This window comes from Nocardia sp. NPDC051052 (assembly GCF_044456045.1).
Lineage (GTDB): Bacteria > Actinomycetota > Actinomycetes > Mycobacteriales > Mycobacteriaceae > Nocardia.
In genome coordinates this window covers 225028-336909 of record NZ_JBITFL010000007.1, presented here as the reverse complement: position 1 = coordinate 336909, position 111882 = coordinate 225028, and the positions used below count along the sequence as shown (strand labels likewise).

Below are 111882 nucleotides of genomic sequence, written 5' to 3'. Positions count from 1 at the left end.
ACGCATCTACCCCGCCGCCAGCTATCGCGCCGCCAGCGGCGTGATCTCGCTGCCGCTGCCGCGCGTCGAAGACAGCGTCGGTGCTGAACGGGTCCGCGACGTGGTGCTCCTGCAATTCGTCGCCGACCTCCTGCTGGCCTTGGACGGAAAAGCCCAGGGCGCAGTGGATCTCACCACCGCGACCGAGGTCTCGGCCGCCCGATGAGCGAGCGAACAGGCGCCCCGGCAGGCGCGAGCGTCAGCGAGGCGCAGGCATGAGTGCCGATCGAGACGAGGCAATTCTGCGTGCCGCCCGCCACGCCGCGGCCAGCCGGTCGAACGGGATTCCGTCCGATACCGCGGTGGTGGCGGCGGGTTTGACCAACGCCGTCGAAGTCATGGACCGCCTCTGGAATTTCGGCGGCTGGGAAGTAACCCAAACCCACGACACGTTGCGCCCCTACCTGCTCGAGGAAACCTACGAACTCCTCGACGCCATCCAGCACAACGACGCGGAGACCATCAAAGAAGAACTGGGCGACCTCCTGCTCCAGGTCCTCTTCCACTCCCGAATCGCCCAAGCGGCAGGCGAATTCACCGTCGACGACGTAGCCGCCGCCCTGGTAGCCAAACTGGTCAACCGCAGCCCCTACCTCCGCGACACTCAATTCGCCGCCGACACCACCCTCGAAGAAAAGATCGCGGCACAGGAAAGTGCTTGGGAAGAACGCAAATCCGCCGAAAAGTCTCGCCGCTCCTGCCTGGACGGCATCGCCATGGCCCAACCCGCCCTGGCCCTCGCCGAAAAGATCCGCGACCGCAGCAGCAAAGCAGGCCTGCCCGAAGACCTGATCCCCACTGACCTTCGCGTCGTGCACCTCGGCCTCCCCGACAGCGCCGAGGAACGCCTCCGCAAAGCCACCCTCACCTTCGCCACCGCCATCCGCGCCACCGAGGATGCGGCGGAAGCCGATCGCGGGGAACGACTTCCGCTCGCCGGTGACGACTGGCGCAAGTACTGGGTTCACTGAGACGAGACGGGCGGCGTGTCCACGATCTCGGTGAGTGTGCCGGGTTCGGCTTTGTCGACATAGAGGACGCCGTTGAGGTGGTCCGTCTCGTGCTGCACGATGCGGGCAGCCCACCCGCTGAACTCAGCGAGCCGCGATGTTCCGCCGAGATCGGTGAAGCGCAGCGTGACGTCGGCGTGACGGCGGACCACCGCGTGGTATCCGGTGACGCTCAGGCAGCCCTCGGGGAAGTCGGCGGTTCGCAGTGAAGAGGGCGTGTACGTCGGATTGGCGACCACCAGGAATTCCTGCGGGTAGCGCTCGCGGGTCGCAGCGATCTCCTCGCTGACCGCAGCCGAGTCCTCGATCACCGCCAGCTGCACAGGCAGGCCGATCTGCGGAGCGGCCAATCCGACGCCGGGAGCCGCGTGCATCGTCCGCCGCATCAGCTCGATAAGCGCCGACAGATCCTTCTCGTCCAGCTGCCCCTCGTACCGTTGCGCGACAGTTCGCAGCCCCGGGTCATCAACCTGGACGATGGGCGCGACACCATCACCAACCCGATCCAACAACTCCCTGACCCGACGCCGCAGACCGCCCGCGTCGTCACCTTCAACCGGCGTTGCCATGACCCACCCTCCACCTCGAAGTCACCACGACCGTCGACAATGCCACACTCGTCACAAAGCCGCCGGATGGCCAGAAGCCAGAGCTCAGGGCAGGTTGGCTTTGGCCAGAATCGATTTCAGGAGTGGTAGCTGCGCCTCACAACTGGCATGCGATCTGTCGTCTAGATCCACTGTGCGCTTGTTTGTGGCCGGAGCAATCAGGACGTCCATGTTCGCGTCGCGGAACACCATCCGCACACTGCATCTGCCACCCTTCTCCTCTGAGACCGTGGCCTTCCGTCCATCAATGTCCATCTCGCGGACCACAGCCCATGCTGGAATCGGCGTTGAGTTGACGAGGTCGCGATCCGGAAGCCTATAGATGGAAATCGATAAAACCGGCAGGACTTTGCTCCACGAACAGCTGACTCCGTTTTGATCGCTGGCGCGTTCCGGTTTGTTGGGTTCAGGGTTACTCGGTCCGCTGTAGTCGATCTGGGAGATCTGCCCAGGCTCCACAAGTGAGCAGGGGTCGATGCTCCGCCAGTCCTTATCGGTCGCCTTATCGTTTCCACATCCGGCGACCAGGGTGCCCGCGGCAACTGCCACAACCAACGCAGTGTATTTGTGCACCAACAACTCCTTGGTCATTCGAGCCAGCTCTCCGGGGCTTGGTCTTCATCGTCAAAGTCGTCGTATAGGTGTCGACTGCTGTCGGAAGGGGGCTGCGGTCTGTCCCAGGAAGGTGCACCCGGTGGGGCGAGCCGACCGGTTGCGAAAGCGAACGGGATCTTCTCGTCGATCAGGTTGACAATCTCCGGTGGCTGTCGTCGGAGCCCTTCCACGATCTCATGCCAAGTGCATTCGCCACGTGAGATCGCGGCCGCAGCTGCGGCCAGTTCGGGTGAAGCGCTCGGACTACGTGCCATCTCGTTCAGACGCGCCTCGTTGACACCCGGGAACGGTTCGATCGGCTCGTCTGCTAGTCGCTTCAGTCTTGCCGCCTGGGTTGCGACATCCGCCAACGCATTCTGGAAACGCCGGATTGCCGCCTCTGCCCCGGGTGGTATATCGCCCTTATCTATCTTCATTAGTCCTCCCATGCTCCGGTACCGGTCAATGCGCTGTATTTATCCTTCGGTGCTCGTGTTATCGCCGTGATATCTCCTGCGCTTATAACGTCCTGGCCCAGGCCCGCAAGCTTGTTCGCTTTATCGCCCTTTTCTTTAACTTTGTCGATACGCTGGTTGATCTCCTTCTCTACAGCGGCCTCCGGATTCTCCAACACCTGGAGTACCGCTTGAGCGGAACGAATCATCTCCTGGATCTTGTCGATCATTGCTGTGACTTCTTGGTAAATATGATAGATGGCCATGCCGAGGTCGTAAGCCTTCTTAGCGCCCCTGACCGCTGCGGCCATCCAGCCGACTCCCGGAATGGCTGCCGTGATTGCAGAGTCTCGAATAAACTTGAGAGCCTGGTCGACAATTTCCTCTTTGAATTTCTTGTTCACGTAGTTCAGCAGATCTACAATGGCCGCCATTGCTTGCTCCACCATCGCACTGAGCACGGCTTCCGATATTCGGCCGATGGGACCCTCCCAAGCCATCGCTTTGGCGAGTCGACCGCCGAAATCTTGATATGAGTCCGCAGCCTTGCCTTGCCAGGTGTGGGCTAGATCGGAATTTCTCGCAGTGAGACTCGCGGCGACTGTTTCCGACGCTGTGCCGGCTTTCTTGAAGCACTCGCCTGCGCGTTCCAGCTCCGCCCAGTTTCCAGCCAGCGGCCCCACCACCTGTTGCAGTGGGCTCCATCCGTCGGTGTCGCTAAATTTTGTTATGTGCTGATTAACCCATGCGGTAACTTCGCGGACGGCCTGGTCGATTTCGGTGAGGATGCCCTTACTCTGATCGATCGCGGCGCGAATATCGGTTGTGCGCGGAGCTGGCAGCTCAGTGTCCGGGTGGTCTCCGGGTGAGAATGGCGTAGCATCTGTCATCGGGTCGACGTGTAACCCGTTGTATCCGCCGTAGTTTTCAATCTTTGAATGCGACTCGGCGAGTTGATCTGCGGTGGCGTGGTCTGTGGCGGTGTATCGCCATGCCGCACGCTTGAGCTCATATGAGATGTAGTCGAGCCCAGTGGTTCGACTGTTGAGCCGCGATTCCATCGCCGCCGAAAATTCCGAGACGGCCTTGTCGATGCCGACAACCGCGATCAATCCGGGCACATCGAACCCGCCATCGCCTTTATAGGAGAAGCTTTGGGGAGCCCGTGCCAGCATCGCCGCTTCCCGCTCGGACAGCCCCAGAATATTGGTTACATTTCCGACGCCGAACAAGTCCTTCGGTTCTACCTTGAACATGAATGAAGCCCGGTCCCCTCAGTTGTGATTCTATTTAGATAGTCGGTGTTCTATAATTGCTGTTCCTGATTCGATGTCAGTGATTCTTTACCCCCCGTAGTGGACATTCGGTGGTTTTACATTGGTGGATCCAGTAATTTGCCGACCCCCGAAACCTGTGTGATCACCCGCCGTATCCTTCGCTCGGGTGCAGGGATGCGATGATCTGATCGGTGACTGTCGGATCGAGGGCGCCGGGCAGGCCTTGGTGTAATTCGACCATCAGGATCATGACCTCGGCTGTGGCGTAACCGGGTGTGGCGACGATGTCGAAGAGACTGGTCGGCGGCCCGCACTTCCTTTCCTTCGGTATGTCGGTCACGATCGCGGTGTATCGCACGGCGGGGCGCCCAGCTACCGTGATTTGCGTCGGCCCCACGTACTGGACCTTCGGCTTGAACCGTTCACCGCTCGACGCGAAGATCCGCTCGGCAAGGTGCACATGGTCGCGAGCCGCGGTATCTAGGTCGACACCGCTGCGTCCGGTAGCACCGGCTACCGCGAGCCCTTCGAATTTATCCTCGGGGCAGTAGCCTGCGCCGAATGTGCCGATCGTGCTGTATCTACTGATCTCCCCACGATCGCTTTCCCAGCCGGTAACTGCGCTGTATTCGTTCTTCCAGTCGGGCGGAATCTCATAGGTGAGACCGTATTTCGTGGCAATAGGCTGGTCCGCGCCCGGCGGGACGTCGATCTTAGGTGGCGGCAATTCGATCAGGGAAAGGCCGGGTGGCGCCGTCGGCCTCGGTACCTTCGAGCTGGTGGTCGACCGGGTGGTGGCGGTCAGCGGCGATTGTGGTGCGTCTTGGTCCTGGCCGCAGCCAGCTGACAGCGTGAGTGCTGACAGGGCTGCGACCGTCACGGTGAGCGAAAGAACTTGCTGTACAACCGACTTCGAATGGCGATCACCAGGCATCGTCTTCGTCCTCCCTGAGCCGTTTCGCAGCTTTGTCAATCCAGGCCGTGAATTGGGCTGCCAAATCCTGGGGGGCGGTGGGGCGGACCTTGATCTGGTCGATCTTGCGGACTTCGGTGTAGCGGCCGTCGTCGGTGATGTCGTACCACTGCAAGGTTTCCCAGGGTTCTGGGCGGTCGAGGATTGAGCCGGTGTAGAGGGCGGCGCTGCCGCCGCCGTCGGAGGGGCGGCCGAGGAGGCGGCGATAGCGTTCGCGGGGGGAGGATCTGGTGTCGTCCGTGTAGTGGCCGTCGCGGGGTGGCTTGGCGTCGTCCTCGTGGAAGGTGGCGGGGGACTGGGTGCCGGGGTTGGCAGGTAAGAGCCAGTTGATGATTCGGGTGGGGAGGTGTTCGTGGCGGCACATGCGCAGGCGGATCGGGCCGTCGGTGTCGTCCATGACGGATTGGGAGAGGACGACGGCGTGCTGAGGGTTGCGGGCAGCGAGGATGCGGTACTGGCGGACCGCGGCGTTCTTTGTCCGTGTTGTGCCGCCGAGGATTTCGATGCGGATGTCCGAGGTCGTCAGGGTGTGGATGGCGAGACGGATCTGATCCATTTCGTCGAAGGAGTAGCTGTTGCAGACCTTTTCGCGATGCGCGTCGAAATCTTCGAGATAGCGGAAACGGCTGAGGTAGTGCAGTGGGCGTGGGAAGCGGTCGTTGGCGTCGCTATACCAGAGGGCGGCGAAATCGTCTGGTTCCCAAGTCCATTCAGCCATGTGTGATCCATTCAGTAATGCGGGTAGCGCAGTAGCTTTGTTCTCGTCCGGTGCAGTCGATCGACTATCGATCGGTGCCGGGTGGATCCTCTGCGGGCTTTACCTGGGCCGCGGCATACCTCGCGCCGAGCACGCCACCAGGAATAGTCGGGGGCGTTTCACCGAGGAGTTCGATGGTGTTCTCGTCGGTCTTCAGGTAGTCGGGCGACTGGTGTTCGGAATCGTCTTCGCCTTTTCCACGGCCGCCACCGGGGGACATCATGCCGGGGGAGCCTGCCGCGCCGCGAGCAGCGGTGGCGCCGGCGGGGACCGTTGGTCTGCCGGTCGTACCCGGGCTGCCAGCGGTGCCGGGAATGCTTCGGCCCGGGCTTGCTGGTTGCTTCGTAGGACTGCCGGGGCTCCCGGGACTGCCAGGACTTCGCGGGGTGAGACCCGTTGGAACGCCCGGGGTTGTCGGGTGGGTGGTGGTCGGCGTTGTCGGTGTGGTGGAGCTGGGAGATTTCGGCGCAGTCGTGTCGGCGGCAGTGGTGCTCGCCGCAGTTGTCTGCTGCTTTGTGGGGTCGGTCTGGCTCTGGTTTTGGTTGGACTGGTCGGAGGTGGACTTCTCCGCCGTGGGGGAGCCGGACTCGACCTTTTTCTGGTCGTCAGAAGTTTGGCTCGGCTGGTTGGGTTGACCCGTGTTGTTGTTCGGATCGGTGGTGTTGTCGCTGGTGCCGGAGGGCTGGTTTTTGTGGACGACGGGTGGGACGTCGGATTGCTGGACGAGATCGACTGGGCGCGGCAATACCGGCAGCGACTTGTCGGCCTGGGCTAACCCATCGACGTAGTAGGTGCGCATAATGGTTCGCGCTTGCTCTTCGGCGTCGTTGCGCTTGTTCTCAAAGCTGGAGCGGAAGGGTGGCCAACCCTTGGGGTTGTACCAACTCGGGTCGCCTTGATGCTCGGGTATCCCTGTTTTGACGTCAACGGCAGCCTGGGCGGTGTCGGTGATGATCTTGCTGATCGAGCCGAACGTGCTGGTGAGCTGGTCGGCTTTCGTCGTGTAGTTGACAATCGCCTTCTTCGAAGCCTCCGCGGCTTGCCCTTCCCACGACTCGGCGATGGACGACATCATTCGCTGGCGGAAGGTGTCCAACCCCTGGGTCCACTTTTGCTGCGCCTGTAGGTATTTGGTGGCGGCGTCGTTAGCAGTGGTGGTTTCGACCGGTTCGAAGGCATCGCGGATTTCCGTGTGCCGGAAGCCCTTTGGGTTCTCGGTCCGCGGTGGAATCTGCGGCGGCTCGGTGCCGGTCATTTGTTGTCTCCAGGGATCGGGCCGGTGACGCCGGGTTGGCCGTTGCGGTCGGGTAGTTGGTCTAGCCGAGCGATCTCCGCATTGAATCGGGCTGCGAATTCGGTATCTTGGGCGATATACCGATCGCGGATGGCGGCGTGTAGTTGGCGAATGTCCTCGACGGCGCGCCAATGCTCCTCGAGCACTGTCTTGAAATCGTCGCCACCTGGGTGATCACTGGACTTCGCACGGAAACGGTTGGCCATCGTGGGTGCCGACGTCAGCGTGGAGCCGGGATGATCGCCGAAACCCCAGGTACCGATTCGGCCGATGTCCCTCATACTCTGCTGGATTTTTCGGATCGTCTCTTGGAAGTCCGTGCACTCACGATCGAGCTTGGCGAAGTCCTCTGCGTTCATGCGTACCGCCAGCCGACCGTCTTTGGCTTCGGTGATAAGGCTTGCGAGCGGGCTCGGAGCCGGTTGATCGGCCATCGTGTTCCTCCCCTTGAATTGATTCAGCCGATCGTCACGCGTTCGCTGGAATACTTGGTGCGACCTTGTCCGCGAGCGTCCGGGCCAGTTGGCAAGCATCTATATTGCCGGTGGCGGGATTCGACTTTGGATTGTCCAGAGAGAAGTCGAGGCTTCCGCCCTTCATCTCCACGTTGACTACGCATGCTGCGTCGTCGCTGGCCTGGTGGGTAGATATGGCCCGGCGACTGCCAGCGGTGAACTCGCTCGTATCCCTGAAGTTCTTAGCTCGTACCATGTCGAGAGTGAGGTTGGATGCCGTGATGGCTACTGCATAACCGCCACCGCCGCGGACAACCCAACCGCAACCTCTCCACATAACCCCTCCTGGCGCGTCCGTGTCGGCACGGCCGGTGGCCTTGAGATTCTCAGAGGCCAGCACGTCTGCAGGTATTCCTGTGCACGGATCGAACCCATGCGGCACGTCCGCTGCCAAGGATGGCGCGGTGGCGCTGGTCGCATTGCCTGAGGTCGACGTGCTCGGCGGCCCGTCCTTGCCGTCCTGACATCCCGCCAGAGCCAGCGTCACACCCAAAGCAAGGGTCATCGCGCGCAGCCTATTTCCCCTGCTCAACATCGGCGTCCCCTTCGCAGCCAGCTGACGACATGAGTATGAGGGGTATGCCATCCCCCCATAACTATGGGGCAGACCCTACCGCTCGGCTCGAAGCGACTGCAAACAACCCGAGTGTTACGAACAGATGGTGTTCGACATTCGTACTGGCCAGGGGTCGGCGGCGATCGGGTCTAGTGGCAGCCTGGCAGTCGGCGGCGGCCTGAGCGGACATCGGTGGCGAGATCCTCGTATCCGACCGCTAGTTCTGCGAGGCGCTCCCACGCATCCCAGAGATCCCATTCGCAGGCGCTGAGGAGAGCGGCGTAGGCGGCGGCGGTGCACTGGGCGAGCCGGTCGATTACCTCGCCGACGGTTTCTGTGTGTACCGAGGCGGCGCCGTGGGAGGGCGGTAGTTGTTTGTCGATCCAGGTGTCGATGGAGTGGACCAGGTCGGTGCGTTGCCGGTCTGTTTCCTCGTGTGCGCAGCAATCCTCGGAAAGTCTGCGTTCGTGCAGGATTGTGAGGGTGCGGGCGGTGTGGAGGAGCGGGTGGTCGTTCGGCACTTCGCCTCGACATGCTTGTAGCAGTTGGTTTTTCGTGGGGAACGGGTTGCTCAACGGAGGGGCTCCCGAGGTGCGCAGGCCTGCACCGCTGCGATGATCGTCAGTCCGGACGGGCGGAAGGTGTCGCGGGGTGGGATCACCCATTGCCGGTGAGCGGGGCCGTCGGCGGGGGATGGCAGGGCGATTTCGCCGCCGAAGGGAACGATCGAGACATTGAGGTGCAGTAGGGCCGGAGCGAGGCGAATGTCGTTCGGTAGGTCGGGGCGCACCAGGTAGGTCCAGCGATGTGAGCGGACGTGCGCGACGATCGGCCCGAGGGTGAATCGCCTGTGCAGCAAGTCATCTCGTACTCGCTGGCCTAGTGCGGCGGGCATGGTGATGCCGCCGACGAGGCCCGCCTTGATGACAATACGGCCGATTTCCGGATGGATTCCGGCTGGGAGACCGCATGTTCGCCGGTAATAGGCGCATCGGGTGGTGGGTGTATCCGCGAACGCCGCAATGTTCATGGGAACCTCGCATTGCAATTGGTTGTTTTGGAATGCACCAGTCAGGAACTTTTGATTCCTTGCTCCATTCCCGACCGGCGCGCAACAAGAACACCATCGAATGGCCAAGCAGCGATCTCATAACAAGAATTCTCGGGAAAGTGCTCCGAATTCCCAGAGGAAGTGCCACCCTGGGACCGCTTGTTTCCCAAGGCAAGACGACAGTAGGGGCGTGACATGAGTGATGAAGGTGGCTCGACCCTGCCGCGACGGCAGCTGGGTCGGTATCTCCGCGAGGGGCGCAACGAGGTTGGCCTGACCCTCGAACAGGTAGGGACCATGATGCAATGGAGTAAAAGCAAGCTCTCTCGCATCGAGAAAGGTGCAAGTGGGGGAACTCTTCGTGAGCTCGATATCAGCGAACTGTGCCGTGTCTATGGATTCGATGATGACCGAACGATGGCCATGGTCAGACTTGCGGAGCAGGCGGACGCGAAGTGTTGGTGGCACACGTACGACGATGTGATCCGCAAAAGCTTCAACATGTATGTGGGCCTGGAGTCTTCAGCGACGTCTTTGATCATGTTCCGACCGGACTTGGTGCCTGGCCTGCTCCAGATCCCTGACTATGCAAGGGCTCTCGATCGGACCTATTTCCCCGCAGACTCCGCCGATGATCTTGATCGACGGGTGCAGCTCCGAATCAAGCGGCAGGCCATCATCACTCGGCGTTCACGTCCGATAGCCGTCGAAGTGGTGTTGCACGAATCGGCCATACGCACCGTGGTCGGTGGACCTAAGACGATGGCGGCGCAGCTCAAACATATCGCTGACCTGAGCACATACACCAATGTGACTGTGCGGGTGCTCCCGTTCGCAGCCGGGTTTCCTGTGGGTTTGTACGTTGGGCCGTACGTACTCTTGAACTTCGGACTGGGTAACAACGGCCAGGAGGTTGCGCCAGCTGTCGTATTCGTCGAGGGGTATACCGGCGACATGTATTCTGAACGGGCGCAGGACATGCGGATGTACCAGAAAGCGTTTGCAGCGATGCAGCGCGCTTCGTTGGACGAAGTAGCGAGCAGGATCCTGTTTCGGCAGGCGGCGAAGGAGTTTGGGGCATGAACGGTGATCTGTCCACTGCCAAATGGTTCAAGAGCGAGCGCAGCGCTGGTGGTTCGGAATGCGTCGAAGTCGCCTTCCTCGACGGCGACATGATCGGCGTCCGCGACTCCAAGGACCCCACCGGCCCGGCTCTGGTCTTCACGCCAGCCGAGTGGGAAACCTTCACCGCCCGTATCAACACCGGCGAGTTCAACCGGCCGTAACCGGCTCTGCCGCAGGAACTTCAACCCTCGCGACGCGCTGAGGAGGGGGCTCCGTGGAGCCGACAGCCGAGCAAGTCGAACCAGTGGCGCGCACCAGCGTGCGCCTACTGCTAGTCGATGACAAGGACCGCCTACTCCTGTTCGCCAGTCACGACGACTCCGACGGCCACCGCTACTGGTATCCGATCGGCGGCGGGATCGAGGAGGGCGAGACGCTGGCAGAGACGGCCGTCCGGGAGGCATGGGAAGAAACCGGGCTCATCGATTTCCAGTTGGGCCCAGAGGTGTGGCGGCGGCGGGCGACTGCCTCGTGGGGAGACGTCATGTACGACTGCCGGGAGCACTACTTTCTTGTCCGGGTAGACAGTTTCGACGTCGATACCTCGGGTTTCACCGAGAACGAGCGCGAGACGGTCACGGGGCACCACTGGTGGACCTTGGACGAGATGAGCGCGACCGGTGATCGGCTGGTGCCCAGGGATTTGCGATCGTTGCTGAGTGACTTGCTGGTGTCCGGCCCGCCCGATGAGCTGATCTTTCTGACGACCTAGCGCCGCGTCGGCCGGTCGATGCGTGACTCCCGATCGACAGTGACCTGTGCGCGTAGCGTTGGGCGGAACGAATAACGGCGGTCGGGCTGTGGGTTGCACCGGATTCGGCCCGGGATCGGGAGGTTTCGGATGTTGAGTGTGTTTTCTTCGCCGGGGCATTACGTGCAGGGCCGCGCGGCGACCGAACAGCTCGGGGCGGAGATGACGCGGCTCGGGATCGGCGGGCCGGTCACGATCGTGGCGGGGCGAAGCGCGCAGCGGTTGCTGACCGAGGCGTGGGATCGCTCGTTGACGGACGCGAAGATCGCTTACTCCGTTCATCTTTCGAACGGGGAGTGCACCAGGGCGGAGATCGCCAGGATCACCGAGGGCGTGCGGGAGAACGGCAGCACAGTGGTGTTGGGTGCGGGCGGTGGAAAGGTGCTCGACTCGGCGCGAGTTGTCGCCGATGATCTCGGCCTGCCGATGATCAGCTGTCCGACCACCGCGTCGAGTGATGCCCCGTGCAGCGCGTTGTCCGTGATCTACACCGACGCTGGCGAAGTCGAAACTTCCCAACTGCTGCGCCGCAACCCCGCACTTGTTCTCGTCGACACCTCCGTCATCGCCCAGGCGCCCGCGCGGCTGCTCGCCTCCGGCATGGGTGACGCGCTCGCCACCTGGTTCGAGGCGCGCACCTGCTCCGCCGCGCAGGTGCGCAATCTGCGTGGAGGCGCGTCCACGCGCAGCGCGACCGCTCTGGCCGAGCTCTGCTATCGCACGCTGCTGGCCGACGGCCCGCAGGCGCTGGCCGCCGTGCGCGAGCACGCCATCACCCCGGCGTTCGAGCGGATCGTCGAAGCCAACACCTTGCTGTCGGGTCTCGGCTTCGAATCCTCGGGTCTGGCCGCCGCACACGCGGTGCACAACGGGTTGACCGCCGCACCGCAAACCCACGAGTTCCTGCACGGTGAGAAGGTCGCCTTCGGCGTCGTCACGCAGTTGGTGCTGGAGGGTGCGCCCGCCGCCGAGATCGACGCGGTCCTCGGGTTCTGCACCGAGGTCGGTCTGCCGACCACGCTCGCCGCGCTCGGCTTGGCCGACGCCGACGAAGCGACATTGGCCGCGATCGCGACCCGCGCCACCGCGCCGAACGAGTCGATGCACAACGAACCCTTCGCCGTCGACGCCGCGATGACCGTCGACGCCATCCGCGCCGCCGACGCCATCGGCCGAGCGCACTAGGCCGCGAGCGGCATAAGTCCAACGCCGAAAGGCGCGCACCGTGGTGTGCCACGCGCACCGATCCCTATGAACCGCGTCACTAACGAACCACGACCGGGTTAACGTCCGAGCACTTCCGCGGGATTTCGACATAGAAACCTCACCTTCCCGCAAGCATGTCGTCACCGTCCGTCGGGAAACCTGTCAGTAGTCCTTCGCTATTCTGGCGGTGGAACCCGAAGCCAATGGCGGGCAAACCGCCGGGGAGGACGTTCGGTCCGGTGCACATCAGCAGAGTCGCGGAGCACCCGCGACCGGATCATGTGTTGTTCCACTTCAGCGACACCCATGTGATTGCCGGCGACGGCGATCTATACGGTGACGTCGACGCGGACCAGCGATTACGCCAGTTACTCGCGCAGGCCGCGGCCAGTCGGATCCAGCCGACCGCGATCGTGTTCACCGGTGATCTCACCGACAAGGGTGAGCCCGCGGCGTACGACAAGCTCAAGGCGCTCATCGAGCCGTTCGCGAGAAGTTTGCCAGCGCCCATCGTGTGGGTCGCGGGGAACCACGATGACCGCAGTCTCCTGCGCCGCAAGCTGCTCGGCGAGCGCGCCTCGACCGCGCCGCTGGACCGGGTCCACCTGATCGACGGCCTGCGCATCATCGCCCTGGACACCTCTGTCCCCGGCCACCATTACGGCGAGATCTCCGACGAACAGCTGGACTGGCTGCGTTCGGTGCTTTCCGAACCGGCCCCGTTCGGCACCATCCTGGCCATGCATCACCCGCCCGTGCCCTGCGTGCTGGACCTCGCGGTGACCGTCGAGCTGCGCGACCAGCGCAGGCTGGCCGACGTGCTCGATGGCAGCGACGTCCGCGCCATCCTGGCCGGTCACCTGCACTTCTCGACCAACGCGACGTTCGCGGGCATCCCCGTCTCGGTGGCGTCGGCGACCTGCTACAGCCAGGACCTCGGCGTCGAGCAGGGCGGCCAGCGCGGTCGCGACGGCGCGCAGTCCTTCAACTATGTGCACATCTACCCGGACACCGTGGTGCACTCGGTGGTCCCGATCGACCGCGGCGCGACGGTCGGCAACCCGTCGACCGCGGCGGAGGCGGCCAGGACGCTCGCGGCGGAGGGGATCGTGATCCCGCCCGCCGCGCGCATCCCGCATGTCATGCGGCGCCGGGCGACGACTCCGGAATCGGACGACGAGTCGGTGCGCTGAGCCGCTCCCACGGCGCCGGATCCGGGAAGTAGCGCGACAGGAACGCCGAAACCGCGAGCACCCGATCGGTTTCGGAGATCTCGGGGAAACTTCCGTCGTTCAGGCAGAAGAAGTCGACGTTGCGTTTCCGCGCGATCCCGTCCAGCAGCGAGAGCCCCTTGCGGCTCGTCGTGTCGACGTAGCGCACCTTCGCCGTCTCCTGCGGCACCGCACGTCCGGTCAGCATCGCGTAGTAGTGATACAGCGAGTTGGTGACGGAAATGTCGGTGGCCGAACGGAATCGGCTGGTCCTGGTCCGCGCGAAGTCAGCGGCGAACTCGTCTTCCATCTCCAGCAATACGCTGCGGCGCAAGGGAACCGGCGTGTGCTCGAGATGCCGGGAGATGATGTGCCCGAACCGCTCGGCGAGCAGTTCCCGGTTCACCCGTGCGGCGTTCTCGAAGCCGCTGCGCCGCTCGTTGTTGCGGCCCGGCCCGATCCTGGTGTCCGCCTCGATGAATCGGCTGATGCCCGCCGAGGTGAAGAACATCGACGGACGCACCGGACGCGCGAAGAACATGTCGTCGTTGGAGTACAGGAAGTGCTCGCTGAGCCCCTCGATGTGCTGCAACTGGCTTTCCACCGCATGGGAATTGAAGGTCGGCAGCCCGCTGGCGTCCGAAAAGTGGTCCAGCGCACGGACAATCGTCACCCGAGGGTGGTCGGCGAGCCAGGCGGGCATGGTGGAGTCGGTGGCGATGAAGATCCGCCGGATCCACGGCGCGTTCTTGTCCACCGACCGCAGTGCGTATTTCAGCTCGTCGATCTGCCGGATGCGCGCGTCCGCGTCGTCACCCTCGCCGACCACCACCTGCGCGAGCATGCCCGCGCGGCGGGCCCGGAACTCCGGGTCCGAACCGTCCACCCAGGAGAACACCAGGTCGATGTCGAAGCTCACGTCGCTCGGCTGCGGCGCGAACATGTCCACCAGGGTCGGCCAGGCCCGATCGAACAGCAGCACCTGCGTCTGCTCGACATCGGCGAGGTCGAACATGGTGCGGGTCAACGCGTTCGGGCGCGGGCACTCGACCGTGTCGCCGTGGTACTGCCACAGCTCCAGGTCGACCCGATGCGCCGGATCGCTGTCGCGCCCGATCCGGAAGACGTTGTGCTGCACCTCTTCACACGCGAACCCGGCGGCGATCGCGCCGGCCGTCACCCGGCGCACCATCAGGTGATGTGCCGCGTCGGTGGCCAGCACGAGCCGCTGCCCGCGGTCGCGCACCAGCAGGAACGGCACCTCCGCCGCCGCGAGCTCGGAGCGCAGGTAGCCCAAATCCTCGATCATCGAGGCCGATACGACGAGATTGCCCGCCATCGGCCGGGTCTGCAGCTCTACCGCTGCGGGATTCACAGCCCCCATGTCCATCATCAGCTTGTTCTCCACATTCGTTCGTGCTCCGTTGGGGCCAACTACCTAGGCACCGCGCTGGGAGCCGAGCGGCCGCACCGCCGACGGACGCACCGTCGGCTGTGTAGCGCCGCGCCCGGCGCGGTCGCATTCAGAAGTGGGGCACGATGCCGTAGCGCAGGAACGAATTGATCACGCGGTATGTAGACGACAGGTAAACCATTCGTTTTCACCTCACTCACGGCAGAACGCATAGCGTCAGATGGGTGTGCCGCAACCGTGCGCGCGGGCGAGTCTACGACCGAGCGTGCGCACGGGTGACAGCACGCTGGGCCGGACAATCATCGGCCGGCAAAGAGAAGATGTCCCAGACAACAATGGGGACTGTACGAATGATGCATCGACGGTGACATTTCGTCAATCGGGACACTCCGTCTCACCCGCTGCCGTTCCGCTGCCTATGGGACCGTCCCTGCGCCCCGATGGCCGCGCTTGGCCTGGTAATGGCCGGTCAGGGGGCTGTTCTGGGCCGTCAGGCATCGAATCGGCTGGTCAGTTGTCGTGACAGGCATCATGCCCGGCCCGGCCCTGGATGGCGAGGGGGTGGCGACGAAGAGACAATTTAATTAGGCTAGGCTCACCAACCTTGCGGAGAAGGGAGTGCACCGCTGTGCGCGTCGTCATTCTGTTCGGATCCGAGATGGGCACGGCCGAAACCGTCGCAGACAGCGTCGCCGACGCGCTCTGCGCGCACGACGTTTCGGTGTACGACCTGGGCGACTTCGCCGTGGACGACCTCGACGTGCACGACTTCCACGTCATCGTGTGCTCGACCTACGGCGACGGCGACCTGCCCACCGGCGCGGAACGGTTCTTCGACGAGCTCACCGCGGCCGCGCCCGATCTGACCGGACTGAGCTTCGCGGTCTTCGGCCTCGGCGACAGCATCTACGGCGACACCTTCAACCGCGGCGGCGAGACTGCGGCCGAGAAGCTCATCGAGTGTGGCGCCGGTCAGATCGGCGAGCACGCACGCCACGACGCGTCGACCGAAATCCGGGCGAAAGACATGGCCCGTGACTGGGTGGCAACGCTGCCCATCCCCGCGCTCGCCTCGGCCTGATAGTCCGCTGAGAGCAGTCCGGACGGGTGCAGCGCCAGCGGACAAGCGGCCCAGCACTTTAGACTGCTATCAAGCGCGGCACAGCCCGTCGCGCTCGACGATCCATGAGGTGACGAAGATGGTAGCCGGAGCGAGCCACGTGCAACGTCAAGACCACTCGACAGATCAGGACGATCATCCCGAGTTGGACGTGCTACCGGAATGGCCCCTGGAGACGATCGCGGTGCTGGTGACCACCGATCCGGGGCCGCACGCCATCCCGGTGTCCTGGCCGGTGCGGGCCGGCGATCGGCAGATCCTGATCAGCCTCAAGTTCGATCGGGGTTCGCTCGCCCGATTACGCGAACGCCCGGAGGTGGCGTTACTGATCCTCGGCGGCGGCAATGTCGCGCTGTGCGCGCGGGGCACCGCGCGGGTCATCGCCGAGCAGATGCCCGACGCCGCCGACTACGTGGCGGTCCGGATCGATGTCGAGGCGATCGACGACCATCGGCAGTCGGCCTTCGCGGTGGCCAACGGCATCCAGCGCAACGTGCTCGACTCGGCTGAACTGCACGCCCTGGAAGGCCGCGTGAGCACCCTGCGTACCTGGGCAAACGACCAAAACTGAACCCGCACAACAATTCCGGGATTCACGACAATAATCGGAAATGAAGGCGGCGCGACCGGGCCGCAGGGAAGGGACTCATGAGCGTCACATTGGCCAAAGGCGGAAATGTTTCGCTGTCTAAGCAGGCAGCCAACCTGAGCAAGGTCGCGGTGGGCCTCGGCTGGGACACGCGCACCACCACGGGCGCCGACTACGACCTGGACGCCAGCGCGCTGGCCACCGGGCCGGACCTGAAGGTGCTGTCGGATCAGCATTTCGTCTTCTACAACAACCTGCGCTCGCCGGAGGGCTCGATCGAGCACACCGGCGACAATCTCACCGGCGAGGGTGAAGGCGACGACGAGGTGATCAACGTCGACCTCAGCGCCACCCCGCCGACCATCACCAACATCTTCTTCCCGGTCTCCATCCACGACGCCGACGCGCGCAGCCAGTCGTTCGGGCAGATCCGCAACGCGTTCATCCGGGTCACCGACGCGGCGACCGGCGTGGAACTGGCCCGCTACGACCTCACCGAGGATGCCTCGACCGAAACCGCGATGGTGTTCGGCGAGCTGTACCGGCACAACAACGAGTGGAAGTTCCGCGCCATCGGCCAGGGGTACGCCTCCGGGCTCGCGGGTATCGCCCGCGATTACGGCGTGCATATCTGATCTCGACGATCACGGCGCCGCGAACTCCCCGCGGCGCCGTGGATCAGCTTGGGCTGCTGAGGCTTTCCGGCGCTGCTGTGATCACCGGCGGGCAGTCGCGTTCCCTGCCGTCGAGCAGCGCGAAGTACCGGCGGAGCATGAGGCCCGCCGTGGTGGCCAAGCCCGCGGTGAGACCCCACCAGACGCCCGCCGCGCCGAGGCCGGCCGGGTAGGCCAGCAGCAGAGCCACCGGCAGGCCGACACACCAATAACCGATGACCGACAGCCGGAAGCCCGCGTTGGTCTCCTTCAGGCCACGCAGCAGTCCGGTGCCGATGTTTTGCGCGGCATCGAAGAACTGCAGCACGATGCCGATCAGCAGCAGGGTGTGCGCGATCTGAATGGTGTCGGTGTCGCTCGAGTTGAGGAACGGGCGCAGCACGAGATCGGGCGCGATCACGTACACCGCACCGGTGATCGCGGCCACGATGGCGACGTGGCGCAATGCCAGCCAAGCCAGCGCCTTCGCGTGCTGATACTCGTCGCGCGTGACGGCGTGGCTGACCAGGATCGAGGCGCCGTGCGACAGGCCGATGGCGACCTGGAACACGATGTAGATGATCTGGTAGACGATGTTGTGCGCGGCCAGCGCCGCCGGGCCGATGCTGCCCATGACGAGGGCGAGCACCGAAAACATGCCCGCCTCGGAGCCATAGGTGAGCGCGATCGGCCCGCCGAGCCGCAGCTCGGCGAGAACGGTGGAGCGCCGCACCGGCCACGGCCGCACCGGCAGCGTCGCGCCCAGTCGGGCATCGCGCCGCACCATCGCCCAGAAGACGGCGAAGGTGATCAGGAAGACCAGCGAGGTCGCCACGCCGATACCGGTGAGACCGAGCTCGGGCAGTCCGGCGCGGCCATGGATGAAGGCAACGGCCAGCACCAGATTCAGCACCACCGAGCCGAGCGTGACCAGCAGCAGCGCCTGCGGGCGTTGCATGCCGACGGTGTATTGCCGCAACACCTGGAACCACAGGCAAGGCAACAGACCTGGCGCGAGCGCGACCATCAACGGCCGCGCGTCGGCCAACACGCCCGCGTCCTGGCCGAGCCATTGCAGCGCCCAGCCGAGTCCGATGAGCAGTGCGCCACCGACGATTCCGGCGAGCGTGGCGATCAGAAAGCTCGACCGCAGCACATCTTTGATCTCGTCATCGGGGGATTCGCCACGCTTACCGGCCGAACTCACCGCGGTGGCGATCTGATTGCCGCTCGCGGTGATCAGCCCGACGCACATGGTGCGGATCTGGTTGAACAGCGCGATCGCCAGCCCGCCCGCGGCCACCTGCTGCACGCCGAGCGTGCCCATCAGCACAATGTTGGTGGTGGACACCGCGATCTGCGCCAACTGCGTCATCGCGATCGGCGTGGCAAGCGCGGTCAGCCGCCGACTGTCCGCACGGTAGCCCGACAAATTCAGCGGGCGCTTCATCGCGCCTGAGCGAGTTCGGCGGGGCGGGTGGCGGGGGCGAAGTGCCGCAGCATCGTTCGTACCTCGGTTTCGGCGGCTGGGTCGAGCAGGTCGCGTTCGGTCATCCAAGCATCGTCGAATACCGTGTCCAGGTACTTCTCGCCGCCGTCGCAGACCAGAGTGACGATCGTTGAGCCGGGCGGGAATTCGTCGAGGCGGCTGAGGGCGGCATGCACCGAGCCGCCCGCCGAGCCGCCGATCATCAGGCCGAGCTCGGCGGCCACCGCGCGGGCGGTGGCGAAGGCGTCGATATCGGCTACCTTGACGCCCTCGTCCAGCAGCGAGTAGTCCACCGCGGTGCCGATGGTGGCGCCGGGCGGCGTGCCGGTGCCGGACTGCCAGTACGGGCCGCCCTCGCCGCCGAACGCGATCGAGCCGACCGGCTCGACGCCGATTACCCGTGCCGGGCAACCGAGTTCGCGCAGCCGGGTCGCGGTACCGAACAGCGAACCGCCGGTGCCGACCGAGGAGAGCAGGATGTCGACCCGCTCCACGTCCTCCAGCAATTCGTCGGCGACCGCGTAGTAGCCGACCGCGTTGGCGTCGTTGTTGTGCTGCTCGGTGAAGTACGCGTCCGGCCGCGCCGCCGCCATCGCCTCGGCCAGGTCTTCCCGCGCCGAGGTCGCCAGATTGTCGTCGCCGTCGTCGGCGACGAACACCAATTCCGCACCCATTGCCCGCATAGCCCGCAACTTGTCCTTACACGCGTGATGATCGACCACTGCGGTAAAGCGATACCCACGTTCGGCAGCTACTACCGCGAGACCGAGTCCGGTGTTCCCGGATGTCGACTCGATGATATGCCCGCCACTTCTCAGCAAACCACGACGCTCCGCATCGAGGACCATCTCGCGGGCCATCCTGATCTTGGCCGCGCCGGTCGGGTTGAACTGCTCGAGCTTGAGCAGTAACCGGGTGCCGGTCGAGGTCGCCGCCAGTTCGAACAGTGGCGTGCGGCCGATCAGATCCGTCACGCGCGTGACGAGCGGCATGGAGTTTCTCCTCAGTCAGGTGGTGGGTGTCAGCCGTCGAGCGTCCAGCGGAACCGATCGCCTGGGGGATGGCAGTCGGCGGAGCCGGCGGGGTGGGTGGGGTGGGTGGGGTGGGTAAGCACCGGGGGATGGCAGCTGGCGGAGCCGGCGGGGTGGGTAAGTACTGCCGCATCTTGCAGCACCACTTTCGGCGGAATCGGCAGGTCATGGAAGGCGGATTCGTTGGAATCCATTTGGTAACCGGCGGTATTGGGGTAGATCAGCAGGTCGCCGACCTCGGCGGCGCGCGGCAGCGGGATGCGGCGCCAGCTGAGCATGTCGGAGTCGAGGCAGGTGGCGGCGCCGACGCTGGTCGGTGTCGGGGTGCCCGGCCGCGCGGGCCACAGCAGTGGGTCCGGCAGGTATTCGCTGTCGAACCACTGCTCGGACAGGCTCAGACTCGTGCCGTCGACGGTGAGCAGGCAGTACGGCGCGCCGTCGGCCTGCCGTATTTTGCTGCCCTGTACTCGGAAGACGGTGAATCCGGCGTGCGCGAGCAGCGCGCGGCCCGGCTCGATCGCCAGCCGGATGGCGTTGTCGCGCAACCGCTGTGCGAGCCCGTCGTGTTCGAGGACCGCGGCGAGCATGGCGGGGCCGGGCGCCGGGAAGTGATAGGGGTAGTACGAGTCGAACGATTTGCCCGAGTGAAACCACTGCCGGTCGACGTGTTCGGTGAACTCCGTCCACGCGGTGGCGGGCACGTAATCGACGCCGAATCCGCCGCCGATCGACAGTGTCGTCGCGGGATGGCCGAGGGTCCGCGCGTGCAGGCAGCGGGTGATCAGCTCGCAGGCCAGCTCGGCTCGGGCCACCGCGTCGTAGCCGGACAGGTGAAAGCTGAAGCCCTCCAGGCGGATCGATTCGCGGCCGTCGAGTGCGGTCAACGCGTGGTCGATCTCGGCATCGGTCAGGCCGAACCGGCTGGCCGACGCGGCGGGCAGTACCCGCAGCATGACCCTGGCCGGTGCGGCCGAGGTGCCCAGTGCGGCAAGACGTTCGAGCTCGCCGAGGTCGTCGACGGCGATCAGCGCGCCGTGCCGGGTGGCGAGCCAGAGCAGGTCGTCGGACTTCGCGGGCCCGGTCACCATCAGCTCGTCACCGCGAACACCCTGGGCGAGTGCGGCAGTGAGCTCGCCGGTGCTGGAAACATCTACGCCCGCACCATGTTCCGCGCAGGCACGCGCGACGGCGGGCGACTTGTTCGCCTTCTTGCCGTAGTAGATGACGCCATCGATCCCCGCTTGCTCGAACACCGTGCGGAAACCCTGGATATTGCGGCCGACCATCGGCGGGTACATGACGTGGAACGGTCCGCCCAGCGCAAAACCGATGTCGCCCAGCAGATTCGGGTCGTCGAACGCGCGGCGCTCCCACTCGTCCAGGTACGCCGGGACCGGGGCGGCGCTGATCGAACCTCGCGTCACCCCCACCCCGCCGCCGTCTAGTCCCACAGGGGCACCTCCGTGCCACGGCCCTCCGCGATGGCGCGCTCGGCGAGTGCGTGCGCGACGGCGATGTCGGTCAGCACGAGCCCGCTGTTGTAGACGAAGATTCGCTCGTCGTCCGAGCGGCGCGCGACCGCGCGCCGGCTCAGGATCTGCGGCAGTTCCGCGTCCACCGCGCGCAGCGTCCCGTCCGGCCCGGCCATGTCGGTACCGGTCAACCCCATTTGCTCAGCGCTGGTGGCGACAACGCGGTCCGCGTCGACCAGCGTGGACGGGGCCAGGCCGTAGCCGACCAGTACCACCGTGGAACCCGGTGCGAGATCACTGGATTCGAGCGCCACCTCGGTGCCGGGACCGGCGGTGGCGAGCACCACGTCGGCGGTGGCCGCGGCGGCCTTCGGGTCTTCGACCGTTTCGAGCAGCGCGTGCGGGTAGTACTCGGCGAGGTGCTGGTGCACCGCGTCCAGCCCTTCGGGATGGGTGCCGTACAGCATCAGCTTGCGCAGCTGCGGGTTCGCGGCGAGCAAGTGCGGCAACGCGTTTCGGCCCTGGGTGCCGGTGCCGATCAGCAACACGCTCTCCGCGCCACGGCGAATGGTCTCGCGCACCAGCAGCGCGGACACGGCCGGGGTGCGCAGCGCGCCGACCCGGGAACAGTCCATCATCGCGATCGGTGCACCCGTGCTGTCGTCGTACAGCGTGATGGTCGTGTAGTAGCGCTTGGTGCTGCGATCGTGACCGGGGTCGAACTTGTACGACGTCTTCATCGCGACCACCCGGCGGCGACCGTCGCGGCCCAGCATCGCGTAGGACACCGACCAGCCGTCCGGGTTGGCCACGCTGAGTTTGCGCGGGTTGTCCGAATCGCCCGCGGCGAACGCCAGATACGCGTCTTCGACCGCGCGCACGACATCGCCGGGCGTGATCGGCACGCCCGCCAGGTCGCTTCGGCTCAGCACCCGTAACGGGGTGCTGCGGTCACGGATGTTCAAAGGATCCTCGATCATGTGCTGCTTCCCGCTCTGTCGCCACCGGATGATCCTCCCGGTGTCCGTCCGTACGGGCTTGGTCGCAGCCGCCGGACACGAACGCGGAATTCACTGCTGCTCGGAACGGGGCGACGATCCGTTGCCCATACCCATTCTCGTCGGCCTCTTCGGCCCGCCGTGGTCGATCGGGCAGGCGCACGTTCACCCGCTTCAACCAGCGGTCGGTGCCGTCATAACGCGCGGTGAACGGTACTCGACCATGCACCGCGACATCGTTGTCTACCAGCAAGACCTCGCCGGGCGCCAGTGCGGCGGTCACACAGACGCGTTCCAGCTCGGTGCTGAGCCTGGCGTAGGCGGCGCGGAATTCGGCGTCGGCGTCGTCGAGCGGGGTGTAGGCCGGGTCGTAGCGCAGCGTCGTCTCGTCCGGTCCGGCCGAGCTCCACAGCGTCGGCAGCGGCGCGGCGGAATACCGTTCGTGCCCAGCGCCGTACGAGACGTCGGGCAGGATCGGCAGGGTCGGCGCGCTGAGCAGGCGCCGCTGGCCCGCGGTGAGCTCGACCCGCCGGACCGAGGACACGGTGGTGCCGACCATGTCCGGATTGCGCAGGCAGCCGAGCATCAGCAGATTGGCGCGCTCGGGGTGGAAGGCGTCCTCGGAGTGCGGGCTGAGCAGGGTCTTGCTGCTCGCGCCGGACTGTTCGTGTTCGTGGCCGGGTGAGGGCAGGATGTTGTTGACCAGCCGTCCGCCCTGCTGGCCCTGCCAGCCGAACGGCTCACCGGCGGACCGCGCCAGCAGCAGCATGACCAGGTCGAGCTCGAAGGAGTGGGCGCGCAGGGCGGCCGTGCCGCTCCATTCGGCGGCCTCGCGCCAGCTCGGCGGGGTCGGGCCGAATTCGTCATCGGTGAGCGGGAGCCTGCTCACGATGGTCGCGCCTGCCGCGGTGGCGGGCGGTCGCATGGTGCGGCGGACGTCGGCGGGTAATTCGGCGAACCTGGCGTCGATCTGGGCGATCAGGGCCGGATCGGTGAGCGTGGCGGCCATCGAGGCTTCGTCGTACAGCGTCGTATGCAGTGTGGTGGATATCTCTCGCGCGAGCTCACGCACCGCACGCCCAGCGGCGGCGGGGAGTGCACGGCGTTCGATATCCAGCGGGTGAAGCGTCTTACGTTCGGAGAGAACGCCTTTCACCTGGATATTCCCTTCTTCGCATCGGTCGAAAAAGCAGCAGTTGACGTCGATCTGCGAAGCTATCGTGTCTCGGCTCGTTAAGCAAGGCTTACCTAAGCGAGTCGGACAAAAATAGCAGAAACGAATAAATGTGGTGAAGTGCCGCTTAACCTGCGGCGGCGTGGCGTTCAACCATTTAGGCTAGCCTGTCCTGATCGTATTGGCAGTTCGCGTCAGCGGATGTCTACCGCGCGATGGTTGTTTGTCCAGGAAGAAGGCAGCGCAATGGGTTTGAATCGACGGCAGCTCCTGCAGTCGGGTCTCGGCATCGGGGCTGTGCTCTTCGTCGCAGCCTGCTCGAAGGACACCGAGTCGGCGGGGCCCGCGCAACGCGGCGGCACCCTGCGGGTCGGTGCGCTCGGCACGGCGGCGCGCAGCGAACGCGATCCGCACGCCAATCTGAGCAACGACAGCGACTTCCTGATCACCTCGCTGGTGTACGACGCACTCACCGTGCCCGGCGGTGACCCGAATGTCGCGCCCCGCTTGGCAACTCGGTGGGAGCCGGACGCGCAACGCCGCCGCTGGACCTTCACCCTCGCCGACGGCGCGACCTTTCATGACGGCAGCCCGGTCACCTCCGACGACGTCGTGTGGTCGCTGCGCAGACTGCGCACCGTCGGTGGTGCGTCGAAAATGCCTGTCGCCGTGGAGGACATTACCGCCGACGGACCGAGTCGGGTGGTGCTCACCGTGCCGGAGCCGAACACCCAGCTGCCGCTGCTGGTGCGGCTGATGACGTTCACCGTCAAGAAGGACACCACCGACTTCGGCAAAGCCATTGGCACCGGGCCGTTTCGGCTCGAGTCGTACCAGGATGGCAATGCCAGGCTGGTCCGCAACGAGCGCTGGCACGGCCCGGCGCCGCTGCTCGACGCCATCGAGGTCACCATGTTCGAGAGCGTCACCGCGCTGGGCAATGCCGTGCTCGGCGGGCAGATCGACCTCGCCTCCAATGTCGGCGCGATCGCGGGCCGGACGGCGGAGGGCCGCGGCGACCTGCGGGTGGTGCGGCGCGCCGACGACACCATGCTCGGCGTCGCGATGCGCGCCTCGGACGGGCCGTTCGCCGACGCCAAGGTGCGCACCGCGCTGCGGCTCGGTGTCGATCGAAACGCACTGGTGAATCAGGTGCATTCGGGATACGGCAAGGTCGCCAACGACATTCTCGGCACCGCCGACCCGATGTACGACAAGTCCATCGCACAGCGCGCCCGCGACCTCGACCGCGCGAAAGCGCTGCTGCGCGAAGCCAATTTCGATACCGGCCGCAGCTACCCGCTGGTGACCAAGGCGGAGGCGCCCGGCGAGGTCGAATCGGCGAAGGTCATCGCGACCCAGCTGGCCGACATCGGCGTTCGCCTCGACGTGGTCACCCAGGAGTCGAACGCCTTCTACGACCAGACCTGGCTGAAGGCACCGCTGTACACCGTCTCGTGGGGCACCAACGATTCGACGCTGTTCTACGCGAAGAATCTGATGTCCAGCGGTTCCAACCGCAACGAAACCGACTTCAAGGACGCGGCATTCGATGCCGCCACCACGAAAGCCCTCTCGGCACAAAGCGACTCGGACTACGCGCAAGCCTGCCGCGAGGTGCAGCAGATCGAGCACGATCGCGGCGGCTACCTGGTGTGGGGCATGGCCGACGGCATCGATATCGCGTCCGCCCGCGTGCACGACCTGCCCACGCTCGGCGGTTTCGCCAGGGTGCAGCTGGAACGAGCCTGGCTGGGCGGGTGATTCCGTTCGCGCGCCTGCTCGTCCGGCGCATCGCCCTGCTGATCGCCTTGCTGGCAACGGTCTTCGTGGTCGTCGACCTGCTGCCCGGCAACACGGCGCGGGCGGTGCTCGGACGGGACGCGACGCCGGACCGGATCGCGGCGAAGGAACGCGAACTCGGGCTGGACCGTCCACTGCCGGAACGCTTCTGGAACTGGATCTCCGGGGTGCTGACCGGCGATTTCGGCCACACCGCGCGCGGACGCTCGATCAACGACCTGCTCGCCGACAAGTTCCCGCCGACCCTGCTGCTCGGCGGCCTCGCGTTGACGCTGACCGTGGTCGCGTCGTCGGTGCTGGGTATCTGGTGGGCGGCGCGGCAGCACACCGCGGTGCGGCTACTACAGCCCGCGACGACCATGGCCGCGGCGATCCCGGAATTCGTGGTGGCGACGCTGTTGATCCTGGTGTTCGCGCTGGCGGCCGGTTGGCTGCCCGCTGTCACCATCACCGGCCGGTCCGGATTTCCGGCGAGTCCTGACATGTTGGTGCTGCCCGTGCTGGCGTTGGCGATCCCGCAAATCGGCTGGAATACCCGGGTCGTGCGCGCCGCGATGGTTGACGCGGCCCAGGCTCCGCACGTGGAAAGTGCCGTGCTGGACGGTATTTCCACGCGTGCCGTGCTGCTCCGCCATGTTGTGCCGTTCGCGCTGCCCACGATCGTGGCGAGCTTCGCGACCACCGTGGGGATGGTGCTCGGCGGATCGTTGGTGGTCGAGACCATCTTCAACTATCCGGGTCTCGGCGCGGTGCTGGCCGGTTCGGTGGCGGATCGCGATGTGTCGTTGATCGCGTCGGTGGTCGCGCTGTCCGGCGCGGTCATCATGGGCATGCTCGCGGTTGCCGATGGCATTCGCGCATGGTCGTTGCGAGGTCGCGGATGAAACAGCTACCTGCTGACGCAACGGAGATATGGGCCAACCATCGTCGGGTGCAACGTCTTCGGCTGCTGACAGTGTTGCCTGCCGTGCTCGTGACATTGCTGGCCGTGCTCGGGCCGGTACTGGCACCGCACGCGGCCGAAACTCCCGTCGGTATCCCGTTCGGCCGTGCCGGTGCCGACGCCTGGCTCGGCACCGACCGGCTTGGTCGCGACGTGCTGAGCCAATTGCTGTACGGCGGTTGGGGTCTGCTCTTACTGGCCGCCGTGATCGCCGTGACGGTGACCGCACTGTCCTGCGTCGTCGGCGCGATCGCCGCGCTGCGACCGCGGGTCGGCATGGTCATCGAGCTTGCCACCGACTTCGCCATGCTGCTGCCTGCCGTCCTCGGCATTCTGCTCGTCCTGACCTCGTGGCCGGACGCGGGCGCCATCGGCTTGCTGGTCGTTGCTCTCCTTTTCGGCACCCCGTACTGCGCAAGGGTTTTCGCTGCCGCTGCCGCCGGTGTCGCTGCCTCCGGCTATGTCGAGGCCGCCCAGGCCAGCGGGGAAACCCTGCCGCACTTGGTCTTCCGTGAAGTGGTTCCGAACCTGCGTGAGGTGATCACCGCCCAGCTCGGCCTCCGTTTCGTTGCCGCCGTCTACCTGGTCAGCACCGCCTCGTTCCTGCAACTGCCGACCACCCTGGGCGCGAGCAACTGGGCGGTCATGGTGCGCGAGAACGCCTCCGGCATGCTGCTCAACCCCTGGGCCGTTCTCGCGCCGAGTCTGGCCATCGCGGTCGTCGCGGTGAGTGTGAACCTGGCCGTCACCGCGTTGGGGAAAGGGGAGCGGGTATGAACGAACGTTCCGCGCGGCCGTCGTCCGCGATTGTGGCGGTGTTGTGCGCCGACGACGCGGTGGCAGGACAAACTCGGCCGGCAACCGGGCTTCGCGTGTGTCGGACGACGGGGGAGTTGCGGTGAGCGATCCTGCTCTCGAGGTCGATGCACGAATCGACCTCGACACCTTGGACACGGCGGGGGTCCCACGGCGCGTCGGTGATGAGCCGTCGAACGGTGTGGACGATCGAGCGGCGAGGCTCGGTGCTGGTGGCGCCGGACAGCCCGCAAGCGTGCCGGTGGTGGTCGACGAATTGTCGGTGCGCGGCTCGACGGGGCTGGAGTTGTTCGGGCCCACCAGCTTCCAGATCGCGGCAGGAGAGATCACCGCGCTCACCGGACCTTCCGGGTCGGGCAAGACAACGCTGATGCGAGCGCTACTCGGGCAGCTGCCGACCGGCGCTGCCCGGTGCAGCGGCTCGGTCTCGGTCGCGGGCCACGACGTGTTCACGCTCGATCCCGCTGCCCGGCAGCGATTCCGGCGCACCCATGTCGCGTACGTGGGGCAAGACCCGGCGTCGGCTCTCAACCCGCTGATGCGCGTGCACGGACTGCTGCACGAGGTCGCCGGACACGCCTCTCGTGACACCATCGTCGAGACCCTCGAACTGGTCGGCCTCTCCGCCGAACACCTGCGCCGCAGATCCGGCGAGCTCTCGGGTGGCCAGCAACGCCGAGTCGCCTTGGCCCGAGCCCTGATCCGCCGGACCGGCGTGCTGATCCTCGACGAACCTCTCGCCGGTCTGCACGGCGCCTTGCGCACCGATATCGCTCGCCTGCTGACAGAGATCGCCGCCGAACGCGCCACCGCGATCCTGCTGTCCGGCCACGACACCGCAACTGTGCATGCCGTCGCCGACAACGTGATCGAGCTCGGCACCGGGCTTGCGATGACGCCTCCCAGAGTGGATGCCCACAAGCATCTGTATATCGGCAACGAGCATGTCGAGCCCACGATCGACCGTTCAGCGGAACATGAATCGCCAGCGGATATTGCGCCCAGCGCCCAGGACGCGACGCGGGTTGGTGACGGCTCGCTACCGGGGCCCGCCGATCCGCTCGCAGACACCTCGTCGACTCCGGCTCCCACCCCACTCCTGCTGCGCGCCAAAGGCATCGGTGCCTCGATCGATCACCGCGAGGTCCTGGCCGGAATAGACCTCGAACTGGCCTCGTCCGCAGCACTCGCCGTCGTCGGCGTTTCCGGTGCGGGCAAGACGACCCTGGCTCGAGTGATCGCGGGGCTGCACCGCACCGCAGTCGGCTCCCTCGAGCTGCACGGCGCGCCGATTCCCGTTACCGGCCGCCGGCGAACCGCGGACGGCGGCAATGGCATTCAGCTGGTAACCCAGAATCCGCGATCCGCACTCAACCCGCGGCGGACCGTCGCGCAGACCCTCGGCCGACCACTCCGCCGCATCGGGGGCGTCCCGAGACGCCGACTGGCCCAACGGGTCAGCGACCTACTCGCCTCCGTCGAACTCGGCCCCGAGTTGGCGTCGCGCTACCCCCACGAACTCTCCGGCGGACAACGGCAACGAGTCGCCCTGGCCCGCGCACTCGCCGCCGAACCCGCGGTGCTCATCTGTGATGAGATCACTTCCGCACTGGATCACGCGACCGCCGCATCGATCATGGCTCTGCTGGATCGCATCAAGGCCGACCGCGCCATGGCCCTGCTGGTGATCAGCCACGATATGGCCCTGGTCGCGGCGCATTGCCCGCGCATGGTCGTTCTCGACCACGGCCGAATCGTCGAATCCGGTGAGACGCGCGCCATACTCGCGGCTCCGGCGCACCCCGCGACCCGCGAGCTGCTCGGCTGAGTTTTCCGAGGTAGTCCGCCGAACCTGGATGATAGGTGGAGTGCTCCTAAAGAAGACCGGCGCTGTGGCCGCCGTCATGGTGACCCTCGCGCTCGCCGGTTGTGGGATCGATCGCGATCTTCCGCCGATTCCCGAGGGCATCCCGCCCGGCCCGGGTACCGCCCTGCCGCTCTTCGACCTGGACGGTCCGGGTCGCACAGCGGTGCAGTTGCGCGGCTGGGCCGAAGAACAGGCGGACCGCATGGCCATTCCGCCGGTCGCGTTGGAGGCTTACGGCTACGCGGCTGCGGTACTCGCCAGGTCCAAGCCGGACTGCGGCATCGCCTGGACGACCATCGCGGGCATCGCCAGCGTGGAGAGCAAGCACGGCTCGCACGGCGGCTCGCGGATCGACGAGGACGGCACGGTGCGTCCGCCGATCATCGGCATCCCGCTCAACGGTGCGCCGGGCGTCGCCCTGGTCAGGGACACCGACGGTGGTGCGATGGACGGCGATCCGGAGTTCGATCGTGCGATCGGCCCGCTGCAGTTCATCCCGGAAACCTGGAAGCGCTGGGGCGTCGACGCGAACGGTGACGGCGTGGCCGACCCGCAGAACATCGACGACGCGGCCCTCACGGCGGCCCGGTACCTGTGCGCCAGCGGCGGCGACCTGACCTCCGAACAAGGTTGGCAGAAGGCGCTGCTCACCTACAACCAATCCACCAGTTACCTGCTGACCGTGCGCGACCGCGCCGCGGCATACAGCGTCGGCCGCCGGGTATGACCTCGGCCACCGGAGTGCCGGTTACCCGCCCAGCTCAGCGGACGCTAGGCTCGCAGCGCACGGCAATTTCCGTAATACCCACCGTGCCCGCAGCCTAAGGAGTGTCGTTTTCGTGGCCATCATCGAACAGGTCGGAGCTCGCGAGATCCTGGATTCTCGCGGAAACCCCACTGTCGAGGTCGAGATCGCCCTCGACGACGGCACCCTGACCCGGGCCGCTGTGCCCTCCGGCGCGAGTACCGGCGAGCATGAAGCCGTCGAGCTGCGTGACGGCGGCGAGCGCTACGGCGGCAAGGGCGTACAGAAGGCCGTCGAGGGAGTGCTCGACGAGATCGCGCCGGCCGTCATCGGCCTGGACGCGGTCGAGCAGCGCACCGTCGACCAGGTACTGCTCGACCTGGACGGCACCCCGGACAAGTCCCGCCTCGGCGCGAACGCCCTGCTCGGTGTCTCGCTCGCGGTGGCTCGCGCCGCCGCCGAGTCCTCCGGCCTCGAGCTGTTCCGCTACCTCGGTGGCCCGAACGCGCACGTGCTTCCGGTGCCGATGATGAACATCCTCAACGGTGGCGCGCACGCCGACACCAGCGTGGACGTCCAGGAATTCATGGTCGCCCCGATCGGCGCGCCCACCTTCAAGGAAGCGCTGCGCTGGGGTGCCGAGGTGTACCACGCGCTGAAGGCGGAGCTGAAGGCCAAGGGCCTGTCCACCGGCCTCGGCGACGAGGGCGGCTTCGCCCCCGACGTGGCGGGCACCAGGGAGGCGCTCGACCTGATCAGCGCCGCGATCGGCAAGACCGGCCTGAAGCTCGGCAGCGATGTCGCGCTGGCGATGGACGTCGCGGCCACCGAGTTCTACACGACCGGTAGCGGCTACAAGTTCGAGGGCAGCGTCCGCAGCGCCGCCGAGATGACCCAGTTCTACGCCGAACTGCTCGCCTCCTACCCGCTGGTCTCGCTCGAGGACCCGCTGTCGGAGGACGACTGGGACGGCTGGGTCGCGCTCACCGACGAGATCGGCGAGAAGATCCAGATCGTCGGCGACGACCTGTTCGTCACCAACCCCGAGCGCCTGGAAGAGGGCATCGCCAAGGGCGCGGCGAACGCGCTGCTGGTGAAGGTCAACCAGATCGGCACGCTCACCGAGACTTTGGACGCCGTGGAGCTCGCGCACCGCAACGGCTACAAGACGATGATGAGCCACCGTTCCGGCGAGACCGAGGACACCACCATCGCCGACCTCGCGGTCGCGGTGGGCAGCGGCCAGATCAAGACCGGTGCGCCCGCGCGCAGCGAGCGGGTTGCCAAGTACAACCAGCTGCTGCGCATCGAGGACGCGCTCGGTGACTCCGCGCGGTACGCGGGTGATGTCGCGTTCCCGCGCTTCGCATTCGAGGGTTAGTAAACAAGGGACGCTATGACGGAGCGACGTGCGCGTGGAACCAGTCCAGCCGGGCGTGGGGACCGCCGCACGTCGCGTTCCGCCAGCTCGCGTCCCAAGGCAGGCTCCGACACGGAGACGGCCGCCAGGCCCGCGGCGGTAAAACGCACTGCGCGCAGGCGATCCGACGACAAGAAGGCCGCGCCGCAGCAGGTCGGCCTGCGCAGCACCGGCCACGGCGCGGACAAGCACGACCGCACGATCCTCGGCCTGTCCACCGGCAAGGCGGTGATCCTCGCCATCGTGGTGTGCGCGCTGGCGCTCACCCTGGCCGTGCCGATGCGCACCTACTTCACCCAGCGGGCCGAGGCCGCGCAGCTGGCCCAGCAGCGCACGGAGCTGGAGTCCGATCTGCAGCGGCTGCGCGATCGCCGTGCGCAGCAACAGGATCCGGCCTACATCCGATCCGAGGCGCGCGAGCGGCTGCGGCTGGTGCTGCCCGGCGAGACCCCCTACATCGTGCAGGTGCCCGGCATCGAGGCTGCCGCCCCGCCGACCGCGGTGACCAGGTCCCGGGAGCCCGACCCCTGGTACACCGAGCTGTGGCGCAGCATTTCCGAACCACAACCCGCCCCCGCGGCCGACAAGGCAGCACCACCAGCACCGCCCGTCGCGCCGCCACCAGGACCGGAAGGACCCAGGTGACGAACGACCAGGATCTCGCGATCATCGCCAAGCAGCTCGGCCGCGAACCGCGCGGCGTGCTCGCCGTCGCCTATCGCACCCCGGACGGGATCCCGGCCGTCGTGAAAACCGCGCCGCGCCTGCCTGACGGCACCCCGTTCCCCACCCTGTACTACCTGACCGACCCGCGGCTCACCGCCGAGGCGAGCAGGCAGGAATCCGCGGGCGTGATGCGCGAGATGACCGAACGGCTCGGCAGCGACCAGGAATTGGCCGCCGCCTACCTCGCCGCACACCAGAGCTACCTGGCCGAGCGCGACGAGATCGAGTCCCTCGGTACCGATTTCACCGGCGGCGGGATGCCGGAGCGGGTGAAGTGCCTGCACGTGCTGATCGCGCACGCGCTGGCCAAGGGCCCCGGCGTGAATCCGTTCGGCGACGAGGCGGTGGCGCTGGCCGCCGACAATGGGTTGCGCGGCACCGCGATTCCGGCCGACTGGCCGAAGTACGAGCGGGTCGTCGTCCAGGAAAGCGGAGCACAGGCATGAGTAATCGGGTAGCCGCCGTCGATTGCGGGACCAACTCCCTCCGGCTATTGATCGCCGACGTGCTCGCGGACGGCACGCTGGCCGATGTGCACCGCGAGATGCGGATCGTGCGGCTCGGCAAGGGGGTCGACGCGACCGGCTCGCTGGCACCCGACGCGATCGAACGCACCAGGGTCGCGCTGGCCGATTACGTGGCGCTGATGCGCGAGACCGGGGTCACCCGGGTGCGCATGACGGCCACCTCCGCCACCCGCGACGCGTCCAACCGCGAGGATTTCTTCGCCATGGCCCGCGCCGAACTCGGCACCGTGGTACCCGGCGCGGAGGCCGAGGTGATCACCGGTGACGAGGAGGCGCGGCTGTCCTTCACCGGTGCGGTCGGCGAACTGTCCAGCGAGGCAGGGCCTTTCGTGGTGGTCGACCTCGGCGGTGGTTCGACCGAGTTGGTCTTCGGTGACAGCGAGGGCGTGCAGGCCGCGTTCTCCGCCGACATCGGCTGTGTCCGGATCACCGAACGCTGCCTGCCCGGCGACCCGCCGACCGCCGAACAGGTTGGCGCGGCACGGGAATTCGCCACCGAACGGCTGGCCGAAGCCTTCGCCCGGGTGCCCGTCGACGGTGCGCACACCTGGGTCGGCGTCGCGGGCACCATGACCACGCTGGCCGCCGTCGCCCTCGATCTGCCCGAATACGATTCGGGGAAGATCCATCTCACCCGCCTCCCGCTGAAACAGCTTCGGGCCGTGTGCGATCGGCTGATCGGCATGACGCACGACGAGCGCGCCGCCCTTGGCCCGATGCACCCCGGCCGGGTCGACGTGATCGGCGGCGGTGCCATCATCGCCGAGGTCCTCGCCGACGAATTGTCCCGTCGCGCGGGCATTTCCGAGCTCGTCGTCTCCGAGCACGACATCCTCGACGGTATCGCGCTCTCCATCGCCTGACGCGCTACTCGGACTTGCCTTCGCGCGCCCGGCCGGTGACCAGATCGGCCAGCCGGGACAGTGATTCCTTGTTGCGCGGCGCGAGCACCTGTTTCTGAACCAGGTCGGGCACCAGTGCGGCCGGCCCGCTGATCGCGCGTTCGAACATGCTGATCCGGGTGCGGTCGGGGGTGATCTCGGTCAGCTCCAACCGGATCCACGCCGAGCCGACCGGCCACAGCCGCGCCTCCAGCTCGATCATCCGCGGCGCGTCCACCTCGCGGACCTTGGTGGTGTCGGACAGGTTCAGCGGCCACGGTCCGACGCTGTGATGGATGCGGGTGCCGACCGCGGGCCAGCCGGCGTCGACATCGCGGATGTGCGACGCGCCGACCACCCAGAGCGGGTACAGCCAGCCGTCGGCCAGCACCGCGAACGTGTCCTCGACCGAGGCGGGCACCGTGATTTCTACCGGATCCATCCGTGCGTCACTTTCGTCGTCGTGCCGGACTGTCGTGGCCGGGGCAGCGCTGTGGCGTGCCCTTCCCCGGGTGCCCATCGAGGGCCTGAAGAAACGCTCCGATAGGCAGTCTGGCACGATCCGCTACCGTGCGCGACGCTGCGATGATCTTCGAGATTTGGGCGTTGATGCCGAAGAATCGTCGCAAACATGGGAAGGTCTGAGGATGTCGGAAGTAAAAACGGCTGATTCACCGATTGCCGGACGGACCATCTTCGGTCACCCCATCGGATTGACCAACCTTTTCGGAGTAGAGCTGTGGGAACGGTTCTCGTACTACGGAATGGTCAGCATCCTCGGGTACTACCTGTACTACTCGGCGACCGACGGCGGGCTCGGGCTGGACCAGAGCACCGCGTTCGGCATCGTCGGCGCCTACGGTGGCCTGGTCTATCTGTCCACAGTGCTCGGCGGCTGGATCGCCGACCGGCTGCTCGGCATGGAACGGACGGTGTTCTACGGCGGCGTGGTGGTGGTGGCCGGGCATATCGCGCTGGCCGTGCTGCCCGGCCTCGTCGGTGTCGGGGCCGGCCTGGTGCTGGTCGCGCTCGGCAGCGGCGCGCTCAAGGCGAACGCGTCGTCACTGCTCGGCACGCTGTACGAGAAGGGCGACGCGCGCGCCGACGGCGGCTTCACCCTCTTCTACCTCGGCATCAACCTCGGCGCGTTCAGCGGCCCGCTGCTCACCGGCCTGCTGCACGACCACCTCGGCTTCCACTACGCGTTCGGCGCCGCCGCGATCGGCATGGCACTCGGACTCATCCAGTACGCCGTGTTCCGGCGCAACCTCGGCACGCACGGCCGCGAGGTGCCGAACCCGTTGCCGCGCACCGCGATCGGCCCGGTAGTCGGCCTGCTCTGTGTTGCCGCGGTGGTGGTTGCCGCCGCCTTCCTGACCGGCTTGGTGACGCTGGACAATCTGCCCGACGTGACCACCGGCGTCATTGCCGTCGCGGCGGCCGTCTACTTCGTCGTCATGCTGACCAGCGCCAAGGTGACACCGATCGAACGAAGCCGGGTGCGCGCGTTCATCCCGCTGTTCATCGCCAACGCGGTGTTCTGGTCGCTGTTCCAGCAGATCTTCACGGTGCTCACGGGCTACTCCGACAACCGGATCGACTGGCGCCTGTTCGGCTGGACCGCGCCGTCGAACTGGATCAGTTCGGTCGAGCCGGTCTGGATCATCACGCTGTCACCGCTGTTCGCCATCATGTGGACCAAGCTCGGCTCGCGCGCGCCGAGCACGCCACGCAAGTTCGCGCTCGGCGTGATCGGCATGGGACTGGCGTTCATGCTGTTCGTGCCGCTGTCGTTCATCAGCGGGCAGCAGGTGCCGATCCTGCTCATCGTCGCCGTCATGGCCGGGTTCGCGATCTCGGAACTGCTGCTCTCGCCCATCGGTCTTGCGGTCACCACCCAGCTCGCACCGGAAGCTTTCCGGGCACAGATGATGGCGCTGTACTTTTTCTCGGTTGGCATCGGCACGTCGATGTCGGGTACTTTGGCCCGGTTCTATGACCAAGACCACGAAATCGCCTACTTCGGTATCACCGGCGCCGTCGCGGTCTGCGCCGGACTGGTCGTGGCCGCCATCGCACCACGGATCAGCAAGTACATGGAGGGCGTGCATTAGCGCGTCCTCGGCCATAGACAGCTCGACAGCACGATCAGAGGTAGAGGAGAAGGTGTGGCGATCCGCAAGCCGGACGACGCGACAGGACTGGACCCGGCTCGGTGGGGCGGGTTGTTCCGCACCAAATCCGTCGAGCAATCGATCAAGGACACCGACGAGCCGGACTCGAAACTCCGCAAGGACCTGACCGCCTGGGACCTCACGGTCTTCGGCGTCGCGGTGGTGATCGGCGCAGGCATCTTCACGCTCACCGCACGCACGGCGGGCAACGTGGCCGGACCGTCGGTCTCGCTCGCGTTCGTCTTCGCCGCGATCGCCTGCGGGCTGACCGCGCTCTGCTACGCCGAGTTCGCGTCCACGGTTCCGGTGGCGGGCAGCGCGTACACGTTCTCCTACGCCACTTTCGGTGAGCTCGTCGCGTGGATCATCGGCTGGGACCTGATCCTGGAATTCGCGCTGGCCACCTCGGTGGTGGCCAAGGGCTGGTCGCAGTACCTCGGCGAGGTGATAGGCACGACGCCGATCGTGCACATCGGCTCGGTGTCCTTCGACTGGGGCGCGGTGTTGCTGATCGCGGTCCTCGCCGTGCTGCTGGCCACCGGAACCAAGGTGTCCTCGCGGGTGTCGGCGGTGGCGGTCGCCATCAAGCTGGCCGTGATCGCGCTGGTGCTGATCGTCGGCATCACCTACTTCAAGTCGGAGAACCTGACGCCCTACATTCCGCCGTCGCAGCCGAGCGAAGCGGGCGACGGGCTGCGGCAGTCGCTGTTCTCCTTCCTGACCGGCGCCGGGCACACCAGCTTCGGCTGGTACGGGCTGCTCGCCGCGGCCAGCCTGGTGTTCTTCGCGTTCATCGGCTTCGACGTGGTCGCGACCACCGCCGAGGAGACCAAGAACCCGCAGAAGGCGGTGCCGCGCGGCATCCTCGGCTCGCTGCTGATCGTCACCATCCTGTATGTGGCGGTGACGCTGGTGCTCACCGGCATGGTGCCCTACACCGAGCTGTCCGGTGACAATGCCACGCTCGCAACGGCTTTCGCGATTCACGGCGATACCTGGGTGAAGAACATCATCTCGGTCGGCGCGCTCGCCGGACTCACCACGGTGGTGATGGTGATGTTCCTCGGGCAGACCCGCGTGCTGTTCGCCATGTCGCGCGACGGGCTGATGCCGCGGAAGCTGGCGCACACCAGCAAGTTCGGCACGCCGGTGCGGATCACCGCGATCGTCGGCGTGGTCTGCGCGGTGCTCGCCGGTTTCGTCGACTTCGGCACGCTCGAGGAAATGGTCAACATCGGCACGCTGTTCGCGTTCGTGCTGGTCTCGGTCGGCGTGCTCATTCTGCGCCGCACCCGTCCCGACCTGCCGCGCGGATTCCGGGTTCCGCTGGTGCCCGTTGTCCCGATCCTCGGTGTGCTCGCCTGCTTCTGGCTGATGCTGAATCTGTCGGTGGAGACCTGGATTCGGTTCATCGTCTGGATGGCGCTCGGCTTCATCATCTACTTCGCCTACAGCCGTCGCCACTCGGTGTTGCGCAACACTCTCGTGGAGTAGCCCACCACGAAGTGCCATGCCTGCCGAACCGGCTCGCTTCCGTTCAGGCCGTCTCGTCGAGCGCCTCGACAGGTCTCGAGTCGACGGTCAGCGCGTGTATCACTATGACGACCAACAACACGCCGGCCCCGGATATCACGGTCACCCACCGGGGGCCGAGGGCGTCGATGAGCGGGATGGCGACAAGGTAGGCAAGGGAACTCGCCGCGAACGGAATCGACATGGTGACGCCGCTGACCGTGCCGAGCATGTGCTCAGGGGTGGCGGACTGGACGACGAGGTCGGTCGCGACATTGCCGATCCCGTTGCCGGTGCCCGCCACCGCCTGAGACACGAAGGCGGTGCCCAACCATGGAGCCACGCCGAGGGTCACCGCGCCCACCCCGAACAATCCTTCCCCGATACGCCATATCCGCAGTGGGTTTCGAATCCGGGCACGGCCGAGGAAGATTGCCGGGCCGAGTAGCATGCCTACGCCGTAGACCCCGATGAGGGCGCCGTAGGACCAAGTGGGTCCGTGCAGATCATCTCGCGCGAGGAATACCAAGGACGCTGTGGTCATCGAGGCGAACGAGACCACCGAGAACAGTCCGAGCGCCACCGAGCCGAGTGCCCGGTTACTGAGTAGTTCGCGGAAGCCGACCAGCAAGGTGCGTCCGTATCCGACCCGATGCTCTTCGGCCCGCGGCGTTTTCGGGAGGTCGAGGCGGACTATGAGCGCAATAGAAGCGAGGAAAGTCAACGCGTCGACCAGCACGACCGCGCGTGCGTCGACAACGGCGAGCAGCGCGCCGCCGAGCAGTGGACCCGCCGCGAAGCCGGCGTTGAAGCAAATCGCCATCGCCGCGAAGGCTTTCGGCAATTCCGCACTCGCGACCATCGCGGGAATGGAGCGCCGACCGGCAGGCAGGAACAGCGTGTTCAGCAGAGTCGCCAGGGCGATGATCGGAATGTTCACCGCGAGGTGGAACGGGATCAGCGCCACCGTAAGGAACAGCACCGCTTGACCGAGGTCGGTCAGCACCATGATCTTCTTCGCGGAGTACATATCGGCCAATGCCCCGGCGAACGGACCGATGAGGCGGGGCAGCGACAGTGCGAGCAGGACCATGCTGGTGGCCAGCGGCCCCTCCGGCGCGGCCATGACGACCAACGCCACCTGGGCGATCTGGTCGCCCGCGAAGGACATGACCCGAGCGAGCCAGAACCGCCGGAAGTCCTGGCGGGCCGGTAGAAAGCTCATCAGCGTCTCCGTCGGGTCAAGCCATACTCGCGAGGATTTTCTCGAGCATGGCGATGGTCGTTCGCGGATTCAAGATGGCGAGTCTCGCGACCGTTTCCGCCCCCCAGGTCGTCGGCGCGACAAAGCCTTCCTGGCGCTCCAGCAGGCCTTCCGACCAGGCCTGATAGTCCTGCTTTCGCCAACCCCTGCGGCGGACCAACACGACGGACAGCTCCGGCGGCAGCACCAGCTCCAGGTACGGCGTCGAGTCCACAAGTGACGCAAGTTCTTCGGCGGTTCGCAGACTGGTCTGCACGGCAGCCTGAAAGGCGTCGGTCCCATACACCGCGAGTGCGAACCACAACGGAAGCCCGCGAGGTCGCCGCGTGCTGTGGTAGGCGAAGTCACTCGGATTCCACTCCAGGTGCTCGGCTTCGTGGATCACGTCGAAGTAGGCGGCCCGCTGGGTGTGCACGGCGCGGGCCGACTCCGGCCGACGGTATATCAGCGCGCTGCAGTCATAGGGACTGAACAGCCACTTGTGCGGATCTACGACCAACGAGTCCGCCTGCTCGATCCCGGCGAACAGCGCTCGGGAATCGGGATCGAAGAGCGCTGCTCCGCCGCCGTATGCCGCGTCGACATGGAACCAGATACCCGACCGGGACGTGATGTTCGCGATCCCGGTCAGGTCATCGACCAGCCCGGCGTTGGGGGTTCCGGCAGTCGCGACGACGGCCGCCGGTGGAACCACGCACTCCCGCAGCGCGGCCTGCAGTCCGGCGGCCGTCAGCCGATGGCTCGGCGTGCTGACGATGATCGGTCGGGCGCCGATTATCTGAATGGCATGCAGCACAGAGGGATGCGCCTGGTCACTGACGGCGATACCCACTTGCTGGGAATCATCCAGCCCGAATCGCCGCCGAGCGGTGTCCCGGGCTACCACCAGTGCGGACAGATTGGCCACCGAACCACCGCTGAGGAAGCATCCCCCTGCGGTCTCCGGCAGTCCCGCGCGCGCGGCCAGCAGGCTCAGCACCTGGTTTTCCGCGGCCACCGCGCCCGACGCGCCGAGCCAGGTGACGCCACGCAGCGCCACACTGGAGACCACCATGTCGAAGAGCGTGGCGGCCTGACTCGGCGCTCCTTGGAAGAACGCGAGAAACGTCGGATTGTCCATCGCGACGAAGGTCGGCTCCAGTACCTCTTGGTAGATTCGCAGCACGTCCCGTGGGTCACGTCCGGTTGAGCCGATCACGCCGTCCAGCGCTGTCGCCAACTCCGACTGGAGGCCTGGACTTCCCAGCGGCCGAGGCCCGTTCGCCATTCGCTGCCGCACCAGCTCGAGCATCAACTGGACGAAATCCGCAGCGTAGGTGTGCAGTTCCAGCGGAAAATCCGGCCGCGCAGGGGCGTCGGCCGACCACTTCTCAGAGGACATGGACACTTCCCTGGGCCGCTCCGAGAGACGGGGTCACGTTCAGACCGAGGGACGGATTACACCGCCGGATTGCCCCGGCGAACCTCCGGCCGATGGCGAAGACTCCAGTCTGCGTTGAGTATTCGGAAAACGCCACACTATCCGGGCCGGGACTGGCCAGGTGCGCCATCGGTGGTGGCACCACCCGCTGCACCACCCAGCGTCCCTCTCCCGCAACGGCGTCCTCGATGGCCCGCTCCCAGGCGCGCTGCTCGGTGACCGGGCCGAAGACCAAACCTTCGCCGCAGCAGCCGTCGGCCGGCTTCAACACGGACGTGGTTCGCTGCCGGACGATCGTATCGGCAACCTCGTCGAGCATTCTGGTCCACGGCAGCGCGGCGTTGATTCGTTCAGCCGCCGAGGGCGCGAGGCGATCAGACCCCGCCGCCTCGGAGAGGATCGCCAGCATGCCCTTGTCCAGGAAGACATCTCCACCTTGCTTGCCGATCAGCGAGACCGAATCACGGCACACATGCTCCATCAGCTGCCGCCAGAGATCGTCTTTGACACCCGCGGTGCCGTCGCTCTCATCGAAGAAGCGGTAGATGGCATCGACTCGCCTCCCGTCATATCTGATGTGCTCGCCTTCGAGGTCGAGGTCCTCGACTGCTGCGGCCACGGCGGTGATGCCGAACCGGCCCAGAGCGCTGACGAGGCCGCGGTACGAGTGCGGCGGCATGTTGTCGTCCTCGTGTCCCCAGTAAGCGATGACCATCAGACACGACCGGTCCAGACGGTCGACCTCGGCCAGATGCTCGGCCAGTGCCTGCACGGTATCGACATGGGACGCGCCCGCGCGGCGCAGATACGCCGCGGCCGCGGGCCATGCCCCATACATCCGCGCGAGCACAGCGCCCATCGCCAAACCGCCCAGTGGTGTCCCAGCGTTGAGCTCCACGAACCAGGGGCTGCCCGAGCTGTCGAAGACCACGTCGGGTCGCGCGATGCGCGCCCAGTCCCGACCCGAGGCGATGCCGTGCAGATCCCGCCGTGGCAGCCGGAGGGCTTCGGAGATCCGGCCTGGATCGTGTTGGAACTTCTCCCGAAGCACGGTGTCGATCCCATCGAAGATCGCGGTCAGGCCTGTTTGCAAGGCAGCGAGGGTGCCGCGGGAGAGAAACTGCGGAGTCAGGACGAACGGCCAGGTGTCGAGTGGCACACCCAACTCGGCCATCTCCGCCAGTGCGGCTCCGGGGCGGGACGGGTCGATGTTGAAGTAGTGCTGTGCGTCTGCCCGATGGTCCTTCAGCCAGTGATTGAAGTCAGCCTCGTGGTCGGTGGTCGCCGGGGGCGGCGCCGGGTCAGCCGGCACGAGAAAGCTCATTGGCGTCGCCGGCTCCGAATTGGTCGAGCATGACCCGGCGCAGGTGTCTGCGAGGATCGGAGAAACCGTTGCGGGAGTGGTACATTCGCCAGTTGTCCCACACCAGCAGCGCGTCTCGGGCGATCTTGACGGCGTGGCAGGCCTGTTCGAAGAAGCGGAGCCCGCGGTCCCGGTATTCGGTCAAGAGCGGGTCATCAACGTACTCGCCGCCAAGCCCTCGACAGCGCATCTCCCGGCCGGAGTAGCGCAGTAGGGTTCCCCACGGCGTGCGCTCAGCGATCGGGTGGTACGCGGCCGTGTGCACCCCCTCGGCCGTCAGGCTCGCCGGTGACCGCCATTCGAACTCACGCGCCTCCAGTGCCGCCTGCTCCTCCGGCGTGAAGGTCCGCAGCAGCTCGTACCCATCGGTGAGGGTCGTCTCCCCACCCGGTCCCTGTGCTGGAACGACCGCCCAGAGCGCGATGTATCGCGGCGGCAAGCCGGTGAACTCGAAGAGCTCGGTGTGCGGAACCAGTGGCTTCATGTTCAGCGCGGAGACTTCGAACTCCTGCATCACCGGATCCGGCTTGATGTCCCGGACGAGTTCACCTTGATACTGCGGCACCGGGATGCCGATGAGTGACAGCAGCGACAGGTGGTCGAAGTCGTTCGGAACACCGTCGACGTAGGCGTATCCGTACGCGCCGATCATGTCGGTCATTTCCGCGGCCAGGGCAGCCGGTCCGACTCTGAAGGTCAGGGTGTTTGCCACGCCGGAACTACTCATCGGTCGGTGCCGCCTCGATGTTGTCATGTCGCATCACAGCAATTCGGTCGGCAGTGTGAGGCGGGCAAGGCGGTACGGCAGGGTGACCGCTTTGCCGCCGAGTTCGAACAGCACCCCGGCCGCGCGTAGCGCCGACGTGGCCGTCCCGGGTGGCACGACTCCAGGACGGTGCAACCGTTCGAAGAGCGCGAGTTGGTCCGGATCGTCCAGGACGGTCTCGATGTCGCTGCCTGAACGTCCGTCGTAGATGACCACGAACCCGGGTCCGCGCCGGTAATAGAACTGGCAGTGCCGGTGCTGTGCGCGCCATGCCGTCGGCTGAAGTCCGGACTCGAGGTACAACGGCGGCGCCAGGTGGTACAGCTGGGCCAGCATGGCCGGCGCCGCGTCGCAGGTCCACCGTACGGACTCACCCCGTGCGGTCATGTCGCGCAAAGCTCTTACGAAGGTGAGGAACTCGTCGGTGTGGTTCACATCGACGTGGACCAGGGTGCCGGGTGTTGTTTGTGCTGGGAGCATGTGGCCTACCGATCGGTCACGGACTTGATGCTCGGGCGTTGAGTAGGCAGCGACACGACTCGGCCCCCCTCGTGGAACACCAGGCCCTGGCGCTCCCACTCGTCGACGAGGCCACCGGCTATCTGCTGGGTAAGCCCGGTCGCGCGGGCGGCGCCCGCGAGGGTGTGCGGCGTGCGCAGGTGCCGGAACAGCTCCGTCGCCGGCCCCGCTTCGATCTTCAGATCGCGCGCAGGCCAACCTGTTCGGCGGTCCTCGATGATCACTGTGCGGTCCGGCAGTTCCCGTGCCACCAGGCTGCTCGCTCGGTACACCTGTTGCCACGAAGCGATCGCGGTCCGGACTGTGCGCTCGTAGTCGGTGCCGATGCCGCACTGCGTCGCGTCGAACTGGTACGCGATGTCCTCGAGTTGCTCGCGATCCAGGTCGTATACGTGGTCGTACAGGGCGGCTGGACGACGTTCCTGGAATCCCAGCTCAGGGCGCTGGAAGTACGGGCTGTATCGCTCGAGCAGGATCCGCACGCTGCCTCCCGGCGGCTGGAGGTGGGCCAGTGCCGGAAGCTGGCGTAGGACAACGGCGTAGTCGTCCTCGGTTTCCCCCGGAAAGCCGTAGAGATAGTTCCAATCGACCGTCACGTCATGGTCTTCGCAGTCGCGCAGCAGCTTGACGTTCTGGGTGGCGTGCACACCCTTTTCCATAATGGACAGCACTCGGGAGCTGAGGTTCTCGATGCCGGGCTGAATATGTACCAGCCCGGCACGGCGTAGTAGCCGGATGTCGTCCTCGCGCAGGTTTGCCTTCACCTCGTAGTAGAAGTGCAGGTCCCAATTCAGCTCGGCAAGGCGCGGCAGGAGCGTGCGCAGGTATTCCATGTCGAGGATGTTGTCGACGGCCACGATGTCCAGCACCCGGTGTCTGTCGACCAGATCGTGCAGGTGGGTCAGGACCTGCTCGGCAGGCCGGGAACGGAATTTCATGGTGAGCCCGTTGAGTCCGCAGAACGTACAGGTGTGCTTCTCGCCCCACCAGCAACCTCGGGCCGCCTCGTACACGAGTCGGGGCCGGACCGTGTCGCGTAACGGGCTGGCGTTCAGCGCGGCGAACCATTCGGTGTAGTCGGGCGCCGGCACCGTATGCATAGCGGGCGACGGTGCGGGTGGGTTGGTGACGGTGGTGCCGTTCGAAGCGCGCCAGGACAGCCCGCGCACTTCACTCATGGGCAGCTCACCGTCGAGGTGGTCGAGGAAATCCACGAAGGATTGTTCCGCTTCGCCGCTCATCACGTAGTCGATGAACGGATAGTTACGGTGAATGGCCGGCCCCATCGGCATGTCGCAATTTCCGCCGCCGATGATGACGGTCGTTTGCGGCCGGAGTCGCTTGAGCTCCTTGGCCAATGCCAGCGACGGTATGTTCTGCTGGAAGGTACTGCTGAAGCCAACCAGGTCCGGCGCTTCCTCGGCGATCCGCTGGGCGTGTAGTTCGATGAACGCCCTGGTGTGCTCGGCCATCTCCAACGACGCGCCCGGGTGCACCCCGCGCCGTTTCAAATACGCCTCGTAGCGGTCGCGCCGCCAGTCGGGCGTGCGGTAGAGGGCGGGTGTGAAGATCCAGTCACCCATGCCGTGCCAGACCCCGACGTTGGCCACGTAATCGTATTCGGGTACGCCGATGCGACCGTCTGTGGCGCTGCGCAAATACTCGGCCCACGCCAGATTGAGATAGACATCGCCGACCTCGTGCGTGCCGCGACACCGCTGGGCGGCGACGACCCGCAGCGTAGCCACCGGCAGCGACGGAGTCTCCAGCAGATTCCAGGGCATCGAGACCAGTAGTACCTTCACAGCTGTCTCCTCTCGTGGTCCGTTATCTCCACCCGTTGCTGGCCGCTGGGTCGTATCCCAGGCGCAGCGCGCAGGCTTCGACCTCGCTGCTGGCGATAATCGGCGCGAGCACGGCATGGCGCCTGCGCCACCGGCCCGGCTCCGGTCGCTGGCTCGCCATCATTACCCCCGACCGCGCCGGTTGCCGGGCCCGCAGGTGGCACTGCCGAAGGATCGCGTCGATGGTCGTCTGCCGCGTGGCCTCGCCCATGATGTCCTCGGCCCGCACGCGCAGCGCAGGCAGTGCGGTAGCTTCGATCGCGTCCAGGATGTGCGTGTGCGCGGCACTCCACTGTTTCGCGCATACCCAGGGCAGCGGCCGGTCGACCAGATCCCGCCAGCCGGGCGGCAGGTCGAAGTTCCACCACTTCGTGGACCAGCCTGCTGCTCGTGAATAGCCGGGTATGCGCAGCTCGGCACGCTCAATCAGGTTGTAGGAGAAGAAACCTCGGTCGAGCCAGCCGTCGATCAGGCCGTTCACCGCGGCCGCCGGATTGCGGACCAGGTGGATGACGGTCAGTTCGGACCCGGGGAGCAAGTGCGGCAACGCGGCGAGCCGGTAGGCATCCATGGATGCCTTGAGCAGCAGCGGGCGCTCCAGATCGTCCGGGCCGGGTAGCGCGGCGAGGCTCGGCACCAGGAAGGGCGGCGCTTCCACGGTCTGGGCGAGTCCTGGGGGTGGGCCCGCGGGCGGCGTCAGTCTGCGAAACGCGGCGGCGACGATCATCGGGTCCGTGTCGAAATACCAGGGGTCGATCGGCCAACCGGTCATCCGTAGCGCGTGCACGGTCGTCATCAGCAGCTGGGATCGGCTCACGGCCCCCTGCCGCAGCCGCCGTGCGATCGCGTCGTACACGATCTCCCATGTGGTCTCGACGGACATCGGGCAGTGCGGCCACTGCTGGGCGAGCACCCGTACGAATCGGTCCGCAAGTGTTGCGGGATCCCAGTCCCCAGAGTGGATCAGGTTCGGCTCGGGTCCGGTCGTAACATTCGCTGCGAGGTCGGCGTGGAAGCCGGCGAGGTCGGCGCCGTCGGTGATCGAACCGTCGTGGACGTCAGCACTATCCGGTAATCCGAGCCCGTGCAGCTTGTACAGCACGCTGTGCTCGCCGCCCAGGCTGAGGAAGGCTCCGGTGGAGCGCAGCAGTTCGTACAGCAGGCTGCTGCCGCCTCGCGAGGAGGCAACGATGACGACCGCGCGCCGGAAGGTTGGCAGGCCGTGCCGCCCCTCCCGGCCGAGTGGGAAGCGGGTACGTACCGCGCGACAGTAGGTGACGTGGTCGCTGCCGGTACCCGTGCTGGGTTGGGTGGCGGCCGGTTGGACGGTCTCAGTAGACATAGCCACGACCCGGTGCCGCGCTCGTAAGCCGCTGCGGCGGATCGGTCATAGCGCCGGACTCCCAACACATCACGTTGTCACCCCAACCGAACCGGCAAGCTGGCGATGCCCCGGATACTGGCGGTCTCCCGGCGGACCGGGCGGGTGGCTAACGTCGCGTGCGGATGCTCCGTCAGGAACGTCTCGAGCACAACGGCACCCAGCTCTATGGAGAGGTTGGCGCCCAGACATGTGTGCGGGCCGCGACCGAAGCCGAGGTGCGGGTTCGGTGTCCGTGTCAAGTTCAAACGGTCCGGGTCAGCGAAGATTGCCGGGTCCCGGTTGGCTGCCCCGACCAGTGCGAGTACGGTCGCGCCGCGCGGCACCTCGATACCGGCTAATTCCAGGTCTCGGGTGGCGAGCCGCTTTGTCACCTGCACCGGGCTGTCGTACCGGATGACCTCATCGACCGCGGCGGCGCGCGCGCTCTTGGCGGCCAGTAGCCGTTCCCGGTGTTTTTCGAATGTGTCGCGTTCGACCAGCAGATGGAGGAGGAGATTCTCGACGAGTCCGCTGATGGAAGAGTATCCGGCGTGCAGAACCACCCGCACCGTATTCGCGAGGACGTCGTGCGGATAGGCCGCGACACTCCCGAGCAGGGTGCTGAAGAACGCGGAATCCTGGTACTTGTCCAGCCATGAGTCGGTGAGTTCGGACAGTTCGCGTCTGGCGGCGAGGCTGGGTTCCAGTGCCTCGGGCCGGAACCCGTAGTCCATTCCGCAGATGAGGCGGTCGCTGACCTCGGCGAACCACGCCGGATCCGGTTGCCGGACGCCGAGCACGGCGCATATCACCCGCAGGGACAACGGCCTGGAGAACTCCTTGATGAGATCGACCGGCCGGTCGGCGCGAGTCGAACCGGAAAGTGTCTGAACAACGATGTCGGTCAGGCTGCCGACGGTGGCAGCCATTGCGGACAGCCCGGCATGGACCGATGCCGCGATCGCCTTCCGCAGCCCCGTGCTTTCCGGCGGATCTATCAGCTGAATACTCTTCCTGATGGCCGGAAACTCCTTGCCGAGCCGACTCGGATCGGTGGCGAAATCGGCTGCGTTTCGAAGTACCTCGACACATTCGGCATGGCGGGTCAGCAGGTACGCGTCGAGATTCTCGTCGAGGATTACCGGCGCACTGTCACGCATCTGGGAATACAATACGTATGGGTCGTCCAGCCATTTCGGTGACAACGGCTCGAATTTCAAATGTCCCCCGTTCGTATGCCTCTGCGTTGGCTGGTGCCACCCGACAACACGGTGCAGTCGGGTGGCGCTAGCAAAACTAATTCAGTGACCGTATTCCACGCCATTCACCTCCTTTGAGATCCAATCTCGCGCGCCATTATGGCGCGACCGTCAGGTATTCGAAAGAATTGGTGGCGCTGGGATATTTTCAGCATAATATGCTGTTACTCGAGGTCAGCTACGACCCGCAGCTCGCGCGCTTCGGCGGCACGATTTTTGCGGTACTGCAGTCTTCCTCATACATCGATATGATGCCGTTTAAGTGCGTGATTAATTCGGCCACCCCGCCGCGATCGGCACCGTAGTCATGTACTGCAACGCGCCCCCTTGCTTATCGAACTATCGAATCATCCGGTCGATCTGGTCACCGCTGCACAGTGCTGGTCACGCGCCCGACCATTGGGCTGATGAGCACGCTGAATTGGATCTGATTGATCGGGTAGATGTTAGCTCCACTATGTAACCTCTGGCACTACTTGTCAAGCAATTTGAACGCGTTGGATTTATTTTCCGACACGTATTCAGTTCGCTAACTATTTACATCGATCCGCGGGCGCCGAGGCGCAGTACCGTGCGCGAAGACGGGTAGCAAAGAGTCGGCACACTATTGGGTGACATTTGGTGACTTGTCATTTCAGTGGCAATGCTGCATGAGGGCCACGGCATCGCTGGATGAGCAATTCATAACGAATAACCGACGGGGCCGGAGATCGACCCGAGGCGCCCACGCTGCGCACCGGCAAACCTCCCGCGTTCTTCCGTGCGCCGGCATCCAGCGAGAATCCGAACTTTGCAGGTACTTTGCGGCAGGGCGCGCGGGGTAGCGTGGCGAACGTGTCGCAGCGGGAACTCGTCGTCCTCGGGACTGCCAGCCAGGTGCCGACCAAGCAGCGCAATCACAATGGGTATCTGCTGCGGTGGGAGGACGAGGGGGTGCTGTTCGATCCGGGGGAGGGGACGCAGCGCCAGATGACCTACGCCGGGGTTTCGGCGACCGACATCACGCGGATCGCGATCACCCACTTCCACGGGGACCACAGCCTCGGGCTGGCCGGTGTGGTCCAGCGAATCAATCTCGACCAGGTGCCGCATCCGGTCGATGTGTGCTTCCCCGCCTCGGGTGCCGAATATTACGACCGGCTCGTCAATGCCACCTCGTACTACCGCCGGGCCGAATTGCGCCCTCGCCCTATTGATCGGGCGGGCCCGGTGGACTTCCCCGGCGCGCCGTTCGCCGTCTCGGCGGTGCGGCTCTCGCACCCCGTCGACACCTTCGGGTACCGGCTCACCGAACCACCCGGCCGCCGCATACTGCCAGACCGCCTGCGTGCCTACGGACTGAGCGGTCCGGTCATCACCCGGCTACAACAGCAGGGTCACATCGAAATATCCGGCCGCACCGTCACTCTCGACGAGGTCAGCGCGCCTCGCCCCGGCCAGAGCTTCGCCTTCGTGATGGACACCCGCCTCTGCGACGGCGTCCGCGAACTCGCCGCCGACGCCGACATGCTCGTCATCGAGGCCACTTTCCTCGACGCCGACGCGCACCTCGCGGCCGAGTACGGCCACCTCACCGCGGGCCAAGCGGCCCGCGTCGCCGCCGACGCGCGCGCACGCACGCTAGTTCTCACGCACTTTTCCCAGCGCTACCGCGACCTGTCCGACCACCTCGCCGAAGCCAGGCAACACTTCACCGGCACCATCCACGTAGCCACCGACCTCGCCCGAATCCCGCTGCCGCCCAGGCGATAACATCCACCCCCCGAACATCCTCTGCACCACCACCCTTTTGGTCAACTGCCCGACATTTTCCAGGAGGATGCCGACACGTTGCACAGCTTGAACAGTCGGAATTCCGGTACACCCGTACGACTCGGTACGCTGTCCCGGACGCCCCCATAGCCCAATTGGCAGAGGCAGTGGACTTAAAATCCATCGAGTGTCGGTTCGAGTCCGACTGGGGGCACTGTCTAGCAGCACACTGCGCGTGACCGGGGGTTCCGCACTGTCTCCCGTAGGTTCGATCGGGACCGGCGACAGAGCGGCCGTGACCTGGGCGATTCCGTCGGTGTAGTCGGCTGGAAGGGTCTGGCAGTCGTTGGGTGAACGGATCGGTCCTGATCCAGGCCACGACTCTGCGGACTGCAGTCGATGTGTCGGACGACGGCCGCCGACAGCTGCTGTGAACACGCAGCGGCGATGTCGAGGTCGAGTAGGAGGAATTCCTCGCCGACTCGGCCCGATCTCGATGAAATCGCCAGCGCAAGCGATCTCTTCGAAGGTGTCGATCGGCTCTCGAACGCGAAATTTGCGGGTACTTCACGTTCAGGTTCTGCCAATTTCCGCACGGTTCTCGCATGCACTGCCAATAAAGTTGCAATGGTCTGGCGGACCGTGCTTTTCAGATGATACGTTCTGTCGGGGCGTCGATCCGGGGAGATAGACGATATGGGGGGTGGGGAGATGGACGATAGCTGTTCAGGACATGTCTCGCTGAACCATTTTGCTCATAATCTCCGCGGCAACGCCTTGTCTGAAATAGCAAGCATCAGCCGTTCCTTACGAAGGAGTTCGTGAAGCGCATGACAACTAAGAAATTTCTCGCTGCCATGTTTATCCCCTGTGCGTCGGTAGTTGCTGTCGGGCTTTCAGCTCCGGCGTCCGCGTCCCCACTGCAGCCGATCGACGATTGCTACACGATCAGCACTAAGCAGGGATGCGTCGGCGAGCAGGAATGGAATGATTTTCAGCACGGCATGGCATGTGCTGCACGCTTCGGTATCAACCCGATCACGGGCATCGGAAACCTCGCCAACGCGGATTACCGGAGAGAGTGCCTGGGGCTGTAAAACGCCGATCATGTGGGCGGGGGTGCCAGTCGCGTGACGCTTCATGTGAATCTCGCGAAGGCGGGCACGCTCAACTATAAATGAGCAGACGGATACGGCTCCCGTCAGGATTGTCTCAAAAATCTTGACGGGAGCCCCCCAGATAGTTGGCAAAATTGAGTTGACGCCGGTGATGTATGCCAACATGCGCAAGAATGGCAGCCCTGTTTCGGCCTTGTCATCGTTACCGCTTATGCGCATTCCGCACGGACTCTGCAAATGCCGCACGCAGATGATTCCGACCATCGAGCAGCTCCGGGCGGCGATTTCGCGGTCTGGTAGTTGTGCGGAGTCAGCAGGCCGTCGCCGCCCTGATAACCCGTGTCCGCCAAGGCTATCCACCCCTCGCGTTCGAGTTCGTAGCAGATCCGCCAGATCGAGGCGGTCGTCAGCTCGTGCACGCTGCCGGGCCCGCTTCGGTGCGGGCTGAACGCCTCCTCGCGCCTTGCGCATAGCTCCCCTCGGAACCCGCTCGTCCGTCCGGATGACTAGCGACGCCACCGGCTCGAGACGATCGGGGGTGTGCGAGGGCCGGGACTGCGACACAAAAAATCTGTAGTCGCGACTGTAGACAACCGATGCGCGATGTTGTAGTGTCGCTGTTGTTCAGAGAGTAGGAAGTCCGGTGGCCGAGGCAGAGATGAACTGCCCGGAAGATGTCAGGTTCGGCCGTCCCCTCCGGCTGGGGTGTAGTTGAAGTAGTAGATGGTTGTACCGCCGGAGGGGACGAAGAACTCCGCAAGAATGCGCTGGAGGCGTCACGATGAGCGTCCACGCGGGACCGCGCCGCTAGTTGGCGCGGGGTGCGCACCCTACGAGCCGGGAGGTGGTCTACGAGCAAATACATACGCACTTCGCGTTCCTGTGAACATGTCCGGACGCGGTGTGCGACACCGGCCTTACCGGCCGATAGTCGGAATTGAGACAACAGATAGATCGATCACAGGCCCCGGCGCTCACCGCGCCGGGGCCTGTAGGCATGAAATCCCCGAGAGGTGTAGTGGAAGATTCCCGCGCGAACCCCGACAGCACACCCGCCGACCGGCTAGACGACGACGACTACCCCGCGTACAGCATGGGCCGGGCCGCGGAAATCGTCGGAGTCACCCAGGCCTTCCTGCGCGCCCTCGACGCCGCCGAACTTTTGACCCCGCAACGCTCCGAAGGCGGGCACCGCCGCTACTCCCGCTACCAACTGCGCATCGCCGCGCGAGTCAGGCAACTGGTCGACGACGGCAACCCGCTCGAAGCCGCCTGCCGGATCGTCATTCTCGAAGACCAGCTCGCCGACGCCCAGCGCATCAACGAAGAATTGCACCAGGCACTTCGAGACGATCGGCATACAGACTAAAGCCCGGGCTCTGACGCCCATCAATTACTTGCGGTCGGCCTCGCAGGGAAACACAACTGGGGAAATCCCCAGTTGGATCCGCCGGACGACGGCCGTCGTACCGCTGCGAGCTCCCTGCTGAGATCTGTTGAGGGTCAGGTGGTTTCGGCACAGTGGTGGGTGACAGGATACTCGGCCGACTTGGCCTCTGGTACAAAAACCGACGCAATGGTGGTCTGTTTGTGGTGTCTGTGCGGCGACCGCCCGGTCTATATGCACACTTTGCTAAGTAGGCGTGCGTCAGGGTTGACGTTGGAGGGTACGGGCCGTACGTTTCGCCCATTGTTGATTCGGGGTGATCAAAGGGGAAAGTGTGGCGACACTGCTCACGGAGGAGCTTTCACCGGATGTCGTGCCCACCGTCAAGGGCGGCCCGCTCGGCCGCTCGCCCCGTCAACTCGCCTGGCTTCGGTTCAAGCGGGACAAGACCGGCTTGGTGGCGGCTATCGTCGTGTTGTTCTTCTTCGTCGTCGGCCTCGGCGCGCCGCTGATCTCCCTGGTCTATGGCAAGGATCCGTACACGCCGTACGCCACGACCAGTAACGGGTTGCTCACCGACACCGGCTTTCCGATCAAGCCCAATGGCGGTATCGATAGCCAGTTCTGGTTCGGCATCGAGCCGCACACCGGCCGCGACGTGCTCATCGTGCTGGTGTACGGAATCCGTACCTCCCTGTTGATTTCGCTGGCCGTAGTACTGCTGACGACGATCATCGGCACCGTGCTCGGGGTAACCGCCGGGTACATAGGCGGCTGGACCGACTACCTCATCAGCCGGGTCACCGACATCCTGCTGTCCATCCCGTCCACCCTGTTCATCCTCGCCTTCATGCCGGTCGCCTGGGCCAGTTACCAGGCAACGGGGCAGGAGGTTCCACTCTGGGTACGGACGGCCAGCCTGATCGGGTTGCTGACCTTGTTCGGCTGGACCCGCAACGCCCGGATGCTGCGCGGCCAGGTGTTCTCCCTGCGGGAGCGCGAGTTCATCGAGGCAGCCAAGGTGACCGGAGCCGGTCCCCGGCGGATCATCGTCCGGGAACTGCTACCGAATCTGTGGACCCCGATCCTGGTGCTTGCGACGCTGGACCTGCCCGCGTACGTCACGGCGGAGGCGGCGCTGTCCTTCCTCGGCGTCGGCATCAAGGATCCGACGCCCGACTGGGGCGTGATGGTCCAAAACGGATCCGGCCTGATCTCCTCCGACATCACCTATCTGGTCTTCCCCGGTATCGGGATGGTCCTTTTCGTGCTCGCGTTCAACTTGCTCGGGGACTCGGTGCGCGACGCCCTTGACCCGAAGGGAAGCCGATAACCGTTGGGTCGCCGGGCTTTTCGGCGGCAAGAGGAGGCAGGAACTGGAATGAAGAGAAAGTATCTCGCGCAGGCCGCCGCGCTAGCCGCGGCCGCGCTGCTGGCGGCGGCGGGCTGCTCGGCGGGCGGCACCAACGTCGGTAGTGGTGACCAGCCGAAGTCCACGACGAACAAGCTCACCCTGGACCCGGAAGGCAAGCAGTCCAACGGCCCGGCCGCGGACGTGGCCGGCGGCCGCAGCGGTGGCACGCTCAACCTGACCTGGCGTCACGACTTCCCGGACTACGACCCGGCAAAGGTATACACCGCCCCGGACGACGAGGCGTTCCGGCTGATGCACCGGCGCCTGACCGTGCTGAAGCAGAACGACGACGGCACGATGGTGCTGGTGGGTGACCTGGCCACCAATACCGGTGAGGCCTCCGACGGCGGCAAGACCTGGAAGTACACGCTGAAGGACGGCATGAAATATGCCGACGGCACGCCGATCAAGTCGCAGGACATCAAGTACGCCGTCGAGCGCACCTTCGACACGAAGTTCGCGACCGGGCCGCAGTGGGTCCAGCTCTGGCTGGCGGGTAAAGACGACTTCAACTCGGTCTACCCCGGTCCGTTCTCCGGTGGTCAGGAACTCGGACCCGACAAGATCGAAACCCCGGACGCCAAGACCATCGTCTTCCACTTGGCCGCGGCACAGTCGGACTTCCCGTTCGCCGCCTCGATGAGCCAGACCGTTCCGGTGCGCAAAGACCTGGACACCAAACCGGACGATCTGGACGTCAACGGCCTCGGCGACATGGCAACCGGGCCGTACAAGATCGGTGCCCACGAGGTGGACAAGACGCTCACCCTGGTGAAGAACCCGAATTGGGATGCCAAGACCGACCCGGTACGGCACCAGTACCTTGATCAGATCCACTTCCAGTTCGGTGTGCTGGCGAAGCAGGAGACCGACCAGCTGAAGGCGGACATCGATCCGAACGGCGCCGCCTACTACGGCGGCGTCGACCCCGATCAGGTTCAGGCCATCATGCAGGATCCGAACCTGAAAAAGCGCACGATGGACAACGAGACCGGCGCGGTGGTGACCTTCAATACCAACACCGCCCGGGTCACAGACTTGAACGTCCGCAAGGCCATCGCCATGGCGTTTCCGAAGCAGGATGTCATCACCGCGCAGGGTGGCCCGTTCTACGGCAATGTCGCCACCACGCTCAGTCCGCGCACCTCGGTCGGCTATTCGCCGCAGCCGAACCCGTACGGCGTCGGCGACAACGGCGACCCGCAGCAGGCGAGGAAGATCCTCACCGACGCGGGCAAGCTCGGCTACGAGGTCAACGTGGCCTGGGAAACGACCCCGGCCGCCGATCGGGCGGGTCCCCCGATCAAGCGTGCGCTGGAGGCCGCCGGCTTCAAGGTCAACCTCAATCAGGTACCGGACAAGTCCTACTTCAACATCATCAGGCACCTGGACAACCGCTACGACCTGATCTGGTACCAGTGGAGCCCGGACTGGCCGACCAACCGGACCGTGTACAGCGCGCTGTACTACGGCGGGGCGGTCGCGGAGGGGGGCAACAACATGGCCCAGCTCAAGGAGAAGAAGGTCGACGACGAGACCAACCGCGTGCAGGCGATCCAGGACATCACCGAGCAGGGCAAGCAGTACATGCCGCTGGACCAGATGATCCAAAAGGATTATGCGGCAGCCATTCCGGTGGTCTACGCGCGCAAGCAGGTGATGTTCGGTTCGAATATCGGCGGGGCGCGGATGGACGTGCTCAGTTCCAGCCTCGACCTGGACAACGTCTACCTCAAGAAGTAGCGAACGACTGATGAAGTCCTGAGCCGGGTGGCGGTCTGCCCGTCGCCCGGCTCGGCCGCCACCCCCTCCAGAGAGACACGTCCGCATGCTGGCCTTCCTCACCCGCCGGATCCTCGGCGGCCTGGTGATCCTGCTGATCATCTGCGCGATCACCTTCACGATGTTCTACGTGGCCCCCGGCAACAATGTCGCCAGGCTGGCCTGCGGAAAGACCTGCTCGCCCGAGCTCGTCGCCGCCGTCGCACACCAATTGGGTGTCGACAAGCCGGTCTGGCAGCAGTTCCTCGACTACCTGGCCGGGGTCTTCACCGGCCGCACCATCGCCGATACCTACTGCTCGGCTCCGTGCCTCGGCTACTCGTTTCACAACCACCGGCCGGTGCTCGATACCGTTCTGGACCGGATCCCGGTGACGTTCTCGCTGACCGTCGGCGCGGTGGTGATGTTCCTGGTTGTCGGTGTCGGCCTCGGCCTGCTGGCCGCGCTGCGCAAGGGAAAGGCGGCCGACAAGGCGGCCATGGGTTTCGCGGTGCTCGGCGGTGCGCAGCAGATCTTCGTGCTCGGCCCGTTTCTGCTGTTCCTCTTCGTGTATTCGACGCACCTAATGAAGGTGCCCGCTTACACCTCGTTCTTCGACAACCCGGGGAAGTGGGCGACCGGGCTGTTCCTGCCTTGGGTCTGCCTGGCCATCATCACCGCCGCCGCCTACGCGCGGTTCACCCGCTCCTCCATGGTGGAAGTCTTGAACGAGGACTACATCCGTACCGTGCGTGCCAAGGGCATGGGCAACACGAATATCTATTTCAAGCACGCCTTCCGCGGCACCATGAGCCCGATCGCCACCCTTCTCGGACTGGACATCGCGGTGCTGCTCGGCGGGGCCCTCGTCACCGAGACCGTGTTCAATCTGCCGGGGATCGGGCAGTTGGCGGTCAACTCCGTGCAGGACTCCGACCTGCCGGTGATGATGGCGGTGGTGTTGCTTGCCGCAACCGCCGTGGTGGTGGCCAACATTGTGGTGGACGTCGTCTACGCGTTCATCGACCCGAGGGTGAGGCTGGGATGACCGTGCCGGCCGAATCGAATCTGGAGCGTGACATGTCCAGCCAAAGCACCATCCTCTCGGTGCGAGATCTGTTGGTGCACTTCCGCACCGAGGACGGCACGGTCAAGGCGGTGGACGGGCTGTCGTACGACCTCACCCGGGGCAAAACACTCGGCATTGTCGGCGAGTCCGGCTCGGGTAAAAGCGTCTCGGCCATGGCAGTCCTCGGTCTGCACAATCGGGCGCAGGCGCGAATCGGTGGCCAAATCCTGTTCGAGGGAACGGATCTGGCCGGCGCGGACGAGCGAACCGCGCGCCAGTTCCGCGGCAAGCGGATCTCGATGATCTTCCAAGATCCGTTGACCGCGCTGTCGCCGTACTACACGGTCGGCGACCAGATCGTCGAGACATTCCGCAAGCACACCGGCGCGACCAAGAAGCGGGCGCGGGCGCGGGCCATCGAGATGTTGACCAAAGTTGGCATACCGCAACCGGAGCGGCGGGTGGACGAGTACCCGCATCAGTTCTCCGGTGGCATGCGGCAGCGGGTGATGATCGCGATCGCGCTCTGCTGCGACCCCGATCTGCTGATCGCGGACGAGCCGACGACGGCACTGGACGTGACGGTGCAGGCGCAGATCCTGGATCTGCTGCGGGAGTTGCAGGTCGAGTTCAATACCGCGATCATCCTGATCACCCACGACATGGGCGTGGTCGCGCAGATGGCCGACGACGTGCTGGTGATGTACGCGGGCCGGTGCGTGGAGCGGGGCACAGTGCGCGAGGTACTCAAACGGCCACGGCATCCGTACAGCTGGGGTCTGCTGTCCTCGATCCCGCACCTCGGCGGGGATGTGGACATACCGCTGACGCCGGTGCGCGGCGCACCGCCGAGCCTGATCGACGTGCCGTCCGGATGCCCGTTTCATCCGCGGTGCGATTACGTGGACCGAGTGGCAGACGCGCGCTGCAAGAGCGAGCGGCCGGAGCTCGGCTCGGCCGCGGGGCGCGGGGCGGCCTGTCATCTGGCCACCGAGGAGGCCGACCGGATCTTCGTCGACGTGGTCCGGCCGACGCTCGGCATCGGGCAGGCGTCATGACCGAACAGACTCTGACCGAACCGTTTTCGCGCCGCGCCGACGACGGACCGCTGCTGACGGCGACCGGACTGCAGATGCACTTCCCCGTCCGCTCCGGGTTCCTGTTCAAGCGGCACACCGAGGTGGTTCGCGCGGTGGACGGCATCGATCTGAGCGTGTCCGCCGGCGAGGCGTTCGGGCTGGTCGGCGAGTCCGGCTGCGGCAAGTCGACCACCGGGCGGATGCTGGCCCGGCTGTTGGAGCCGACGGCGGGCACGATCACCTACCGCGGTCAGGACATCACTCACCGCACGCGCCGCCAGCTCGCGCCCATCCGGTCCGAGATCCAGATGATCTTCCAGGACCCGTACTCCTCGCTGAACCCGAGGCAGACGGTGGGCACGATCATCGCCGGGCCGATGGAGATCAACGGCATCAACCCGCCCGGTGGGCGACGCGGCCGAGTGCGGGAACTGCTGGAGACGGTCGGCCTGAATCCCGAGCACTACAACCGCTTTCCGCACGAGTTCTCCGGCGGCCAGCGCCAGCGCATCGGCATCGCGCGCGCGTTGGCGCTCGAGCCCAAGCTCATCATCGCCGACGAACCCGTCTCCGCGTTGGACGTCTCCATCCAGGCGCAGGTGGTGAACCTGCTGCAGGGGCTGCAACGCGACCTCGGCATCGCCTTCGTGTTCATCGCCCACGACCTGGCCGTGGTCCGGCACTTCAGTGAGCGCATCGCGGTCATGTACCTGGGCAAGATCGTGGAACTCGCCGACCGCGCCGACCTCTACGAACGCCCGCACCACCCCTACACCCAGGCACTGCTGTCCTCGGTCCCCGAGGCCGACCCGGACAGCGCGAAACAACGAGAGCGAATCCGGCTCACCGGCGACGTCCCCTCACCCATCAACCCGCCGTCCGGCTGCCGCTTCCGCACCCGCTGCTGGAAAGCGGAGAACATCTGCGCCGAGCAGGAACCGCCCCTGATCCAATTAGGCAAATCCACCGAAGGCCACCTGGCCGCCTGCCATTTCCCGGAGCCCCGACACGTGGTCGCCTGATCGCGGTCGGGGTGAGTCGACGTCAGTGAACGCGGTGGGGTATCGGAAGTGAGCCGCTGCCGACCGCCTGGTGACTAGCAGGCCACCTCGGTGAGGCGCCGGTGGCGGGTCGGTGCGGCGGCGTTGACCGCGGCGGCGATGGCGACGACCGGGGGGATCCAGCGGGCCTGGGTGGGGGAAATGTCCCAGGAGGCTGCGCCATTCGACAGCCTGGTCGGGGGGAGCGGGATGCTCGCGCCGTCGGTGTGCACGGTGGCGCCCGCGCCGCGCAGGGCTTCGATGGCCAGGGTGGCCTTGGCGGCGCCAACTACCAGGTGGATCTCGCGGCGCTCGGCGCCGGGGATGTCGATTACCGGGCCGGACAGGTTGTTCGCGCGCAGGAAGCGGCGGACCTCGGCGGCGAGGGGGCCGGTGAGTTCGATGGCCGCCACCCGTTCGTCGGTGATCAGGCACACGCCGTTGGCGGTTTCGGCGACTGTCCATCCGCGTCGGCGGTAGTCCTGCACTGCGTCAGAGGCCGTCAGAGTGCTGGAACTCGGGAACGTCGCGGGCACTGTCTTCTCCATTTCACCAGGTAGATCGAGATCTCACAGCGGTATGCGCAGGAGCCCCGCCAACTGCACCTGTGCATCAAATCGTCTGCGGCTAGGAGTTTTCCTAATGAATGCTTGTGATCGCCAACCGCACCAGCGATTCTGCGCGGGTCCGCCCGGATGGGCATCGCCCCGCGGTCGCGTCCCATGTCATCCTTTGGGCGGACCTACCCCGCGCCGACCCTGAGGCCGTGCTGACGACCGGATTCCGGGTTCGCCCCCGGGTCACAGCTAATTGCCAAGTGTCCCTCGAGGTCTCACCAGCCTGGCGTGGTTCAAATAGGTATGGGATCGAGATGGGGGCGGGGGGCGGCGTCCGCCGGTTGCGTAGCGGCAGTGGCGATATCGGCGTTGGTGGCGGCACCGCTGGCTACGGCGGGCCCGCACGACCAGGGCTCCGCTGTGACGACAGCACCTCCGGGCGCTCCTCCGGCGGCCGTGACCACAGCGGTTCGCGGGACACCGGTGCCGCACACACCGCAGCCTGTCGTCGCGACGTCCACGGTGCTGGCGCAGCAGATGCAGGCGGTGATTCAGGCCGTCTCGCCCGGGACGGAAGTCGGGATCGACGTGGTCGATATCAGTTCCGGGACAACGCTTGTCGGGCTGAATCTCGATCAGCCGTTCTACACCGCGTCGGTGGTAAAGCTGCTGATCGCCCTCGACGCGCTGAATCAACAAGGCTGGCAACCTGATTCGGGTACCGCGGCACAGCTTCGAACGATGCTGTCCGCCAGCGACGACACCATCGCCGACGCCCTGTGGGACGAGAACGGCGGCGACTCGATCGTCGCCAGAATGATCGACGCGATCGGCCTGACCGCGACGTTGCCCCCCGACGACCCGGAGCAGTGGGGCGAGACCGTGACGACCGCGCGGGACGTGGCCACCATTTACCGCTTCCTGACCACCGCGGTGCCCGAGCCGTCCCGCGACATCGTCATCGGCGCCCTGCACGATGCCAGCGAGATCTCCGCGGACGGCACCGACCAGTACTTCGGCATCCCGGACGGGCTGACCGGACTCGGCTGGGCGGTGAAACAGGGCTGGATGTCGATGGACACCTCGACCACGCTGGACACCACCGGCCTGGTCGGACCGAGCGCGACCCAACTCCCGTACGCGGTGGTCGTGCTGACCTCGCAGCCGGCCGGAACCGACTGGACCACAGGAGGTTCCGCGCTTACCGCCGGAATCGACGTCCTGCGCGGCGTCGTCGGCCAACAGCGGCAAGCGCGGAACCTCGGCACCGAGGACGACAAAACCGCTGTCACAGTGCCGCCCGCGTAGTCCCGCGGCGGACCTTGCCGGAACGCGAAACACGGCAGCCGCAGGCTGGCTGCGTGCGGCTGCCGTACTGAAGGCCGACTAACCCCTCGGTGCTCGGCTTCAAGTCGTGTCGGGTGGCCGTGTTCAGCCGGAGAACTCGGTCCAGCCTGACAGCCGCGATCGGGGCCGGGTATCCGCTGTACGACCGTCATCCGAATGACCGACGATTTGCCCAGGCGGCTCGCCACTTGTCCGCGTAACGCCCTTCCGGCGCTGCCGGTCTTGCACAATCTGTGCATGCCCAAGCCCTGCCTGCTGCTCCAACTGCGACCCGAGCGCCCCGCCGCGGACGACGAATATCAAGCTGTCCTGCGCGCGGGCGAGCTCGATCCCAGCGCCGTGGTGCGGGTGCAGATGGAGCGGCAGGGCCTGCCCGACCTGGTCCTCGACGATTTCTCGGCGGTGATCGTCGGGGGCGGGCCGAGCAATGTCGGCAATCCTGAATCCGAGAAATACGACTACCAGCTGCGATTCGAGCCCGGACTGAAGAAGTTGCTCGCCGAGATCGTCGCCCGCGACTTCCCGTATCTGGGTGCCTGCTACGGGCTGAGCATCCTGGCCGATGTGCTCGGCGGCACGGTGAGCGGCGAACGCTACGACGAGCCGCCGGGCGCGCAGACCATCGAATTGACCGCTCGCGCAGGCGAAGACCCGCTGCTTCGTGGCGCCCCACAGTCGTTCCGCGCCTTCGTCGGACATAAGGAAGCGTGCCAAGAGGTGCCGCCGAACGCGGTGCTGCTCGCCACCTCGGCCGACTGTCCGGTGCAGATGATCCGGGTCGGCCAGCACGTTTACGCGACCCAGTTCCATCCGGAACTCGACGGCGACGGACTCGCGTTGCGCATCGAGACCTACCGGCACGCAGGCTATTTCGACCCGGATGAGGCGGACTACCTCATCGCGTTGGGGCACCGGGAAGCAATCACCACTCCCAAGGAGATATTGCGCCGATTCGTCACCAGGTACCGCAGCGAAACGGGGTTGGACTGCTGCTAGCCCGACGCAGGTTCGGGCAGGGGCCCAAGGCGGTCGATGACAGGCTGGCGCGACAGTAGATGCCCGTCCGGACGTACCAGCCCGGCGTGGGTCTCGACGTGGCGCCCGGTGCGCAACAGTTCGAACAGCGTGGAACCGTCGGGAAAGGACAGGTTGGGTACGCGCTTGCCGGTGGCGTAGGTGACGTCGAGGCCCGACAATCGTTCGGCGAGTCGGCGGGACATGTCCGGCGCGGTCGCGATCAAGTCGCTCAGCAACGCCCGCAGGGCTTGGCCTTGCGGTGAATACGCCGTTATCAGCGCGGTCTGGGCTCTGGTGTGTTCGAGCAATGTTGTGCCGACGGGGTGGCGTTCGGCGTGATACGTGTCGAGCAGTGCCTGCTCCGCGCGCCCCGTGGCGACGGCCGCGAGCTTCCAGCCCAAGTTGTGGGCGTCTTGGATTCCGACGTTCATGCCGACGCCGCCGGCCGGGTAGTGCATGTGTGCGGCGTCGCCCGCGAGCAGTACGGTGTCCGCGCGATAGGTGTCGGCCTGCCGGGTCGCGTTGCCGAAACGCGACAGCCACACCGGGTCGCGCATGCCGAAGTCGGTGCCCGCGATCCGCCGGACGGTCGCTCGTAGTTCGTCGAGAGTGAGATCGCCGGGCCATTCCGGACGGTCGGTTGCCGGATCTCCGCCGACGAGACGGTGCGCCCCGCCGGGTAGCGGCGCGATCATCAGCGCGCCGTCGGTACCGGCGACGCCGGCGAAACCGGGCGGCGGGGGATCGTCGAGGACGACATCGCCGAGCCATCCCCAGGTGGTGGTTTCGGTCCCGGGGAATCCGATGCCCGCGGCGGTCCGGACGGTGCTGCGGGTACCGTCGCAGCCCACCACGTAACGAGCCGTGACGACCTCCCCGCCGGCCAACTCGACACCATCATCGGTCAGTCCGGTGACCCGGCAGTCCCGGCGGATGGTCGCGCCCATCCGCCGGGCCCGTTCCTCGAGTAGTTCCTCGGTACGGGCCTGTACCAGGGCCAGGGTGAACGGGAACGGTGTGTCCAGCACCGAGAAGTCCATCCGGTGGGGGAGCCCGGCGAAATGCCCGTTCGGTATGCGGATGCCCTCGGTCAGGAACGGTTCGGCGATGCCGCGGCAGTCGAAGATCTCGATCGTGCGCGGATGAATCGTGAGCGCCTTCGAATTCGGCTCCCGGGTTTGCCGCGCCTCCAGCACGGTGACGGTAGCCCCCCCGAGGCGCAACTCACCGGCGAGCCATAGGCCGGTGGGCCCGGCTCCCACCACGACGACATCAACCATGATCTTCTCCCTTGGTCACTGACCAACAATGTGAGTCAAGTACACTAGGTCAGTGACCAAGAGTCAAGCGGATGTGGTGCGGACCGCCCTGGAAATCCTCAACGAGCACGGTGCCGCCGCGGTATCGCTGCGCGCCATCGCCGGGAGACTCGGCGTGCGGATGAATACGGTCCTGTGGCACACCAAGAGCAAGGCGCGGCTCGAGGAGTTGATGGCCGACGCGATCGTCGCAGGCGTCTCGCTCGACCGCCTGCCGCGGGACTGGCGCGAGCGGGCGACCGAGATCGTCCGCCGCTACCGCAGTGCCCTGCTGGCCCACCGTGACGGCGCCGCCGTCGTCACCGGCACTTCCGCCGCGGAACCGGCCACCTTGGATGTCGCCGAGGCACTCGCCGCCGCCCTACTCGACGGCGGGCTGCCGCCCCGGGAGGCAGCCTGGACCTGTTGGGGCATCATCTATTTCACTCTCGGGCTGTGCCAGGAGCAGCAGGCGCTACCGGAGCGATCCATCCGCGACCTGAACGTCGGGCAACGCCCCGCGTTGCAGCGCGTTTTCGCGGCGCTGACCGACGAATCCTTCGACGAGCGTTTCGATTTCGGTATCACCAAATTCCTCGCGCATCCCTCGCCGACCACCTCGAACGCAATTCCGTGAGCGAGAAACGTACGGTGTCTCGCCGGCACCGGCGGCCGAGCCCCGGGTCTATGGTGGAGTCATGGGCGTCATGGGCGAACTATTTCCAGGACAGAAGCTGGCCGACGAGGGCAGCGGGGACAGTGATGGTCAGCCGCACCGTCCTCGGCTCGCGCTCGATCTGGATGCCGGGGTGATTCGGATCGCCGCTCCTGCCGCGTCCGCAGCCGCGGACGAAACGACCGAAAGCGACTGATTCGATCGACTTCCGGAAGCTAGTTCCGGAATCGGCAGGCTCCCGCGTACGGCATTTCCGACATCGGCGACTCCACGACACCGGTGCCGTAGCTCGAGGCGTGGATGACCTTGCCGTCACCGGCATAGAGCGCGGAGTGGCCGCCGCCGTAGAACGACACCAGATCGCCGGGGCGCAGATCATCCTTGGAGACCGGGGTTCCGGCGGCCAGTTGGTCGTAACTGGTCCGCGGGACCGAGACACCGGCCTGCTGGTAGGACCACTGGACCAGGCCCGAGCAGTCGAAAACATCAGGGCCCGCCGAGGTTCCGTAGCCGGAGCCGATCTTCGCGCGGGCCGCTTCGACGGCGACCTCGCCGGTCGTCTTCATCGGGGCGACCTGCGGGTGCAACGTATTCGGCGGCTTGATGCCGGGAATGCCTGCCAGGCCGGAGTATTCGACGCCCGGAATGTCGGGCAGGGCGAAGGTGATTCCGGGAGCGGCGAACTCGGTGCGGGAGGGAGCAGCGGATGGCGCGCTCTCCTGCGGTGGCACCGAAACCTGAATGCCGGGAATGCCTGGGGGAACCGAGATTTCGTTCGGAACTTCGAAGCTACCGACGCCGGGAACGGTCACTGTTTGGGCCGATGCTTCCGCGGCGGAGAAGAGGAGTGCGCCGGAGACGGCTGCGCCTGCGGCAAGTGTCCACCAGAACACTCGCCGCAGCGAGCGGGTACTTCGGACGTCGTCGTCGGTCTTCGACATGATCAAGTCCTCCGATGGTCATTTCGAAGGCCTTGGCTCGGCCATGCGACGCCGCATCTGCAGGCGTACCGGACTTCACCAAGTCTCCGAATACATTCGAGAACATCACGGTGATCTGTCAGTCCAAGCGGATCCGATTTCCCATCCTTCGACACAATCGGGTTCGAACAAACTTCCGACACACTGAAAGGTAATAACGAAACGGTAACTAAATATCGATTAGATATTGAAAACAGCTGCTGACCTCGGTTAATGCACCACTCATTCCGGTGAAAATTGCAGCACCAACGGACCGTGTCGCGGACTATTTACTGTTCGTCGGCGAGCTATCTGCTTTTCGATCGGCCGTTTTCAGTGCTCGATCGAGCCGGTCGCGCCCGGTAGCTCGCCGTGTCTGCGCAAAGCATCGAGCACCACATTCACGGCCGCCCGCGGCGGTGCGCCGCGCCGGATAACGGCGGTAATCGTGCGGGTGATAGGACTGGTGAGTTCCCTGGTCGCGACGCGATAGCGCGGATCGATCGCGAGGCCGGGCAGCAGCGTAATGGACAGCCCGGCCTCGACATGTTGCAGCGCCATCATGTAGTTGCTGAAGCGGCACACTATCCGCGGCTCGAAGCCCGATTCGCGGCAGAGCCTGGTCGCCAGCTTCGCCATATAGGACTCCGGCGTATCGAAGGCCCACGGCTCGTCGGCGTACGCGGCCAGGTCGGCGGGACCGCGGGCGGCCCGGTCGGGTGGCAGCACCAGCACGATCGGATCGGTGGCCAGCGGCACGATGTCGATGTCCGGGCCGAGCGGCTGCTCGACGAAATCGGTTGTGGTGATGATGATGTCGACGTCGCCGACGCGCAGCGCGCGCATGCTCTCGTGCGGCTCCAACTCGTGCAGTGTGATATCGAGGTGCGGGTGGCCGGCCGCGAGCCGGGTCACCGCGGGCACGCACAGCGAGTGGATGGCGCTTTGAAAGGCGCCGAGCCGGACCAGCCCGACCGGTTCGTCACCGAGGCTGCGCAGCTCCGCCTCGACGGTGCCCATGTGATCGAGGATCGCCCTGGCCCGCCGGGCCAGGATCAACCCGGCCGGGGTGAGCCGGACCCGGCGGCCGGTGCGTTCCAGCAGCTGCGTGCGTGTCTCCGCCTCCAGCACCGCGAGCTGCTGGGACACGCTGGACGCGCTCAGATCGGCCGCCTGCGCGACCGCCCGGACGGTGCCGAGGGAATCGAGTTGGCTGAGCAAGCGCAGCCGCCAAGGGTTCAACATCCCCCGATTGTTGTACGGCTGAGCCGAACAGCACAGCCGGAATTGTGAGATGGACGTGTTGCTCGTACCGCCCTTACCGTCGAAACATGGCTTCTCCCACTGTCACGCCGCGGTCCACCGACGACTTCTGGGCCGACACCGACCGGCACCTCGTGCGCTACGCGGGCGCGGGCACCTTTACCCCCGAGATCATCGCTCGCGCCGCGGGCAGCTTCCTATACACAGAAAGTGGCAGGGAGATCCTGGATTTCACGTCGGGGCAGATGAGCGCGATCCTCGGGCACTCACACCCGGATATCGTCGCGACGGTCCGCCGTCAGGTCGGCGAACTCGACCACCTGTTCAGCGGCATGCTCAGCCGCCCGGTCGTCGACCTGGCCCGCAGGCTGGCGGGCACCCTGCCCGGCCCGCTGGACAAGGCGCTGCTGCTGACCACCGGCGCCGAATCGAACGAGGCGGCCATTCGGATGGCCAAGCTGGTCACCGGCAAGCATGAGATCGTCTCGTTCGCCCGCTCCTGGCACGGCATGACCCAGGCCGCGGCGAGCGCCACCTACAGCGCGGGCCGCAAGGGGTACGGCCCGGCCGCGCCGGGCAACTTCGCCATCCCGGCGCCGCACGCCTATCGCCCCGATTTCACCACGGCCGCAGGCGAACTCGACTGGCGTCGCCAGCTCGATTTCTCCTTCGACCTGATCGACGCCCAGTCGGTCGGCAGCCTGGCCGCCTGCCTCGTCGAGCCGATCCTCAGCTCCGGCGGGGTCGTCGAGCCGCCGCTCGGCTACTTCGCCGCGCTACACGAGAAGTGCCGCGAACGCGGCATGCTGCTGATCCTCGACGAAGCGCAAACCGGGCTGTGCCGCACCGGATCCTGGTACGCGTTCGAGCGTGACGGCATCGTGCCCGACATCCTCACCCTGTCCAAGACGCTCGGCGCCGGACTGCCCCTCGCCGCCGTGCTCACCAGCGCCGAGATCGAACAGGAGGCGCATGATCGGGGGTTCCTGTTCTTCACCACCCACGTCGCCGACCCGCTGGTCGCCGCGGTCGGCAACACGGTGCTCGACGTGCTGATCCGCGACCAGCTCGACGTGCGGGCCGGCGAGCTCGGTGCCTTCCTGCGCGGTGGATTGGAGCGAATTGCCAAGCGGCACAGCGTCGTCGGGGACATCCGCGGTCGCGGCCTGCTCGCCGGACTCGAACTCGTCGTCGACCGGGAGACCAAGCAGGGCTCGGACGAACTCGGCGGGCTGGTCACCCGCCGCTGCCTGGAACTGGGCCTGCACATGAATATCGTGCAGCTGCCCGGTATGGGTGGGGTGTTCCGGATCGCCCCGCCGTTGACCGCCACCGAGGATGAATTGTCGCTCGGCCTGGCCATTCTCGACGAGGCGATCGGCGACGCGGCCGCGCGGATGTGACGGTGGCGGGGTTGCGTCAGGTCAGGTTGCCGTCGATGCAGAGGCTCACCGAACGCGAGGACGGACCGGGGCGAGTGTCGTTGGCATCGAAGACCCACTGGGAGATCGGCGCGGCGGCCTTCCACAGCAGCTGACCGTCGCGGGCCGCCACCACCTGGTAGATGTCCTCGTTGCCCGCGATGAGCTGGCTGCCGACGCAGTAGTCGTTGTACCCGGTGCCCGGCTGCCGCGCGCCCGCGCTGAACAGGCCGGTGGGGTTGGTGTAGGCGCCGGGGTTAGGGACGGTGGCCCGGGTGCTCCCGGCGGGGCCGCGCGACCAGGATGCCGCGCCGCGGTCGGTGTCGCAGCGGAAGGTTTGGCCGCCCGCGGCGACGGTCGCGCCTTGCGGGTAGCCGGTGCCTGCCCATAGGCAGTGCACGCCTGGATTCGCCGCGCTGGTCCTGGCCTCGGCCGCGGCGGTTCCGGCGCCGAAGGTGAGGCCGCCGGCCAGGGTGGCCATGGCGAGCAGTGCTAGCGAAGCGCGTCGCAGGGCGGGGGTTTTCGGCGTCGTTGCCGTGTTCATCGACTTCTCTCTTTCGTCCTCGACCTGGCGGTGCGATGCGCCACCGATCGGTAATGCGAAGTACTGCAGGGGTTGTCGGGCGAGTTCGGCTAGCACCAGCCGGCGGTGGGGCGGCAGACGACCCAGCCGTCGCCGTCGGAGCGTGGCACGGCGGTCCAGGTGGTGGCTCCGCCGCTGCGGTTCTCGGTCGCCTCGGCCGGGTGCTGCTGATTTCGGTACTCGCGCAAGGCGTTCCAGTGCTCGTTCTGCTGCAACGGGTTGGCGTCGGTGTGGTTGTAGCCGAACGGGTCGATGTGGTGTGCGCCGGTCGTGTTGCCGGGGTTGGCCGAGCCGGGTGCGTGGTTCGAGCGGGCGTCCGGATCGGCGACCGCGACGGCGGTGCTGAGCACCGTTGCGGTGCCGAGTAATCCGACGATCAGTACGAGTGCGGTGGCGCGGCGGTGTCGGCGGAGGATGCCGGTCGGTCGTAGGGGCGATCGCTTCATGGCGTCGTTGCCTCTCTGCTCATCTACTGAGATGAACAGTAGATGACGATCCTGAGAGGTTGCTTATGGCCAGCACCTATCTCACCTGCCATACCCTGCAGTGTGATCGAGTACGCATCCATGCAGTAGATCGGATAATTCTGTTGATAGCGGGTGAGCACGATCACAGAAAATTGCACTGTCTGAAATTTTGCAGTTTGTGTTAAATTCTTGCCATGTCATCACCCACCCGCGCGGAGCCGCCGCTCGGTCTGCGCGAACAGAAGAAGCGCAAGACCAGACTCGAACTGTGCATGGCGGCGCGTCGGCTGGTGGTCGCGCACGGGCTCGACGCGACGACCGTGGATGACATCGCGAGGGTTGTCGGGGTCTCGCCGCGCACGTTCTTCAACTACTACGACACGAAGCTCGACGCGATCGTCGGCCCGATCGGGGAGATCGGTACGCCCGCGGCGCGGGACGAGTTCGTTTCCGGTGGGCCCACCGGGGTGCTCATGCCCGACCTCACCTGGCTGTTCTCCTCCGGACTGGAGCCCGAAGACGAAGTGCGCGAAGCGATCTCGCTGGTGATGGAGATCATCAAGGAAGAGCCGCGGGTGTTCGCGGCCTTCATGGCCGCCGGCGTGCAGCAGGAGGCCGTCGTCGGCGAACTGTTGTCCGCGCGGGCCGGTGAACCGGTTGCCCGCGAATTCGCCGCGCTCGCAGCGGGAGTCATGACCAACATCACCACCCGGGCCGCGATGTCCGCGACCGCCGACACCAGCAGATCACTCACCGCGGCTGTGCAAGAGCACTGTGCGATGGCCGCCCGGATGTTCGACCAGCCTGCCGAGCGAAACTAGGAGACCCGCCCGATGACTACGACGGTTGCCTCGCCGCCCACCCCAATTATCTTGACCCAGAAGCGAATCTGGCTCATCTTCTCCGCGCTGATCGCGGGCATGTTCCTGGCTAGCCTGGACCAGATGATCGTCGGCACCGCGATGCCGACCATCGTCGGCGAACTCGGCGGCGTCTCGCACATGGCCTGGACCGCGACCTCCTACCTGCTGGCCACCACCATCGTGATGCCGATCTACGGCAAATTCGGCGACATGTTCGGCAGGCGTTGGCTTTTCCTGTTCGCGGTGACCGCCTTCACCGCGGCGTCCGTCGGCGCCGCCGCGTCGACCAGCTTCTGGGAGTTCATCGTCTTCCGCGGCCTGCAGGGCGTCGGCGGCGGTGGCCTGATGATCCTGGCGCAGGCCATCATCGCCGATGTGGTGCCCGCCAAGGATCGCGGCAAGTACATGGCGCCGATGGGTGCCGTCTTCGGTATCACCTCGGTCGCCGGTCCGCTGCTCGGCGGCTTCTTCGCCGACACCCTCGGCTGGCGCTGGTGCTTCTGGATCAACGTGCCGATCGGTATCGCGGCGCTGTTCATCGCCTTCCGTTACCTGAGCGTCCCAAGCCATCGACCCAAGACCAAGCCGGACTATCTCGGCGTGCTGCTGATGTCCTCCGCGACAACGCTGTTGATTCTGATCACCGACTGGGGTGGCAAGCAGTACGCGTGGGGTTCGACCGCGATCGTCGCGATGATCGCCGCACTGGTAATCGTGGTTGCCGCCTTCGTGATGGTGGAGGCACGCGCCGAGGAACCGATGCTGCCGCTGTGGTTGTTCCGCAACCGCACCTTCGTGCTGACCTCGGCGATCGGCCTGCTGGTCGGCCTGGTCATGTTCGCCGCGATCGGGTTCATCCCCACCTACCTGCAGATGGCCACCGGCGCGTCCGCCTCGGTCTCCGGTCTGCTGCTGATCCCGATGATGGTCGGCATGATGATCACCCTGATCGGGTCGATGACCGCGATCACCAAGACCGGTCGCTATCGGGTGTATCCGCCGGTCGGCGCGCTGGTCATGCTCGGCGCCATGCTGTGGTTGACCCGGCTCGACGCGAACACCTCGATGTGGGTGGTTTCGGCGATGCTGTTCGTGGTCGGCGCGGGCTTGGGCCTGATCATGCAGATCATCGTGCTGGTCGTGCAGAATGCCGTGGCGCCCAATCAGATCGGGACCGCGACCAGTGCCAACAACTACTTCCGTGAGATGGGTGGCGCGATCGGTGTCGCGATCTTCGGCTCGATCTTCACCAACCGATTGACCGAGGGTCTCACCGACGCGTTCATGTCACATGGTCCGGAGGTGATGGCGGCGAAGCTGGACCCGAGCGCCCTGGTGCCGTCGGTGGTCAAGCACCTGCCCGAGGGGCTGCACGACGCGATCGTCGGCGCTTACGTGAACGCGCTGGTACCCGGCTTCTGGTACCTGATCCCCGGTGCGATCGTCGTTTTCGTGCTCGCGCTGTTCATCCCGCAGCTGAAGCTCTCCGACGAGGCGGGCATGGTCGCTCGTGGTGAAGCGGTGATGGAGGAGACGGAGCTGGACAAGGACAGGAAGCTGGATAAGGACGGGAAGCCCGATTCTGAGCTCGTCGCTGAACACAGCTGACGACTCACACGCGGGCGGTAAGGCAACAGCCTTACCGCCCGGCCGTCTGTCAGGGGCAGGCGGTGCCGACGTAGGCCGGGTCGAGTGCCTTCTTGATGAGGTAAGCGACGGTTGGGGATTGCGGGAGGACGCCGTGCTCGAAAGTGTCTGTGGAGCAGAAGTCTTGGACCCACACGTTATCGACGGTCGCGCCGGGGCCCGCCCGTAGGAAGGTGGCGTCCGGTGGGGTGGAGGCGTCGTCGAGGGTGCTGGCAATCACGGTGTAGGCGATGCCGGAGTCGGTATCGCCCGCAGCGTTGATGTCGCGGAGGAAGTCGCTGCCCACGAGCTGCTGGGCGGCCGCGATTCCGGCGATCTCTGTCAGTCCGGCGGAGAAAGCCGAGGACGCGCTGCCGGAGGGGATCCGACCCGCCACACCGCGCATGGTGGAACCGTGGTTGGTGCCCGCGAGGGAAACCAGCTGGTGGACCTTGTCGGCACCGCCTGCGAAGCGCAGGTATTGGCGAGACATCAGCGCGCCTTGGGAATGACCGACGAGATCGACCTTCGCCGAATGTGTTGCGGCGCGGACGCGGTCGACGAAGGCAGCGAGTTCCGTGGCGGAGGCGTGGATGTCTCCCACGCCGTACATTCCGGGAAGCGCGCCGAGCACGCTCGAGGTGTCGCGGCCGTAGTTCAGCGAGAAGACGCAGTAGCCTTCGTCTTTCAGCTGCGGGGCGAGTACGTCCCAGTCGTTCTGGTTGCCCCAGGTGCCGTGCACGAGAACTACGGGTCGCGGGTGCGCGGCGGTGGGCAGGCAGGTCCAGTCGTCGGATCCCTCGGGTGGGACGCTGCCGTCGGGGTCTTTGCCGACGCTCGGCGTGGCCGCGATATCGGTTGCGGCCGTGTTCGATTGGCCGCTACCGGGTTCGGCTTGTGCACCCGGCACGCAGAGTCCGGTCAGGATGCCCGCCACCGCACCGGCCGCAGTCAGCCGCCACCTCATATTCATCGAAATCCCTTCATCATTCGGGCAAGGCGGCGAACTCGGTTACCGCGGGACGGTCAGTGGGTCGAGGCAGCTGGTAGCGGCATCGACCAGCGAACACGGCTGTGGTGCGTGCGTCGGACGGTAGTCGGCCGGAACGCCACCGGAGTGCGTGATGGCGGTGTAGGCGGGGACGGCGTCGGTGGGCCGACGGGTGAGGCTGGGGTCGGTCAGCACGTCGACGGTGTACAGGCCGAAGCGCGGTGTGTAGCTGCCCCATTCGTAGTTATCGGTGAGGCTCCAGTAGTTGTAGCCGATCACGTTCATGCCGTCGGCCTTCGCGCGCTGGATCCAGTAGATGGTGTCGCGCAGGTCGTCGCCTCGGGTGTAGCCGTCGGCGCGCGGCTCGCCGTTCTCGGTGGGCATGCCGTTCTCGACAATGTAGAGCGGCTTGCCCGGGAACTCGCGCGAATAGTGTTGCAGCGCATAGTAGATGCCCTCGGGCTGCAGCGGGTTCCGCCAGAGCTGAGTAAAGTTCTGCAACATAGAGGTCGCGGTGTCGGGTGACAGGCCGTAGTAGTAATCGATGCCGATGTAGTCCAGCCTCGCGGCGATCTTGTCGATGAACGGCTTGTTGATCGCGTCCTCGCCGCCGGGGATATAGGCGACATTGCTGGTCACCATGGCGCCGGGCTGCACCTGGTGGATGTGGTCGTAGATGGCGTTGTGCGCCTGGGCCAGCCGGTCCTGCATGCCGGGCACGTCGGTCGCGGGCAGGCCGCCGTGGCGCAACTCGTTGAGGCCGTAGAAGGTCGGCTCGTTGAAGGTCACCCAGAGCGGGTCGGCGGCGGCGTAGCGATCGACCACGGTGCGCGCGTTGGCCAGCCAGTCCTCGACCATCCCCGGGTTGTGCCAACCGTCGCGGTCGACCTCCCAGCCGGGGAACACCCAGTGGTCCAGCGTGATCATCGGCCGCATCCCGGCGGCGCGGATCTTCGCGATCACGTTGTCGTAGAAGCGGAATCCCTCGTCGGACCACCCGCCGGGCTGCGGCTGCACCCGTGCCCATTCGATGCTGATCCGATACACCTTGACGCCGAGCCCGGCCGCCAGCTCGATATCGGAGGCGTAGCGGCTGTAGAAGTCGACCGAATCACGGTAGGGGTCATCGGTTTTGCCCGCGGCGACGTAGCGGCTCCAATTGCTGTCCGGCGCATGCCCTTCGGATTGATATCCGGAAGCGGCGACACCCCACAGGAAATCCGGGCCGAGCGGCGCGACCCGCGCGGGCGGTTCCGGCCGGGCGGCGGCCGTGGCGGGCAGGCCCGTCAGGACAGTGGCGGCGGCCAGCACGGCCAAGACGACGCCGCGAAGACGGATACGCATCGGGTGGTGTCTCCCGTTCGTTGTGGTGGACCTGAGCGGATGGTCCGGAATGAAAACCGTACAACGCTCGGTTTACCTGGCCACCTCGGTCGCCGAGCTGGCCGAAGCGGTCGGCCTGAGCCAGGGCGGCCTGCTGCACTACTTCGGCTCGAAAGAGGAACTGTTCGTCGCCGTGCTGCGCAAGCGCGACGAATCCGACCTCGCGACCATGCGCGGCACGGCGCCCGCCGCGTTCGTGGCGGTGGTCCGCGGCAACGCGAAGGTGCCCGGTCTGATCGAACTGTTCACCCACATCCAGGCGGCCGCGGCGGACCCGCACCACCCCGCGCACGACTACATGCTGGAGCGGTACCGACTAGGCACCGAGGCGTTCGCGCACGCCCTGCGGGAGATGCAGCAGGCGGGCGCGTTGTCCGATCGCATCGATGCCGACGCCGCGGCCACCATGTTCTTCGCGCTCGCCGACGGGCTGCAGGCCCGCTGGCTGATCGACCCGAGCATCGATATGGCGGCGCAGCTCGAAAACGCCTGGCGGCGCTACACCGGCGACAGCTAGTGCGCAGGCGGTCCCTCGTCCATCAGCCGCCGCAGCAGTACGGGCATATCCACGAAGGCGAATCGGATGGCCGAGTCGCTGCAACCGTAGGGGAGAACGAGGGTGTCACGGTGCACCAGCGCGCCGCAGGAGTACACGACATTGGGCACATAGCCGTCGCGCTCGGCCGCGGTCGGTGCGAGCAACGGCTGGCGCAGTGCGCCGATCACCCGAGTCGGGTCGGCCAGGTCGAGCAGGATCGCGCCGATCCCATAGGTGCGTACGGGGCCGACGCCGTGTGTCAAAACCAGCCAGCCACCAGGGGTTTCGATCGGCGGTCCGCAGTTGCCGAGCTGGATCAGCTCCCAGGGCTGGGTCGGTCGATAGATGGTAACCGGATCGCTCCACCCGCGCGCGTCCGGCGAGCTGACCACGCTGATGTTTTCCCGATCCCAGCGCGACAGCATGAGATAGCGGTCGTCGACCCGGCGCGGGAACAGCGCCATTCCCTTGTCGGTGGCGCCGCCGCCGTCGAGCCTGGTGCTGTCGAAGGTGACGAAATCGTTGGTGTGCAACAGCCTCGGCGCGACCCGGCCGCCGTCGAACGCGGTGTAGGTGGCGTAATACGTTGCCGTCCCGTCGTTTTCGGTGAACCTGGTGAAGCGTGCGTCCTCGATGCCATGGCTCTCGTCGGCGCTGGCCGGAAACAGGATCCGCTCGGACATCGGCCGGTCGACGGGAAAGGTCACCGTGTAGTTTCCGGCCGTCGACGGGGTGACTTGGCCGGCCTCGAGGAACGGAGTCGGGGTGTTCAGCCGGATCGAATCGCCGCGCCCGAGGACGCCGGTGCGGAACTCGATGCAAGAGATATGCCCCTCGCCAAGGGCGCGCACACTCATGATGAAGCGCAATTCGCCTGGGGCGAGACCGGTCTGGTCCGGGTGCGGGACCATCGACGGATTGAACAGCGCCGCCGCCTCGACCGCGTACTCCTGGGTGAAGCACGCGCCGATGAGCTGCCGCCGATCCGCGGTGAGCATCGTGGGGAGCAGTTGCTCGACCACCGCACTGTGCGCGGCGAATACCGCGTGGATGTCGCGATGCCGGTTGCCGAACCGCAGCAGCGCGGAGGCCAAGGTGCTCGTCACGTCCGCGTCGGACAGGCGCAGCACGCGCGCGATGATCGCCTCGGCGCGCGAAATGCCGTGTCCGAGTAGCTCTTGGCCGGGTTGGAACAGCCTGGCCAGTACCCGGCTCCCGTCCGGGAACAGGGCCTCGCCGCCGCGGCGGGCCAGGTCAGCTGTGGTTGCCGCCGCGGTGTTGGTCATGCGGCCGCCTGTTGCAGGCGGCGGGCCTGCTGCATGGTGGAAATCAGCGCCAGGGTCGACTCGGCGCCCTGGTTCTCGTTTCGCCCGGTGGGTTCGAGTCCGTCACAGCAGCCGCCGCTGACCGGATCGATGAGCGGGGTCGAGACGTCGTTGGTGCCGCGGAACCATGCCTCGCATAACATGACCGCCTCCTTCCAATGGTGGTCGTTGGTGTCGTCGTAGGCGCGGGCGCAGGCGTCGGCCAGCGTCGCGACCTCGATCGGCTGCTGGTCGAAACCAGGCCGCTTCTCGCCGGTTGCCCAGCCGTCAACCGGGGTGACCGACAGATGGTCGCCCGAGGTCTCGATCTCCAACAGCCAGCGCAGCATCGCCAATCCGTCTGCGTGCGTGCGGCCTTGACCCGGCGCGGCACCGGCCACCAGGAGCGCTTCGGCCAGTACGGCATTGGCGTAGTGCAGCCGCGGCTCGGGCCAGCGCCAGTCCAGGCGACGGGTTGGCGGGCCGATCAGCTTTGCGGCATCGGCCAACAGCTTGGGGGCCGTGAGGTTTCCGGGGTCGGCGCGCAGCACCTCGGCCGCACCGAGCGCGGCGAAGGCCATCGCGCGCGGGAACTGCGAGCGCTGCTTGGCGGCGATGGTGAAGTGCGCCAACGCCTTTTCTGTCAGCTCCGGCCTGCGGGCGGCGACGGTGCCGAGTGCCCAGATAGCACGCCCCCAGTGGTCCTCGAGGCTCGCCTCGTCCTGCCAGTTCCGGTCCGTGCCGCGTCGATTGTGACTGCGGCCGTCCTCGGTGAGTGCCTCGAAGATGAAGCGCGCGTACACCTGTACGAGCGCGTCCAGCTCCTCGGTCGGCTCCGGCTCGCGGACCACGACAACGAGGGCGCGCGCGACATCGTCTACGCAGTAACCGTTCTCGAGGCGCGGCGTGGTGAACTTCGCGTGCTCGAAGATCCCGACCTCGTCGCTGAGTCGCACCAGGTGGGCGTAAGAGATGGTGATCGTTTCACTCATGCTGTGGCCAACTTTGCATCGGCTTGCAGCGTCTCTGCGGCAAGCGCATGGTATTTCCTGCTCACTGCGGGCCAGAGTAGGTCTGGCGCAATGCGTTTCGCTTCGGCGCTCATTCGGGCCGCCAGGCCTGGCTCGGTGAACACCTTGCGCAGCGCGGACGCGATGGCGGTCGGTGATTCGCGATCGACAAGGAGACCGGCGCCGCTCGACAGCAGTTCCCGCGCGTGCGGGAAATCCGTCGATACCACCGGTTTACCCGCTGCGACGGCTTCTATCAGAACTCCGGAAGTCACCTGTTCGCGCGAGTCGTAGGGGAGCAGCACGACATCGGCCTGCTGGATCAGCCGGTGCAGCTCGTCGCTGGACAGGTAGCGGGCGTCGAAATGTACGGCGTTGGTGACGCCGCGCCGCGCGGCCCTGTCGACAAGGCTGGTGCGGTAGGACTCGCCGTGCCGGGCCAGCACCCTGGGATGGGTCTGCCCGACCACCCGGTAGCGTGCGGCCGGGCGCAGATCGGCGAGATGGGCCATCGCGTCGATGCCCCATTCGATGCCCTTGCCTTCGCCGAGCAGGCCCCAGGTCAGGATCACCGGCGTCCGTGAGATCGGCTGATGCCGGGTGCTGTGCGGTCCGGGGAGGTGCGCTGTCGCACCGTGCGGGATCACGCTGACCTTGGACCGGTCGACCGCATAGTGCTCGATCAGCCGCTGGCGGGCCGTCTCGGTCATGGTGACGAGCGCGGCGCAATGGCGGGCCAGCTCTTCGAGGATCATTCGCTGCTGCGTGGTCGGGGTGACCAATACGGTATGCAGCACCGCGATAGCCGGGACGCGAAGAGCGCGAACGACTTCGAGTACATCGACGCCGTCGCGCCCGCTGTAGATGCCGTATTCGTGCTGGATGATCGCGACATCGAAGCGATTGAGGGCCGCAGCCGCGGTGGCGGCGCCGCGGCGGGCGCTGCGCTCCCACTGGTGCGCGACCAGTGGTGCCGGTGTCGGCTCGGCGGTGTCGACCACGGCAACGATGCCGACGGTACGCGTGGCGGCCGGACCCTGACCGAAATCGACCGTCGCAAAACCGGTTTCGGTGGGTGTGGTCAGCGCGCCGACCAGCGAGTCGGTGAAGGTGGCCAACCCGCACTGGGTGGGTGGATAAGTGCTCAGAACGCCGTAAGACCGAACTGACACAACGTCAGCCTTTCTGATTCGAGCCAGCGCCGACAGTGCCGCTGTCTGCAGCCACTCAATTGGCTGAATCGTGTCGCGCTGAAGCGCTTGAGAATCCGTTCCGGAGCACGACACGGGCGGATCGACCACTAGGCCCCGATAGTAACACCCAGGTCACGCGGGGTCGATGTGATAGGGTCGTGGCACCAAGTCCGCTCATTCGCAGGCGGCTCTCGGCGGTTAATCCGCCAGTAATCGAGGATTTTATGAAAATCGGCGTAATCGCGTCGGTAGCTCATCGCACGCCACCGAAAAACTATGGACCGTGGGAGCACATCGCATCGACCCTGGCCGAGGGATTCGTCGCGCGGGGACACGACGTCACGTTGTTCGCCACCGCGGACTCCGAGACGTCGGCGCGGCTGGTCGCGCCGGTGTCGTCGGGGTACGAGGAGGCCGTCGACGCCGACGCCAAAGTCGCTGAGGCGCTGCATAATTCGACCGTATTCGAGCATGCCGGCGAGTTCGACGTGCTGGCCAACCATTTCGACTTCATGCCGCTGACCTACAGCCGCCTGGTGCCGACACCGATGGTCACCACGATCCACGGCTTTTCCTCGCCGAAAATTGTGCCGGTATATGAGGCATTCGACGATATCGCGCACTATGTATCGATCAGCGATGCCGACCGGCACCCCGCACTCCGCTATGCGGCGACAATCCATCACGGTATTGATACCGCGCAGTTCACATTTCGGCCCGAGCACGGCGAATATCTACTCTTTCTCGGACGAATTCACCCCGACAAGGGGACGCACCTGGCCATCGAGGTGGCGCGGCTCACCGGACTGCCGTTGATCATCGCGGGCGTAGTGCAGGACGAGGAGTACTTCCGCACGGCGGTCGAACCGCACCTCGCCGACCCCGCCGTGACCTACGTCGGGCCGGTCGGACCGGCGCGCCGAGACGAACTGCTCGGTGGCGCACGCGCTTTGCTGCATCTGATCGGATTCGCCGAACCGTTCGGCCTTGCGGTCGTCGAGGCCCTCGCGACCGGAACACCGGTCATCGCAACCCCGCTGGGATCGATGCCGGAAATCATTCGCGACGGTGTCACCGGATTCCTGGTCACCGACGTCGCCGGGGCAGCGGCCGCGCTCGCCAAGGTCGATCAGCTCGACCGGCGTGCCGCCCGAGCCGACGTGTGCGAGCGCTTCAGCGCGGATCGAATGATCGACGATTACCTGGCGCTGTTCGAGCGCATCGTGCCCGCGACACCGGAACAGCAGGGTATCGGTTCGCCCGGGTTGTTCTCGCACGCCGGGATGTAAGTCGTAGCGGCACCCGCACCCCGCATCTAATGGCTGGCCGGTTAGCCGGCGCCAATTGTATTGTGCGGACATGGGCCTAGCGAAGCTTGCCGAAGAGTTCTGGAACTGGCGGCTGGCGACACTGCCCGACTCCAGCGATGATCTGCCACGGGTAGAACGGCCGGATGGCTGGCTGCCCGATTGGTCGCCGAAGGCCATCGCCGATCGCCGGGAGGTGCTCGCCGAGCTGACTCGCAGACATGGCGAACTCGACCTGTCCGACGAGCCGGTCGCGGTGCGCGTCGACGGCAGGCTGCTCGGTTCGGCGCTGGCCAGGGTGCACTGGGAGCTGGAGCTGATTCGGGCCTGGGAGCGCGATCCCGGCTTCTACGTGCAGCAGAGCCTCGGCCCGATCTATGTGGAGCTACTCGTCTCGTCGCCGTTCGACGCGACTCGGGCCGCGAAGGTGAGTGCGCTGCTGCGGCATGTTCCGCTCGTGCTCGAACAGGCCAGGAAGAATCTCGCGGGCCGCGCCGGTGCGCCGTTCACGCGCAGCACGCTGCGGCTGTTGGGTGAGGCCGAAGGATCGCTGGAAGCCGCGATGACGGCGCTGGTGCCGTTCCTGCCCGACGAGTACGCGGCCGAGTTGCCCGCGGCCGCCAGAGTGGCCGCCGACGCTGTTGCGGCGTACCGGGATTGGCTCACCGAACAGTTGCCATCGCTGGGCGCGATCGAACCGGTCGGACCGGAATCGCTGGCCTACTTCCTGCATCGTGTTGCGCTGCTGCCTTATTCGGCGCAGCGGCTGCGCGAGATGGGCATCCAAGAGTGGCATCGGGCCGTCGCCCTCGAGGCGCTGCTGCGTACCCGGCATCGGGACGCGTCCGCGCCGGAGCTGTCCGCCGACGCGTCCGAGCACGTTGCGCGTCAGGCCGTCGATGAGCGTGCGGTGCGTGCGTTCGCCGATGAGCGAGGACTGCTGAGTCAGCCGGAGACCTTGCGGCACTACAGATTCGCGCCGCTGCCGCCCTATCTAGAGCCGTTGACCTGGCTCGGCGTCACCGATGATCTGACCGGTCCCGCTCGAATGGACGAAGACGCTACTCGGTACGTCCCGACGCCACGGCCGGATCTGCCGTACTTCGATCGTGCCGCCGCGTTCGAGTCGCGCACCGCGATCGTGCACGAAGGGGTACACGCCCAGCAGGTCGCGATCGGTTGGCACCACGACAATCCCGCGCGGCGGTGGTTCTACGACTCGACGCCCAACGAGGGCATCGCGTTCAACTACGAGGAGCTGATGCTGCACGCCGGACTGTTCGACGAGGCACCGGCCAGCGCGATCTTCGTGGCAAATGCCATGCGGCTGCGAGCTTTACGCGTCGAGGTGGATATCGCGCTCGCCCTCGGTGAACTCTCCATCGACGAAGCCGCCGATCGGCTGGCGGTCGCGGTGCCGATGGACCGCGAGACGGCGTGGGACGAAGCCGTGTTCTTTGCTGGGAACCCCGGCCAGGCGCTGAGCTATCAAATCGGCAAACTGCAGATTCAGGATCTGCTCAGCACGGCAGTACGGGAACTCGGCGACGAATTCGATCTGCGGGGATTCCACGACCGGCTCTGGCGTGAAGGGAACGTGCCGCTGGCCTTGCAGCGTTGGGAGCTGCTGGGCCTGCGTGACCACCTCGACGAGGCGGACCGGCTGGCCGGATAGGTCGTCAGCACGGGCATAGTGTGGGCAGATAGCCAGCAGAGGAGCCTGTGCATGTTCAGAACGCGACGTTTCGCTGTGGTCGGAGCGCTCGTTCTGCTGTGCGGAGCCAGCGCCTGCGTGGCCGAGCCGAAGCACGATGCGACCGATCCCGGGCAAGGAGAACGGGGCACCATGGTGTCCGCGACCCCGGTCGCGCAATTGTCGACCGAGGAGACCGCCGCCTACCTCGCCAAGGGCAATTTCTCTACTCCGGTGCTCAACGGGGTGGACGCGTATCGCATCGACTATCGAACCATCACCGCGGCAGGTAAGCCCACCACCGCGAGCGGGCTCGTCGTGCTCCCGCGCACGGATTCGCCTCGGCTACGCACGGTCAGCTTCGAGCACGGCACGCTGGTGCTGAAAAGCGATGCGCCGTCGGTCAATAATGAGAGCCGTCCCGATCAAGCGCGCACCATCATGTTCGCGGCTGCCGGGTACGCGGCGATCGCCCCGGACTACCTGGGTCTCGGCGACGGCCAGGGCGATCATCCCTATACGCATGCGCCGACGGAGGTGAGCGCATCCGCCGACCTGCTGATCGCAGCTAAAAGTGTTGCCGCGCAACAGCATCGCGAACTCGACCGGGACATCTTGGTGACCGGCTTCTCCCAAGGTGGCCATGCCGCAATGGCATTCGGCAAAGCGTTACAGGCCGATGAGGTGCCGGGGTTCGGCCTCGCCGCCTTGGCTCCGGTCAGCGGCCCCTACGCTCTGCGCGACGTCGAAACCCCTGCCGGCCTCGACGGACGTGTCGCCCCCGGACCCGCGGTGTTCTACTTCGCCTACTGGCTCACCGCGATGAACCGGATCTACCACCTCTATGACAACCCCGCCGAAGCCTTCCAGGAACCGTATGCCGGAAAGATCGAAGGACTCTTCGACGGCACGCGCAACGAGCTCACCATCGCCACCTTGCTACCCATTACCCCGGACTTACTGTTGACGCCGAAGTTCGTCGAGTTGGCGAAGCACCCGACCGGCGCGGTGCTGAAAGCGATCACCGACAGCGACGGCACCTGCGATTGGACTCCACGCGTCCCGGTCCGCCTCTACGCCGCGACCGCCGATCGCAACGTTCCGTACGCGAATGCCGAACACTGCCTGCAAGCCATGCACAGCGCCAACGTCACCTTGCACAACCTCGGCGACCTCGACCACACGAACTCCGCTCGGGTTGCTATGCCGCAGGTCCTTGCCTGGTTCCAACAGCAGATCCCGGTCAGCTGACCTGTTCGGAGGGCATGGCGCTCGTCACGCTGCACGTTTAGGACGTGCGGTGCGGGTAGACGGTCAGTGACATGGATCCGACCAGAAAGGCGTGAACGATGAGCCAGCCCATCACCAGCACCCTAGATGCGGAGCAGCAGAAGATCGCGGGGGAGGCGCTGCGCGCTACCGTGATCGACCTGATCGACCTGTCCTTGATCGCCAAGCAGGCGCATTGGAATGTGATCGGGCCGAATTTCCGGTCGGTGCATTTGGCGCTGGACGAATTGGTTACGGCGGCAAGAGATTTCACCGATGCTGCGGCCGAGCGGGCTACCGCCGTCGGGGTGAGTCCGGACGGACGAGCGGCGACGGTCGCCAAGGAAACCGGTGCGGTCGGCTTCCCCGATGGCTGGCAGAAAGACACCGATGTGATCGACGGGGTCGTCGTCAATCTCACCGCGGTGATCAAGGGGCTTCGGGAGCGGATCGAGGCGACCGAGAAGGCCGACCCTGTTACTCAGGACCTGCTCATCGGCATTGCCGCGCGGCTCGAGCAGCTGCACTGGATGTGGCAGGCGCAGGTCGCGACGCCCTGAGTGACTATCGGGACAGTCCGTGGACGCGTGCGATGAGGCGTTCCATTACGGTGCGCGGCAGTATCCTGCGCACCGCGAACATCACGGGGGCGTTGCTGCCGACGGCGTAGAGCGGCTGCGGTCGGCCGGCCTCGATGGCCTTGACGATCGTGTCGGCGACCCGTTCGGCGGTGATGCCTTTGCCCTGCGCCTCATCCAATTTCGCGATGAACCTGGTGAAATCGGCGGTGTGTGGCGAGCCGTCGGTCAGATATTTCGTCCGGCGTTCCCGCAGTCCCGTATTGATCTGCCCCGGCTCGACCGTGCTGATCCACACCCCGAAGGGTGATTCCTCGAACCGCGCGGCCACCGCGAATCCTTTCAGCGCCGCCTTGGTCGCCCCATACGATGATCGATACGGCATCGGGAAGCTGGCGATCATCGATCCCACCATGATCACCCGGCCGTACCCGCGTTGCCGCATGCCAGGCAGTACCGCCTGGGTGAGCGCGACCGGCCCGAGCACATTCAGCCGAAACAGCCGCTCCACCGCATCCATCGGCAGTTCCGCCAACGGCCCCGCCTGACTCTCCCCGGCATTGTTGACCAGCACATCGATTTCCCCGAGCCCGGCAACGAACGCATCGATCGACCCGCTCTCGGTCAAATCGAGCGCCCGATACTCGACCCCCGGCACCCGAGCCTCGTCACCGACCCCCTCCGGCTTCCGGCTCGTCCCGATCACCCGATACCCCCGCGCCACCAACGCCGCGGCCGTCGCCTTCCCGATCCCGGACGAAGCACCGGTAACAACAGCAGTCCGAGGCATCAGCATCTCCTTAGTCAGCGACTCCAGCCGACGATAGCGCCTCGCGCCGAAATCTCGTGCTCCCCCACCCCGGACGATCACGCCGCGCACTGGGTAAATCGCACCGCCAGTTCTTCACCCTGGAACGAGAGGTTCAACTCTGCCTCCAGAGCAATGGACAACCGGTGCAGCAGCGGGAGTGTCGGGGTTACATCACCCCCCTCCATCCGACTCACCTGCGGCTGCGTCATCCCGGCACGCCGAGCGAGCTCGGCCTGGGTAAGGCCGAGTGTCGTGCGCCGGTCGTGAACGGCTTGGCCGAGTGCGAACGCATCGGCAGCTGCGACATAGTCGGCGTCCGCCCGGTGCTCAGGTGGAATCTTCCAGCTGGTGTGCGATCCGCGAGACATCTCATTCCTCCTCGAAGGCGCGGTCGTAGACATGTGTAGCGGGGTCATGCTCTGCCTCGCATACCTTTTGAGCGTGCAGCGCTCGGTCGACTTCCGACCGTTCTCGCGTTCGCGTCTTTGCGAAAACAGTCAACAACACCACTCGACGTTCGCGGGTAAGCCAGTAACTAATGCGGATTGCCTTGCCGCTCAAGTGGAACCGCAACTCGCGAACCGCGCCGCCGAGATGGCGGGTCCATGGCTCTCCCAAAGTCGTCGGGTTGTCAGCCAGTCGGTCGACCTTGAACTCGACCGCTCGGTACTCGGCTTTTGTCAGAGTGTTCAGCCATGCTCGCACCTCCGGCTCGAGCTCGATTCCGTACGGCTCTTCCCCGCCGTGTATCGAATATACCATGGAAAGCATAACCCCTGTTCCCCCTGTGGCCCGCCCCGGTGACTCGGTTGTTCGCTGTGTCTGAGCGAAGTCGAGTCGATGTCGTTGGTTATTCGGAGTCAGCGGGTCGTTGGAGGGTTCTCGATTGCGCGGGGCGATCGTTGGTTCCCAAGCCGGGGATTTCGGTCAGGGAAACGGGGGGTTGCGGGGTGGGGATGGTGGATTGAATTCTGTGGGTGGGGGGCGATCGGGGCAGGTGGCGGGGGGTGGGATGGGGCTAGGGTTGGCCGGCGCGATGGGGATGTAGTGGCCGCTCGATGCCGAGGAGAATGTGGTGGTTGCCGACACTGTTCGTGAGGAACAGGCGATTCGTCAGATGACGGAGCGGTTGGTCGAAAACTTCAGTGGCACTTACTCTCCGGAATACATCGAGGGGGTGGTGGGGGCGGCCCGACGGCGGTTTGCGGGGCATCCGGTGCGGACATTCATTCCGATTCTGGTGGAGCGGTACGTCCGTCGGCAGTTGGAGGCCGCGGGGGAGGTGGCAAAGGCTTCCAGTGGGCCGGACACCGCACGGACGCGCAGGCCGCGGCACAAGGCCGAATCGGGCGACCGTCGTTTGCCTGCCGCGGTTCGCGAAACCTGGTCGGCGAATAAGCGTTTCGCACCGGCGGCGGTTGCCGCGGTGGTCGCGGCCCTGGTGGTGGTGACCGTTGTTACGCTGGCACTGGCAGTGCGGCAGCCGAATTCGGCTCCGCAGGCGGCGGGGCCGGGGGTGTCGTCGCTGGCGCTGGTGCGTGGCGTGGTCGGATCCGAGAAGATGTCGTTTTTTCAGGATCCCAAGGTCGCCGAGGTGCTGGCGCGCAACGGGGTGAAGGTGGAGGTCGATGCGGCCGGATCGCGGGAGATCGCGACGTCGGTCGATCTCGGGAAGTACGAGTTCGCGTTCCCGTCGAGTGAGCAGGCGGCGGAGCGAATTCAGCGGCAGCGCAACGTGAGTGCCAAATACATCCCGTTCTCCTCGCCGATGGCGATCGCCACGTTCAAGCCGATCGCCGACCTGCTCGCCAAAGCCGGCGTGGTGCATCAGGGTCCGGTGCCGACCTTCGATATGGCGCCCTACCTGCGCATGGTCGGCAACAACACCCGGTGGGACCAGCTCGGCGACAACACCGCGTATTCCGCGCGCAAGAACGTGCTGATTTCCACGACCGATCCGCGCAGCTCCAACTCCGCGGCGATGTATCTGGCCATCGCGGGCTACGTCGCGAACAACAATACGATCGTGCAGGGAACCTCCGCCGAACAGGACGTAATCCCCACGGTGTCAAGGCTGTTCGTCGGACAGGGCTACACCCAGAATAGTAGCGAGGGCCCGTTCGACGCCTACCTTGCCGCCGGCATGGGCCCGACACCGCTGGTCTGGATCTACGAGTCGCAGTTCGTGGACGCCACGGTGCGCGGGCAGATCAAGCCCGATATGTCGCTGCTGTACCCTTCGCCGACCATTCTGTCCCGGCACACGCTGGTGCCGTTGGGCGAGGCGGGCGACCGGATCGGCCGCCTGCTGTCCACCGACCCCGACCTGCAACGCCTCGCCGCCGAGCACGGCTTCCGCACCGGCGACGCCACCCAGTTCGCGAAAGTGACCGCCGAGCACAACATTCCGGTGGCCACCGACCTCATCGACGTGGTCACCACCCCCACATTCGACACGTTGGAACGTCTGCTCGACGGAGTCGGTAAGTCCTACAACTGAGCTGCCGCGACCGAAACACCCTGGTGGGCAACGAGAGTCTCGCCTAGTTTCGGATGAGGCAATGGGGGCATACTTGTCGCATCAGGTACCGGCCGGCCAGCCGGTATCGCGGCGTGAGGTTAGCAGCATGACAGTGGATGGTCCGTACGAGATTCCGCCGCTCGACGACGCTGAGGACATCACCCGCATCGCCGAGCCGCAGCCTGGCGAGACCTTGGCGGACACCAGGAACTGGGCCGGTTTCGGCTTGGTGTTCATCGGCGTTGTCCTCGCCGTCGCCGCCGCGGTGGTGGCGATGTGGGGGTTCGGTGCCGCGGCGACCGTCGTGACGATCTTCGCCGTGCTGACCTTGCTCGGAGGTGCGGCGCTGGTGGTGCTCGAGCAAATGCGCAAGCGTGCACGCACCATTCCCGCCTCGGCGGACGCGCCCGCTTGGCAGGTCATCGAGCGGCCCGACGAGTGACCTAATCGAATTCCGCTGCCCGCGAGGCGATTCCGTCGAGCACACAGCCGAGGCCGAACGCGAAACGCTGATCTGCGTCGGGATCGTCGGCGTCGCGGACCCTGCGGCCGAATTCGGGATAGTCGCCGTCGGCCAGCACCTTGCGGAGGTAAGGCGCGACGGTCTGCTGCCACTCGCTCTCGGTGAGTCCCGTTCGCCGCTGGGCCTTTTCGTCGGCCAATTGCTGGGCGACGGCACCGAAGACATAGGCGTGCACGGTGTCGACGATGGCGGCCGTGAGGTTGATATCGCGGGTGAGTGCGCCTGCGGCGGTGAGCGCGATGTCGTGCAGACGTAGCGAATTCGCGCCGAGCGCGGGACGACCGGTGAGCTCCGACCCGAGCCACGGATGCCGGATCAGCGTCGCGCGGGTGTGTGCGGCGACGGCATCGAGGTCGGCGCGCCAGCCGCCGGAGAGTGCGGGCGGCGGGGTTTCGCCGTGCACCGCGTCGATCATCAAGTCCAGCAGGTCATCCCGGCTCTCGACGTAGCGGTACAGCGACGCGGTGCCGGATTCGAGTTCGGCGGCGACGCGGCGCATGGTGACCGCGTCGAGCCCCTCGCCGTCGGCCAGGTCGACGGCGGTGCGCACGATCCGCTCGATGCTGGGCGCGCGGCGGCTCGGCGTACGCCGCTCCTTGGCCCACACCAGCGTCTTGGCCGTATTCGTCATCGTATCCTTCCCTGTTGCGCACATCGTAGCATTATGGCTACGGTGTAGCCGTAATGAGTACGCTGTAGCCACAAGGAGGGCGCATGTCCGAGACGAGAGTTCCCGTGCTGATCGTCGGCGGTGGATCGGTCGGTCTGTTCACTGCCGTTTTCCTGGCGCAGCACGGAATTGCGCCCCTGCTTGTCGAAGGCGCGGCGGGACCGTCCATTCATCCGAGGGCGACCGGTCTCGGCCCGCGCACGATGGAATTCCTGCGCCAGGTGGGACTGGCGGACGAGGTCGACGCCGTGGCCGTCGACATGTCGGCGGGCAGTCTCGGCAAGATCTCCGGCAGCACGCTCGCCGCGGTGGACCTGTCCGCCGTGCCGGACGCACCGCCCATCCGGACCGGCTGGGGCTCCGGCCGGATCAGCCCGGCCATGATCCGCGGCATCTGCGCACAGGATCGGTTGGACCGGGTACTCGCCCCCGCGGCGGCGGAACGCGGTGCCACCCTTCGATTTTCGACACGGTTGAGCTCCTTCGAGCAGGACGCCGAAGGAGTCACCGCGCACCTCGACGACGGAACTACGGTCCGTGCGGACTACCTGATCGCCGCCGACGGCGTACGCAGCGGAATACGCGACGCACTGGGCATCGAGATGACCGGCCCGGGAACACTGGGCAATCCGAAGGTGAGCATGCTCTTCCGCGCGGACCTGCGGCCTTACACGCACGGTCGGCACTTCGCCAACTGCGACATCACCGGTCCGGACGCGTTCGGCATGTTGGTGACCGTCGACGGCGCGAAAGAGTGGATCTTCCATACGGATTACCACCCGGAGAACGGAGAATCCGTCGAGGACTTCACCAATGAACGGTGTGTCGATCAGATCCGTACCGCCGTCGGCGATCCGGCGCTGGAGGTCGAGGTGCTCAGCCGGTTGCCATGGAGCGCAAGAGGTTTGCTCGCCGACAGGTTCGGGCAGGGACGGGTGTTCTTGGTCGGCGACGCGGCGCACGCGGTACCACCGCAAGGCGCGTTCGGCCTGAACACCGGTGCCGCCGACGCGCACAACCTGGCCTGGAAGCTGGCGGCGGTCCTGCACGGGCAGGCAGGTCCCGTACTACTGAAAACGTATGAGACAGAACGCCGATCGGTCGCGTCGTACACGCTGGAACAAGCCCTGCTGCGCGTGGCCAACCCACGGCTGCACTGGGATATGAGCCCAACCGCAGGAGTCGCGCGTGCGGCGGTGGGCATGGCGGCCGCGCCGGTGGTGCAACTCGGCTACCGCTACGACTCCGCAGCGGTCATCGACGCCGACCCGCGGTTGCCGGACACCGAGGATGTCGAACTCGTGCTCGACGGCACCCCGGGATCCCGGTTACCCCATCTTTGGATCGACGAGGGCCGCTCCACGTTGGATCTGGTCCGATCGGAGTTTGCCCTGCTGGCCGGTCCAGGTGGCGAAGCGTGGGTGCGGGCGGCCCAGGAGGCGGCGGCTCGACTGGGCATGCCGCTCGTGGCCACGGTGCTCGAAGCGAGCGACTGGCCGGGACGGGTCGGCATCACCGCCGATGGCGCCGTGCTCGTTCGCCCCGACCAAGTTATTGCCTGGCGGGCACCAACGGCAGGTGCCGATCCAGCGGAAACGATCGGCGAGGTGCTGCGCCGCGTGCTGGATCGGTGATCTACCGGCCCGGTCGCGCCCTGAGACGCGGGTGAAAGCCCGGTGAGACGTTCGTCCCGAAGTATCGACAGCACAAAGCCATCAACACTCGGAGGAACCGTCCATGAATCGCCGAACACTCTGCGCGATCGCGCTCACCGCCCTCGTCGCGGCCGGAGGCACGGCCTGCTCCGACGACAAGGGCACCAGCGCTGCGACCCCGGGCACCAGCAGCTCACCGGCGGCAGCACCGGGACCCGCCGCACCGGGGGACTACTGCCAGTCGATGGTCCAATTGTCCCGCAGCACCCGCGAACTGGGCTCGAAGTCCGATATCACCCCGGCCGACTACGCCAAGACGGCCGATCAGTTCGACCAGGTGAAAGCCGTCGCACCGGCCGAGGTGACCGGTGACCTCGACAAGATCAGCGCGGGCTACCGGGCCATCTCGAAGGGACAGGCCACCATCGAGACCGTCGGTCCGGACATCGCTCAGGCGAGCCTGCACATGACCCAGGTGAACATGGAGAAGTGCGGACCGCCTCGGTAAGCGCGAACTCGGTCGAGCCGAAGGAGACGCGAATGGATCCGACGAATTCCGATGTCCGCCTGCATGTGCACAGGTGGGGCGAGGGGCCGCCGGTCGTGCTGGTGCACGGCGGGATTCTCGGCGGCCGCGAAGCCTGGCGCGCGCAACGGCCGTTGACCGAGCGGTGGACCCTGCTCGCGCCGGACCGCCCCGGCCACGGCGGCACACCCGCTGCGGGACGCCAGGATTTCGAGCCGGAGGCGCGGCTGATCGCAGATCAGCTGCTGGACCGACCGGTGCATCTGGTCGGGTTGTCCTACGGCGCGATCGTGTCGATGTATGCCGCGGCGCTGCGGCCCGAGCACGTCCGATCGCTCACCATCGTCGAGCCACCGTTGTTCGGCATCGCCCGCGGGAACCCCGCTGTCGACGGGGTGGCCGCCGCGAGTCGCGTGCTGATCGAAGACCCCGCTCTGTCGCCGGAAGCCGCGTTGGCGCGTTTCTTCGATATCGAAGGGGTGCCCGTCGCCCTCGGCACGCCGGTACCGGCGGTGCTGATCGACGGGATGCGCCGGCTGCAGGGCGCACGCCCGCCGGATGAGGCCGCGCCGCCGATGGACCTGCTGCGGGCGGCGGGCTTTCCGATACTGGTGATTTCCGGTGGGCACATGGAGTCGAACGAAATCATCTGCGATGCCATCGCCGAACAGACCGGCGCCGAACGTGCGGTGTGTGCGGGGATGGGTCACCTGGTGCCCGACACAGGTGCACCGTTCAACGCGCTGTTGGAGAAGTTCTTCGGCGGTACGCCTTAGCGGGTGCCGCGCCCGGCACAGGCGGCGAGGGCGGTGTCCTTGTCGTTGCTGACCGCGATGTAGGCGTTGAAGTCCCGGATCGAGTTGCCGTTCGCGGCGAGGAAGGCGTCGCAGGCCGATCCGACGGCGCGTTCGACGGCGGCGGCGCGGGCCGCCGACGCGGCGACCGAGGAGGCGGTGACCTCGGAGGTGATGCGGCGAGGTCGGACTCAGGCCCGCGCGTTCGAGTCGTCGCATGATCGGTCCTCTCTTCGCCGATGCCGGACTTTTGACGGTACGTCCGTGCGGCGCGAGGGGCGGCCAGCCGGCCGGATATCGACGACCAACCGATATCTGTGAATAGGGGCCTGTCGCACCGGGGCCGGAGGGGTATCCCGGTGCGACAGGCGGGCGGGTCAGCCCTGGCCGAGCATGGTGCGCATGGTGTCGATTTCCGCGCGCTGGTTGTCGATGATGGTGCGGGCCAAGGTCTTCGACTCCGTATTCGTGCCGTTGGCGAGCTCGGTCTCGGCCATGGTGACCGCGCCGGTGTGATGCTCGATCATCATGGTGAGCCACTGACGATCGAAGTCAGGGCCGGACGCGGCCTGCAGGGCCGTCATCTGAGCGACGCTCATCATTCCCGGCATGGTGTGACCGCCGTGCCCGGTCGCCGTGGGGGCGGGCTTGCCGAAGCTTTGCAGCAGCGTGGTGATTTGCCGCATCTCCGGTGCCTGCGCCTGTTCGACGTTCGCGGCGAGGGTCAGCAACTGCGGGTTCTGGCTGTGGCCGGGGACCAGCTTCGCCATGTCGACCGCCTGTGCGTGATGCGGGTACATCATCTGCAGGAAGGTGACGTCGGCGTCGTTGAAGTCGGTGCGGGCCGCCGGCGCGCTCGCGGGCGCGGAGGTGCTCGATGCGCCGTGATCCATGCCGGGCATGGCGTCGTCGTCGCTACAGCCCGCGAGGATGAGGGCGGCAGCCGCGGTGCTCGCGGCGAGGGCGGCGGTGATTCGGGTACGGGTGATGAACATGGTTGTGCTCCTTGTGAATTGCGCGGGACTGGGTGTCGGGCAGGGCAACTCCAGCGATCGTCCAGGCGGTCGCCGGTGCACCTGTCAGATCCGCAGAATCGACAATTCGGCCAGTGAGAGCACGGTCCACGGCGGCGACCGTTCCCGACGCGGGCGCCAATGACACAGTCGCGCAACATCATTGCCCGGCCGGTCGACAGCGATCCGATACAGCAGCACCAGCGCAAGCAATAGGGCTACGGCAGTAAGGATGAACACGCAGCCGTGCATGCCACCGTGTGCGCCATCGCATCCGTCACCCGCGCAATCCGCGCCTGGCGCACCATGATTGATGTCGGTCAAGGTGATCGGCTCGGCGATGGCGATCGGCATCGCCGACCGTGCCTGGTCGTCCGTTCCAGCGATCTCGGCGACACGGTGTCCGACAGGCGTGGTGGCGCTCGACGCAGCAACTGTCCACGCGACGCCACCGGTTTCCTCAGCCACGGGGCCGCGAGTCCTCACCATCGCGGCGTGATCGGAGATCGTCGCATCCGCGTGGCCGGGTACCGCGAACACCGCCGCGTGCATCGCCACGATCCCGGCGAGTAGCACCAGCATGCCGAGCGCCCGGGCGAGCCCGGTTGCGCGGAGCGGAAGGTGCTGTTCGGCCACGCGGTCAGTGTAGTAACGACTATCCGGCGCGATGCTGATACCCCCTGGCGGTACGGGTACCTACGGGGTGGCGACGTCGATTACCAGCCGCGTCGGATTGGTCAACGTGGTGACGGTGAACCCGGGCCGATCGGCATGCACGCCGATGAACGACTGTGTGGTGCCCTCGAAGACGGTGGTCCGGTAGACGCCCGCGATGGCGGGTGCGCTCGGATCGGTCGCGGGGTCGGGCCCCGCGTACGCAGGCACGGCGCTGTCGAACGGGTATGCCGAGCCGAGGATCTGCACCTCGAGGATCGAGGTCCCGGCCACGTCGATCGGCTTGCCGCTGCCGTCCTGCACGGCCCGGTCGGCGTACTGCACGATCCAGCCGGGGGTGCCTTTGCCGCCGAGGTCGTAGACCACGCGGTCGAAGCCGGGCTGGTGGCCGATGCGAATGTTGGTGACGGTGAGGCCCGCGTCACCGGACGCGGTGCCGCGCTTGGTGGTGGCGTCGCCCGGGACGCTCGGCGCTTCGGCCATGGTTCCGGTGGTCGAGGTGGGGGCGGCAGGGGTGGTCGCGGTGGATCCGTCGTCGCCGCAGCCCGCGAGCAGTGCCGTCGCAGCGGCGATGGCCAACACCATCCTGTTACGCATGGGACTGATGATAATCGGCTATCAGTGCATCGTGCGGGATTTATAGGTTTCTCAATGTTTGCCATCGGAAGTAATTTCGAATGAACCGGTGCCGGGTCTGCCTCGTGGTTGTCCAAGACCGGACGCGAATCGCGCGTCACGATTGATCCGGAGGATCTGAAAAATGCTGTCGACCAAGCACTTCCGGCGAGCCACGCTGCCATTTGCCGCTGCCTCGGTGATTCTCGCCGGCGTGCTGTGGGCCTGTGCAAGCACCGGCACGGCGAAACCGGCACCCGGGGCGGCCCCGGCTCCGGTGGCGTCGGCCGCCGCCGTGGCCCCGGCCGGCGCGCCGGGGAGCGAGGCGCCCGCCAAGACGCAGGACTGGCTGAAGATATCCCGCGGCACGGCGCTGACCGGCGCGAATGCCGTTCAGCTTGCCATCGCGGACAATAATGCTGTCGGACAGTACGTTACGGCGGCCGACCGCGCGCTGTACCGGTTCGGCAACGACACCGCTGACCCGTCGAAGTCGAATTGCGCGGGTGATTGTGCCGTGACGTGGCCACCGCTGGTCGCGCGGCGCGGCCAGGCCGTGTACGCCGGTGGCATCGATCCACAGCTCGTCGGCTTCGTCGAACGTGCTGACGGCGCATGCCAAATCACCATCGCCGGGTGGCCGGTGTATTACTTCGCCAAGGACCGGAAGGCGGGCGACCTGCTCGGGCAAGGCATCGGTGGGATCTGGCACGCGGTGACTCCCACGGGCGGCAAAGCGGGCGTCAACTGAATGGAATCGCTTGTGGCACTTTATATTCCGGATAATGCCCAAGAGACTGCACGGTTTGCTGGAGTGGGTTTGCCGGGGCCGGTGCGAACCTAGGGCAACGATCTAGCACACTTGAGCCGTGGCAGATATCGAGGACGTACTGAGCCGGCTCCGGCGCTATCCAGATGTGGAGGCTTTAAACCTCTACGCCGTGGATGCCGCCGATCGGCTGATCCTCGATGTCGCCGACGACGCGCTCGCCACTGCCGATAGCGGAAAGGTAGCTATCCTCGGTGACGCGTACGGCGCGCTGACCATCGGCGCGGTCGCCGCACACGAACTGCGCAACGTCCGCGTCTACCAGGACCTGCTGACCGGCGAACTCGCCCTGGCCAACAACGCCCGCGCGCTCGGGTACGCGGATCGCTACACCGCGTACCCGCTCGGCCCCGAACTGCTCGCCGGCGTCCGGGTGGTGCTGCTGCGGCTGCCGCGGGCGCTGGCCGGACTGGCCGAGGTCGCCGACGCCATCGCCCGCTACGCCGATCCCGAGGTGGTGGTGTTCGCGGGCGGCCGGGACAAGTATCTGACGAAGTCGATGAATGACATTCTGGCCCAGTCGTTTTCCGAGGTCCGGGCCAGCCGTGGCCGGCAGAAGTCGCGCACCCTGCTGGTCAGCGGGCCGAAGCCGGTCGGCGAGCCGCCGTTCCCGGTCCAGGACCGGCTCGACGATCTCGGCATCGACGTGGTCGCGCACGGCGCCGCCTTCTCCGGTGCCCGGCTGGATATCGGCACCCGATTCCTGCTCGACCACCTGAAGTGGATGAAGCCCGATGCGCGCGAGGCCATCGACCTCGGCTGCGGCACCGGGATACTGGCCGTCGCGCTGGCCAAGGCGCGGCCCGCGCTCCGGGTGCTCGGCACCGATCAGTCGGCGGCCGCGGTGGCCTCGGCGCGGGCGACGGCGGCGGTGAATGGGGTCGCGGAGCGGGTGACGGTGGTGCGTGACGACGTGATGTCCTCGGCCGCCGACAACAGTGCTGACCTGGTGCTGTGCAATCCGCCCTTCCACGTCGGCGCCGCCGTGCACACCGGCTCGGCGATCAAGATGTTCGCCGAGACCGGCCGGGTGCTGCGGCCCGGCGGTGAGCTGTGGACGGTCTTCAACTCGCATCTCAATTACCGAGGTGTGATCGAGCGCATGGTCGGCCGCACCGACGTGGTCGGACGCAACCGCAAGTTCACGGTCACTCGGTCCGTGCGTGGCCTGCACGACGCGCAACAGCGGTAGAGTCCGAATTGTCCGCGTCGGCAACTTCCCCGGGAACTCGTGCCGCGCAGCAAACGTTGGACCTAGCAGTTGGTTCTCGAGTGTGAACTCGATGAACAGCGGCATCGACCAGAAAGGGACGCAAGTGCGTAGCACAAGCAATCCGGTTTTCCGAAACTTGCCTCGGCAAGAGGGCAATGGCTACGCCAACTTCGGTTCCGGCGTGACCGGTGCGGGCCAGATGGGTCAGCAGTTCGGCAATCAGTACGGGCAGCAGTACCAGCAGCCGCAGCAGTACCAGCAGCCGACGGACACCCGGGCGATGACCATCGACGACGTGGTGACCAAGACGGCCATCACACTGGGCGTGCTCGCGCTGTCGGCGATCATTTCCTACGGCCTGACCAACGCGAACGCCTCGCTGGCTCCGCTGTTCGTCATCGGCGGCGGTCTGGTCGGCCTGGTGCTCGTCCTCGTGGCGACCTTCGCCAGGAAGATGGACAACCCGGTCATCGTGCTGTCGTACGCGGTGTTCGAGGGCCTGTTCGTCGGTGCGCTGTCGTTCATGTTCACCAACGTCAAATTCGGCGGGGTGGGCGGCAGCGCGATGATCGCGCAGGCCGTGCTCGGCACCTTCGGTGTGTTCGCCGGCATGCTGGTCGTCTACAAGACCGGCGCGATTCGCGTCACACCGCGCTTCACCCGGATGGTCGTCGGCGCCATGATCGGCGTGCTTGTCCTGGTGGTGGGCAACCTGATCGCCAGCTTCTTCATCTCGGGCGGCCTCGGCCTGCGCGACGGTGGCCCGCTCGCGATCGTGTTCAGCCTGGTGGTCATCGCGATCGCCGCGTTCAGCTTCCTGCTCGACTTCGACGCCGCCGATCAGCTGATCCGCGCGCAGGCGCCGGAGAAGGCGGCCTGGGGCGTCGCGCTCGGCCTCACCGTCACCCTGGTCTGGCTGTACGTCGAGATCCTGCGACTGCTGAGCTACTTCAACAACGATTAAGGGCAGCGGGTTTCGGCCCGCTGAACTGACAAACGGGTGGTCGCCGGAGATTTCCGGCAGCCACCCGTTCTGCTTTTCCGATACTGATTCAGTCTTGAACCGCCAGGACATCGGTAGCGGCGTGGTTATCGCCGCAGTGCTCGGCAATCATCGTGACGCCGACGGCGTTCTCGGTGCGCAGCGGCAGGATCTCGCGGTATTCCGGCGAGTCGTACCAGCCCTGTGCCGCCGCGTAATCCGGGAACTCGATCACGATGACATTGCCGTTGGCCGGACCCTCCAGCACAGTCTGCTTGCCCCCGTGCACAATGAACCTCCCGCCGAACGGCGTCAGCGTTGCGTCGATGCGCTGGAGGTATTCGACGATTTCGGCATTGACATCGACGTCGTGCAGGTGGGCGATCGCATAGGCAGGCATTGCGGGCTCCTGAGCAGTTGTTGCGTTGATGTTCTTTATCTTTGACGTTCCAGGTAGCGAAAGCGATTACCTGTCAGGTAATCCCGCAGACCAGAAAGGGCGGTCACCCGGAAACCGGATGACCGCCCTTCGACCTACTTGCTCAGCTCAAGCGCTCGATGACCATCGCCATGCCCTGGCCGCCGCCGACGCACATGGTCTCCAGACCGAACTGCTTGTCGTGGGTCTGCAGGTTGTTGATCAGCGTGGTGGTGATGCGGGCACCGGTCATGCCGAACGGGTGGCCGAGCGCGATGGCGCCGCCGGAGACGTTCAGCTTGTCCTCGTCGATCTTCAGCTCGCGGGCCGAGCCGAGCACCTGCACCGCGAACGCCTCGTTGATCTCGACCAGGTCGATGTCGTCGATCGACTTGCCCGCCAACGCGAGCGCGCGCTTGCACGCCTCGATCGGGCCGAGGCCCATGATCTCCGGGGACAGGCCGGAGACGCCGGTGGACACGATGCGGGCCAGCGGGGTGAGGCCGAGTTCCTTGGCCTTGGTGTCGCTCATGATGACGAGCGCGGCGGCGCCGTCGTTGAGCGGACAGCAGTTGCCCGCGGTGACGGTGCCGTCCGGGCGGAACACCGGCTTCAGCTTGCTGACCGCCTCGTAGGTGACGCCGGCGCGGGGGCCGTCGTCCTTGGACACCACCGAACCGTCGGGCAGCGTGACCGGGGTGATCTCGCGCTCGAAGAAGCCGTTGTTGATCGCTTCCTCGGCCCGGTTCTGCGACCGGACGCCCCAGCGGTCCTGCTCCTCGCGGGTGATGCCGGTGAAGCCCGCGACGTTCTCTGCGGTCTGGCCCATCGCGATGTAGGCGTCGGGGATCAGGCCGTCCTCGCGCGGGTCGTGCCAGACGCCCGCGCCGCCCTCGGCGGTCTTCGCGGTGCGCGCCTGCGCCTCGGCGAAGAGCTCGTTCTGGGTGTTCGGCCAGCTGTCGGCGGAACCGTTCTTGTACCGGGACACGGTCTCGACGCCCGCGGAGATGAACGCGTGACCCTCGCCGGCCTTGATCGCGTGGAAGGCCATCCGGGTGGACTGCAGCGACGACGCGCAGTAGCGGTGCACGGTGGTGCCGGGTACGAAGTCGTAGCCGAGCTGGACCGCGACGATGCGGGCCAGGTTGAAGCCCGACTCGCCGCCGGGGGAACCGCAGCCGAGGATCAGGTCATCGATCTGGGCGGGGTCCAGGGCGGGCACCTTGTCGAGCGCCGCGCGGACGATCTGGGTGGTCAGGTCGTCGGGCCGCATGTCGACCAGCGATCCCTTGGCCGCCCGGCCGATGGGGGAGCGGGCGGTCGAGACGATGACAGCCTCAGGCATGAGGACTCCTTTGTCGGAAGGAACGTGCGAACCGCTGTTGTTACTCGCGGGTTCCTATCGAATCTACGTCGCGCCCCGGTGACCGGGCACCCGGGGTCGCCTCGCTCAGCGCCGCGAGCAGGACCGGAAGTAGTTGCGCGGCGGCGAGTTCGTAGCCTGCCGCCGAAGGGTGGAAACCGTCGGCGGAGAACAGGAGTTCGGGCTGGGCGCGGAATTCCGGCGCGAGCAGGTAGCCCATCGGCACCGGGCGTCCGCCCGCGACGCTGGTGGCCACCGTTTGGGCGCGGGCCAGCCGGACGCTCCAGTTGTGCACCACCGTGCGCAGCGGCTGCGGAATCGCGGTCACCGTGCCGAGATTCGGGCAGGTGCCGACCACCACGACGCTGTCGGCCATGCTCAGCCGGGCGACCGCGGCGGCCAGCCTGCGGGCGGAGGCGCGGACCGAGTGCTTCTTGGTGATGTCGTTGGCGCCGATGAGGATGATCGCGGCGTCCGGCGGTGGACCCGCCACGAACATCGCGTCCACCTGACCGGACAGGCCCTTGGAGGTGGCGCCGGAGATCGCCTTGGTGCTCAATCGGATTCGCTGCTCGGTGGCGAGGGCGAGGCCGCGAGCCAGGCGCACGCCGGGCACTTCGTCGGCGACCAGACAGCCGACCCCGGCCGCGGTGGAATCGCCGAAAACCATCAGGTGAAGATCCGCGTGCTTACCGGAACGCCAAGGTTCCGGTTCCAGGCAGCCCGCCGTGTAGATACCGTCCGCTTCAGGGGGTTTCGAGGTGTCGCGGCCGATGACGCCACGCGCCGCGCCGGCCTGCGCCATCAACAGTCGAGAGGTCGCCCACCATGCGGTGCCGGCGCCGGAACCGGCCAGGACTGTTGCGGCACCGGTCACCGCGGCGGTACGCCAGCCGATGCGTGGTGCGCTCACAAAAGAAAATGTACCGACTTTATACAGGCGGGGCAGCGGGAGCGGGAACGTCGAACCAGCCGTGCGCCGGAATGCTCGCCGCGTCGGTGGTGACGGTGACCTCGACATGGCCCGGACCGGTGTCCTGGAACAGCGCGTACTGGACGCTGCCGTAGAGGCCCGTGACGATCGTGTCCTCGTACCTGCCGACAGCGCCGGTGGTGGTGTTGCGCCAGTCCACTATGGTGTGCACCTCACACAGCGGGGCCAGTGGATAGTCGCCCTCGCCGATGCCGACGACCGGCAGCGCACGCATGTTGAGGATGGCCCCGCCCGGCCAGGCGGGGCTGACATCGGCCCAGGTCCGGACGGTTGTCCCGCACAGGCCACCGTGCGCCATGGTGACCACCTGAGGGAATTCGATGGTGACTGCGTTCGCCTGCGCGCCCGGTCCGACCAGGGCGGCCAGCGCCGCTCCGGCCAGCACAACGCCGGCCCTGGCGATGTTCGGCTGCTTCATGGTTCGGATCCTAAATGGGTGGTTGCCCGATTCCCGGTTTGTCAGGCCAGACGGGCTTGCGCGTGGCGTGCGCCAACTCACACCGGGTCCATCTGGAACTATGGGGCGCATGCGCATCGCCGACCATGTCGTGGACCTCATCGGCAATACGCCGCTGGTCCGGTTGAACTCTGTTGTAGGACCGAATACCGGACTGGTAGCGGCCAAGATCGAATACCTGAATCCGGGTGGTAGCTCCAAGGACCGGATCGCGGTGAAGATGATCGACGCGGCCGAGAAGTCCGGGCAGTTACGGCCCGGTGGCACCATCGTCGAACCCACCTCGGGCAACACCGGCGTCGGCCTCGCGCTGGTCGCTCAGCAGCGCGGTTACCACTGCGTCTTCGTCTGCCCCGACAAGGTCAGCGAGGACAAGCGCAACGTGCTGCGCGCGTACGGCGCCGAGGTTGTGGTGTGCCCGACCGCCGTTGCACCGGAGGACCCGGCCAGCTACTACAGCGTCTCCAACCGTCTGGTCGGCGAGATCGACGGCGCGTGGAAGCCGGATCAGTACTCCAACCCGGGCGGCCCGGACAGCCACTACGAGACGACCGGTCCGGAGATCTGGCGCGACACCGACGGCACGGTCACCCACTTCGTCGCGGGTGTCGGCACCGGCGGCACCATCACCGGCGTCGGCCGATACCTCAAGGAGGTGTCCGGCGGCAAGGTCAAGATCATCGGCGCCGACCCGGAGGGCTCGGTGTACTCCGGCGGCACCGGACGGCCGTACCTGGTCGAGGGCGTCGGCGAAGACTTCTGGCCGTCCGCCTACGACCCGGCGATCCCGGACGAGATCATCGCCGTCTCCGACGCGGACTCCTTCGACATGACCAGGCGCCTGGCTCGGGAGGAGGGCCTGCTGGTCGGCGGCTCCTGCGGGATGGCGGTGGTCGCGGCCATCGAGATCGCCAAGCGGGAACCGGACGCGGTCGTGGTGGTGCTGCTGCCGGACGGCGGCCGCGGCTACCTGTCGAAGATCTTCAACGACCAGTGGATGAGCTCCTACGGCTTCCTGCGCGAGCGCCTCGACGGCAGCACCGTGGAACCGTTGGTCGGTGACGTGTTGCGCGGCAAGTCCGGCGAGCTGCCCGACCTGGTGCACACCCACCCGTCGGAGACGCTGCGCGACGCCATCGAAATCCTGCGCGAGTACGGGGTTTCGCAGATGCCGGTGGTCGGCGCGGAGCCGCCGGTGATGGCAGGCGAGGTCGCGGGCAGCGTCTCGGAGCGCGACCTGCTCTCGGCGGTGTTCGAAGGGCGTGCGCACCTGACCGATTCGGTCGGCAAGCACATGAGCCCGTCGTTCCCGCTGATCGGCGCGGGCGAACCGATCTCCGCCGCGACCAAGGCGCTGTCGGACACCGACGCGCTGATGGTCGTAGAGGAGGGCAAGCCGGTCGGCGTCATCACTCGCCACGATCTGCTCGGCTTCCTGAGCGTAGGCACGTTCGGGCACTGAGCTCATCCGCCGCTCCGGGCCAGATCTAGGTGCGCGGCGCTCGACGTCGGCGGCCGGCGGTGCGGCGGTGGGCAGGGACAGCGTGTCCCCGGTGAGTTACCCATGTGCTCACGAGATCTGTTGTCGAGGAATGTCGGTCGGGGTCCGGGTGGGCCCCGGCTATTCGAGACGGGCGCGCAGTGATCGGGCGTCGCGTGGGGCCATGACCTTGGCGTCGTTGTCGAAGTAGCAGTAGACGTCGTGGTCGGTGGACCAGGTGCGGATTTTCTCGGCCCACATGTCGAGGCCCTCGTCGGTGTAGCCGCTGACGTATAACTCGTCATGACCGTGCAGCCGGATGTAGACGAAGTCCGCGGTGACCTCCTCGATCAACGGGAATTTGCCTGCGGCGTCGGCGATTACGAGCGCGATCTGGTGCTTGGTCAGCAGGTCGGTGAATTCGGGCGTGACGAAGCTGGGATGCCGGATCTCCAACGCGTGCCGCAGCGGACGGTCGGCATCGGTGGTCACATAGGCCGGATCCACCCGATGGTCATGCCGTTTCGCTATTTCCGCGGCCTGCGTGGTGGTGCGGGGGAGGTGCCCGAAGAAGGCCGCCAGCACCTCGGAATCGAACTGGAAGTTCGGCGGCAGCTGCCAGAGGATCGGGCCGAGTTTGGGGCCGAGAGCGAGCAGTCCGGAGGCGAGGAAGTTCGCCAGTAGTTCGTCGCCATCGCGCAACCGCTTCATGTGCGTGATGAATCGGCTGCCCTTCACCGCGAATACGAAATCGTCCGGCGTCTGACTCGCCCAGTTCTGATAGCTCGACGGGCGCTGCAGCGCGTAGAACGAGCCGTTGATCTCGACGCTGTTCAGCTGCTGCGACAGGTACGCGAGCTCACGCTTCTGCGTCACGCCGTTGGGATAGAAGACACCACGCCAAGGCGGATACACCCATCCTGACGTGCCGATCCGGACCTCGCCCATCCCTCCATCGTGGCAGCAGCTAGTCGGCTGCGCCGCTCGCTACCCGATCTTGTCGCAGTGTCGCGACCTGCCCGGCCGCCCACGCGACCACCAACGCGGCGAGGAACGACAGCAGTGACGCACTCATCCACGCCTGCTTGGTGAAGTGCAGCTGCTCCTGCGCGTGCACCCAGAAGTCGGTCCACACGCCGGCGTCGCCAGGATTGATGAGCTGATAGACCGAGAGCCCGGTCAGCCAGGCGATGATCATGCCCCAGCGCGGCGGGGCGTCGTCGGAGGTGTTCCACTCGCCCTTCGCGCGCAGGAAGAAGTCGGCGACGAGCACGCCGAGCAGCGGCACGAACACCGAACCGATCAGGCCGAGGAAACCGAAGTAGTTGGCCATGTTCAGCTGCAGCGCCAGCAGCGTGATCAGCAGGCCGAGGCCGATCGACAGGATCCGCCGGTCGATCCGCGGCGCGAGATTCTGGATGGAGACGGCGGTGGAGTACACATTGGCGAAGGACTGGTCGGCCTCGCGCAACACGAAGACGAAGAAGAACAATCCACCGAGGCTGACCTGCAGGAACGGCGAGTACTGGCCGTCACCGGTGGCGCGGGCCAGCGCGAACAGGCCGAGCGTGTAGGCCACGATCTGGGTGATCGCATAGGCCCCGCTCGCCGCGCCGAACGCGGTGCCGGTGCTGCGCGAATGCCGGGTGTAGTCGGCCGCGACCGGCACCCAGGAGATCGACACCGCGAGTGCCGCGTCGGTGGCGATCCAGAAGAGGTTCCAGTCCGCGCCGAACGGGCCGCTGCCGTGCGGGCCGGGGTTGGCCGACAGATCGGGCAGGCCGGTCCGGAAGAACTGGATGTAGAACCAGATCAGCGCGATCACCACGCCGACCGTGACGAACCGGCGCAGCATCCGCACCGAGCCGAGCGGCCAGATCGTCAGGACCGTGGTGAGCACGCCGGCGGCCACCACGTAGAGCCAGTGCGGGCCGCCGCCGAACAGCTCGTCGGCGGCGTCACCGATGACGATCAATTCGAAGGTGCCCCAGCCGATCAGCTGGGCGATGTTCAAAACGGTTGGCAGATAACTGAGTTTCGCGCCGAACAGGCCGCGCAACAGGACCATCGCCGGTTTACCGGTCTTCGCGCCGGGCACGGCGGCCAAGCCGAGCATCAGGCCGCCGACGACCGTCCCGACGATCATCGCGAGGATGCCCGCGGAAATGGAGATCCGCGGTGCGCCGTCGGAATTCGGCGCGAGCACGGTATACGCGCCGGAGAAGGCGATGAGGCTGACGCCCAGATTTGCCCAGAATGCGCTCTGATCCCAGAACGACAGCACCTTCGGGGCGGGTTCGTCGAGGGTGAAGGGGGCCTCGTGCCGATCGGAGTTGTGCAGGGTCGGTGAAGACATGCCCGAAACGCTCTTCCTACGCCGGCATTACCCGGACAGGTTCATGCGGTCGGCGAAGCGCTGGGGTCCGCCCTCTCAGCCCGGCCTTGCCCGAGCTCCCGCGGTGGGGGTGGTTCGGGCGAATAGTACACGTGGCGGTTCGGCGGTCTGTGCGATCCGCACGGCAACAGCAGGTGAACAGCTGCGAGCTGCGGGTTCGCTCGACTCGGTATCGTGGAGCTCGGGACAGAGTACGAACCAGCGCGGGGCTTAGGAAATGTCCGTTCTGAACTGGGGATTGGTGCGCTGCGGCCGGGATCACACCGGTCGTTAACCGCGATAACGGAGTTGTAACGGTCTGTTCACCGACTAGGGCCAGGATTACGAGGTATGACTCGGAGGCAAGTGATCGGTTGGGTAGCTCTGCTTACCTCGGTGCTTGCCGGGGCCGAGTTGCTCGATCGGGTGAATTTTCCCGCGCCGCAGATGATTCTCGCGATCGTCGTCGGCGGCGCCCTCGCATTGGCCGGAAAGTTGCCCGCGCCGATGCCCCGGCAGCTGTCGTGCGGCGTGCAGTCCATGCTCGGTGTGCTGATGGGCAGCTATCTGGAGATCTCGTTGCTGTCGAGTATCGGGCTGGCGTTGATCCCGGTGCTCGCGGTGACGGTGGCGACCCTGTTGATCAGCTTGGTGGTCGCGGTGGTGTTCGCCCGCTTCGCCCACGTGGAACTGCCGACCGCGACGCTCGGCCTGCTGGCGGGCGGTTCCGCGGCGGTGGTGGCGGTGGCCGACGATATGGACGCCGATCCACGCCAGGTGGCGTTCATGCAGTACCTGCGGGTCGCGCTGGTCGCCGTGAGCGCACCCGCCCTCGGCGCGCTGCTGAACAACAGCGGCGACAGCCTGAGTAGCGGGCACGCGACGTTGGGCGCCTCGGTCACCAATCCTGATCTGCCGTTCTGGATGATCGTCGGGCGCGGCGACCAGGTCGCCGGTTTGTCCATCGCGATCATGCTCTGCGTCGTCGGCACCAAGCTCGGCAAGCGGCTCGGCCTGCCGAGCCCGGCGCTGATCGGGCCGATGCTGATGACCGCGGTGCTCACCGCCCTCGGCGTCAGCCACGGGTACGCGCCGACGAACCTGTTCAAGGACCTGCTGTTCGTGCTCATCGGCTTCGAGGTCGGCACCCGCTTCACCAGAACCGTTGTCCGCGAGATGGCACGGATGATCCCCGGCATGACGGTCACCATCGTCGCGCTGTCCGCCATCGTCGCGGGCCTCGCCTTCGCGGTCGCCACCTTCGTCGACCTCGAGCTGTCCGACATCTACCTGGCCACCACGCCGGGCGGCATCAACGCCGTGCTGGCCACCGCCGAGTCGATGGACGCCAACCTGCCGCTGATCACCTGCGTGCAGAGCATGCGCCTGCTGCTGATGGTGCTGATGCTGCCGTTGCTGGCCAAGGGAATGCGGTGGTTCTCGGCGCGGCAATTGTCGATGCGAGAACCCGAGTTAGCGGTCTGACCCGGCCTGCGCGGACAATATCCGGCCGGTGACCGGTTATTGTCCCCATTCGACGTGAAGATTGTCCGTGCAGGCCGACACCAGTGCACCACTACGCTTTCCGAACCGCCCCCACAATCAGATCCGTCCACTCATCCGCCAGCGAGGCGAGCCGATACCACGCCGCGTGCACCCGGACGTCGGAAACTTTCTCGGCGGTATGCAGCAGGTGGCTGGCGTGCGCGTGGGCCGCGGCCATACGATCGATGGTGGCACCGAGGGAGCCGGTACGTAGGTGTTCGGTGCAGCTGCGACGGGGCAGCTGGGTGGCCACCCAGGTATCGATGGCGGCAACCAATTCCGCACGGTGGCAATCTATTCCGGCGGCCGCGAGCGGATTGCCGTGGCGCTGCCGATGCAGGGTGGCCAGCCTGCGGGCCCAGCCGATCAGCGGATGCTCGGCGGTCGTCTCGCCGTCGCGGCTGCCGAAAGCGGCGACCAGCTCGCGTTGATCCGGCAGCGACCGGGCGGTACCTCCGGTGGCGGGCAGCGCGCGATCACGCACGAACATCGCGGGCTCCTAGCGGCCGGTGACTCGTTTCAGCGGCTGACAAGGTCTTCATCGTGCACCTCCGGGTGACGTCAGGCGGGAGGCATTGCCCTGATGCCGAATCCGAGTCAAGGGTGCGCCGCGTACCTCGGCGTGTCGGTGACATCGAGATGGCACAGCGATGACAGGTCGTAACAATCTTCTCCTCATCGCGGTGGGACGGGTGGTGAGGAAGACCGACCAGTCGGCGGTGGCCGGAATCGAGAGTACGGCCTCTGGTAACGGATCGGACGAGCGGTCGCGCCGAAAGCCGCAATGTGGCAAATTATCTGCAAATGGAAGGTTCGAGTTATGCGGCCGGGGTATAACCGGCGTTGAAGCAGCCTCGGCAAACCGCCCTGGCTTAATCGGATAGCGAAGGGATGGGCATGTACACCTCCAGTTTGGCTATCGATTTCCAGAAGGGGTTCTCGGACGCGTGGAGTTCGGTGGCCACGTTCGTGCCCAAGCTCGCCGGATTCATCGTCATCCTGCTCATCGGCTGGATCGTCGCGAAGGTCGTTTCGACGATCGTGGACAAGGTGCTCGACCGGCTCGGCTTCGACCGCCTCGTCGAGCGCGGCGGCCTCAAGCAGATGATGTCGCGCAGCCGCTACGACGCCTCCGACCTGCTGGCGAAGCTCGCCTACTACGCGATCCTGTTGATCGCCCTGCAGCTCGGCTTCGGCGTCTTCGGCCCGAACCCGGTGAGCGATCTGCTCGACGGCATCGTCTCCTGGCTGCCGAAGGCCGCGGTCGCGATCATCATCGTGGTGATCGCCGGTGCGATCGCCTCCGCGGTGCGTGACCTGGTCGGCAACATGCTCGGCGGCCTGTCCTACGGCGCGATGATCGGCCGGATCGCCGCGGTGTTCATCTGGGGTGTCGGCATCGTCGCCGCGCTGAACCAGATCGGGGTGGCCATGTCGGTCACCATGCCGATCCTGATCACCGTGCTCGCCACCATCGGCGGCATCCTGGTGGTCGGCGTCGGCGGCGGCATGGTTCGGCCGATGCAGCAGCGCTGGGAGAACTGGCTGAGCGGGCTGGAAGAGGAGATGCCCGCGGTCAAGGGGCACGCCGAGGCGTACTCGCGCGGCCGGGAAGATGCCTCGCGTGAGCAGCTATGGATGGATCAGCAGGCCTCGCGCGGCCAGCACGCGCAGCAGTGGGATCAGGGCGCGATGCAGGGTGGCGGCTCGTACGAGCAGTCCGGCGAGTACATGGGCTACCGCGACCCGGGCGAGCGCAGCTAGGCAACGAACAAACGCGTCCGCCGTGGGCTATGGCCTGCGGCGGACGCGTCGTGTCAGGGGCTCAGGCGAGCTGCTGGGACGGGTGCAGGCACACACTCGCCAGGCGCAGCTGGAGCCAGTCGGCATTCGCCCAGCTGCCGAGATCGTCCGGCGCCGCACTGGTCATGCCGTGGTCGGCCGCGGCCTCGCGCACGTGATCGAGCAGGCCACGCGCGTAACCCGCGAGCAGCACGCTCATCGGCACCCGCGCGGCACCTTCGACGCCGAGCTCGAGGATGTCGCGCACGGCGGCCGCGTGCTGATCCAGCGCCGCCGACAGCGCGGGCAGTTCCGCCGCCGCGGCGAGCGCCGGTACCCCGTGCGTCTTGTGCAGGCGGGTCAATATCTTGCGCGCCGACACTTCGAGCAACGCGGGGCCGAGCAGAAACATGTTCCTATGCTAGCAATCGGCGAGTCTTTATAGAACTGTGACGCTTGACCCAGTCTGTTTCGCCGGAAAAGTGCGGTCCAGCAAACACTCCGCACGAAAACCATTGCTAGAGAACCGGTTCGCCAAACCTGAGTGGATAAATGCGACCGTTCGGTATTTATTACCACTCGCTCGACTTTTGACGGCAGCGAACCGATTCGCCTGGACGGGTCCGCTGTTACCTGAACGCGTTGGCATCGGTCAGCGCGCGGCCGAGCACCAGCTGATGCACCTCCGCCGTGCCCTCGTAGGTGAGCACCGACTCCAGGTTGTTCGCATGGCGCAGCACCGGATAGTCCAGCGTGATGCCGTTGGCGCCGAGGATGGTGCGGCACTCGCGGGCGATCGCGATGGCCTCCCTGGTGCTGTTCAACTTGCCTGCGCTCACCTGTTCGGGCGTCACCACACCACGGTCCTTCAGCCGGCCGAGGTGCAGCGCGAGCAGCTGGCCCTTGCCGAACTCCAGCGCCATGTCCGCGAGCTTCGCCTGGGTCAGCTGGTATCCGGCCAGCGGCTTGTCGAACACCTCGCGGGTGCGCGCGTATTCGATGGTCGAGGCCAGGCAGTCGCGGGCCGCGCCGAGCGCGCCGAAGATGATGCCGAACCGCGCCTCGCTCAGACAGGCCAGCGGCGACGCGAGCCCGCGCGACTCCGGCAGCACGGCATCGGCGGGCAGCCGGACATCGTCGAAGTCCAGCTCGGCGGTCACCGAGGCGCGCAGCGACAGCTTGCGATGCATCTCGCGCGCGCTGAACCCCGGCGTCCCGGCGGGCACCAGGAAGCCGCGGATCACCTGCCTGCCCTCGTCCTCGGTCTGCGCCCAGACCACCGCGATGTCGGCCACCGAACCGTTGGTGATCCACATCTTCGAGCCGTTGAGCACCCAGTCGGTGCCGTCGCGCTTGGCCCTGGTTCGCATGCCGCCGGGGTTGGAGCCGAAATCGGGTTCGGTGAGACCGAAGCAGCCGAGCGCGCGGCCCGCCGCCATCTCCGGCAGCCACTGCTGCTTCTGCTCCTCCGAGCCGTACTTGTGGATCGCGGTCATCGCCAGCGAACCCTGCACCGACACCATGCTGCGCACGCCGGAATCGACGGCCTCCAGTTCCTGGCAGGCCAGGCCGTACATCGTCGCCGACATGCCCGCGCAGCCGTAGCCCTCGAGATGCATGCCGAGCAGTCCGACCTCGCCCAGCTGCGGCGCGAGTTCGCGGGCCGGGAAGGTGCCCTCCTCGAACCAGTCCGCGATGTGCGGTCGCAAGCGTTGATTCGCGAAGGTCGCGACGGCATCGCGGATCTCGCGCTCATCGTCGGACAGCAGGGAGTCGATCGCGAACAGTTCTTCCACAGTCACCATGCGCTAAGCGTAATTGGGAGGGCGCCGGTGATATCGGGGTCTTCGGAGGTACTCGTCATAATATTTCCGGTCTACCCGCCCTAGCTGCGTAACTACGTCGGAACGGGGATGGGATCGTCCGCAGCGTATCCATCTGGTACTACCGGGGGGTTGCCCGGAGATCGCCCCTGATTAGGCTGAGGCCATGAGCGATCTGGGGTTCTCGACACGTGCCGTCCACGCGGGATTCGATCCCGACCCGCAGACCGGTGCGGTCAACGTGCCCATCTACGCGAGTTCGACGTTCGCCCAGGACGGAGTCGGCGGTCTGCGTGGCGGTTTCGAGTACGCCCGCACCGGCAATCCGACCAGGTCCGCGCTGGAAGCGAACCTCGCCGCGCTCGAGTCCGGCAGCTACGGCCGGGCGTTCGCGTCGGGCATGGCCGCCACCGACTGTGCCATTCGCGCGGTGCTGCGCCCCGGTGACCACATCGTCATCCCGGACGACGCGTACGGCGGCACCTTCCGCCTGATCGACAAGGTGTTCAGCCAGTGGGGCATCGAGCATTCGCCCGCCCACGTGTTCGACGTGGACGAGATGCGCGCGGCGATCCGGCCGAACACCAAGCTGGTGTGGGTGGAGACCCCGACCAACCCGCTGCTGAGCATCGGCGACATCCCGGCGCTCGCCGATATCGCGCACGGCGCGGGCGCGAAGCTGGTGGTGGACAACACCTTCGCCACCCCGTACCTGCAGCAGCCGCTGCTGCTCGGCGCGGACATCGTCACGCACTCGACCACCAAGTACCTCGGCGGGCACTCCGATGTGGTCGGCGGCGCGCTGATCACCAACGACCCCGAACTCGACGCGGCGTTCGCCTTCCTGCAGAACGGCGCGGGCGCGGTGCCCGGCCCGTTCGACGCGTTCCTCACCATGCGCGGCACCAAAACCCTTGCCGTGCGGATGGATCGGCACTGCGACAACGCGGAGACCCTGGCCGAATTCCTCTCCAGGCATCCGGCCATCTCCCAGGTGATCTACCCCGGCCTGCCGGAGCACCCCGGCCACGCGGTCGCCGCCAAGCAGATGCGCCGGTTCGGCGGGATGATCTCGGTGCGGCTGCACGGCGGTCCGCACGCGGCCCGCGACTTCTGCTCGCGCACCAAGGTTTTCACCCTCGCCGAGTCGCTGGGCGGGGTGGAATCGCTGATCGAGCATCCGGCCGCGATGACGCACGCGTCCACCGAGGGCTCCGTGCTCGAGGTCCCCGCGGATCTGGTGCGACTCTCGGTCGGTATCGAGGACGCCGCGGATCTGCTCGCCGATATCGAGCAGGCGCTCGGCTAGGACCCGCACAGATGACGAAACGGCCGCACCTCGGATTCGGGTGCGGCCGTTCGTGTCTCAGGGGAACAGATCGACCGGGTCGCGGGAGACCACGGCCGGAAGTATCAGCTGTGGTACGGCTCCGCGCTGACCAGGGTGACCTTCATCGTCTTGCCGTTGGGCAGCGTGTACTCGCGAGTGTCGCCGACCTTGGCGTCGATGAGGGCGCCGCCGAGCGGGGACGCGGGCGAGTAGGTCTCCAGCTTGGAGTCGTTCAGGCCCTCTTCGCGGGTGGCGATGAGGAAGGTCTCGGTGTCGGACTCGTCGCCGTCGTAGTAGACCTTGACGACCGAGCCGGGGAGTGCGACGCCGGACTTGGTCGGCGCGACACCCACCTTGGCGTTGTTCAGCAGTTCCTGGAGCTGGCGGATGCGCGCTTCCTGCTGGCCCTGCTCCTCGCGCGCGGCGTGGTATCCGCCGTTCTCCTTGAGGTCGCCCTCTTCACGGCGTTCGTTGATCTCGGCAGCGATAACGGGACGATTGGCAATGAGCGCGTCGAGTTCGCCCTTGAGCCTGTCGTGCGACTCCGGGGTCAGCCAAGTCACTTGCGTCTCAGTCATCTCGATCACTCCCTAGTAGTTGTTCCCGGCAGGCCGGGATTCCCTGATAACTGCCGCAGTACCCACCCGTGGGGCGGGCACGCACCAGTCGACGGCTAGAGCGATCCTGGGAAGTTCATCGAACCCCGACAGACCCTGGTTCCGGGCAAAGCTCATAATCCGGAACAGATAGCGCTGGCCGCCAATGCAGCAAACACGGCTCCGAACCCCGGAACCGTGTATCAGGCCATTTTAGCATGAATCACAAACGTGCAGGTCGGAGTTAATTTCGAGGAGAAATGGTACGGCAAAACAGGCATATCACCCTGCTCGGAGATAGCCGGGAACCTGCCCGCTGCAGCCGTAAATACTGCTCGACGCTGGTCGAGACGAGGTCTTGACCGTGGTGGTCTGCTCGATCGTGCCGCTGGTAGAGGGCTCGATCAGCACCTCGCGGCGGCCGACCTCGACGCTGTCGCGCGCCATTGCGCGGACGAAACATACCGCAGCCTGTCCAGGGTCCTTGCGGGTGACCTTGATCCGGATGGTCATGGTCGCGTCGTCGACGACGGTGTAGCCGAGCTGCTCGGACTCGATGTCCTTCGGTCCGTACTTCTGGTAGCCGAGGAAGGCGACGCCGCAGCCGAGCAACACCACGACCACGCCGAGGACCGCCGGCAGCCAGCGGCGGTCGACCGGCGGCTTGGTTCCATACCGGTCGGTCGGCCTACTGCTCGTCGCCGGACCCGAGGCGTCGCTTCGATCGGTCACAAGGTCGCTCCCGGGGGGTACGTCGGAACAAAAGTCGGTCGAATGGAACTATAGGGAACGAAGACCCGACACCCGCGAGCGAGAGCGATGGTGAACGAGACGTGAGTGGCCTTCGCCTCATGGCGGTGCATGCCCACCCCGACGACGAATCGAGCAAGGGTGCCGCGACGACCGCCCGGTACGCCGACGAAGGACACGATGTCCTCGTCGTGACACTGACCGGTGGCGAACGTGGCAGCATCCTGAACCCCGCCATGGACACCCCCGGTGTCCTGGACCGGATCAACGAGGTCCGCCGCGAGGAGATGGCCGCCGCGGCGCGCGCGCTCGGCGTGCGCCAGCACTGGCTCGGATTCGTCGATTCCGGTCTGCCGGAGGGTGATCCGCTGCCGCCGCTGCCCGAGGGCAGCTTCGCGGTGATACCGCTGGAGGAGGCCACCGAGGCGCTCGTCCGGGTGGTCCGCGAGTTCAAGCCGCACGTGATGACGACCTACGACGAGCTGGGTGGCTACCCGCACCCCGATCACATTCGTTGCCACGAGGTATCGGTCGCCGCGTACGAGGCGGCGGGCGATCCCGAACGGTTCCCCGACGCGGGCGCGCCGTGGACGCCGCTGAAGCTGTACTACGACCACGGTTTCACGGCCCGGCGGATGGAGATCTTCGCCGAGGAGTACGAGCGGATGGGTGAGCCGTTCCCGCTGCAGGAGTGGCTGGACCGGATGCGCAAGTACGTCCCGGAGCGCGGCGACGTGTTCTCCAGGGTCACCACGCAGATCGACTGCGCCAAGTACTTCCCGCAGCGTGACGACGCCCTGCGCGCGCACGCGACCCAGATCGACCCGAACGGCGCGTTCTTCGCCATTCCGCTGGAGCTGCAGCAGCGGCTCTGGCCGACCGAGGAGTTCGAGCTGGCCAAGACCAGGGTCAAGACGGCGCTGCCGGAGACCGACCTGTTCGCCGGCATCGAAGACGAGCAGCGGTGATGCTGGTTCTGCTCGCGCAAGCCCCCGGCGGCACCCCGACCGGGCCGGAGTTCGGCAAGGCGTCCCCGCTCGGCCTGGTCATCATCTTGATCCTGCTGGCGGGCACGGTGCTGCTGGTGCGTTCGATGAACAAGCACCTCAAGAAGCTGCCCGCGACCTTCGAGCCGGAACATCCGGAACCGGACCAGGAGGCCGACGAGGGGACCGAGCGCGGCATCACCACCCGGCCCGACGAGGCCGAGCCGGACAGCCGGGCCGAAAAGACCTGACTTTCGCAGTTCAGGCTGGGCCGAGCAGATCCCAGCGATTGCCCGCGATATCGCGAAATACCGCGACCCTTCCATAGGGCTCTTTTCTTGGCGCAGTGATGAATTCGACGCCGCACGACACCATTCGGTGGAAAGCGGCGTCGAAATCGTCTACGCGGAGGAAGAATCCGACTCGGCCCGCTGTTTGGTCGCCGATCGCCTCGGCCTGCTCCGCGCCGTCCGCTCGGGCCAGCAGTAGGCCCGTCTGGGCGCCGGGTGGGCGAACGACGACCCAGCGCTTCGGTCGCCCGTCGTTCGTTTGTGCGGGGTAGTCCTCGATCAAGTCGAATCCGAGCGGCCCGGTGAAGAAGGCGATCGCGGGGTCGTAGTCCTCGACAACGAGGGTGCAGAGGTCGATTCGCATGGTCACGACATGATAGGCGACGACCATTGCTCGCGACAGCGGCGCAAATCGGCTGGTTGAACCGGCAACGGTGGCGCGGGCAGGCGGTGTGAATTTCAATCGGAGGTAACAGGTTTAAACGATGCCTGAAGTGGATAAAGATAACGCTACGGGTGCAGCTTAATCGGAAGTGGTTGTCAGCTTCACACCACTGCATAGCGCGCTCTACGGTCACAACGCCGCTAACACAACGGTTTTCAAACGTTCCGGTGCGGCCGTTGCGTGCGCACCGGGCGCATTGCACACTGTAGCGAGCATGCATTCGGCTCGCGCATCCGCTTAATCCAACGGCCACCGAGAAGCACACTGCTGGCAACCTGATTCGCCGCAACCAGCTTTCGTAACGGCCGCCATATGTCGCCCGCCTGTGTTACCAATTCAGCCAGACCGCTCGACCGAAGGAAGCTCATGGAGAACGTGATCGGACAGATCGACCGTGCACTCGATGCGACGAGCGTGATCGTCGCCGCCTTGGACGAGAGCTCCATGGCGGCGCCGACGCCCTGCCGGGAATGGGATGTGCGTGCCGTGCTCAACCACATGGTTGGCAACATGCACTTCTTCGCGGCCGCGCTGAGCGGCACGGATTCCGGCGCCGATCACGAATCCGATTGGCTCGGCGGCGATCCGCAGGGCGCGTACGCGGCGGCGGCGGAGGTGGATCGGGCCGCCTGGCATCGCCCCGACGCGCTGGACAACACCGTGCAGGTGTCGTTCGGCGCGCTGCCCGCGCCGATGGCGGCCCTTGTGCACCTCACCGAACTGGTTGTGCACGGCGTCGACCTCGCGGTCGCCGTCGGCAAGCCCGAGCTGGCCGACGATGAGCTGTGTGGCGAACTTCTCGCCACCATGCAGGCCAGGGGTGGCATCGATAAGTTCCGTGGCCCCGGCGTCTTCGACGCGGAGGTCGCTGTCGGAGAGGGGGAGCCCGCGCATCGCCGGCTGCTCGGTTATGTCGGCCGGGAAGTGCTCGCGCGCACGCCGTAGCGCGGGTTAACGGATCCGCACCACGGACGAGGCTGCGAGCAGCAACAGCTCCCTGTCCGCGATCTGCTGGTAGCCGAGCCGGCCACCGTGGTTGCGATGTAATGCGTGCTGCTCGGCATGCGCCGACGACGTCGCCGCGGTGATATCTTGCGCGGCGTCCGCATTCCGGCGTTTGCTGGTGAATTTGCGCATGGCAATTCAGCCCTTTCGTTCAGCTGCAGGTTTATCCATCCGATTTCCCAGGCACCCACTGTATTTCGGGCACACGAGGGAAACGTATGCCGCACTGTGGGTGCGTATTCATGCGCACCGGAGTTCACGATATGCCACCGTCGACTCACCTATATTCGAGCCGACGGCAGGTAGCTCTACCGGTCGAGCTACCTGATCCGCCGATTCGGTCGAATCGACCGTTGTCCGCGCACCGGGCGCATTGCGAACTGTATCCGGTCGAATTCGACCGGCGCATCTTATTTTTCGGCGACGCGGCGGACCGGGTGGCGCAGGATGGTCTTGATCTGCGCCGCGGGAACCCGGCGCGGGTCGGAGAGATAGATCTCGTGATGGCGGCCGTTCATCGCGAGCCCACCGGCGGTCATGAACGCGTCCATTCTGGCCAGCGTCTCCGGTTCGGTGGCGTACGGACCGATATGCAGCGCCTGGACGGCGTCGCCTTCGGTGAGCCGCTCGAAGGTCGCCCCGTGCCCGGTCGCCGCGGTGACGACCTCCGGCACGCGGATCATCAGCTTCCAGTGCCATTCCGCGCGTGGCACCGTGAGCGGGGGTTCGTCGGACTCCACCCACCACAGCCCCTCCAGCTTCGGCACGACGAAATCGTGCCCGGCGGCTTTGGCGATCTTCTTGGCGCCGTACGCGGTTCGATACAGCGTCTCGACGGCCGTGGTGTATTCCGGGCCTTCGGGAGCTCCTGAACCGGTGA

Annotated in this window: 114 protein-coding genes, 1 tRNA gene and 1 riboswitch (2 of these 116 cut by a window edge); of the genes, 57 read left to right on the top strand and 58 right to left on the bottom strand. The window is 66.1% G+C overall.

What is annotated here, in order from left to right; genetic code table 11:
- Together mfd and ACIBCN_RS26005 are read left to right on the top strand one after the other, a co-directional pair.
- A protein-coding gene (gene mfd, locus ACIBCN_RS26010) for a transcription-repair coupling factor (RefSeq protein ID WP_396994260.1) crosses the window boundary here: on the top strand, positions 1-205 show its end. The gene continues 3410 nt to the left of window position 1, outside the view; 205 of the gene's 3615 nt are visible here — the last part of the coding sequence; the start codon falls outside the window, past its left edge; it ends in the stop codon at positions 203-205.
- Between the two features lie 172 nt (positions 206-377).
- Positions 378-1010, top strand: coding sequence for a MazG family protein (locus ACIBCN_RS26005; protein WP_396994390.1), 633 nt, complete (start codon positions 378-380; stop codon positions 1008-1010).
- On the opposite strand, the gene ACIBCN_RS26000 is transcribed toward ACIBCN_RS26005, so the two are convergent.
- The 11 genes from ACIBCN_RS26000 to ACIBCN_RS25950 all read right to left on the bottom strand — a co-directional run bounded on the left by ACIBCN_RS26000 (position 1004) and on the right by ACIBCN_RS25950 (position 9108).
- On the bottom strand, positions 1004-1618 hold the full coding sequence (locus tag ACIBCN_RS26000) for a peptide deformylase (RefSeq protein ID WP_396994259.1): 615 nt from the start codon (positions 1616-1618) through the stop codon (positions 1004-1006). The genes ACIBCN_RS26005 and ACIBCN_RS26000 overlap by 7 nt on opposite strands.
- A gap of 84 nt (positions 1619-1702) precedes the next feature.
- Positions 1703-2248 (bottom strand): hypothetical protein, encoded by a 546-nt coding sequence (locus ACIBCN_RS25995; RefSeq protein WP_396994258.1) that lies wholly within the window; start codon positions 2246-2248, stop codon positions 1703-1705.
- Positions 2245-2688: a hypothetical protein gene (locus ACIBCN_RS25990; RefSeq protein WP_396994257.1), complete on the bottom strand. Its 444-nt coding sequence runs from the start codon at positions 2686-2688 to the stop codon at positions 2245-2247. Before ACIBCN_RS25990 ends, ACIBCN_RS25995 begins: the two co-directional genes overlap by 4 nt.
- Positions 2688-3962 carry a hypothetical protein gene (locus ACIBCN_RS25985; RefSeq protein ID WP_396994256.1) on the bottom strand — a complete coding sequence of 425 codons (1275 nt, stop codon included), beginning with the start codon at positions 3960-3962 and terminating at the stop codon, positions 2688-2690. Before ACIBCN_RS25985 ends, ACIBCN_RS25990 begins: the two co-directional genes overlap by 1 nt.
- A 163-nt stretch (positions 3963-4125) precedes the next feature.
- The gene (locus ACIBCN_RS25980) at positions 4126-4710 is read right to left on the bottom strand and encodes a hypothetical protein (RefSeq protein WP_396994255.1); all 585 of its coding nucleotides are present in this window, start codon (positions 4708-4710) and stop codon (positions 4126-4128) included.
- A gap of 196 nt (positions 4711-4906) precedes the next feature.
- On the bottom strand, positions 4907-5674 hold the full coding sequence (locus ACIBCN_RS25975) for an ESX secretion-associated protein EspG (protein ID WP_396994254.1): 768 nt from the start codon (positions 5672-5674) through the stop codon (positions 4907-4909).
- Between the two features lie 64 nt (positions 5675-5738).
- Entirely contained in the window at positions 5739-6968 is a 1230-nt protein-coding gene (locus tag ACIBCN_RS25970; protein WP_396994253.1) for a WXG100 family type VII secretion target, read from the bottom strand.
- On the bottom strand, positions 6965-7441 hold the full coding sequence (locus ACIBCN_RS25965; RefSeq protein WP_396994252.1) for a hypothetical protein: 477 nt from the start codon (positions 7439-7441) through the stop codon (positions 6965-6967). Before ACIBCN_RS25965 ends, ACIBCN_RS25970 begins: the two co-directional genes overlap by 4 nt.
- 34 nt (positions 7442-7475) lie before the next feature.
- On the bottom strand, positions 7476-8027 hold the full coding sequence (locus tag ACIBCN_RS25960; RefSeq protein WP_396994251.1) for a DUF3558 domain-containing protein: 552 nt from the start codon (positions 8025-8027) through the stop codon (positions 7476-7478).
- A 200-nt stretch (positions 8028-8227) separates the two neighbouring features.
- A complete protein-coding gene (locus ACIBCN_RS25955) occupies positions 8228-8599 on the bottom strand; it encodes a DUF4254 domain-containing protein (protein ID WP_396994250.1) in 372 nt (123 codons plus the stop codon).
- A gap of 50 nt (positions 8600-8649) precedes the next feature.
- The gene (locus ACIBCN_RS25950) at positions 8650-9108 is read right to left on the bottom strand and encodes a DNA-directed RNA polymerase subunit beta (protein WP_396994249.1); all 459 of its coding nucleotides are present in this window, start codon (positions 9106-9108) and stop codon (positions 8650-8652) included.
- A gap of 216 nt (positions 9109-9324) precedes the next feature.
- On the opposite strand from ACIBCN_RS25950, the gene ACIBCN_RS25945 reads away from it, so the two are divergent.
- The 5 genes from ACIBCN_RS25945 to ACIBCN_RS25925 all read left to right on the top strand — a co-directional run bounded on the left by ACIBCN_RS25945 (position 9325) and on the right by ACIBCN_RS25925 (position 13404).
- A complete protein-coding gene (locus ACIBCN_RS25945; protein WP_396994248.1) occupies positions 9325-10212 on the top strand; it encodes a helix-turn-helix domain-containing protein in 888 nt (295 codons plus the stop codon).
- Complete coding sequence (locus tag ACIBCN_RS25940; protein WP_396994247.1) at positions 10209-10415, top strand: DUF397 domain-containing protein; 207 nt, start codon at positions 10209-10211, stop codon at positions 10413-10415. Before ACIBCN_RS25945 ends, ACIBCN_RS25940 begins: the two co-directional genes overlap by 4 nt.
- Positions 10416-10468: 53 nt before the next feature.
- Positions 10469-10966 carry an NUDIX hydrolase gene (locus tag ACIBCN_RS25935; protein WP_396994246.1) on the top strand — a complete coding sequence of 166 codons (498 nt, stop codon included), beginning with the start codon at positions 10469-10471 and terminating at the stop codon, positions 10964-10966.
- 129 nt (positions 10967-11095) lie between these two features.
- Positions 11096-12190: a glycerol dehydrogenase gene (locus tag ACIBCN_RS25930; protein ID WP_396994245.1), complete on the top strand. Its 1095-nt coding sequence runs from the start codon at positions 11096-11098 to the stop codon at positions 12188-12190.
- 260 nt (positions 12191-12450) lie between these two features.
- The gene (locus ACIBCN_RS25925) at positions 12451-13404 is read left to right on the top strand and encodes a phosphodiesterase (protein ID WP_396994244.1); all 954 of its coding nucleotides are present in this window, start codon (positions 12451-12453) and stop codon (positions 13402-13404) included.
- Here ACIBCN_RS25925 and ACIBCN_RS25920 read toward each other — a convergent pair.
- Positions 13352-14815: a stealth family protein gene (locus ACIBCN_RS25920; protein WP_396994389.1), complete on the bottom strand. Its 1464-nt coding sequence runs from the start codon at positions 14813-14815 to the stop codon at positions 13352-13354. The genes ACIBCN_RS25925 and ACIBCN_RS25920 overlap by 53 nt on opposite strands.
- A gap of 649 nt (positions 14816-15464) precedes the next feature.
- On the opposite strand from ACIBCN_RS25920, the gene ACIBCN_RS25915 reads away from it, so the two are divergent.
- From ACIBCN_RS25915 to ACIBCN_RS25905, 3 genes are all read left to right on the top strand, one after another.
- Positions 15465-15917: a flavodoxin domain-containing protein gene (locus ACIBCN_RS25915; protein WP_396994243.1), complete on the top strand. Its 453-nt coding sequence runs from the start codon at positions 15465-15467 to the stop codon at positions 15915-15917.
- Positions 15918-16035: 118 nt separating this feature from the next.
- Positions 16036-16527: a hypothetical protein gene (locus ACIBCN_RS25910; RefSeq protein ID WP_396994388.1), complete on the top strand. Its 492-nt coding sequence runs from the start codon at positions 16036-16038 to the stop codon at positions 16525-16527.
- Between the two features lie 77 nt (positions 16528-16604).
- Positions 16605-17180 (top strand): TerD family protein, encoded by a 576-nt coding sequence (locus ACIBCN_RS25905; protein WP_396994242.1) that lies wholly within the window; start codon positions 16605-16607, stop codon positions 17178-17180.
- Positions 17181-17223: 43 nt separating this feature from the next.
- Here ACIBCN_RS25905 and ACIBCN_RS25900 read toward each other — a convergent pair whose 3' ends face one another.
- Genes ACIBCN_RS25900 through ACIBCN_RS25880 form a run of 5 tightly spaced genes read right to left on the bottom strand, consistent with a single transcriptional unit; the run spans position 17224 to position 23344 of the window.
- A complete protein-coding gene (locus ACIBCN_RS25900) occupies positions 17224-18648 on the bottom strand; it encodes an MATE family efflux transporter (RefSeq protein WP_396994241.1) in 1425 nt (474 codons plus the stop codon).
- Entirely contained in the window at positions 18645-19679 is a 1035-nt protein-coding gene (locus ACIBCN_RS25895; protein ID WP_396994240.1) for a PLP-dependent cysteine synthase family protein, read from the bottom strand. Before ACIBCN_RS25895 ends, ACIBCN_RS25900 begins: the two co-directional genes overlap by 4 nt.
- A 29-nt stretch (positions 19680-19708) precedes the next feature.
- Entirely contained in the window at positions 19709-21169 is a 1461-nt protein-coding gene (locus ACIBCN_RS25890; RefSeq protein WP_396994239.1) for an alanine racemase, read from the bottom strand.
- Positions 21160-22170 carry an ornithine cyclodeaminase family protein gene (locus tag ACIBCN_RS25885; protein WP_396994238.1) on the bottom strand — a complete coding sequence of 337 codons (1011 nt, stop codon included), beginning with the start codon at positions 22168-22170 and terminating at the stop codon, positions 21160-21162. The genes ACIBCN_RS25890 and ACIBCN_RS25885 overlap by 10 nt, the downstream gene beginning before the upstream one ends.
- Positions 22142-23344 carry a TauD/TfdA family dioxygenase gene (locus tag ACIBCN_RS25880; RefSeq protein ID WP_396994236.1) on the bottom strand — a complete coding sequence of 401 codons (1203 nt, stop codon included), beginning with the start codon at positions 23342-23344 and terminating at the stop codon, positions 22142-22144. The genes ACIBCN_RS25885 and ACIBCN_RS25880 overlap by 29 nt, the downstream gene beginning before the upstream one ends.
- A gap of 264 nt (positions 23345-23608) precedes the next feature.
- Here ACIBCN_RS25880 and ACIBCN_RS25875 point away from each other — a divergent pair, with 264 nt between their 5' ends.
- From ACIBCN_RS25875 to ACIBCN_RS25835, 9 genes are all read left to right on the top strand, one after another.
- Positions 23609-25126 carry an ABC transporter substrate-binding protein gene (locus ACIBCN_RS25875; protein ID WP_396994235.1) on the top strand — a complete coding sequence of 506 codons (1518 nt, stop codon included), beginning with the start codon at positions 23609-23611 and terminating at the stop codon, positions 25124-25126.
- The gene (locus ACIBCN_RS25870; RefSeq protein WP_396994234.1) at positions 25123-26049 is read left to right on the top strand and encodes an ABC transporter permease; all 927 of its coding nucleotides are present in this window, start codon (positions 25123-25125) and stop codon (positions 26047-26049) included. The genes ACIBCN_RS25875 and ACIBCN_RS25870 overlap by 4 nt, the downstream gene beginning before the upstream one ends.
- Before the next feature lie 47 nt (positions 26050-26096).
- Entirely contained in the window at positions 26097-26885 is a 789-nt protein-coding gene (locus ACIBCN_RS25865) for an ABC transporter permease (RefSeq protein ID WP_396994233.1), read from the top strand.
- A 121-nt stretch (positions 26886-27006) separates the two neighbouring features.
- Entirely contained in the window at positions 27007-28752 is a 1746-nt protein-coding gene (locus ACIBCN_RS25860; RefSeq protein WP_396994232.1) for an ABC transporter ATP-binding protein, read from the top strand.
- 28 nt (positions 28753-28780) lie between these two features.
- Positions 28781-29518 (top strand): lytic transglycosylase domain-containing protein, encoded by a 738-nt coding sequence (locus ACIBCN_RS25855; RefSeq protein WP_396994231.1) that lies wholly within the window; start codon positions 28781-28783, stop codon positions 29516-29518.
- Between the two features lie 112 nt (positions 29519-29630).
- Entirely contained in the window at positions 29631-30917 is a 1287-nt protein-coding gene (gene eno, locus ACIBCN_RS25850) for a phosphopyruvate hydratase (RefSeq protein WP_396994230.1), read from the top strand.
- Positions 30918-30932: 15 nt separating this feature from the next.
- Positions 30933-31601, top strand: a complete 669-nt coding sequence (locus ACIBCN_RS25845; RefSeq protein ID WP_396994229.1) for a septum formation initiator family protein — start codon at positions 30933-30935, stop codon at positions 31599-31601.
- Positions 31598-32128: a DUF501 domain-containing protein gene (locus ACIBCN_RS25840; protein WP_396994228.1), complete on the top strand. Its 531-nt coding sequence runs from the start codon at positions 31598-31600 to the stop codon at positions 32126-32128. Before ACIBCN_RS25845 ends, ACIBCN_RS25840 begins: the two co-directional genes overlap by 4 nt.
- Positions 32125-33072 (top strand): exopolyphosphatase, encoded by a 948-nt coding sequence (locus ACIBCN_RS25835; RefSeq protein ID WP_396994227.1) that lies wholly within the window; start codon positions 32125-32127, stop codon positions 33070-33072. Before ACIBCN_RS25840 ends, ACIBCN_RS25835 begins: the two co-directional genes overlap by 4 nt.
- Positions 33073-33076: 4 nt before the next feature.
- On the opposite strand, the gene ACIBCN_RS25830 is transcribed toward ACIBCN_RS25835, so the two are convergent.
- Positions 33077-33532: an SRPBCC family protein gene (locus ACIBCN_RS25830; protein WP_396994226.1), complete on the bottom strand. Its 456-nt coding sequence runs from the start codon at positions 33530-33532 to the stop codon at positions 33077-33079.
- Between the two features lie 205 nt (positions 33533-33737).
- Between ACIBCN_RS25830 and ACIBCN_RS25825 the strand changes: the two genes are divergently transcribed.
- Complete coding sequence (locus ACIBCN_RS25825) at positions 33738-35204, top strand: peptide MFS transporter (RefSeq protein ID WP_396994225.1); 1467 nt, start codon at positions 33738-33740, stop codon at positions 35202-35204.
- Between the two features lie 54 nt (positions 35205-35258).
- A complete protein-coding gene (locus ACIBCN_RS25820; RefSeq protein ID WP_396994224.1) occupies positions 35259-36758 on the top strand; it encodes an amino acid permease in 1500 nt (499 codons plus the stop codon).
- A 43-nt stretch (positions 36759-36801) separates the two neighbouring features.
- Here the strand turns inward: ACIBCN_RS25820 and ACIBCN_RS25815 are convergent, their stop codons facing one another.
- From ACIBCN_RS25815 to ACIBCN_RS25780, 8 genes are all read right to left on the bottom strand, one after another.
- Entirely contained in the window at positions 36802-38001 is a 1200-nt protein-coding gene (locus ACIBCN_RS25815; protein ID WP_396994223.1) for an MFS transporter, read from the bottom strand.
- Between the two features lie 16 nt (positions 38002-38017).
- Positions 38018-39421, bottom strand: a complete 1404-nt coding sequence (locus ACIBCN_RS25810) for a pyridoxal phosphate-dependent decarboxylase family protein (RefSeq protein WP_396994222.1) — start codon at positions 39419-39421, stop codon at positions 38018-38020.
- Complete coding sequence (locus tag ACIBCN_RS25805) at positions 39411-40772, bottom strand: hypothetical protein (protein ID WP_396994221.1); 1362 nt, start codon at positions 40770-40772, stop codon at positions 39411-39413. Before ACIBCN_RS25805 ends, ACIBCN_RS25810 begins: the two co-directional genes overlap by 11 nt.
- Positions 40762-41550, bottom strand: coding sequence for a TauD/TfdA family dioxygenase (locus ACIBCN_RS25800; RefSeq protein WP_396994220.1), 789 nt, complete (start codon positions 41548-41550; stop codon positions 40762-40764). The genes ACIBCN_RS25805 and ACIBCN_RS25800 overlap by 11 nt, the downstream gene beginning before the upstream one ends.
- A gap of 33 nt (positions 41551-41583) precedes the next feature.
- Positions 41584-42069 carry a DUF5825 family protein gene (locus ACIBCN_RS25795; RefSeq protein ID WP_396994219.1) on the bottom strand — a complete coding sequence of 162 codons (486 nt, stop codon included), beginning with the start codon at positions 42067-42069 and terminating at the stop codon, positions 41584-41586.
- 5 nt (positions 42070-42074) lie between these two features.
- Positions 42075-43913 carry a RiPP maturation radical SAM C-methyltransferase gene (locus ACIBCN_RS25790; protein WP_396994218.1) on the bottom strand — a complete coding sequence of 613 codons (1839 nt, stop codon included), beginning with the start codon at positions 43911-43913 and terminating at the stop codon, positions 42075-42077.
- 22 nt (positions 43914-43935) lie between these two features.
- The gene (locus ACIBCN_RS25785; RefSeq protein ID WP_396994217.1) at positions 43936-45294 is read right to left on the bottom strand and encodes a hypothetical protein; all 1359 of its coding nucleotides are present in this window, start codon (positions 45292-45294) and stop codon (positions 43936-43938) included.
- 77 nt (positions 45295-45371) lie between these two features.
- Positions 45372-46475 carry a cytochrome P450 gene (locus ACIBCN_RS25780; RefSeq protein WP_396994216.1) on the bottom strand — a complete coding sequence of 368 codons (1104 nt, stop codon included), beginning with the start codon at positions 46473-46475 and terminating at the stop codon, positions 45372-45374.
- 933 nt (positions 46476-47408) lie between these two features.
- Here ACIBCN_RS25780 and ACIBCN_RS25775 point away from each other — a divergent pair.
- The 9 genes from ACIBCN_RS25775 to ACIBCN_RS25735 all read left to right on the top strand — a co-directional run bounded on the left by ACIBCN_RS25775 (position 47409) and on the right by ACIBCN_RS25735 (position 57176).
- Positions 47409-48326 carry a ribonuclease Z gene (locus ACIBCN_RS25775; protein WP_396994215.1) on the top strand — a complete coding sequence of 306 codons (918 nt, stop codon included), beginning with the start codon at positions 47409-47411 and terminating at the stop codon, positions 48324-48326.
- A 140-nt stretch (positions 48327-48466) separates the two neighbouring features.
- Positions 48467-48540: transfer RNA gene (locus ACIBCN_RS25770), tRNA-Leu, on the top strand.
- Positions 48541-49156: 616 nt separating this feature from the next.
- Positions 49157-49423 carry a hypothetical protein gene (locus tag ACIBCN_RS25765; RefSeq protein ID WP_396994214.1) on the top strand — a complete coding sequence of 89 codons (267 nt, stop codon included), beginning with the start codon at positions 49157-49159 and terminating at the stop codon, positions 49421-49423.
- Between the two features lie 1114 nt (positions 49424-50537).
- Positions 50538-50813 carry a MerR family transcriptional regulator gene (locus ACIBCN_RS25760; protein WP_396994387.1) on the top strand — a complete coding sequence of 92 codons (276 nt, stop codon included), beginning with the start codon at positions 50538-50540 and terminating at the stop codon, positions 50811-50813.
- A 352-nt stretch (positions 50814-51165) separates the two neighbouring features.
- The gene (locus ACIBCN_RS25755; RefSeq protein WP_396994213.1) at positions 51166-52164 is read left to right on the top strand and encodes an ABC transporter permease; all 999 of its coding nucleotides are present in this window, start codon (positions 51166-51168) and stop codon (positions 52162-52164) included.
- Between the two features lie 48 nt (positions 52165-52212).
- Entirely contained in the window at positions 52213-53988 is a 1776-nt protein-coding gene (locus ACIBCN_RS25750) for an ABC transporter substrate-binding protein (RefSeq protein ID WP_396994212.1), read from the top strand.
- An 85-nt stretch (positions 53989-54073) separates the two neighbouring features.
- Positions 54074-55054, top strand: coding sequence for an ABC transporter permease (locus ACIBCN_RS25745; protein ID WP_396994211.1), 981 nt, complete (start codon positions 54074-54076; stop codon positions 55052-55054).
- Positions 55051-56133 (top strand): ABC transporter ATP-binding protein, encoded by a 1083-nt coding sequence (locus ACIBCN_RS25740; RefSeq protein ID WP_396994210.1) that lies wholly within the window; start codon positions 55051-55053, stop codon positions 56131-56133. Before ACIBCN_RS25745 ends, ACIBCN_RS25740 begins: the two co-directional genes overlap by 4 nt.
- Positions 56130-57176, top strand: coding sequence for an ABC transporter ATP-binding protein (locus ACIBCN_RS25735; protein WP_396994209.1), 1047 nt, complete (start codon positions 56130-56132; stop codon positions 57174-57176). The genes ACIBCN_RS25740 and ACIBCN_RS25735 overlap by 4 nt, the downstream gene beginning before the upstream one ends.
- Positions 57177-57250: 74 nt before the next feature.
- Here the strand turns inward: ACIBCN_RS25735 and ACIBCN_RS25730 are convergent, their stop codons facing one another.
- Positions 57251-57730, bottom strand: coding sequence for a hypothetical protein (locus tag ACIBCN_RS25730; protein WP_396994208.1), 480 nt, complete (start codon positions 57728-57730; stop codon positions 57251-57253).
- A 477-nt stretch (positions 57731-58207) separates the two neighbouring features.
- Here ACIBCN_RS25730 and ACIBCN_RS25725 point away from each other — a divergent pair, with 477 nt between their 5' ends.
- Complete coding sequence (locus ACIBCN_RS25725; RefSeq protein ID WP_396994207.1) at positions 58208-59059, top strand: serine hydrolase; 852 nt, start codon at positions 58208-58210, stop codon at positions 59057-59059.
- A gap of 276 nt (positions 59060-59335) precedes the next feature.
- Positions 59336-60094 (top strand): glutamine amidotransferase, encoded by a 759-nt coding sequence (locus ACIBCN_RS25720; RefSeq protein ID WP_396994206.1) that lies wholly within the window; start codon positions 59336-59338, stop codon positions 60092-60094.
- On the opposite strand, the gene ACIBCN_RS25715 is transcribed toward ACIBCN_RS25720, so the two are convergent.
- Positions 60091-61395 carry an FAD-dependent monooxygenase gene (locus ACIBCN_RS25715; RefSeq protein ID WP_396994205.1) on the bottom strand — a complete coding sequence of 435 codons (1305 nt, stop codon included), beginning with the start codon at positions 61393-61395 and terminating at the stop codon, positions 60091-60093. The two genes, ACIBCN_RS25720 and ACIBCN_RS25715, sit on opposite strands and share 4 nt — an antisense overlap.
- A 52-nt stretch (positions 61396-61447) precedes the next feature.
- On the opposite strand from ACIBCN_RS25715, the gene ACIBCN_RS25710 reads away from it, so the two are divergent.
- Together ACIBCN_RS25710 and ACIBCN_RS25705 are read left to right on the top strand one after the other, a co-directional pair.
- On the top strand, positions 61448-62050 hold the full coding sequence (locus ACIBCN_RS25710; RefSeq protein WP_396994204.1) for a TetR/AcrR family transcriptional regulator C-terminal domain-containing protein: 603 nt from the start codon (positions 61448-61450) through the stop codon (positions 62048-62050).
- A gap of 61 nt (positions 62051-62111) precedes the next feature.
- Complete coding sequence (locus ACIBCN_RS25705) at positions 62112-62285, top strand: hypothetical protein (RefSeq protein ID WP_396994203.1); 174 nt, start codon at positions 62112-62114, stop codon at positions 62283-62285.
- Between the two features lie 19 nt (positions 62286-62304).
- Here the strand turns inward: ACIBCN_RS25705 and ACIBCN_RS25700 are convergent, their stop codons facing one another.
- On the bottom strand, positions 62305-63030 hold the full coding sequence (locus ACIBCN_RS25700; RefSeq protein WP_396994202.1) for a C40 family peptidase: 726 nt from the start codon (positions 63028-63030) through the stop codon (positions 62305-62307).
- 351 nt (positions 63031-63381) lie between these two features.
- A complete protein-coding gene (locus tag ACIBCN_RS25695; protein WP_396994201.1) occupies positions 63382-64293 on the bottom strand; it encodes a LysR family transcriptional regulator in 912 nt (303 codons plus the stop codon).
- An 86-nt stretch (positions 64294-64379) separates the two neighbouring features.
- Here ACIBCN_RS25695 and ACIBCN_RS25690 point away from each other — a divergent pair, with 86 nt between their 5' ends.
- Complete coding sequence (locus ACIBCN_RS25690) at positions 64380-65714, top strand: aspartate aminotransferase family protein (RefSeq protein WP_396994200.1); 1335 nt, start codon at positions 64380-64382, stop codon at positions 65712-65714.
- Positions 65715-65730: 16 nt separating this feature from the next.
- Here the strand turns inward: ACIBCN_RS25690 and ACIBCN_RS25685 are convergent, their stop codons facing one another.
- Both ACIBCN_RS25685 and ACIBCN_RS25680 read right to left on the bottom strand, forming a co-directional pair.
- Entirely contained in the window at positions 65731-66276 is a 546-nt protein-coding gene (locus ACIBCN_RS25685; protein ID WP_396994199.1) for a hypothetical protein, read from the bottom strand.
- Between the two features lie 89 nt (positions 66277-66365).
- Positions 66366-66761: a hypothetical protein gene (locus tag ACIBCN_RS25680; RefSeq protein WP_396994198.1), complete on the bottom strand. Its 396-nt coding sequence runs from the start codon at positions 66759-66761 to the stop codon at positions 66366-66368.
- A gap of 215 nt (positions 66762-66976) precedes the next feature.
- On the opposite strand from ACIBCN_RS25680, the gene ACIBCN_RS25675 reads away from it, so the two are divergent.
- Positions 66977-67603 (top strand): TetR/AcrR family transcriptional regulator, encoded by a 627-nt coding sequence (locus ACIBCN_RS25675; protein ID WP_396994197.1) that lies wholly within the window; start codon positions 66977-66979, stop codon positions 67601-67603.
- 12 nt (positions 67604-67615) lie between these two features.
- Positions 67616-69253, top strand: a complete 1638-nt coding sequence (locus tag ACIBCN_RS25670) for an MDR family MFS transporter (RefSeq protein WP_396994196.1) — start codon at positions 67616-67618, stop codon at positions 69251-69253.
- Positions 69254-69302: 49 nt separating this feature from the next.
- On the opposite strand, the gene ACIBCN_RS25665 is transcribed toward ACIBCN_RS25670, so the two are convergent.
- The gene (locus tag ACIBCN_RS25665; RefSeq protein ID WP_396994195.1) at positions 69303-70244 is read right to left on the bottom strand and encodes an esterase/lipase family protein; all 942 of its coding nucleotides are present in this window, start codon (positions 70242-70244) and stop codon (positions 69303-69305) included.
- A 39-nt stretch (positions 70245-70283) separates the two neighbouring features.
- Positions 70284-71606: a family 1 glycosylhydrolase gene (locus ACIBCN_RS25660; RefSeq protein WP_396994194.1), complete on the bottom strand. Its 1323-nt coding sequence runs from the start codon at positions 71604-71606 to the stop codon at positions 70284-70286.
- A 49-nt stretch (positions 71607-71655) separates the two neighbouring features.
- Between ACIBCN_RS25660 and ACIBCN_RS25655 the strand changes: the two genes are divergently transcribed.
- Complete coding sequence (locus ACIBCN_RS25655; RefSeq protein WP_396994193.1) at positions 71656-72162, top strand: TetR/AcrR family transcriptional regulator; 507 nt, start codon at positions 71656-71658, stop codon at positions 72160-72162.
- Here ACIBCN_RS25655 and ACIBCN_RS25650 read toward each other — a convergent pair.
- The 3 genes from ACIBCN_RS25650 to ACIBCN_RS25640 are packed head-to-tail and all read right to left on the bottom strand — an operon-like array spanning position 72159 to position 75669.
- Positions 72159-73469, bottom strand: coding sequence for a glycoside hydrolase family 130 protein (locus ACIBCN_RS25650; protein ID WP_396994192.1), 1311 nt, complete (start codon positions 73467-73469; stop codon positions 72159-72161). The genes ACIBCN_RS25655 and ACIBCN_RS25650 overlap by 4 nt on opposite strands.
- Positions 73466-74479, bottom strand: coding sequence for a glycosyltransferase (locus ACIBCN_RS25645; RefSeq protein WP_396994191.1), 1014 nt, complete (start codon positions 74477-74479; stop codon positions 73466-73468). Before ACIBCN_RS25645 ends, ACIBCN_RS25650 begins: the two co-directional genes overlap by 4 nt.
- Positions 74476-75669: a glycosyltransferase gene (locus tag ACIBCN_RS25640; protein ID WP_396994190.1), complete on the bottom strand. Its 1194-nt coding sequence runs from the start codon at positions 75667-75669 to the stop codon at positions 74476-74478. The genes ACIBCN_RS25645 and ACIBCN_RS25640 overlap by 4 nt, the downstream gene beginning before the upstream one ends.
- A 245-nt stretch (positions 75670-75914) precedes the next feature.
- On the opposite strand from ACIBCN_RS25640, the gene ACIBCN_RS25635 reads away from it, so the two are divergent.
- From ACIBCN_RS25635 to ACIBCN_RS25620, 4 genes are all read left to right on the top strand, one after another.
- The gene (locus tag ACIBCN_RS25635; protein ID WP_396994189.1) at positions 75915-76979 is read left to right on the top strand and encodes a glycosyltransferase family 4 protein; all 1065 of its coding nucleotides are present in this window, start codon (positions 75915-75917) and stop codon (positions 76977-76979) included.
- Positions 76980-77049: 70 nt separating this feature from the next.
- Positions 77050-78672: a DUF885 family protein gene (locus tag ACIBCN_RS25630; RefSeq protein ID WP_396994188.1), complete on the top strand. Its 1623-nt coding sequence runs from the start codon at positions 77050-77052 to the stop codon at positions 78670-78672.
- Between the two features lie 51 nt (positions 78673-78723).
- Positions 78724-79941, top strand: coding sequence for an alpha/beta fold hydrolase (locus tag ACIBCN_RS25625; protein WP_396994187.1), 1218 nt, complete (start codon positions 78724-78726; stop codon positions 79939-79941).
- Positions 79942-80039: 98 nt separating this feature from the next.
- Positions 80040-80519 carry a Dps family protein gene (locus tag ACIBCN_RS25620; protein ID WP_396994186.1) on the top strand — a complete coding sequence of 160 codons (480 nt, stop codon included), beginning with the start codon at positions 80040-80042 and terminating at the stop codon, positions 80517-80519.
- Positions 80520-80523: 4 nt separating this feature from the next.
- Here the strand turns inward: ACIBCN_RS25620 and ACIBCN_RS25615 are convergent, their stop codons facing one another.
- The 3 genes from ACIBCN_RS25615 to ACIBCN_RS25605 all read right to left on the bottom strand — a co-directional run bounded on the left by ACIBCN_RS25615 (position 80524) and on the right by ACIBCN_RS25605 (position 82119).
- Positions 80524-81327: an SDR family oxidoreductase gene (locus ACIBCN_RS25615; protein WP_396994185.1), complete on the bottom strand. Its 804-nt coding sequence runs from the start codon at positions 81325-81327 to the stop codon at positions 80524-80526.
- Between the two features lie 77 nt (positions 81328-81404).
- A complete protein-coding gene (locus ACIBCN_RS25610) occupies positions 81405-81716 on the bottom strand; it encodes a helix-turn-helix domain-containing protein (protein WP_396994184.1) in 312 nt (103 codons plus the stop codon).
- 1 nt (position 81717) lies between these two features.
- A complete protein-coding gene (locus ACIBCN_RS25605; RefSeq protein WP_396994183.1) occupies positions 81718-82119 on the bottom strand; it encodes a type II toxin-antitoxin system RelE/ParE family toxin in 402 nt (133 codons plus the stop codon).
- 304 nt (positions 82120-82423) lie between these two features.
- Between ACIBCN_RS25605 and ACIBCN_RS25600 the strand changes: the two genes are divergently transcribed.
- On the top strand, positions 82424-83848 hold the full coding sequence (locus ACIBCN_RS25600; protein WP_396994182.1) for a three-helix bundle dimerization domain-containing protein: 1425 nt from the start codon (positions 82424-82426) through the stop codon (positions 83846-83848).
- A gap of 127 nt (positions 83849-83975) precedes the next feature.
- Complete coding sequence (locus ACIBCN_RS25595; protein ID WP_396994181.1) at positions 83976-84311, top strand: hypothetical protein; 336 nt, start codon at positions 83976-83978, stop codon at positions 84309-84311.
- A 1-nt stretch (position 84312) separates the two neighbouring features.
- Here the strand turns inward: ACIBCN_RS25595 and ACIBCN_RS25590 are convergent, their stop codons facing one another.
- Positions 84313-85023: a TetR/AcrR family transcriptional regulator gene (locus ACIBCN_RS25590; RefSeq protein ID WP_396994180.1), complete on the bottom strand. Its 711-nt coding sequence runs from the start codon at positions 85021-85023 to the stop codon at positions 84313-84315.
- Positions 85024-85106: 83 nt separating this feature from the next.
- On the opposite strand from ACIBCN_RS25590, the gene ACIBCN_RS25585 reads away from it, so the two are divergent.
- The 3 genes from ACIBCN_RS25585 to ACIBCN_RS25575 all read left to right on the top strand — a co-directional run bounded on the left by ACIBCN_RS25585 (position 85107) and on the right by ACIBCN_RS25575 (position 88019).
- Positions 85107-86696, top strand: a complete 1590-nt coding sequence (locus tag ACIBCN_RS25585) for an FAD-dependent monooxygenase (RefSeq protein WP_396994178.1) — start codon at positions 85107-85109, stop codon at positions 86694-86696.
- 103 nt (positions 86697-86799) lie between these two features.
- Entirely contained in the window at positions 86800-87225 is a 426-nt protein-coding gene (locus ACIBCN_RS25580) for a hypothetical protein (RefSeq protein WP_396994177.1), read from the top strand.
- 32 nt (positions 87226-87257) lie between these two features.
- A complete protein-coding gene (locus tag ACIBCN_RS25575) occupies positions 87258-88019 on the top strand; it encodes an alpha/beta fold hydrolase (protein ID WP_396994176.1) in 762 nt (253 codons plus the stop codon).
- A gap of 395 nt (positions 88020-88414) precedes the next feature.
- On the opposite strand, the gene ACIBCN_RS25570 is transcribed toward ACIBCN_RS25575, so the two are convergent.
- The 3 genes from ACIBCN_RS25570 to ACIBCN_RS25560 form a co-directional block, all read right to left on the bottom strand.
- The gene (locus ACIBCN_RS25570; RefSeq protein ID WP_396994175.1) at positions 88415-89032 is read right to left on the bottom strand and encodes a DUF305 domain-containing protein; all 618 of its coding nucleotides are present in this window, start codon (positions 89030-89032) and stop codon (positions 88415-88417) included.
- 84 nt (positions 89033-89116) lie between these two features.
- Positions 89117-89686: a DUF6153 family protein gene (locus ACIBCN_RS25565; protein ID WP_396994174.1), complete on the bottom strand. Its 570-nt coding sequence runs from the start codon at positions 89684-89686 to the stop codon at positions 89117-89119.
- Between the two features lie 60 nt (positions 89687-89746).
- Complete coding sequence (locus ACIBCN_RS25560; protein WP_396994173.1) at positions 89747-90322, bottom strand: hypothetical protein; 576 nt, start codon at positions 90320-90322, stop codon at positions 89747-89749.
- Between the two features lie 163 nt (positions 90323-90485).
- On the opposite strand from ACIBCN_RS25560, the gene ACIBCN_RS25555 reads away from it, so the two are divergent.
- The 3 genes from ACIBCN_RS25555 to ACIBCN_RS25545 all read left to right on the top strand — a co-directional run bounded on the left by ACIBCN_RS25555 (position 90486) and on the right by ACIBCN_RS25545 (position 93346).
- Positions 90486-91091 carry a hypothetical protein gene (locus ACIBCN_RS25555; RefSeq protein ID WP_396994172.1) on the top strand — a complete coding sequence of 202 codons (606 nt, stop codon included), beginning with the start codon at positions 90486-90488 and terminating at the stop codon, positions 91089-91091.
- Positions 91092-91209: 118 nt separating this feature from the next.
- Positions 91210-92361, top strand: coding sequence for a class I SAM-dependent methyltransferase (locus ACIBCN_RS25550; protein ID WP_396994171.1), 1152 nt, complete (start codon positions 91210-91212; stop codon positions 92359-92361).
- Positions 92362-92485: 124 nt separating this feature from the next.
- Positions 92486-93346 (top strand): Bax inhibitor-1/YccA family protein, encoded by an 861-nt coding sequence (locus ACIBCN_RS25545; protein WP_396994170.1) that lies wholly within the window; start codon positions 92486-92488, stop codon positions 93344-93346.
- An 88-nt stretch (positions 93347-93434) separates the two neighbouring features.
- Here ACIBCN_RS25545 and ACIBCN_RS25540 read toward each other — a convergent pair whose 3' ends face one another.
- The 4 genes from ACIBCN_RS25540 to ACIBCN_RS25525 all read right to left on the bottom strand — a co-directional run bounded on the left by ACIBCN_RS25540 (position 93435) and on the right by ACIBCN_RS25525 (position 96557).
- Positions 93435-93764, bottom strand: a complete 330-nt coding sequence (locus ACIBCN_RS25540) for a DUF1330 domain-containing protein (RefSeq protein ID WP_396994169.1) — start codon at positions 93762-93764, stop codon at positions 93435-93437.
- Positions 93765-93906: 142 nt separating this feature from the next.
- Positions 93907-95127: an acetyl-CoA C-acetyltransferase gene (locus ACIBCN_RS25535; RefSeq protein ID WP_396994168.1), complete on the bottom strand. Its 1221-nt coding sequence runs from the start codon at positions 95125-95127 to the stop codon at positions 93907-93909.
- A gap of 40 nt (positions 95128-95167) precedes the next feature.
- Complete coding sequence (locus ACIBCN_RS25530; protein WP_396994167.1) at positions 95168-96058, bottom strand: SGNH/GDSL hydrolase family protein; 891 nt, start codon at positions 96056-96058, stop codon at positions 95168-95170.
- Positions 96059-96077: 19 nt separating this feature from the next.
- Positions 96078-96557 (bottom strand): hypothetical protein, encoded by a 480-nt coding sequence (locus ACIBCN_RS25525; RefSeq protein ID WP_396994166.1) that lies wholly within the window; start codon positions 96555-96557, stop codon positions 96078-96080.
- 109 nt (positions 96558-96666) lie between these two features.
- On the opposite strand from ACIBCN_RS25525, the gene ACIBCN_RS25520 reads away from it, so the two are divergent.
- Positions 96667-98058 (top strand): cystathionine beta-synthase, encoded by a 1392-nt coding sequence (locus ACIBCN_RS25520; protein ID WP_396994165.1) that lies wholly within the window; start codon positions 96667-96669, stop codon positions 98056-98058.
- A gap of 159 nt (positions 98059-98217) precedes the next feature.
- Here ACIBCN_RS25520 and ACIBCN_RS25515 read toward each other — a convergent pair whose 3' ends face one another.
- The gene (locus ACIBCN_RS25515) at positions 98218-99024 is read right to left on the bottom strand and encodes a DUF72 domain-containing protein (protein WP_396994164.1); all 807 of its coding nucleotides are present in this window, start codon (positions 99022-99024) and stop codon (positions 98218-98220) included.
- Between the two features lie 19 nt (positions 99025-99043).
- The gene (locus ACIBCN_RS25510; RefSeq protein ID WP_396994163.1) at positions 99044-100432 is read right to left on the bottom strand and encodes a purine-cytosine permease family protein; all 1389 of its coding nucleotides are present in this window, start codon (positions 100430-100432) and stop codon (positions 99044-99046) included.
- A riboswitch (TPP riboswitch) is annotated at positions 100429-100544 on the bottom strand. Its footprint overlaps the gene before it by 4 nt.
- 257 nt (positions 100545-100801) lie before the next feature.
- On the opposite strand from ACIBCN_RS25510, the gene ACIBCN_RS25505 reads away from it, so the two are divergent.
- Complete coding sequence (locus ACIBCN_RS25505) at positions 100802-101935, top strand: AbrB family transcriptional regulator (protein WP_396994162.1); 1134 nt, start codon at positions 100802-100804, stop codon at positions 101933-101935.
- Positions 101936-102026: 91 nt separating this feature from the next.
- On the opposite strand, the gene ACIBCN_RS25500 is transcribed toward ACIBCN_RS25505, so the two are convergent.
- Complete coding sequence (locus ACIBCN_RS25500; RefSeq protein WP_396994161.1) at positions 102027-102485, bottom strand: DUF4254 domain-containing protein; 459 nt, start codon at positions 102483-102485, stop codon at positions 102027-102029.
- Positions 102486-102892: 407 nt separating this feature from the next.
- Between ACIBCN_RS25500 and ACIBCN_RS25495 the strand changes: the two genes are divergently transcribed.
- On the top strand, positions 102893-103759 hold the full coding sequence (locus ACIBCN_RS25495) for a hypothetical protein (protein ID WP_396994160.1): 867 nt from the start codon (positions 102893-102895) through the stop codon (positions 103757-103759).
- A gap of 61 nt (positions 103760-103820) precedes the next feature.
- Here the strand turns inward: ACIBCN_RS25495 and ACIBCN_RS25490 are convergent, their stop codons facing one another.
- Complete coding sequence (locus ACIBCN_RS25490) at positions 103821-104189, bottom strand: DUF6401 family natural product biosynthesis protein (protein ID WP_396994159.1); 369 nt, start codon at positions 104187-104189, stop codon at positions 103821-103823.
- Positions 104190-104406: 217 nt separating this feature from the next.
- Entirely contained in the window at positions 104407-105582 is a 1176-nt protein-coding gene (locus ACIBCN_RS25485) for an acyl-CoA dehydrogenase family protein (RefSeq protein ID WP_396994158.1), read from the bottom strand.
- 184 nt (positions 105583-105766) lie between these two features.
- Here ACIBCN_RS25485 and ACIBCN_RS25480 point away from each other — a divergent pair, with 184 nt between their 5' ends.
- Positions 105767-106909, top strand: a complete 1143-nt coding sequence (locus tag ACIBCN_RS25480; RefSeq protein WP_396994157.1) for a cystathionine gamma-synthase — start codon at positions 105767-105769, stop codon at positions 106907-106909.
- 104 nt (positions 106910-107013) lie between these two features.
- Here the strand turns inward: ACIBCN_RS25480 and greA are convergent, their stop codons facing one another.
- On the bottom strand, positions 107014-107508 hold the full coding sequence (greA, locus tag ACIBCN_RS25475; protein WP_040738717.1) for a transcription elongation factor GreA: 495 nt from the start codon (positions 107506-107508) through the stop codon (positions 107014-107016).
- Positions 107509-107808: 300 nt separating this feature from the next.
- A complete protein-coding gene (locus ACIBCN_RS25470; protein ID WP_396994156.1) occupies positions 107809-108258 on the bottom strand; it encodes a DUF4307 domain-containing protein in 450 nt (149 codons plus the stop codon).
- A 119-nt stretch (positions 108259-108377) separates the two neighbouring features.
- On the opposite strand from ACIBCN_RS25470, the gene mca reads away from it, so the two are divergent.
- Positions 108378-109244, top strand: coding sequence for a mycothiol conjugate amidase Mca (gene mca, locus ACIBCN_RS25465; protein ID WP_396994386.1), 867 nt, complete (start codon positions 108378-108380; stop codon positions 109242-109244).
- Complete coding sequence (locus tag ACIBCN_RS25460; RefSeq protein ID WP_396994155.1) at positions 109244-109513, top strand: hypothetical protein; 270 nt, start codon at positions 109244-109246, stop codon at positions 109511-109513. Before mca ends, ACIBCN_RS25460 begins: the two co-directional genes overlap by 1 nt.
- 10 nt (positions 109514-109523) lie before the next feature.
- On the opposite strand, the gene ACIBCN_RS25455 is transcribed toward ACIBCN_RS25460, so the two are convergent.
- Positions 109524-109916: a VOC family protein gene (locus ACIBCN_RS25455; protein ID WP_396994385.1), complete on the bottom strand. Its 393-nt coding sequence runs from the start codon at positions 109914-109916 to the stop codon at positions 109524-109526.
- A gap of 447 nt (positions 109917-110363) precedes the next feature.
- Between ACIBCN_RS25455 and ACIBCN_RS25450 the strand changes: the two genes are divergently transcribed.
- The gene (locus ACIBCN_RS25450) at positions 110364-110942 is read left to right on the top strand and encodes a TIGR03086 family metal-binding protein (RefSeq protein WP_396994154.1); all 579 of its coding nucleotides are present in this window, start codon (positions 110364-110366) and stop codon (positions 110940-110942) included.
- Positions 110943-110948: 6 nt separating this feature from the next.
- On the opposite strand, the gene ACIBCN_RS25445 is transcribed toward ACIBCN_RS25450, so the two are convergent.
- Complete coding sequence (locus ACIBCN_RS25445; protein WP_396994153.1) at positions 110949-111134, bottom strand: hypothetical protein; 186 nt, start codon at positions 111132-111134, stop codon at positions 110949-110951.
- A 278-nt stretch (positions 111135-111412) separates the two neighbouring features.
- Positions 111413-111882 carry the 3' portion of a GyrI-like domain-containing protein gene (locus ACIBCN_RS25440; RefSeq protein ID WP_396994152.1) on the bottom strand. It continues 94 nt past the right edge of the window, so only the last 470 of its 564 coding nucleotides appear in the window; the start codon falls outside the window, past its right edge; it ends in the stop codon at positions 111413-111415.

What these genes read in the sequence shown, in the direction of transcription:
- ACIBCN_RS26005 (WP_396994390.1), top strand. Translation starts at nt 378, where the DNA reads ATGGACCGCCTCTGGAATTTCGGCGGCTGGGAAGTAACCCAAACCCAC.
- ACIBCN_RS26000 (WP_396994259.1), bottom strand. Translation starts at nt 1,618, where the DNA reads ATGGCAACGCCGGTTGAAGGTGACGACGCGGGCGGTCTGCGGCGTCGG.
- ACIBCN_RS25995 (WP_396994258.1), bottom strand. Translation starts at nt 2,248, where the DNA reads ATGACCAAGGAGTTGTTGGTGCACAAATACACTGCGTTGGTTGTGGCA.
- ACIBCN_RS25990 (WP_396994257.1), bottom strand. Translation starts at nt 2,688, where the DNA reads ATGAAGATAGATAAGGGCGATATACCACCCGGGGCAGAGGCGGCAATC.
- ACIBCN_RS25985 (WP_396994256.1), bottom strand. Translation starts at nt 3,962, where the DNA reads ATGTTCAAGGTAGAACCGAAGGACTTGTTCGGCGTCGGAAATGTAACC.
- ACIBCN_RS25975 (WP_396994254.1), bottom strand. Translation starts at nt 5,674, where the DNA reads ATGGCTGAATGGACTTGGGAACCAGACGATTTCGCCGCCCTCTGGTAT.
- ACIBCN_RS25970 (WP_396994253.1), bottom strand. Translation starts at nt 6,968, where the DNA reads ATGACCGGCACCGAGCCGCCGCAGATTCCACCGCGGACCGAGAACCCA.
- ACIBCN_RS25965 (WP_396994252.1), bottom strand. Translation starts at nt 7,441, where the DNA reads ATGGCCGATCAACCGGCTCCGAGCCCGCTCGCAAGCCTTATCACCGAA.
- ACIBCN_RS25960 (WP_396994251.1), bottom strand. Translation starts at nt 8,027, where the DNA reads ATGACCCTTGCTTTGGGTGTGACGCTGGCTCTGGCGGGATGTCAGGAC.
- ACIBCN_RS25950 (WP_396994249.1), bottom strand. Translation starts at nt 9,108, where the DNA reads ATGAACATTGCGGCGTTCGCGGATACACCCACCACCCGATGCGCCTAT.
- ACIBCN_RS25945 (WP_396994248.1), top strand. Translation starts at nt 9,325, where the DNA reads ATGAGTGATGAAGGTGGCTCGACCCTGCCGCGACGGCAGCTGGGTCGG.
- ACIBCN_RS25940 (WP_396994247.1), top strand. Translation starts at nt 10,209, where the DNA reads ATGAACGGTGATCTGTCCACTGCCAAATGGTTCAAGAGCGAGCGCAGC.
- ACIBCN_RS25930 (WP_396994245.1), top strand. Translation starts at nt 11,096, where the DNA reads ATGTTGAGTGTGTTTTCTTCGCCGGGGCATTACGTGCAGGGCCGCGCG.
- ACIBCN_RS25920 (WP_396994389.1), bottom strand. Translation starts at nt 14,815, where the DNA reads ATGATGGACATGGGGGCTGTGAATCCCGCAGCGGTAGAGCTGCAGACC.
- ACIBCN_RS25910 (WP_396994388.1), top strand. Translation starts at nt 16,036, where the DNA reads ATGGTAGCCGGAGCGAGCCACGTGCAACGTCAAGACCACTCGACAGAT.
- ACIBCN_RS25905 (WP_396994242.1), top strand. Translation starts at nt 16,605, where the DNA reads ATGAGCGTCACATTGGCCAAAGGCGGAAATGTTTCGCTGTCTAAGCAG.
- ACIBCN_RS25900 (WP_396994241.1), bottom strand. Translation starts at nt 18,648, where the DNA reads ATGAAGCGCCCGCTGAATTTGTCGGGCTACCGTGCGGACAGTCGGCGG.
- ACIBCN_RS25895 (WP_396994240.1), bottom strand. Translation starts at nt 19,679, where the DNA reads ATGCCGCTCGTCACGCGCGTGACGGATCTGATCGGCCGCACGCCACTG.
- ACIBCN_RS25885 (WP_396994238.1), bottom strand. Translation starts at nt 22,170, where the DNA reads ATGATCGAGGATCCTTTGAACATCCGTGACCGCAGCACCCCGTTACGG.
- ACIBCN_RS25875 (WP_396994235.1), top strand. Translation starts at nt 23,609, where the DNA reads ATGGGTTTGAATCGACGGCAGCTCCTGCAGTCGGGTCTCGGCATCGGG.
- ACIBCN_RS25855 (WP_396994231.1), top strand. Translation starts at nt 28,781, where the DNA reads ATGATAGGTGGAGTGCTCCTAAAGAAGACCGGCGCTGTGGCCGCCGTC.
- ACIBCN_RS25845 (WP_396994229.1), top strand. Translation starts at nt 30,933, where the DNA reads ATGACGGAGCGACGTGCGCGTGGAACCAGTCCAGCCGGGCGTGGGGAC.
- ACIBCN_RS25835 (WP_396994227.1), top strand. Translation starts at nt 32,125, where the DNA reads ATGAGTAATCGGGTAGCCGCCGTCGATTGCGGGACCAACTCCCTCCGG.
- ACIBCN_RS25830 (WP_396994226.1), bottom strand. Translation starts at nt 33,532, where the DNA reads ATGGATCCGGTAGAAATCACGGTGCCCGCCTCGGTCGAGGACACGTTC.
- ACIBCN_RS25825 (WP_396994225.1), top strand. Translation starts at nt 33,738, where the DNA reads ATGTCGGAAGTAAAAACGGCTGATTCACCGATTGCCGGACGGACCATC.
- ACIBCN_RS25815 (WP_396994223.1), bottom strand. Translation starts at nt 38,001, where the DNA reads ATGAGCTTTCTACCGGCCCGCCAGGACTTCCGGCGGTTCTGGCTCGCT.
- ACIBCN_RS25810 (WP_396994222.1), bottom strand. Translation starts at nt 39,421, where the DNA reads ATGTCCTCTGAGAAGTGGTCGGCCGACGCCCCTGCGCGGCCGGATTTT.
- ACIBCN_RS25800 (WP_396994220.1), bottom strand. Translation starts at nt 41,550, where the DNA reads ATGAGTAGTTCCGGCGTGGCAAACACCCTGACCTTCAGAGTCGGACCG.
- ACIBCN_RS25795 (WP_396994219.1), bottom strand. Translation starts at nt 42,069, where the DNA reads ATGCTCCCAGCACAAACAACACCCGGCACCCTGGTCCACGTCGATGTG.
- ACIBCN_RS25785 (WP_396994217.1), bottom strand. Translation starts at nt 45,294, where the DNA reads ATGTCTACTGAGACCGTCCAACCGGCCGCCACCCAACCCAGCACGGGT.
- ACIBCN_RS25780 (WP_396994216.1), bottom strand. Translation starts at nt 46,475, where the DNA reads ATGCGTGACAGTGCGCCGGTAATCCTCGACGAGAATCTCGACGCGTAC.
- ACIBCN_RS25765 (WP_396994214.1), top strand. Translation starts at nt 49,157, where the DNA reads ATGACAACTAAGAAATTTCTCGCTGCCATGTTTATCCCCTGTGCGTCG.
- ACIBCN_RS25760 (WP_396994387.1), top strand. Translation starts at nt 50,538, where the DNA reads ATGGGCCGGGCCGCGGAAATCGTCGGAGTCACCCAGGCCTTCCTGCGC.
- ACIBCN_RS25750 (WP_396994212.1), top strand. Translation starts at nt 52,213, where the DNA reads ATGAAGAGAAAGTATCTCGCGCAGGCCGCCGCGCTAGCCGCGGCCGCG.
- ACIBCN_RS25745 (WP_396994211.1), top strand. Translation starts at nt 54,074, where the DNA reads ATGCTGGCCTTCCTCACCCGCCGGATCCTCGGCGGCCTGGTGATCCTG.
- ACIBCN_RS25740 (WP_396994210.1), top strand. Translation starts at nt 55,051, where the DNA reads ATGACCGTGCCGGCCGAATCGAATCTGGAGCGTGACATGTCCAGCCAA.
- ACIBCN_RS25735 (WP_396994209.1), top strand. Translation starts at nt 56,130, where the DNA reads ATGACCGAACAGACTCTGACCGAACCGTTTTCGCGCCGCGCCGACGAC.
- ACIBCN_RS25720 (WP_396994206.1), top strand. Translation starts at nt 59,336, where the DNA reads ATGCCCAAGCCCTGCCTGCTGCTCCAACTGCGACCCGAGCGCCCCGCC.
- ACIBCN_RS25715 (WP_396994205.1), bottom strand. Translation starts at nt 61,395, where the DNA reads ATGGTTGATGTCGTCGTGGTGGGAGCCGGGCCCACCGGCCTATGGCTC.
- ACIBCN_RS25705 (WP_396994203.1), top strand. Translation starts at nt 62,112, where the DNA reads ATGGGCGTCATGGGCGAACTATTTCCAGGACAGAAGCTGGCCGACGAG.
- ACIBCN_RS25700 (WP_396994202.1), bottom strand. Translation starts at nt 63,030, where the DNA reads ATGTCGAAGACCGACGACGACGTCCGAAGTACCCGCTCGCTGCGGCGA.
- ACIBCN_RS25695 (WP_396994201.1), bottom strand. Translation starts at nt 64,293, where the DNA reads ATGTTGAACCCTTGGCGGCTGCGCTTGCTCAGCCAACTCGATTCCCTC.
- ACIBCN_RS25690 (WP_396994200.1), top strand. Translation starts at nt 64,380, where the DNA reads ATGGCTTCTCCCACTGTCACGCCGCGGTCCACCGACGACTTCTGGGCC.
- ACIBCN_RS25685 (WP_396994199.1), bottom strand. Translation starts at nt 66,276, where the DNA reads ATGAACACGGCAACGACGCCGAAAACCCCCGCCCTGCGACGCGCTTCG.
- ACIBCN_RS25680 (WP_396994198.1), bottom strand. Translation starts at nt 66,761, where the DNA reads ATGAAGCGATCGCCCCTACGACCGACCGGCATCCTCCGCCGACACCGC.
- ACIBCN_RS25675 (WP_396994197.1), top strand. Translation starts at nt 66,977, where the DNA reads ATGTCATCACCCACCCGCGCGGAGCCGCCGCTCGGTCTGCGCGAACAG.
- ACIBCN_RS25670 (WP_396994196.1), top strand. Translation starts at nt 67,616, where the DNA reads ATGACTACGACGGTTGCCTCGCCGCCCACCCCAATTATCTTGACCCAG.
- ACIBCN_RS25665 (WP_396994195.1), bottom strand. Translation starts at nt 70,244, where the DNA reads ATGAATATGAGGTGGCGGCTGACTGCGGCCGGTGCGGTGGCGGGCATC.
- ACIBCN_RS25660 (WP_396994194.1), bottom strand. Translation starts at nt 71,606, where the DNA reads ATGCGTATCCGTCTTCGCGGCGTCGTCTTGGCCGTGCTGGCCGCCGCC.
- ACIBCN_RS25655 (WP_396994193.1), top strand. Translation starts at nt 71,656, where the DNA reads ATGAAAACCGTACAACGCTCGGTTTACCTGGCCACCTCGGTCGCCGAG.
- ACIBCN_RS25650 (WP_396994192.1), bottom strand. Translation starts at nt 73,469, where the DNA reads ATGACCAACACCGCGGCGGCAACCACAGCTGACCTGGCCCGCCGCGGC.
- ACIBCN_RS25645 (WP_396994191.1), bottom strand. Translation starts at nt 74,479, where the DNA reads ATGAGTGAAACGATCACCATCTCTTACGCCCACCTGGTGCGACTCAGC.
- ACIBCN_RS25635 (WP_396994189.1), top strand. Translation starts at nt 75,915, where the DNA reads ATGAAAATCGGCGTAATCGCGTCGGTAGCTCATCGCACGCCACCGAAA.
- ACIBCN_RS25630 (WP_396994188.1), top strand. Translation starts at nt 77,050, where the DNA reads ATGGGCCTAGCGAAGCTTGCCGAAGAGTTCTGGAACTGGCGGCTGGCG.
- ACIBCN_RS25625 (WP_396994187.1), top strand. Translation starts at nt 78,724, where the DNA reads ATGTTCAGAACGCGACGTTTCGCTGTGGTCGGAGCGCTCGTTCTGCTG.
- ACIBCN_RS25620 (WP_396994186.1), top strand. Translation starts at nt 80,040, where the DNA reads ATGAGCCAGCCCATCACCAGCACCCTAGATGCGGAGCAGCAGAAGATC.
- ACIBCN_RS25615 (WP_396994185.1), bottom strand. Translation starts at nt 81,327, where the DNA reads ATGCCTCGGACTGCTGTTGTTACCGGTGCTTCGTCCGGGATCGGGAAG.
- ACIBCN_RS25610 (WP_396994184.1), bottom strand. Translation starts at nt 81,716, where the DNA reads ATGTCTCGCGGATCGCACACCAGCTGGAAGATTCCACCTGAGCACCGG.
- ACIBCN_RS25605 (WP_396994183.1), bottom strand. Translation starts at nt 82,119, where the DNA reads ATGCTTTCCATGGTATATTCGATACACGGCGGGGAAGAGCCGTACGGA.
- ACIBCN_RS25595 (WP_396994181.1), top strand. Translation starts at nt 83,976, where the DNA reads ATGACAGTGGATGGTCCGTACGAGATTCCGCCGCTCGACGACGCTGAG.
- ACIBCN_RS25590 (WP_396994180.1), bottom strand. Translation starts at nt 85,023, where the DNA reads ATGACGAATACGGCCAAGACGCTGGTGTGGGCCAAGGAGCGGCGTACG.
- ACIBCN_RS25585 (WP_396994178.1), top strand. Translation starts at nt 85,107, where the DNA reads ATGTCCGAGACGAGAGTTCCCGTGCTGATCGTCGGCGGTGGATCGGTC.
- ACIBCN_RS25580 (WP_396994177.1), top strand. Translation starts at nt 86,800, where the DNA reads ATGAATCGCCGAACACTCTGCGCGATCGCGCTCACCGCCCTCGTCGCG.
- ACIBCN_RS25575 (WP_396994176.1), top strand. Translation starts at nt 87,258, where the DNA reads ATGGATCCGACGAATTCCGATGTCCGCCTGCATGTGCACAGGTGGGGC.
- ACIBCN_RS25570 (WP_396994175.1), bottom strand. Translation starts at nt 89,032, where the DNA reads ATGTTCATCACCCGTACCCGAATCACCGCCGCCCTCGCCGCGAGCACC.
- ACIBCN_RS25560 (WP_396994173.1), bottom strand. Translation starts at nt 90,322, where the DNA reads ATGCGTAACAGGATGGTGTTGGCCATCGCCGCTGCGACGGCACTGCTC.
- ACIBCN_RS25555 (WP_396994172.1), top strand. Translation starts at nt 90,486, where the DNA reads ATGCTGTCGACCAAGCACTTCCGGCGAGCCACGCTGCCATTTGCCGCT.
- ACIBCN_RS25540 (WP_396994169.1), bottom strand. Translation starts at nt 93,764, where the DNA reads ATGCCTGCCTATGCGATCGCCCACCTGCACGACGTCGATGTCAATGCC.
- ACIBCN_RS25535 (WP_396994168.1), bottom strand. Translation starts at nt 95,127, where the DNA reads ATGCCTGAGGCTGTCATCGTCTCGACCGCCCGCTCCCCCATCGGCCGG.
- ACIBCN_RS25525 (WP_396994166.1), bottom strand. Translation starts at nt 96,557, where the DNA reads ATGAAGCAGCCGAACATCGCCAGGGCCGGCGTTGTGCTGGCCGGAGCG.
- ACIBCN_RS25520 (WP_396994165.1), top strand. Translation starts at nt 96,667, where the DNA reads ATGCGCATCGCCGACCATGTCGTGGACCTCATCGGCAATACGCCGCTG.
- ACIBCN_RS25515 (WP_396994164.1), bottom strand. Translation starts at nt 99,024, where the DNA reads ATGGGCGAGGTCCGGATCGGCACGTCAGGATGGGTGTATCCGCCTTGG.
- ACIBCN_RS25510 (WP_396994163.1), bottom strand. Translation starts at nt 100,432, where the DNA reads ATGTCTTCACCGACCCTGCACAACTCCGATCGGCACGAGGCCCCCTTC.
- ACIBCN_RS25505 (WP_396994162.1), top strand. Translation starts at nt 100,802, where the DNA reads ATGACTCGGAGGCAAGTGATCGGTTGGGTAGCTCTGCTTACCTCGGTG.
- ACIBCN_RS25500 (WP_396994161.1), bottom strand. Translation starts at nt 102,485, where the DNA reads ATGTTCGTGCGTGATCGCGCGCTGCCCGCCACCGGAGGTACCGCCCGG.
- ACIBCN_RS25495 (WP_396994160.1), top strand. Translation starts at nt 102,893, where the DNA reads ATGTACACCTCCAGTTTGGCTATCGATTTCCAGAAGGGGTTCTCGGAC.
- ACIBCN_RS25490 (WP_396994159.1), bottom strand. Translation starts at nt 104,189, where the DNA reads ATGTTTCTGCTCGGCCCCGCGTTGCTCGAAGTGTCGGCGCGCAAGATA.
- ACIBCN_RS25485 (WP_396994158.1), bottom strand. Translation starts at nt 105,582, where the DNA reads ATGGTGACTGTGGAAGAACTGTTCGCGATCGACTCCCTGCTGTCCGAC.
- ACIBCN_RS25480 (WP_396994157.1), top strand. Translation starts at nt 105,767, where the DNA reads ATGAGCGATCTGGGGTTCTCGACACGTGCCGTCCACGCGGGATTCGAT.
- greA (WP_040738717.1), bottom strand. Translation starts at nt 107,508, where the DNA reads ATGACTGAGACGCAAGTGACTTGGCTGACCCCGGAGTCGCACGACAGG.
- mca (WP_396994386.1), top strand. Translation starts at nt 108,378, where the DNA reads ATGGCGGTGCATGCCCACCCCGACGACGAATCGAGCAAGGGTGCCGCG.
- ACIBCN_RS25460 (WP_396994155.1), top strand. Translation starts at nt 109,244, where the DNA reads ATGCTGGTTCTGCTCGCGCAAGCCCCCGGCGGCACCCCGACCGGGCCG.
- ACIBCN_RS25455 (WP_396994385.1), bottom strand. Translation starts at nt 109,916, where the DNA reads ATGCGAATCGACCTCTGCACCCTCGTTGTCGAGGACTACGACCCCGCG.
- ACIBCN_RS25450 (WP_396994154.1), top strand. Translation starts at nt 110,364, where the DNA reads ATGGAGAACGTGATCGGACAGATCGACCGTGCACTCGATGCGACGAGC.
- ACIBCN_RS25445 (WP_396994153.1), bottom strand. Translation starts at nt 111,134, where the DNA reads ATGCGCAAATTCACCAGCAAACGCCGGAATGCGGACGCCGCGCAAGAT.